The following is a 115,343-nucleotide window of genomic DNA, read 5'->3' as shown; positions in this document are numbered from 1 at the left end:
AAAATTTTACTATTATCCACAATATTTCCAAAATACTTATTAAACAAACTTAAATGTTCCTGATATCGCTTATCAAATTCTTCTGTATCCTCTGGCATTTGATACACTACGACAAAACCTATATTATCTGGCATTCCTACTCCCCCTTTACAATAACCCATAAATAATGTGCAAAGATGCTATGCATAGATAATATATATTTTAAGATACAATAAATTTTTGAATCTAAAATACTAAACATTATTACTGATATAGAATAAATACAAAGGTGTGTTAGGCAACTATATAATATTAGTCTAGAATTAATGTTTTAATAAAACTAGCATACACTTTTTTCATGTCGTATATATCTCTTTATCATTTAGAGAGGTTCAACCTGAACCTCTCCATCTAACACAAAAATTTCACTCACGTCTTTTTAACAACAACATCACTCCCACAACTCCCACAACAGCATACAATGTCTCAAATCCGGGTGATTCTGCTTCAGCTTCTTCAATGGGCATATCTTGGTCTTCACCTATTTCTGCTTCAATCATCTCCTCTTCCACAGGCATTTCTTCCATTACTTCATCTCCACCCTCGGAATCATCCACAACCATTTCCTCGTCTGCATACATATCGCCGGGAGGTGGACTGTTTACAGAATCAGTTTCCTCGATTTCAGGTATCTCTACAAAGAGCGAGGTGTATGGAGTCACAAATTCGAATTCCAGTGAGAGGTCGGTGACTGATGCAACAAGTTCGTCTGTTTCGCCTTCCACCTTGATCCTGTCAAGCAGATCGTTGATAGTTTCGTAAGCCCATAATCTTGGAATGAAGGAATTTTCCGATTTTGAAATTACTGTGAACTGGTTGTTGAATTTCTGGGTTCCTGAGCGGCTGGTCGCCTGTATCTCTGAGTTTATAGTATTGGTTCCTGTATTGTATTTACCCAGTACAATTGCGTCTGATCCTGCAAACAGGCTGCTTTCTACAGTGTTCACAATATCCGACACCTTTGCGTTGTAACTAAATTCTATATCTGTTATTAACGGGGTGGATATGGTTGCGTAGAAATCGCTGATACTTTCTTCTGCACTATTGGTGGAGGTGAAACGCTCTGCTTTGCCGTTGTTCTCCAAACTCAGCACCCTCAGGTACTCATAATACTCCTCACGTTCGATCCCAAAAGCAATGGTGAATGTGGAAACTTCTGCCTTGTTAGCTTCCATGACATTCTCACGGATAACATACGTGGAAGTAACACCGGAAGTTGGTTCGCCATCGGTGAGAAATACAATGATCGGGACATTCTCGCTTTTAGTACTGAACATTCCAAGTGCAGTCACCAGTGCATCATTGATATTTGTGCCACCATCGGCTCTTAAGCTGTCCACGAATTCGATGGAATCTTTTCTGGAACTTGCATTAGCCTCCATCAGTTGTTCCGAATAAGTGTGCACTTCACTGTCAAAGAAGATCACATTGTAGCGGTCGTTGGATGGCAGACCATAGATGATATCCGAAAACACACTCTTGACCTGGTTCATCTTTTCTCCTTCCATGGAGCCGGATTTGTCAATCACAAAGATGATGTCCTTGCTAAGTGCTGTTGTACCCAGGTCTTCTTCAGTTGGGGAGAATATGTGCATCATATAACCCTGACCGGCTGTCTCGTAAAATAGCATATCTCCGTTTAGTTCTGGGTCATTGGTAGTGAAAATGATATTAAGATCTGAATTAGGCATGGAGTCTGAATTATATGTTACTTGTCCGTTGGTGGATGAGATATATTCTACATTAGCTCCGTCAAATCCGGAAGTTTCCAGACTGAGTATTTTGTTCACAGAATTGATGTCCACATTTAAGGATAGGTTGTCCACATTGTGGTAACTTCGAAGCGGCTGAGTGTATTCATATTCCCCAAGGGTCTTTTTCAACGCCTGCTCGTAGGTCAGCCTGACGATAATACTCTGATGAGGTTCAAAGTTCAATGCGTAGCTGAACCTGTCCTTGCCTGCATCTGTCAGTAGTCCTGCTGATTTTCCTTCAGACACGGCTTCCTCGAATTCTTCTGCAGCCTGTCCTTTTGGAAGCACCTCGGAGTTGTATTCCTCACCATCGATCATCAGGGTAAAACCTGATATGAATGCCTCTTCTGATTTGAATATACTGAAATCGTCATAGGCTGATTCATCTTCGTTGCTTGTGATTTTTTGCTCTACGGTAGTTACTGCGTATCCGTTGTTGATATCAACATCAATGTTCATGTAATCGATCGATGCAGTGGCAATTGCTGGTGAGGCTGCTAACAAGATTGCTAAAAGAATGGCTAATGGCAGACAAATTTGTTTACTTACTCCTGTTTTCATTTAGACTCCCCCTGATAACAATTCTGGCAACTTGCTGAAAGTCCTGTTTTTGAATTGCTATTCGGTCTGTTATGCCTCACAATATAGAATTTTTACTACATAAACCTAGTGAATTTAAACAGTAGTACAGAATGAACACTTTTTTCACAGGTTTTGAATCCAGTTCTTCTTTATTTCAGGTACATACTTTCAAATTTCATGGACATAGTCCTTTTAAACCTGACATAACTACTGCTTAATTATGAGAGTGGATACTAAAAAGCGGGATGGAAAACAGATTCTCTTAGTTGCTGCAACGATCCTGATCGCTCTACTGCTTTCAAACCTGTCACTGGCAGGCGTTGTGGATGTCATAAAGGATGAATTGGATGAACATGATATCTTAAGCTCTCTGACAGACAAAAACACAGATGAGGGTAAATCAATATCTGCAACATCACCACAAACCCACAAGTCTGGTTCAAGCTCAAGTTCAAACTCGAATTATGATTCCGGTTCATCTGCTTCTCAAACACAGACCGCAAATACACAATCTATCGAAGGAGCTTATGCAAAACCTGTAAAACCCGATCTTTACAGCGAAATGCAGAGGTATGTCGGGTATTACAATAACGGCATTGATGAAGTCCCCGATGTGGTCAAAAAGGTTGCAGGAAATGATGTTATCCTTCTTGATATTGCACAGAATGATAACACCAACCTGAAGATAAAAGCCGTCACAAAAGATGGTGTCATCACAGAGTTCCAAAAAGTTTCTTCAAGCAGCGGAATCGACCCCACAGTATCCGTTTTAACCGATGAGACTACTATAAAGGCAATACTTCACAGTGATGACCCCACGAGTCAGTTGTCATCTTCACTTAATAGTGGCACTCTTGATATTGAATGCAAGGGATTTTTGAAGAAAGCTGCAGTTTCAGCGCTGAAAGCTTTTGCTTGATTTTTTGTAACTATTCAGCCTGATAAAAACACTATCAATAGCAATCTTGACAAAAAGTTGAGACCTACATTTTATTAGGATCATTAATTTTGATTGTTGCCATTGATTGCTTTTTTGATTCTTAGGTTGTTAGTGAGCAAACATCTCCGTTTTGATTAAATCAGTATCAATAGGCTAATTGTGGTAGGCTGAATAGTTACGATTTTTTTTGTTTTTTTGTGGGTCAGAATGGTATTCTCTAAGATACGTTCCATTATATGAAGACAAATATTAAGGATGATAAACCGTTTATTTTGAATAAACACATTCATTAGCGATTAAATCAATGAGATCAATTTGTTGAGAACGCTAAAGTTGATTTAAAAAATCAATGTTTTTTAATCAATTACATTGCGAGGATATGTAAGTTTAGCGGCATATGTTGCGCTTAAATCAAGTTCGAGAGTTAAAAATGGATGTTTATGTGAGTTTGTCCCCAAAACAGTTCCATTCTCTGGTTCGATAATCCAACCGTTGCCTCCCCATTTAAAAGAATCTCCATCTCCATAACTGAAGTTTGAAGATAAGCAATAGGCTCCTGACACCACCGCCGCAGTCCTGCCTCCTGCAATCCATTTGTCGACTGAACTAATATCTGTCGCTCGGGGACAAACAAGTAACTCGATATTTTGTTTGGCATATTCACGGGCATGAAAATTGAACCACAACTCTGTGCATATGAGAAATCCTATTCGTGCTCGTTCACTCTGAATTATGGTGAAATCCTTTTCTCCGCGCTCATACCAAGAAGCTTCCCAACACCATTCTTCATCTGGTAGATAGTATTTATGATGAACCGCCTTGTATCCTGCCACCTCATCCCAAACAAAAGCTTCATTCAAATGCTTCCTTTTGCTGATAACCGGTCGGGAACCCACAACTATTGCAGGTGCCAATTCTATTAAACGTGACATCCAAAGGTCATGAATTTCAACTGATTCTCGCCATACTTTTGCATCAATCTGGTTAGTTTGAGCAACCCAGCGATAAAATGGCATTTCAGGCAGTACCACCAACTCGCTCTCTTCAGATTTGACGTGGTCCACCAATTTTTGCCATTCGTCTTCAAATATGTCCATTTCATTTTTGAGTTCGCATACCGTTATTTTCATTCATTTATCCCTTCCTTAGAGAAGTTCTGTGGGAAATGATATTGTTTAGTACAAGACTAACAGGTATTATGAAACATTATAATCCCAGTATTGTCGAAAATCCAAGAATAGCCTCATATTTCTTATAAATCCTAAAACTTTAAAATAGTATCTGGAAATTATTTCAAATCAAAAATTAAAAAGTGTACACTTTTTACACGTCGTATATATCCTCAACTGAACGCTATGGGATTCTGATTTGCACTTATCAACTCTTTACATAATGTCTTTATTGAATACAAACACATCATAAACACAGGCATGACGGCAAAAATTCCAGTATCTTCCCAAACTCGCACAGAAGTCCTCCAAATCCAAACAGACACAGAAGCCATCCTCATAGAGCGACCAAACCGTTTCCTTGCAATCGTGGAAATAGATGACAGCGGTATCAAAAAACAGGAAAAAGCTCACGTACATGATCCCGGCAGGCTCATTGACATACTCTATCCGGGTAACAGGCTGCTTTTGAGGAAGGCTAGTAATCCTAACAGAAAGACCGGATGGGATGTAATTGCAGGCAGGATCGGGGATGAGTGGATACTTATCAACTCTGCATTTCACAGGCAGATTTCTCAGTGGGTGCTGGAGAATCAGGTTATTGATGAGTTGAAAGATATTGATAACATAATTCCTGAGCAGAAATTTGGTGACAGCAGGCTGGACTTTCTTCTTGAGACTAATGAAGTTGAGGGGGAGGAAAAGGGAAAGGAAAATGTAAAGCGTACGTGGGTTGAGGTTAAAGGCTGTACACTGGCGGAGAATAACATTGCTATGTTTCCGGATGCTCCAACGACCCGTGGCAAACGTCATCTTGAGGAACTCATACGTGCTGTGGACGAGGGAAATGATGCAGCGATCATCATTCTGGTTCTCAGGTCTGATGCAGGGTGTTTTACTCCTAACTGGAAGATCGATCCTGATTTCACAAAAACTATGATACAAGCGGTGGAAAAAGGTGTTATGATCTTCCCATTGCAGTTTATTTTTGAGAACAACAGTATTTACTATCTGTCGGAGATCCCGCTTTGCTTTGAAAAAACAGGGCTGGTTGAATGAGCTTTGTGGACTCCATATTGTCTACACTGAACTCAACTGAACTGCTCTCTTATCTCAAAGTAGTGGATGACTTCATTTGGGGTCCGCCTTTACTGCTATTGCTCGTTGGCACCGGTGTCTTTTTTACATTCAGTCTTGGTTTTATCCAGATAAAGCACCTGCCACTTGCTTTAAAATATGTATTTGGTCACCATAACGAAGAAAAAGGCTCAAAGGGGGATGTATCCAGTTTTGGTGCACTCACACTTGCACTTGCTGCGACCATAGGTACTGGAAACATAGTGGGTGTCGCCACAGCCATAAAAGTAGGCGGACCCGGAGCACTGTTCTGGATGTGGATGGCCGCATTCTTTGGAATGGCAACAAAGTATGCAGAATGTACTCTGGCTGTGAAGTACCGGACATTCGATGAGAACGGACAGGCAGCCGGCGGTCCCATGCACTACATCAAAAACGGTCTTGCGGACAAATCGTATAGTGGTATACTCTCAAAAGCCTTTGCCGTCTTTGGGATATTCGTGGGATGCATGGGTATTGGAACCTTCACACAGGTCAATGCCATTGTGGATTCAGTAAAGATAACCTTTGGATTTCCTGCCCTGCAAACTGCCATAGTGATCTCGCTACTGGTATTCCTCGTTACCATAGGAGGTGTGAAAAGCATCACCAGAGTTGCAGAATTCATAGTTCCATTCATGGCGATCGCCTACGTGCTCAGCTCCATTTTAATAATAGCACTGAACATCAGTTCCCTGCCTGCTGTTATCTCTCTTGTGATCCAGTCAGCTTTTAGCAGGACAGCAGCAACAGGTGGATTTCTGGGAGCTTCCATCATGATGGCGGTGCAATTTGGCATTGCCAGAGGTGTATTTTCCAATGAATCAGGACTTGGTAGTGCACCAATAGCAGCAGCAGCGGCAAAAGTGAAAAGTCCGGCAAAACAGGGTCTCATCTCCATGACCGGCACATTCTTTGACACAATAATCGTGTGCACAATGACTGGCATAGTCCTAATAATGACAGGTTCATGGAAAGGCGAACTTGCCGGTGCATACATGACCAATCAGGCTTATTCCAGCGTTCTGGGCATCGGTGGTTATGTAGTTGGTATCGGTTTGATGTTCTTTGCCTTCACAACCATCCTGGGATGGAACTATTATGCAGAAAGGTGTACGGAATTCCTTTTCGGAGTAAAAGCTATACTTCCCTTTAGGATGATCTATGTAGTTTTGGTCTTCATCGGTGCTTTCCTGACACTGGATGCGATATGGATACTGGCAGATATTTTCAACGGGCTCATGGCAATTCCAAATCTCATAGCACTGGCAGCACTTAGAAAAGTAGTGATATCAGAAACAAAAGATTATTTCAAATCTCTTGAATCTGAAAACTGAAATTTAACAGGCATTAAGCCTGCATGGTTCGAAGTCATTCACCGGAATTCACCAGCCAGCAATGACAATTGGACTGGAAGATATCCCCATGGGCAAAATTAGCTGCAATACAACTTCCCCTACACACGGGAAGCCAATCGCACTCCTGACAACTGCCTTTTACATCCGTGGCTTTCAGGCTCCTGAAATAATTCAGGAAACGGGAGTTATCCCATATCCACTGGAAATCGTGTTCTTTCACATTCTCAGTCTCTGCTCCTGAAAAGTAGTTGCATGGGAGGACTTCTCCGCTTGATGTGACAGTGCAGTATCCAATGGCACCATCGCATCCGATTCTTGTCTCAGCATCAATCCCCTGTTCTGGTGGAGGGCTGAAAGTGCACTCGAATTCCATTGGAGCTATATTGAGTTCGTTTGCCTCTTTCTTAGAATGAAGGAACTCCGTCAGTTCTCCCATTCTTGCAGGAGCGACTTCCAGTTCATCAGCATACTTGCCTCGTCCGAATGGAACAAAAGGCAGGATGCGGAATGTTTGAACTCCAAGATTTTTTCCAAGTTCGTAGAGCTCAGGGATGTTGTCGATGTTCATTGTAGTAACTGTGGCTGCAAGTGTGACGGGAACGCCTGCTTCCACAAGAAGCTCGATTCCCTCCCTTGTTTTCTGCCACGAGCCGGGATGCTGGCGAAACTCATCATGCACGGCAGACTCGGAGGAATCAAGGCTCACCTGTGCACAGGCACCTATACTGGCAAGTTTATGTGCAGCTGTCTCATCTATCAGCGTTCCGTTGGTAGCAACCTGTATCATGATGTTCTTTCCTGCTGCATATTCGGCAATCTCGAAAAAGTCCTTCCTGAACATCGGCTCACCACCACTAAGGATCAATTGTCCGACCCCAAAATCTGCAAATTGGTCTATCAGTGTGCAACACTCGTCAAAACTTAACTCTTCTGTGCCCTCTTCACCTGCACTAACAACGCAGTGCTTGCATCTCAGGTTGCATTTTGCTGTCAGGTCCCATAATACGCCGGCAGGAGCCGGGAATTTCCAGTAGTTAAGCCTATCTTTGCGCCACCAGAGAACTCCTTCATTTGTGAGTTTCTCAAGCAGGGGTATACTCATGTCAACAACGTCGTTCCTGTCAGTCTTATAGGACTTCGAGATCTCAGTGATGACCTCATCAAGTGTCCTGTATCCATCACACAGCTTCAACAGCCAGAAAGCAGGCTCATTCAGCTCATTTTCCTGCCCGGTAAAGGGGCTTTCTATCACCCATACATCCTCTTCCTGATTGATGCGGAAGGGGAAATATGGCACAAGCTCATCCCTATCTAAAATAGAAAAGGGTCCGGGAATAGTTCCCGGTTCGTTTTTCAGTAAGCTCACCTAATTTCCCCAAGCATTACAAGGGTCTTCTTTCTCCAGTCATTCATCTTAGCTTCCGATATTCCCAGGACCTCTGAAAGTTCACTTATCTTCTTTGAGTTCTCAGTAGCCTTCAGGAACTCTCCCAGATTCTGGATGGATCTGGCTTTGAAAAGAGTCGCAGTTTCAGGACCGATTCCTATAATTTCCAGTATATCTGTTTTCACCGTTATATCCGGTCTTATGCGGATCTCCGGATTATAAGGCATTGGATCAGGCCCTGGCAGACATGACAGTCCAGGTGACGGTGGACATGCCGTATATGGCGAAGGCGGACATACTATCATTGGTGATGGTGGGCATATCAGGTCCGGTGATGGTGGACATATTATATGTGGCGATGGCGGACATGTAAAACCTGGTGAAGGTGGGCATATATATGGTGCAGGAGGGCATGCGAAACCCGGTGCAGGTGGGCATAGTATATGTGGCGATGGCGGACAGATGGATGGAGCTATCCAGCATATTAGCGGACAGATAACCGCGGTGCCAATACCCACAGCAGCAAAAGCATTGATAATGCTTGCTCTCCAGCGTGAATAATGCGGGTTGGTTGAGTAGAGATCATCAAGTGAATCCAACACCGCATCTTTCATATCACTAAAATCGGAACTTGAAACCAGATAGGTTGTAAGTGCCTGGTAGTAAATAAGACCAAGTACGTCGCGTCCAAGTCCTTCACATATCCTGATGCCTCGATGAGTGCCACCAGTTGCTATCAGGTAAGCGGCTTTGTTCATAATACCGCTGTTTATGTGGACACCACCGAAGTCTGCGGTACCGGTATATTTGTCAGTCATGTGGTCAGGTTGATGACCTGCAATAACGCTGTCTATCGGATTTGCAGGGTCATACAGTCCGCCATTGGTTGGGTCTTCCATATTGCGTGAACCAGGTGCGGATGGAAGTAGCCATGCATCTTCTCCAAAGAGCCAGTCACCGGTTATCAGAGCGGCAAAGACATCCGACATGGATTCATTCAAAGCACCGGATTCATTACTATATACCAGTCCTGCAGTGTACTCAGTAACAGCATGTGTCCATTCATGGGAGATTATATCCTGTGCACAAAGTGGATTATATCTTATTCCATCTCCGTTTCCTATCTTGACATAACTTCCATTCCATGATGCATTATTCCAATCTGTTCCGCAGTTGGCATAAATATGCATGTCAGCTCCGGCATTATCGTAGCTGTCACGTCCGTGTACAGTAAAGAAATAGTCAAACACCATCCTCGTGTAAAGATGACAATCAACATCAGGCCCCTGAGCTGCTGCAGACCAGTTGTTATTGTTGTCTTCAGAGACAGGGGCAGGAGGATAGCCACCATTGGCATCGTGAGTAATTACCCTTCCAGAACTGGGTATCGATTGATCTTCAAGTAGATATTTGGCTGAGCCATGATCGTGTAATGTGCTAATAGTTGATGCACCTGCATATGTTCCTATTCCTGAACCGGTGGTACTTGTATGTGTCTGCTCATTATTGTATTTCCAGACAATTTTCCCGGTCAGTGCATCAACAAAGTATTCCCATTTTGCAGGCGTTTTATCGCCATTTAGCATTTTATCCATACCATTGACAGTCACATGCCATACAAGATGGGGTGTTTCGATGAACTGTGAAAGTATCATAAGAGTAGGCTCTGCATGCAGGCGTTCCTTAGAATTATTCCTATCATCGCCAAGTACTATTTTCAGAGCTTCTTCATCCTTGATTTTTGGTTTTTCCGGAAGTTTGATTCCAGGTGTTAGTTTCCCTGTTGTTCCTTTGATGCTATTATTTGCATCAATATGAACTATCACTTCACTGCCAAATACAGGTAAGTCCTTGTAGACCTGCTGCATACGAACATGTCTGGTGCCGATTCTGTCAGTATCTACTCTCTTAAGCAGCATTTCCTTTTGAACGGATTCCAGTAAAAAAAGTCCCTTGTTCCCATCAAGGAAATCCAATGCAGCATTTACCGGATCTTTCTGCTCATTCCGGGCCAGAACACCCTTCAATCGCAGTGGAGCGCCTGTTTTATCATCCCACTTTATCTCAACATTCGGATCGATGTTTTTAAGAATATTTAATGCATCTTTTTGTTTCTTTATGGGTTCATACATACCCTATCTCCCCTGAATATAGTTTGCACTATTAGTTTGTTTTAAATCCTGATCATTGAGAACACCGTTTAAACATTCAGACTTAGTTCTCCCCACTAAGTTCTAAATATGAACTCTCCCATTTATAAATCAGGGCTTATAAATTATAAAGTTTCCTCTCAAAGAGTATTGAAATTACTCTTTGGGGTAAAATAAAAAATCGGGTAACTATTCAGCCTGATAAAAACGCTATCAATAACAATCTTGACAAAAAGTTGAAACGTAAATTTCATTAGAATCATTTATTTTGATTGTTGCTATTGATTGCTTTTTTGATTGTTAGATTGTTAGTGAGCAGACATCTCTATTTCGATGAAATCAGTACCAATAGGCAAATCGTGCCAGGCTGAATAGTTACAAAATCGGTAACTATTCAGCCTGATAAAAACGCTATCAATAACAATCTTGACAAAAAGTTGAAACGTAAATTTCATTAGGATCATTTATTTTGATTGTTGCTATTGATTGATTTTTTGATTGTTAGATTGTTAGTGAGCAGACATCTCTATTTCGATGAAATCAGTACCAATAGGCAAATCGTGCCAGGCTGAATAGTTACAAAAATCGATATAAAGGCAATTATTTCTTTTCTTTTTCCTTCTCTTTCTGTTCTACTGTAGTGTTATCACACCAGGCATCAACTTCGAGGTCTCCTGCACTCTTTGTCTCGTCATTTTGTTCTGGAACCGTACACCAGGTATCTATTTGTTCATCCAGAGGTGGAATCTCTATGTCCTCTAGTTTTTTCCCTTTTATTTCTTTCTTTTTATCCATCAGATGCCTCCTTAAATTCTTATCGTTTCTGTTTGTTCAAAAATGTTTTGTAACTATTCAGCCTGATAAAAACGCTATCAATAACAATCTTGACAAAAAGTTGAAACGTAAATTTCATTAGAATCATTTATTTTGATTGTTGCTATTGATTGCTTTTTTGATTGTTAGATTGTTAGTGAGCAGACATCTCTATTTCGATGAAATCAGTACCAATAGGCAAATCGTGCCAGGCTGAATAGTTACAATGTTTTTACACTCCTGGAAGATGCAACCCAAACAATATTAATCATGAAGAATGAATATTGATTCGGGAAAAACATTGTCATAATCAAAAACTTTGGTAGTTTCATCTATAATATATCTGAAGGAAAAATGACTGCTAAAGTTGAAATAGAGTTAGTTGAAATTATTTTATGGAGATTGGTATGAAACGAATTGTTTTAGGATTCCAGCACGTTCTGGCTATGTTCGGTGCAACTGTTACTGTTCCGCTTGTAGTCGGTTCTGCTATAGGACTTCCTCTTTCGGATATTGCAGTGATGATGCAGGCTGTTCTTCTTGCAATGGGAATTGCAACCCTGTTACAGACATTTATAGGTTCTAAGTTCCCAATTGTTCAGGGTTCGAGTTTTGCCTTCATTCCAGGCCTTATTGCTATTGGTTCCGGTATCGGACTTGCTGCGGTGGAAGGTGCTTTGATCGTTGGTGGTGTAATTGAAGGACTGACCGGAGCTTTAGGACTCATCGGAAAACTGAAAAAGCTTTTCTCACCTCTTGTAACGGGTATAACAATTATGCTTGTGGGTTTCTCTCTTGCCAATGTGGCAGTCCAGTATTCTTTTAATTATTTTGCAGATGCTTCCGGTTCTAGCATTCTGCCTTCTTCAATAATAGCTCTTGTAACATTCATCACTACAATTCTTGTTGCGTTGAAAGCAAAAGGCACCTTCAAGACCATGCCGGTCATTGCAGGTGCTTTGGTAGGATACGTCCTGAGTATTGCATTTGGAATTGTTGATTTCGGGCTTGTGAAAAGTCTTCCGTTTTTCAGCTTGCCCAAATTGCTTCCATGGGGGACTCCGGTATTTGACATCAGTGCCATTATTATAATCCTTTTTGCATTCATGGTTAGCATAATTGAAAGTGTGGGTGACTATCATGCAATATCAACTATTGCTGACCTGCCGATTGACAACAAGAAAATAAATCGTGGTATTGGTTCGGAAGGTCTATCCTGTTCTATTGCCGGTGTATTTGGTGCATGTGGTACTACCAGTTATTCAGAGAACATCGGGCTTGTGGCTCTTACAAAAGTATCAAGTGTTCAGGTTGTTCAAATCGGTGCAGGTATTCTTATACTGTTCTCACTTATACCTAAGTTCTCCGGCCTCCTGGCCTCTATTCCTGCGCCTGTATTGGGTGGTCTGACAACGGCACTCTACGGAATGATCGGAGTCACGGGTCTTAAACTTATAAAAGACAAGGTAGAATTGAATGACAGAAACACGCTCATTCTGGCAAGTTCACTGGTATTGGGTCTTGGTGCTCCACAACTGCCGGCAGAATTCCTGGCAAATTTCCCGGACATAATTGCAAGTATCCTTGCATCAGGAATGGCGGTGGGTGCCATATCAGCAATAATAATGGACCAATTGCTCAAATAACAAAATCGTTTGTGACAAGTAAACTTAATCAGATTAACAAATTCAAATATAAATCTAAATTCAGGTGGAAATATGATAAAAGACGAAAGATGGGAGACTGTCTATTCATTTGAGGATTCTCCGTACCTTATGGAAATACTTACCGAGCTTCGGTCAAAGGAAACAGAGAATATCAGATTCAGGAAAGGTCTGGTGAAACTTGGAAGATACATGGGTTATGAGTTTACCAAGACAATGGATTTTAAAAAGGTAAAGATCGAGACTCCTCTTGAGAGTATGGATGGCGTTGCTTCCGGTGACAGGGATCATGTATATATCATCACAGTGCTCAGGGTTGCCATACCACTCATGGAAGGCCTCATTAAGACACTGGAACATTCAAGAGTAGGTATTGTATCCGCTTCCAGGGGCAAAGCGCCTGATTTTGAGATTGAGATGAGTTATATCAAAGTTCCTTACATGAGGGAGGAAGACACAGTAATTATCTGTGACCCAATGATTGCAACAGGTTCCACTCTTCTGAAAACTGTAACTGAGATCAAGAAATGTGGGAATCCCAAGAGAGTTGTTATCATAGGAATACTTGCAGCTCCGGAAGGCATAACAGCTCTTAAGGAGGAACTGCCTGATGTTGAGATTTACGTGACAAAGATCGACAGGGAACTCAACGACAAGGGTTACATCCTGCCCGGTCTTGGTGATGCAGGTGACAGGGCATTTGGTGAACCTATAAATATCTCCATGCTCCCATTGATGCACAATCTTGAATAAATAGAAAAGCGCAAAAAATATAATTTGATCTGTTACAGATACAACAGATCACCTGTTTTTCTTTATTTGGTTTATAGGACCTGATTTATGGTCCTTAATTCTATGATCTGTCCCCACATGTGGAAACTCATCATATCATCACGTGGATATGCTGTAAATCTAACTTCTGTGCCGTCAGTACTCAATTCTTCTGGTAAGTTTACAGGATCATACTTTACGTCAGAAGTTCCAATGATTCCATAGAAACCGCCTTCAATGTCGTTGTATGTTACTTTTCCTTTGTCGGTTATAAGTTTATTCTCAGCAAGCACCCTTATGATCAGATCATAGTTGTTCTCGGTCCCTGTCCTTTCTTCCCATGGACGGATGTATACTGCGGATATGCTTTGCTCTTCTGTGTCAGTGACTTTAAAGATCCATTTGTGAGAACCACCTGCACCTACAAGGTTTACATTCATGCTTTCTTGAAGGAACATATCCTCTCTAAGTTCAAGTCCACTGCTGTATGTCATATTCCATGAATAACCGGTTGTGGGATTCTCTTCAAGGTTGACAACAATTGTATCACCAACGATGGCATAGACTGTGTTCTGGCTGTCATTCTCTGAATACTCATGGTGAAGAGGTGGTATTGCTTTTGTTGTCACGTTAGCATCGTCGGTATTTTCTGTATGCTCATCGGCATCTGGCGTTGTAGTAGCATTATTGTCTTCAGTGTTGTCTGACACACAACCTGAAGTCATACATATAAGAATGACAACCGCTGAAACTGTAAGTAATCTGATGTTTAACCTCAATAATTCATCTCCTTTAATTATTATTTATTCTGTTGATTGTTATTAATTTGGTTGTTCTTCATATAGATTTCATTAATTTTGCTTGCGTCCATAGCTATGGTTTACGGCAATATCTGTCGATTTTAAAGTGGAATTAGAATATCAATTTTCGTAAGCTTAAAAATTTAGGCTCCGTAGAAATCATCGATATTCAGGCGAGAATGAAAATTAATAATTATTTAAAACGACTGCTCGATATTGAATGAATTTTATAATTTTGCCCGATTGACATTGATTTTAATAGGTTTTCTACAGAGCCAAAATTTATATTAGTTACATATAATACTCGATTTGTCCGAAAAATAGATTTACCCGAATATTCATGATTTTGTCGGAAAATTCATGTTGTTATCCGATAAATAATCTGTTTTGACCTTATTTTAATGCGCTTGAATGGGAGCAGAGGTCTATAGGAAATAATCACTTTTGACAGATTAAATCAATTTGTGGCTTTACATTGCTGATGGAAATCCCTTTCACGATTTTTATTATGTTCACTTCATGAAAATTTTTTAGTTCCATGTAACCTGTTAAAATGGGTTGAAATTACTATCAATTTGACCATAGCGTCTGTACATTTAATAATTCTTATACGTTTCAGTGTAAATTTAACAGGTACCACAAAAAGTTTATGCATACCTCTAAATTAAAGATTATGAGATTTTTAAAAATAATAACATTAGTTTCATTATGCGTGTTTTCATCACTTTTCCTTGGTTGCGTTGAAGATTCAACTGTAAATACAAAGACTATTATCAGTGCAGAATCCGTTGAGGAATATGATATTGCAACAGCAAACAATGCTTTTGCTTTTGACATGTATTCAATGATAAAAAATAATGGTGAAAATGTCTTCTTTTCGCCATACAGTATATTTTCTGCAGTGGCTATTTGTTATGATGGAGCTGAAGGTACTACAAAAGAACAGATATCAAATGTATTTTACTATCCTCTTAGTAAACCTGTTCTTGAAGAAAGTTCGAAAGAGATGATAGGCACAATTAATTCTGGTAACGATGAATACGAACTTAAATCCGCGAATGCACTATGGGTTCTTAAAGATTATACATTGAATGAACAGTATGTATCTAATGCAGAAAACTACTATAGCGGGAAGGTAACACCACTTGATTTTGCAGGACAAACAGAAGAATCCAGACTTGTAATCAATGATTGGGTTGAGGATAAAACAAATGACAAAATAAAGGATCTGCTGGCTAAAGGAACCATTGATGGAAGTACAAGGTTAATAATTACCAATGCAGTCTATTTCAATGGTACATGGCTACAGGAATTTGAAGAAGCAGGTACAAGAAAAGGAGCATTCTATCTTTCCGATGGGCGGGAGAAGAAAGTTGACACGATGTATGTCGTAGGTACATTCAATTATGGGGAAGATGAGAATGCCAAAATCTTAGAATTGCCGTATAAGGGTGATGATATTAGCATGTACATTATTCTTCCATCTGAAAATGACATTGAAGGCTTTGAAAACGATTTTACGCTTGCTTACTACAAAGAGCTAAAGGAAATTCTTAATTCGGACCAAGTAAAAATCTTGTTGCCAAAGTTCATGTTTGATACAAAAGCGGAATTAAATAAACCATTACAGAACATGGGAATCGTTGATGCCTTTGATTCAGACAAGGCTGATTTTACAGGAATCAGTGCCAATGGTGGATTATTCATATCTGAAGTAGTACATCAAGCACACATTGGGGTAAACGAGAAAGGAACTGAAGCTGCTGCTGCAACGGCTGCTATGATGCTAACATCAGGGATAGTATCAACCTGGCAGTTCGAAGCTGACCATCCATTCATGTTCTTCATCGAGGACAAAAGAACGGGTTGTATACTCTTTATGGGAAAAGTTGAGAAACCTGAATCAGAGTAAGTATCATAATGGTATTTCCTCTACTTTTTTACTTTCTTTGTATTCAGTTCAAAGTGCCATCCTTTCACTCTTAAATCGATAATTCATAACTTTGACTGAATAATACTGCTTTTGTCCGAATAATACCTTATTTTTCGGACAATAACCTTTAAGAATGACATTATTGCTTAAAAGTCGATAAGACATAAAGGAAGCAACTAAAATATCAAGTAACAGAAAACTATATGCGACCATTACAGTGAGCTAATCAGTTTCTCTGAAATGAATTACGATGACTGGGAATTGATAATTTCTGTTCTCATGATTTTTACGTTCAAAGCTTCGTTTTGCCAAAAACAAGCAGTATAGCACCGGCAGCAACTGCCATATATGCGACATATTGAACTTTTACAATATCAGTAAATGATGTTTTCTCATTTTGTCCGTTAATAATTGGTTTTGCATTGAATGATGGACTAATACGCTCTATTTGACTAATATTGTAATGAAGGTGCTCAGTTGCGTTCTGTGAAATATTTTCTGCTGGGATATCTGCTTGTGGGGGTTCAACCATACCGCCAATTGTGCTTTCTATCTCTCTAAGAGGTTGAACCGTCGAGCTGATAATAAATCCTCCGCTTTGCGATGCTGTCAAAGGCATGGAAGTACCGGAGATGCTGTAAGGTATTGTGTAAAATATTCGGGCAAAGAATACAGAGGATTTCGATATTCCCTCATTTTAGATCATTAAAGTATTCAAACTCAATTATATCCTCTCATTTTTTATCATTTTGTTTAATTTCTCTTCATTAATCCTTATTTTTAGTATAGCTCCCGCTATCCTAAATTACTCCTTTGGTTTTTAGTGTCCTCAATTGATGCAGATTAAAACAAAAAGCTGTCATCAACATTTTTGCATTCACTCTTTCTACAGTTGTAACAAGAACCTTTCTGGTTTTAAATATTTCTTTTGTCACTGCATACACTCTTTCGCAAGGGACTCTTTTCACACTTATTCTTTCATTTCTGAGGATATCCATTATTCCTAAAGGATGTCCTCTTACAGCTCGTTGCATTGTTGCTGCAAAACCTTTTGCTATTGCTCCAAAATATCCTTTATCTCTATACACCACTTCACCCTTTTCAGACAGATCAACCTGTGAATCGTGAAGTGATGCAGTTGTTGTCTCAAATCTTCTGATTAGTTCATAATCCTTATCAATAATTGTATGAAGTTTGTATCCAAAGTGAGATTTACCATTTTTCTTAGTCCAGGTTCCATCTTTGCTTCTTCTTGTTTTCGCATCTTTTCCTCTGAGTACATCTGCTTTTGCATGTCCTGGATCTGAGTGAATAAAAGTTGCATCCTGGATCATTCCTTTTTTAATCTTCAAACCAAGAGCATCAAGCTGATTCTGCATTTCATCCCACACCGCTTTTTCTTTACCATTGTCGATAATTCTCTTCCTGAATGACCAGACAGTTGTACTGTCTGGTACATATTCAGGAAATCCCAGGAATTTCCTAAAGGATATCCTGTCAATACACTGCTTTTCAAGCTCAGCATCAGAAAGACCATGCCATTGTTGCAGAACAAGCATCTTGAACATTACAATAACATCAGCTTCAGGCCGTCCGCCTGAAGCTGTTCTGTTTATGTACATTGACTCCAGAATAGGGCGAAAAGGCTTCCAATCTACTAAATATTCAATTTCAGCAAGCTTATCTCCGACAGATTGGAGACGCTTATATTCTTCATTTAAGGCAAAATCAGTAAAAGAATCCATAATAGTAAATTTGCTTTGCTATTATTTAAATTTTATTAAATTGTATGAGTATTGATGGTAGTTTCTCGAAATCCTCTACAGGTATTCCTTCATATTCGTGGAAGAACCAGTTACTCCATGATTCACCGGGGTGTAAAGTGGTATTAAGATCATATTCCTTTATCAATGTCGTATTATTAAGCATTGTATCAGAAACGTATACTTCTACCCGATATAGTGAATAGTCAAAATCACTGGAATCTTCAACTATAACTCCAACCCGCCAGTTGTCACCATAGATGTTTTCCTTTTCAACTGTGAATGTAGTATCAGTAATTGCGGAAACCGATAGATTGCTTTCAACTGCATATACCGGACTTATGAAAGATAGGTTAGAAGGGTTTATGTTGATATCAGAATTAGCCTGTGTGCTAAATGTGATGCTGAGCGTTTCTTCAGAACCCGGTGATAGCTCAAATTCACTCCAAAGACAGGTATTATTTAAAAATGATGAATTTCCTCTGGAGGATTCTATTGTTCTATATACAAGTTCACTGGAAAAATCCTTCTCAAAATCAATTATGGAAATATTCTCATTCCCGGAATTATTCATTGTTACTGTGAATACTACTTCCTGTTCTATTCCCTGTGTAATCTTCACTGGTGTAAAAGACTCCCTTACAGACAAGGGTATGGCGACGTCAGAGCTAAGTATGCTGTAAGGTATCGACGTGCTTGAATTAGGTTCAAGGTGCTTTATATGTTTTGATCCAAGTGATACCTGATCACTGAAGTTTATGCTTATATCCGAAACAGTATGGTTCAGTGATGGATTTGTCAGGTACAGTATGCCAGTAACATTGTCATAGACAGAGCTTCCATCAGGATAAAAGACCACACCGGTTAAATATTCTGAACTTCTAAGCTGGAGATTCAAGGGCACAGCATCTGCGTTAAATGTAAAAATGGATCCCGAAATAACTAATGCCAGCAGGACAATTGATGAATACTTCATGAGTGACCGGCTCCTGTATTGAAAAGATCGGTCACATGATACTCTCCGGTTCCGGTGAGCACATAGGTTATATTTTTGCTTTCTCCTGCTACAAGATCCAGGTTCCAGTAGTATTTGTTATTCTGGGATTCATTGTAACCGGGAGAAGAGCCTGCTATTGTAAAATTAACAGGAACAATGTCATAAACTCTTATACCTGTCATATTATAATCAACGAGACTTGTCTGGTTAAGAGTTATATTGAAGCTGTTAATCGATGTTCCGGATTCTATCATTTTTATGACACTGAAGTTTATGAATTCTGGTATTACATTGTTTACTGTTAAAGTAACAATTTCTGTATCATTCATACTTCCATCAGATACGTTGAATTCTACATAATATGTGCCATTGTCATCATAATCAGGTGTCCACGTAAAAATATTATCTACCAGTGTCCCGAATGTGGCATTTGTGTTGTACGTAACTGAATCCCCATCAATGTCGGTTGCATTGAATGTAATAGTTAGCAGTTCGGATTCGTTCACTTCTATGAAAAGCGATTCTGCTTCCAGCTTGATCATCCATGCTTCTGTATACCATAGACCGTCTGGTAGCATGTCACCCACAGCTATGAATTCATTATCATCAGTCATAGTAAGCGAGTACAGGTAGTCGTTAGAATCTCCTCCAAGTGTTTTGTTCCATAGCTCGTTTCCCTGCGAATCAGTTTTGATGATCCATCCGTCGTATTTGTAACCTCCGGCAGGTGATTCTGTGTTACCTGTAATTACATATCCACCGTCATCCGTGCTCCAGACATCATAGTATTTTCCGCTTTGTGGGCTTCCAAACGACTTGTTCCAGGTGGCATTTCCATTACTATCTGTTTTGATCAGCCAGATACTTCTGGATCCACCTAAATTCGTTTTTTCCCCTGCAACTATAAATCCCCCATCGCTTGTCTGTTTTGCAGAATGTGCTTCATCCGAATATGATCCGTCGTAACCATCAAAAGTCCTGTTCCATTCTTCATTACCGTTTGAATCGGTTTTTATCAGCCACGCATCATGGGAACTAGTTCCAAATGAATTTGTTTCGCCTGCAAGAACATATCCTCCATCATTTGTTGACGTGACAGAATAGGTGTAATCACTACCATTTCCACCAAATGTTTGATTCCATACGTGGTTCCCGTTGTCGTCTGTTTTCACCAGCCATCCATAATCTATGAAATTATATGATTCATCAAGTAGGGAAGTTCTGCCTGCAAATACATATCCGCTGTCGCTGACCTGCATCACAGAACGTGCATAGTCATCTACAATTCTTCCAAATGTTTGGTTCCACTCTTCTGTTCCATTTTGATCTGTTTTTATCAGCCATGCATCAGAAGACCCTGCTCCGTATGAATTTGTCTGTCCTGCAATAATGTATCCATCATCATCTGTCTGCTGAACAGAGTAAGCATAGTCGCTACTTGTAGTGCCAAAAGTATTGTTCCACTCTTCGGTTCCATCTGAAGTTGTTTTAATGTAACTATTCAGCCTGATAAAAACGCTATCAATAACAATCTTGACAAAAAGTTGAAACGTAAATTTCATTAGGATCATTTATTTTGATTGTTGCTATTGATTGCTTTTTTGATTGTTAGATTGTTAGTGAGCAGACATCTCTATTTCGATGAAATCAGTACCAATAGGCAAATCGTGCCAGGCTGAATAGTTACGTTTTAATTAACCATACATTGTGGTATCCTTCTCCAAAAGAACCGGAGTCCCCTGCTATAATGTATCCATCATCATTTGTTTTTTGCACAGAGTATGCGTAATCACTTGCATCTCCTCCAAATGTGCAATTCCATACTTCTGGTGGTGCAACATATTGCATGTTGTCACTTGTGAACGAAAGAACAGGTGCTCTGTTTGTGTTATTTACCGTGATGACTACAACTTCGCTGTCTATCAGGCTCCCATCTGAAACGTTGAAACTCACATGATATATTCCGTTGTCATCAAAATCGGTTGTCCAGGTGAACATATTGTCACTTAGGTTTCCAAAGGTCGCGTTTGTGGAGTATGTCAGTATATCGCCATCCGGATCAGTTGCATTGAGTATTATTGTCATTGATTCTGTCTCGTTCAGTGTCCTTGAACTCAATGTAGAGATTCCCTCTTCCACATTCATGGACAGTGATGGTTTTGAGCTTACATATTCTCTGACCTTGACCCAGTCATATTGCATTGTGTATAGCTGCGGAAGATAGTCCGAATAGGGGTCAATAACATAATTATTCCAGAGCAGCACACTCAGGTTTCCGGTGGGGATGCCTGATGTGAGGTTCTTGACCTCGACACCGTCCTGGTAGAAGGTTATTCTGGATTTGTCCTCACGATCGAACCTGTATTCATGAAACTGTGTTGGAGTATCAGCTGTAAACGAATTGCTGCCCAGCGTACTGGTGTCTGCCAGATGTGTTGAGGACTCGGTCTTGAATCCGATCCAATCCCCTGCATAATAGGCATCTTCACAGCTTGTCAGGTAATTGAAGTACTGTTCGCTGCCATCACCACCAAGCAGGACCTTTGCTTCCCATGTGGTATTAACTCCAAATGTGTCGTCAGTGCCTGAAAATATACTGCTGGCCGGATACATTATCAGTATTCCATTTGATATGCCCATACTGTACTGCATAATTTGCCATTTACTTGTATTCAGGGTTTCGAAATCATCATAGAAGAGATAGACATTATCTGCGTTCTCAGGTGGATTCATAGCTGAAGAGTTACCGTAATACATGAAGTAATCGTTACTAACCGAATCTGCTGTTATCTCTTTCTGTGTCTTTATCCATATCTTTGTGGATGCATTGTTCCAGCTTGAATTCTCATCCAGGATTCTGTCAAGTTCTGCCCATCTGCTGTCATTCCAGTAAAGAACTCTCAGATCATCCCCACTAGCCGTTGACCTGCCATCATCGACCATATTCGAATGGTTAAAGGTAATTGATGCGGAATATCCAGAGCTTATATTTGAAGAAGCAGCGTCAATCACTATATTCTGGCGATACTGATAGTCCTCATTCCACCATATTGGGTCAGTAGTGAGCATCATTGGTGCCTGGTTCGTCTCCATAACATAGGTTATCAATATAGGTATCCAGTCAAGTTCGACTGTGTTGTTTCCTATATCTTCAACCTTAACTTGTATATTGTCATTATTTATTTTGTCAGGTGTCCATTGTGTCCAGTCTTTAACATTTATAAGATAAGACGTCTGATTATCTGTCAGTACCTGTGAGCCGTTTTGTGTCAACCATGTACTTCCGCCATCACAACTTACCTGAAGCTTAATGCTGTCAGGACTTTCCTCAGATGGATATGTTGACATAGCATCAATTTTGACATTAACAGCGAGTATAGTTGCGTTAGCAGGCAGATTGAAATTATAGCCTGAATAAATATTCCATGTTTCATTAAAAATGGAATTACCCCCTTCATCAGCATAAGCATTGGTTGGATCTGTGCAAATTCCAGAGTTATCAGTAGGGGAAACATATCCTGAAATGTAAAGGAGTATTGGTTCAATATCTATTGGGTCTATTTCTATTGGGCTTATTTCATTCAATTCCATACTTGCAGTTACAGTTGGTGCGGTAGTGGTTCCCAAAAGTTGTGTTGTACTGGATTCTATTTCCTCAACATCAGGAGCATATACCTCGAATTCTGTGGTGGTTGCACCTGTTATGTTCTGGTTATCAATAGCTGAAATAGTCACAACTTTCTGACCCGTTGAACTGGCTGAATAATTAGCTGAAAAAACACCGTCTGATGCATAGGTGCTAACAGTCAGGTTATCTATCGTAATATTCACCGATGCATTTACCGGTGCTTGAGTAGCAGCATCTGTGATATTTCCAGACAGGAATATTTCGCCTAAAGGATATTGTTGTTCGAAACTTGTGTTTATGGATAGTGTCCGTATATCGAATGCGCATGTCTCACTGACCTGTTCTCCGCTTACAAGAATTATGTATGTACCCAGAACCACTCCCTGCTGTGGGGAGTATTCTGTAAGATAACCATGTTCCGATGGGGTTAGTGTTAGCTCTGTTAGTCTATTTAATGGGTCAATGACATGTGCTGTTACGTTGCTTGTCTCGTTTATGGATATGTATGTTGTTTCCCCGGGATTATAGGATTCTTTGTCTGTGATTATAACTGGCTGTTCTGCAAGTGCTGTTGCTGAAAACTGAAAAGCTACTGCTACAATGATCATCAGTGATAATTGTTTGAATAGCGTAGCCTTCATCCTTTTCATCACCTATATTATTTGTCGGATTTCCACTGGCGGTATGACCACAAGCATATTATTCCAAATATCATTATCAAGAAAATCAATGACCATTTGAACGGCAGTTTTGGAAGCGGCAGGGGTCCATATTCAAAATTGAGTTTCCATGTGTTATTATCTATATCATTATTTGTCCAGACTATTGTGTCATCGATACTTAGGGCAGGATAATTGGAGTATGATAAATGCTTTCCATCAATGTCTGCTTCCATCTTTGCATTTTCAATTGGTATGCTGGATGGTTGTATGCTATAGGTGACCTGGTCAAATATCAGCCCATTTTCAACAATGTCATCTGTTGTATATTCGATCGTTATTGTCCGGCTCTCTCCGGGTATTATGGGTATCCAGAATCCATACTTTATTGTGGTTTCATTCTCGGTGGCGGATACCTCTACATCATTTATTATTGTGCCATCATCAAGTTTTACAGAGACGTCTGATATATCCATGGCTTGAGCATTTCCAGTAAAAGGAACAGGCAGTCCTAAAAAACGTGATGTGCTTTCTGTACTGAGCGTTATGTATCCATATCCCGGAACAACGGTTTTATCGATAATATTCCTGATAGTGAGTTCTTCAGTTACGTGTGTACCGTCAGAATGCACATTTAGTGTTACATTATAGTGTTCCCATACTTCTACTAAAATCTCTCCATTTGCAGAAATGCTGGTTGCTAATAGAATAGATACCAGCAAGAATGCCATTGTAGCTACCTTTATTTCCCTTCCTCCTTTTTAATCAGATTTGCACAACAAACAGTTATTATACTTTTTGTAAATATACTAACATATGTATAGTATATGCGCATATGCACAATTAAATATTAATTAAGCAGTACATGGTATAATAATATATGTGTTATTATATTTATTAAAAATCATTGGAGAGATTTCTTTTGGGTAGGAATGGAACGCATAGTAATTTGATAGGAACAATAGTTTTCATATTCGTTTTTTACATCGTCGTATCAGCTGCAGGCGCAACAGAAATATTGGATGTTCAGGTAAGTGAATCCATTGACGTAAGTGATTTTTTTAATGGGTCGTTGACAAGCGGTGATGCATCCGGCTCAGGACAAATAACGATCAAAAATACATTATCCTCAACAGATCTATACGATGTGAACATCAGTTTCAATAATGGAACAACGTCATCTTCAACCTGGTCTTCGTCATCAAGCGGCGTATATCTTGATACCAGCAACAGTGCATTTGTGCAAGTGCACATTAACTATCTTGGCCATGGTGATTCCGTAGCAATAAACTATGATTGTTCTGGTTCAAGACCAGTTACTTTCAATGAAAGTTATTCAGCAAACAAGATACTGGTCAATGATTCGACCGATGTGAACCTTGAAATAGAACGAAACATTGACTCAACAATAAGCTCTATTACATTCACAAAAGTAGCTTCTGACAGTAACATTAATTCCGTGGCCGATTTTCGTTTCTCTGATGCCAGTGCAAATCTGGGTGCGGTAACAAATCCTTCAGAGGATACTGTCATGTGGACGGTATCAGAACTTAATTCATCTGTTACAAATGCCACTCTGACTTTCACAGCTACTGAAAATGATAGTGCAGCTCATATAGCTTCATCACCACAGTCAGCACAGGAAATGTTCCTGGGTAATGGCACATTGCAGTTTACGGTCAATAATGGAGTTCAATCGGGAAATAATGTTTCAGTTATAGGGGCTCCTATCGGCACAACCCTTAATTTCATGTTCGATTTGCAGAAGAATCAGTTAGATAGTTCAGAGGGTGGCTCAGGCGGAGATGATTGGGGATTTACGCCTACCATCACCAATACTGATACAGAGAGTATAGATTACACTGTTTCAGCTGTAACAATGTATGTAACGACCAGCAGTAGTCTTGATTACAGCTCAGCAGTTGAAACTTCAGTTAATAGCAGCGTAGGTACTCTTTCACAATCAGACGTATGGACGCAAGATGAATGGAAAATATATGATTTCCCTGAACCAGTGCCCGTTGGATGGCTGGATGTAAATCTAAGTGTAGATCTTACAGGCAGCCAGTTAACTGAAAGTTATCTTTCAATAAATGGTACGTATGAGATAATTGAAAAAATATACATCATAAATGGTTATCTTGTGGAAGCCAGGAAAACGATTACAAAGAACGATACAGACTCTGATTACTATGATATTTCCCTTTGGGTACACAATAAAGGTGATCTTGCTACACCTCCTACAGTAGTTGTATACGATATAATCCCACAGGGATTCACCAATGCTTCCTGGGTTACTGATCCTGATGGTAGTACGTCTGTGCTTTCTCCGGTTACCGGAACTGCATATTGGTGGGATGTAGGTGCTTTACAGGCAGATAGAACTGCTGGTAATCAGACATACGTGAACTATACAGTAGAAGGAAACTCGGATGTCTATCGACTCACTGACCTGTTCATACTGGGTATTGACCCTGCTTATTCCCTGAATATGCAGACAACACCGGTGCTCAGAACTGGTGCCAATGTAGCAACAAGAAATGATAGTGGTTCATTGATAGGTATGATGTCTATGATGTTGTTCATGGTTGGGATTGTGGGTAACAGGAGAAATAAGAGAAACTGAAAATTCTCTTATTCTTCCTTTCCTTAAGCTATTTTCATTTTTTATAATTCTACAATTCAAAAGTATGTAACATACGGAGTGCTTGTATTCACTGTTTTCATTAATTGAAGGCTTAACACTCAATTTTCTTAAATTGCTTCATATTCTGCATTTAGTGTTGTAATCTAAAACATTGTACTCGTAGCAAAGATCTTTATGCATTTATAGTGATAAAATATAAGTCCTATAACTACTAATAACAAAATATAATCTAAATAAGCTATATAAGTAAAATATAATCTTTAAAACTTATATTTGTTTTTACAACTGAGGTTCAAGGTTTTGATTAATGAAAAAGTCTTATATGCTGTCATAACAGGGGATCTTGTACAGTCATCCCAATTAGAACACGAGACCAGAGAAGAAATGATTGCTTATCTTCGCGATTCGCTTATGTTCATAGAGGATCACTTACAACTTCACGATACTATTTTTCTTCCTTTTGATATATTCAGAGGAGATAGTTTTCAGGTAGTTCTTAGCAAGCCAGATCGTGCATTACTTGCTTCTGTACTCTTATCCCAAAGGCTTAGTCTGTTCAATGAAGGGTCAAAGGATTTTGCGGCAAGGTTATCAATTGGCATTGGAACAATTGAGTATATCCCTGACTCCGGTAACATAGGAGAGGCGGATGGCGTGGCTTTTCGACTTTCCGGAAAAGCGCTTGATACGATGAAGCAAAAAGGTCAAAATCTGCTAGTTACAACTCCAAATCCGGCTCTGAACCTGATGTTTGAGACTCAGTGCTCTTTTTTTGATCTCATAGCTGGCAGGTGGACAAATATCCAGAAAGAGATAATTCTGGAGAAACTCTCTGGTTCAACCCAGGAAGAGATAGCCTCAAGACACGGTAAATCTCAGTCAACGATTTCCCAGAGTCTGAAAGCTTCGGGTTTTGATGGAGTTAAGAAGTTCCTTTTTAACTATGAACACTTATTTGAATATGAGGATGTATTTGTAGAGAGTGATAAGTGATGGACCCGGGTCTTTTGAATATATCTCTGCTTGCAAAACTTATTCTTTCACACCTGCTTGCTGATTTTGTATTCCAGACCAGATCAATGGTAAATGACCGTTTTGAGAACAAATGGCGTTCAAAATGGCTTTATATACATGGTCTGACTGCCGGTTTACTTGCATATATCCTTTCAGGTGCCTTCATTTATGTCTGGCTTTTCATTGCCTACACGTTTTCTCATGTATTGATCGATGGTTTCAAATCAACCAGAAAAGATGATCTTAAATGGTTCACCCTGGATCAGGCAGCCCATTTGTTTACCATTCTTATAGTCTGGATCCTTATAGCAGGACTAATACCAATTATGAAAATCTTGCCTACTGTTCCGTTTGCAGGAACGAATCTCTGGATTCTGCTTGTTGCATACGTAATAACAATATGGCCCAGTGGTATTGTAATTGGTAAATTTACTGAAGCCTGGCAAAATGACAAAGATGGAAATGAAGGCACAGGTCTATCAAATGCCGGTCTGTGGATAGGTCGTCTTGAACGTTTCCTTCTCCTGACCTTTGTGTTGCTAGATCAGTATCAAGCTATCGGTTTGTTGGTTGCTGCAAAATCCATATTCAGGTTCACAACCGATAGGAAGGTGAGTGAATATATATTGATAGGCACTTTATTGAGTTTTGCAATTGCGGTTTTTGTGGGGATTATTACTAAATGGTTGCTTGATGTGGGATTTTAGATATGGTTTTTTGGCATTGTTAATTAAACATAGCTAGTTCTTTATTCCTATATTTCATCAAGAGCAAAACGGAGATTTTTAGCATTTCAAGACTTTTAGTATAACACTTTGACTTTCTCCTTAGTCTTGCCAGGAAATGCCTAAATATGCTGTTGTATCCTTCAACAGTATATGTTTCTGCTTTTGATCGAGTATGGATGTTTCTGGGGACTAACTTGGCATATGCCCTCCAATAATCCGTCATTACTTCCCCAACCTCTTTTGTCTTTAACTTTTTCCAGAGTTTTTGTCCTGTTTTTGTTCCTCTGCTGCCAAAAGAGCAATCGATGAATTTCTTCCCATATCTATCAACAGCAATCCATATCCAGCAGTAGTTTTTTTATTCCCAATATAAGTATGCATCTCGTCCAATTCCACAACAGAAATCTCATTTTCACTTTTTAGATCCTCTAATTCACTACCAAATTTTCGAATCCATTTTTGAACAGAAACATGACTAACGCCCAAAAAACGTCCAATTGAACGAAATCCCAACCCCTCCAGATAGAGTTGTAAAGCCTGTCGCTTAACAGATACGGGGCTAGCGGTGGATTTTATATCTACTGAATAGTTGTATCCACAATCATGGCATTTGTAGCGTTGTCGACCATCAATCCTACCGTTCTTCTTATGACTGGAACTCTTACACTTTGGACAATTCATATATAAAAAGAGGCCATCATATTATATAACGATGTTTAATTACCAAAGCCGGTTTTTTTTATGTAGGTTATATTCTATCAAAAGGTCTTAACCAAAAATCCCCAATTTTTCAATCAAAAAAACTATTATTTGGCCACATTGATTTTCTTATTAAAAAATAAGTTTATAGTGGTAATCCCAACCAGCTATAAACTCCAATCATTTTCAATCCCATGTATGCCATCACTACAATAAAGAGATTTTTAAGGTTCTTATGAGATAATTTGTGTGCAATTTTAGAGCCAATATATGCCATCGGTACGCTGGTACCTGCCAGAAGTACAAACTGAAGCATATTCACATAGCCCAGAGAATAAGCAGGTAAACCTGCAATATTCCAACCGTTATATACGTATGAAAGAATTCCACCAATGGCAATAAGAGCCATTACTGCCGTGGAGGTGCCTACTGCCTGATGCATTCGGAATTTCAATCCCATTACCATAATAGGGATCATTATAACTCCTCCACCAATACCTATTATTCCAGATACGAGTCCAAGGATAATTCCTGCAACTGCATATAATACAGGGGATTCGGTAATCTTTTCGTCTTTGTGTGGAGGTTTGGCTGTCAACATTCTTGCAGCTCCCAGAAGTATAACAAGTCCAAATGCGATCTTTAACACATCTCCGGGAAGATTGCTGGCAACATAAGCTCCTCCAATAGCACCACAGAATCCAAATGCTCCAAGATAAACTGCCTGTTTCCAGAGTACGGCTCCTTTTTTATTGTGCCCGTAAGCTCCACTAATTGCTGTTGGAAGAACTACAGCAAGATTTGTTCCAAAAGCAATACGTATTGCAATAGTAGGATCAACTCCCATTTGGCTCAAAACCCAAAACTGAATGGGAACCATAATAAAACACCCTCCTACACCCAAAATTCCAGCTGCTAGTCCAACAGCTAATCCTGTAATGAGTAGACTAATTATTAAAATTATTTCCATATATTGTTCCTTCTTTTTCTCGATTTATGCTAACCTCATCAAATAGTATTTCAGTATTATTTGAAATGCTCCATAAACATATAAAACTTTCTATTTCAATCGAATTTGAAATGTTATTGTGCAAACTAAACGAAAGTTCGATTTTCGGTCAAAATGTGACTGTAAAGTAGGTATTTGACCACAAACTCGGTTATTTCACTCTAAAGTAAGGTACTTTATGAGCAAGCTCATGATAAAAACTTTAAGTATAATTAAGTAGTACAAAGGATGCCGATGTACTACATTGGTAAAAAGGTGAAAATATGGATATAGCAACAACACTGAGGTATAAGGTCATAAACCTGAACCATTTCAGACGATGTACGATAAGCAGAATGAACTATCAGCTTTCTTCATACTGGAAAAAAGAAACACATATCCCTGCTTTCAATGTAAAACCCGTAAAAGCTTCCAGTTTAACAATATGATTCAATCCTCATGAAAAACGAACTGCCATCTCTTTAAAAAAAGGCTTACAGGTTTCCAATATTTGTAGAGTCTCAAGTCTATGTGGGTGCATTGCACCCCAACTTCTCCACACCTCCTTTTTTTATTTTAATGTTTTACTTAATGGTTTTAAGTTTTAGGCTTAAAACGCAAGATTTAAGCATGTTGTACACATACAAATCTACTAAAATATATTAAAATGTTATCAAATGGATTGATTTTCAGGCAATTGGCCAATCTTTTTAAAATTTGTTTGATATATATTCGTCAATATTTGTAATACATTTGTCAGGAGGTCAGTAAAATTACAGTCATTATGTCATTGGAAAATATATGCAGGAACAGAACAACGATTCTGGCCCAGCATGAAGGTAAGAATACACGTATAAATGTTAATACTACCTGTGAAAAGATAAAAAAATGGGGTAATGAGTTCAACCTTCCGAAAATTGATCTCATGGATAAGGATGTAGCTTTTGATTTGCTTAACAAAAAAAGGGAAATGTGTTCTATTTGCAGTAATTGCTATGTGCCTCCAACGGTGATGAGTGCTTACTGGATAGAGAATGAGAAGATCCCTAAAGATGTCGCACGTGGATACAAAGGTGTTGACATAAAATTCGAAGAGATCAAATGAATAGCGTTGAATGAATTATTTCAATTCTTGAAATGGAGGGTAAGTATATGGTCGTTACAATGTCAGTCGATTCTCTTTGTGGTTACAAGACCTACATAACAGCGGTCACTGAAGGCAGGAAGAGTCACATACATATTGAAACAGGGTGTGAGAAGTTGAAAAAGTGGGGTTGTGATTTCGATCTCCCCAATGCAGATCTGGCAACTCAGAATATTCCTTACTATGAACTGTTAATGAAGAGCATGAAGAACAAAATATGTGACAATTGTTATGTGCCTGCGACCGTAATGAATGCATACTGGGTAGAAACTGAAAATATCTCAAAGACTCTCGCAAGGAAAATAGAAAAAGTAGAGCTTACCATTGACAAGATAGAATGAGCTTTTTTAGCTCTCTTTTCTTACCTTTGAAATCTATAGTGCAATGCTTTTGAAGAATGGTTTATTGTGTCTGAGGCGCAAAAACGTAACTATTCAGCCTGGCACGATTTGCCTATTGGTACTGATTTCATCGAAATAGAGATGTCTGCTCACTAACAATCTAACAATCAAAAAAGCAATCAATAGCAACAATCAAAATAAATGATCCTAATGAAATTTACGTTTCAACTTTTTGTCAAGATTGTTATTGATAGCGTTTTTATCAGGCTGAATAGTTACCAAAAACTAACAATAATATAAGACATATATTCCTTCAAAGGATAATAATGGCAATTGGGAGAATGCCATTATGTGAGGGTCAGCTTGCAGGGAGAATTCTGGAAATATTTCTGGCTTATTTAGTTATAAATACTGATTACTGGCACAGTACTTTTGAGCTGTGCGTGGATTATTTGATTCCTGAACTGAGAAAATGACCAGAATAACATCTCCTGATATAAGAGTATAGGGTGTGGAATATGGGTCATTGTGAAACAGTAGGCAAAACTGGTAGAAATAGCAATAGACAAAAAGAAACTGAAAAGACTGCTAAGGGATATGTCAAAGGATCTGAATATGAAAATGGGCGCAGAGTTTACACAAACTCCATTGGGATGGAATTCGTGCTCATCCCTGCAGGTAAGTTCATAATGGGTTCGAAACAGGACGAAACCTCAAGACCGGTTCATGAAGTTACAATTTCAAAACAATTTTATATTGGAAAATATCCGGTAACACAAGAAGAATGGGTGTCAATAATGGGCAGTAATCCATCTTACTTTAAAGATCATGATGACCATCCGGTAGAACAGGTTTCATGGAATGATGCACAGGAGTTTGTTAAGAATCTGAACGCAAAAGAAGGTACTGATAAGTATCGCCTGCCATCTGAGGCCGAATGGGAGTTTGCCTGCAGGGCAGGTACGACAAGTAAATATCCTTTTGGAGACGATGAATCTGAACTGGAAGAGTATGGCTGGTATTTAGGAAACACGACCCATCCGGTAGGACAGAAGAAACCCAATCCCTGGGGATTGTATGACATGCATGGTAATGTTTGGGAATGGTGTCAGGACAAATGGCATTCAAATTATGAGGGTGCTCCTGCTGAGAATAGTGCCTGGGAAGGTGATGCCAGTTTCCTTCGTGTTGATCGGGGAGGTTGCTGGAGCAGTCTTTCCAGGTTCTGTAGGTCTTCACGTCGAAGTGGCTATATTCCCGACGACTGTTACGGGTTTACGGGATTCCGTGTTCTCATGGAACTGTAATAACTAAAATTTATGTTTTTCAAAACAATAGCATAAAGTAAAAATCATAATCTATTTTTTTAAGTCGGCAAGGTTCAGAGAGAAAAACATATATTCACGTTGTTAACAATACTGAATATTCTAGAGTATTCTTGCATTTTGTCAGTCCGGTTTAAACTAGGGACACTTACTTTACTGTAAAAACTAAACTATGAATTAGAAAAAAGGAGATTTGATATGGGATCTGTCGTACACGTAAACTCAAGCATCTGTGGTTTCATACATATAGTAAAAGGACAACTTGATGGGACAAATATTATCATAGATATTGAAACGCCCTGCCCAAAGGTAAAAGAAATGTCTCATATGGATGTTCCAATGATGGAAACTCTGTACATCAAAGATAACTATGTGATGGACAGAGCACAAGAAGCTCTTTGCTGTCCCGGATGTATCGTACCAACAGGTGTTATGCATGTCTGCAGGCTGGAGTCAGGGATGATCGCAAAGAGTCTTGCAAAGCAAGTAGAGACAATGACTATTGAGTTCAAGGAAGGCTAATATCCCGGCCTATTAATAATCAAGCTTTTTATTCGGGCTATAGGTAAAAGTACCTGTGTGTTTCATTTTTCATCTTTTTTTGTAACTATTCAGCCTGGCACGATTTGCCTATTGGTACTGATTTCATCGAAATAGAGATGTCTGCTCACTAACAATCTAACAATCAAAAAAGCAATCAATAGCAACAATCAAAATAAATGATCCTAATGAAATTTACGTTTCAACTTTTTGTCAAGATTGTTATTGATAGCGTTTTTATCAGGCTGAATAGTTACCTTTTTTTTATAGTATCTGCACTGTTTTAGACGCACTGATATTTATCTTATTTATTTCTCTAAGAATCTTGTTCAGAATCCATAGTGAATAGTATTATTAACTAATCAAACTAATAATTAAACAAGAAGGGGTTTAACTTTAAGAGGGGTTATATGAACTCAGAAACACCAGATAAGGATTATAAGGAAGATTCTGAAAGCTCATTGAGCAAGTTTCTTGACAGAAAAGAGGAATTTGAAAAGATAAGGGATAACAGTCCTGTTATTTCTTTTCTCTGGAAGGCAGAAGACAGTCCCGACGAAAAATGGCCTGTGGAATATGTTTCAGGTAACGTGGACCTTTTAGGTTACACAGCAGATGATTTTATTTCAGGCCGCATTCTTTATGCTGACATAGTTCATCCGGATGATCTGAAGGACTTGCAGAAAACTCTCACTAAACAATGCAAAGAGGGAGTTGATTTCTTTGACCACAAATACAGGATTATCTTAAAATCCGGTGAAGTGCGCTGGGTTAATGAACGAACCTATATACTGCGGGATAATTCAGGCAATGTTGCACACTACCAGGGTACTGTTTTAGATATAACTGGACAGAAAGAACAGGAATTTACCCTGCAGGATGCATTGAAGAAACTGAGACTTATGGAAGAGATCATCAATAATAGTTCTATTATGATTTTTCTGTGGAGGAACGAGCAGTTCTGGCCTGCAGATTATGCTTCCGAGAATGTTTCAAAACTTGGTTATTCGGCTGAGGATTTTGTGAAAGGTCGCATTGTGTACAGTGATCTTGTTCATCCAGATGACTATGAGATGGTTAAAGAAACACTTGCTAAACAATGTGAAAGTGGCAATGACTACTATAATCAGGAATATCGTTTAATAACAAGAAATAATGAGCTGTTGTGGGTAAAAGAGAGCACTTTTATTCTGAGGGACAGGGGTGGGAATGCAACTCATTTCCAGGGAATTGTTCAGGATATCACAAAGCAGAAAGAAAGTGAAATCGCTCTTCAGCAGGCACTTGAAAAACAGGAACAATTGCTAGAAAACAAGCAAGCTCTTGAAACGATTATCAATCATAGTCCAGTGATCGCCTTTTTGTGGAAAGCAGGTCCTGATGATGAAAATGAACTTTGGCCAGCTGAATTCGTTTCAGATAATATAAGCGTGTTTGGATACTCGGTTGACGATTTCCTCTCAGGAGCTATCCTTTATGGTGAAATAATCAATCCGAAGGACCTCCCTAGTGTCCAGATGGAACTTTCGGATGTTGCCAAAGAAGGTGGAAAAGTCTTTGTCAAGGAATACAGGATACGAACCCGGTCAGGAGATGAGAGGTGGGTGGAAGAGCAAACATTCATTCAGCGTAACGGCGAGGGAATTGTGACCCACTATCAGGGTGTTATCCAGGATATTACGGAACGAATGGGGAGGGATGAAAGGTAAGTATCGTAGAAGTATCGTAGAAAAACGTCATAGTAAATAGATAGAGAATTGCATCATAACAGAAATATGTTTTATTGATGTTTATTTTCTGAAAAGTTAATGTGAAGAGCAAATAAAGGGTAAAAAAGAAGGGTGAAACGGTATTGTAATCAAACAAGGAGGCTTTAATTCAAGTTATTAGTGCATAAGTTTGGCAGATATGTCAAACTTATATTTTTCATTTGAATGAGAATTTCTACGAAGCCAATGTTGTCAAAAAATTATAATCGTCTGTAACATTTATGTTTGCAGTACCTGTTTTTTTTTGCCAGGTTTTTTGAAAGCATGCCAACTCCATTTTGAACGCATACATTACAACTGCTGGGACAATACACATAGTACACCATGTATCTTTTGCCTGGTCCATGGCATAATTTTCCTTTCTATGAATTAATAGTAAAAGTATGAAGAACAACATTTGCGATAATTGTTATGTTCCGGCAACTTTGATGAGCACATACTGGGTCAAGAATGAGCAGATATGAAAAACCCTTGCAAAACAAATAGGAAAGGTATCGATCAATATTGAAAAGATCGAATGAGGTCTGCAGTTCTCTCCGATATGATTTTCATGTAGGGTACTAATGTTCTATAATTGAGCTTTGGGTTTTTGATTTACACTCATAAATGCGGAAAGTTTCTTCTGGAAAAGCTCAGCTCTCCGAGAATTCAATACTAATTGGACCTGCCTTCTTTGCAAGGCTCTTTGCGATCATTCCGGTCTCCAGCCTGCACACATTCAGAACACCGGCCGGGACAATACATCCGGGTGTGCACTGTGCTTCTTTTGCCCTTTCCATCACAAAGTTATCTTTGATATCCATAGTTTCCATAAAGGGAACTTCCATATGTGATATTTCCTTTATTTTCGCACATGGAGTTTCAATATCCACGATAATGTTTTTGCCGTCAAACTCTCCTTTAATCTTGTGTGTGAAACCACAGATCGCTGAATTTACATTAACAGTTGTTGTCATATAATGACCTCCAAATTTACTGTTTTTAATAGTAGTAATGTTTACTGAAATATCCATTTATGATTTTACTTATCTTCATCGCCACAACAACTGCAGGATACATTGCCTTTCAGGATTTCTTTCCAGTCACCTAACACATCATGTGTCCAGCAGTCATCGGCTCCTGCTGCTTCTCTCATTGTCAATGCAAGAATGTATGAAAGCTCCTTTACAGTAGCACCCGCTTCAAGAGCCCCTTTGAAGTGCTTTAAAACACATGGTTTGGACCTGGCTTTGATGGAAAGTGCAAAACAGAGGAACTGATATGTCTTTTCGTCGATGGGTCTTTTCTCGGCATAAAGCTCGTCGATCTCATCGAGTTTTTCTGTAAATTCGGGGAAAAATTCTTCAAGCATTCTCATGATCATGTCTCCACTGTTTTCTCAAGTTAACACTGTTAATCTAGCATTTGTAAATATGGCTCAATATCAGATACTTCAAATTATGTTGAAATACCTATATAAATCTAATTATCATTTGTCTTACTGTTAAAAATTTCATGCCCAATTCTTGTTTCAAACCTGTATCTTGAAGTATTTTCCGAATATCTTTGAGCTCTTTTCCGTAACAGCCATTGCAGCTCCAAGTAGTATAAAAAAGCAGCCTATTAACGTGTTAGCATGGATAGGTGTATGTACTACAGTAAAATCAAAAAAGATGCCGCTGACTGGTTCGAAAAGTGCAAGAATGCTTCCGGTCTGGGCTTTAATCTGGGCAATACCGCTGACATAGAGAAGTGCAGCCATGGCGGTGTTAACAATTCCGAATATTATCAGCATATTCAGGTTGTCTGTAAGCACGGGTCCTGAGACTTTGCTGGCAAATGGTAGTAGCAAAATGACACCTATAAGAGTATACCAGAAAAGCTGGGCAACGCTTGAGTAATCATCCTTGATGTACCGTATGTTAATAATTTCAATACCAAATGAAAGACCTGAAAGTATACCGGCAGTTATTCCTATGATGTAACCGTTGCCTGCTGTGAATCCGGTAGTTACACCGGTCATGTCAACAATGAACAGCAGCCCGATAAATGACATTGCCAATGCAAGCATACCTTTACGTGTTATTGTTTCCTTAAGTATCGGTGCTGACAGCAGCGTCACATACATTGGAGCAGTGTAGAGCAGAAGTATCGCTACCGAGAAACTGGTGTATCTGATACAGATGAAGTAGGTTAATAATGTAGTTGTGTTGATAATTCCAAGAAGCAAGAGATATCGCTTCTTCTTCCGTGGTATTATCTGGGACAACTTTCCAGTGATCAGCATAAACAACAATAGTGAAAACACACCAAAGAGCTGCTTGTAGAATATCATTGGGCCTGTAGGCACATCTTGCAGGTAATCAACGAATACGCCTAGCAGTCCGAAAAGGATCGAACCGGTAACAAGTTCAATGTGTGGTTTTTTTGATCCCGGGTTCATTGGATGGGAAATGGTGATATGGATTATATAGGATTTGGTGAGGTTGCGTGATTGTCTTCGTACGATTATCTAAATAGGCAGACTTGCATATTTGGTGAGCCTTCATTTAAACAAAAAACTATTAATTATTTTAAATCCTAAATTTATTCGGGGTTAAGCAATGGCAACTTTTGTTCATATAGATATACCAACAGACGATCTTGAGACAGCAAAGAAATTCTATTCCGATCTTTTTGGCTGGGAATTTGAAAAACCATTTCCTGAAATGGATTATTATCTCTTTAAAACAACTGGTTTGAATGGGGAAGAAGGTATCAGGGGAGGAATGGGTCTTCGGGGAGAACCTGATCAAAGAATTGCCAGTTATATTGGAGTTCCGTCTGTTAAAGAGTATGCGAAAAAGATAGAAAAGGCCGGAGGTAAGGTACTGAATCAAATGCCTGTACCAGGGTGGGGCTACCTTGCTATCTGTCTTGATACTGAAGGGAATGTTTTTGGTATATGGGAAGAAAACGAGAATGCAGAATGATAATGGAATTGCGGAAACAAATTTATAAAAACAGTATTTGTTGCAGGTTTTATCGTGCCTGTGCTATTCTTTTTTTAGGATTTGTTGTCGTTTTGTTTTTATTTCATAATATACTAGTTTAACTTCTAATTTCTCTGCCTGATGATTTATTGTCTACATCAATTCTATAAAAAATTGTTTTTTCTGTTTTTTAGACGTTACCTTTACATACTATACTTACTCTTAGATAACCACTAATATAGTGTATATACAATAATTATTTATTACAAGTTTATTCACCTGTAAACTAACACGCACCGTATAGAAAAACGTAAATTCTAGTAAAGGAGGCTCAATGCTAGATATAGATCCGACAGATATCCTTGTTAGATATAATGTCAAACTTGAGAGTGAACTGTCCTCTGATGAGGTGGCAAGAGAACTTTTCCCATCGGATATGCTACTAAGCAATATAGTTGAGGCTGTTTTTGAGGGTGATGAAGATGAGGTCATTGTTACTCTTGAAGAAGCAGTAAAAGTTGGAAAAGACCCCATATCCCTTATAGACGATGCCCTCATAGTGGGAATGGATATCGTATCCCAGTTATATGATGACGGACTCCTATTCCTTCCTGATGTGATAATTGCATCTCATGCCATGACCGACGGAATTGAATATTGCAAACAGATATCCGGAAAGACCCATGAATGTAAGGGAACGGTTGTATCTTATGTTGTGGAAGGAGATATCCATGACATTGGTAAAAAAATATTAACAGTGTTTTTAAAATCAAATGGATATGATGTCATCGATCTTGGAAGCGATGTACCTATTGATGAAGTAATACGTGCTGTATTAAAACACAAGCCTGTTATGCTTACTGGTACATCCTTGATGACAACAACCATGTATTCCTTTATGGAAGTTAATGACCGTTTACTTGAAAATGATATCCGAATACCATTTGTATGTGGTGGCGGGGCCGTAACTCAGGACTTTGTACAAAACTATGAACTGGGTATATATTGTGAACACGCTGCAATTGGTCCAAAGATTGCAGATTCAATAATCCAGAATAAAAGCATTGAAGAATTAAGGGAACAATTTCATGTACATTGACGTAATTACTGCATAAAAATCAAGGTATAGCAGGTGGCTCACATCCAAAGCCATATCCCTCTTGTGTAGATTGGATTGAAGGAAGTATAAAATTCAGATGAGAGCCAAATATTAATCTGCATCCTCCATGTATTTAACATCTTCTTTTTTGTCAGGTATAAACAAAAGTATGAAAAATTAGTTTTGATTCTAACTAGTTATAGATAAGTGCTTTTGCCTAAAACATGTAAACGAATCTGAAATAAAAATAATGGCGTAAGGATACAATATCATTGAAATGGAGGTCATATTATCAGTTCTGAAAATCTCATGGAAACTAAACAATTGTCTTGCCTGAGGGACACAGAACTTATGGGTATTGGCCCTGTTTTTTCATTTCTCTGGAGCAATGAAGGTAATAGGTCGGTAATATCGGTTTCAGATAATATTTCTCTTTTAGGTTATTCAGCCGAAGATTTTAGTTCAGGGAAAATAAATTACTCAGATATCATCCATTTGCATGATGTTAATAAATTAAATGAGAGTTTTGATCAATTCAGAAATGATCAAAAACAATCATATTTTTCAACAGGATACAGGATGCTGGCCAGGGATGGTAGGACATGTGAAGTAATTGAAAAGACCTTTGAGATCTTGCAGGATGGAAGTAGTTTTCTTCATGGACTTGTATTTGTAACGGGAAGTCTGGGGCCTGATTACAGCACTGTAGATAATAATAAAAGTTATCGCCAAAAGATGGTTGATACCATACCAAATCCTCTTTTGATACTCGACAACACATTCCATGTTCTTACTGCTAACAAGTATTTTTATGATTTTTTCAAATTATATCCGGAAAAAACAGAAGGCAGATTCTTTTTCGATATTTGCGGGCGAAATTGGGACAGGCCTCTACTGAAATCGTTCCTTGAAAAATTGCTGGTGGATAATATTTTCTTCGATAATCTGGAACTGGATTGTAATGTAGAAGGCCTTGGTAGCAGGACAATGCACTTTAGTGCAAGACCACTTGAAATTGGAATCTATAATGATACACATATTCTTCTTTCAATAGAAGATATTACAGTTCAGAGAATGGCTGAAACGGAACTCAAGGTATCTGAAGAAAAGTATTCTACACTTGTGGAGAAAGGAAATGATGGCATAATAATCATTCAGGATGGGGTGCTAAGTTTTGCAAACTCCAAATTTTGCCAGATGTCAGATCGCACCGAAACAGAGCTTTCAGGTAGGGATTTCCTGTCTCATGTTCCTCTGGAATATCATCGCATGATCACGAAGCGATTTAAAAAAGTCATGAAGAATAAATGCGGTATTATGAGGAATGATGAGGTCGAATTCTTAAAAAGAGATGGCAGTGTCTTTCCTGCTGAGATAAGCCTTTCCTATATGCTGCATGAACGGCGACCATCTGTAATGATGGCTGTCAGGGATATTTCGGTAAGAAAGCGTGCTGAATCTGAGTTAAAAGCATCTGAAGAGAAGTATTCCACACTTGTAGAGAAGGGAAACGACGGTATAATTATTCTTCAGGATGATACGTTTAAATTCATAAATGCAAAATTTTCAGAATTAATAGGGTATTCCAGAGAAGAATTGTTTGAAAGAACTTTCATGGACAATTTACCAGTCGAGTATCAGCGGATGGTCTACAAACGTATCAAAAAAGTCCTGAAAGATATGCATAGCATTCGTCGAAATAATGAAGTAGAATTCCTTAAAAAGGATGGTACTACTTTTCCGGCTGAAATAAGCTTGTCTTTCATTATGCATGAAGGAAAACCTTCTGTAATGATGGACATCAGGGACATATCGGAAAGAAAACTTGCTGAAGCAGAAATTAAAGCTTCCGAGAAGAAATATTCCACACTTGTTGAAGAAGGCAATGATGGTATTATAGTTGTGCAGGATAATGTCCTCGTATTTGCCAATATGAAGTTTTGTGAGATTACCGGTTTTTCAAGGACTGAAATAGTTCACAGACAATTTGAAGATTTCTTAGTACTAGAGTACAAGCGTCTTGTTATGAACAAGTTTAAGAGAAGTCTTGAAAAAAATCGTAAGGCAACTCTGAAGTATGATATCGAGTTGATCTCAAAGACAGGTAAAAGCACTCCTGCAGAAATTAACTCATCTATAATAGACCATGAAGGCAAACCTGCTATAATGGCTATCATCAGGGATATTACTAATCAAAAAGAAAAAGAAAGGGAACTTCTTGAGTTAATTGAGGTTCAGAAAGTTCTGGAAACAGTTATCAAAAGCAGTCCGGCGGTCGTATTTTTCTGGCGACCCGATGAGGAATGGAAAGTGGAATTTGTTTCGGAAAATATTTCCCAGTTTGGCTATGAAGCTAATGCGCTTATGTCAGGAAAAGTACTTTACGGTGATATTGTCCATCCATCAGATATGGAGAGACTCACAATGGAGTACGATATTTTATCCGGTGAGGACAACCTGTCCTTTGAGTATCGCATACTTACAAAGTCAGGTGAGGTCAGGTGGGTGGATGAGAGATCGCTTATAAAGCGTGATGCTGAAGGAAATCTACAGTATATACAGGGTATTTTGGTAGATATAACTGAGCGCAAGAACGTGAATAATTTCATGCAGCTCGGTTCGGATGTGGGTATGCTTTTCAATCCATTGGGTGATGTAGGCGACATGTTCTCTCAGCTTGTAGAGTTCACTACTCAAATGGATAATCTGGATTGTGGTGCACTGTATCTGGTTGATGAAACCACTGGGGACATGAATATAGTAGCTCATAGCGGTCTGTCTTCAGAGTTTTTAAAAAGCACACGGCACTATAGTGGTAAGTCCATTCATGCCAAGCTTTTCAAAACTGAATATCCATTGTATACAAGATTCTATGAACTGACTTCCATGATTCCAGGGGACAAATTAAGCTATGAAGGTCTTGAAGCTACTGCCCTTATTCCTATCAGATACGGTATGGAGCTAGTAGCTATATTGATGCTTTCGTCACATGGTACATATGGGGTTCCGTTTGAGGTCCGTGATTCTCTTGAAACAATTGCTTCTCAGATAGGTCCTGTAATAGGTCGTATGCGTGAGCATTCGGATGACCAGAGGGATATCAGGAACCTGCAAGTTATTTTTGATTCAATGACCGATCTGGTTTTTATGCTGGATAACGATGGTTGTATACTTTACGCGAATCCTTATTCATGCGAACGACTCGAATATTCAATGAATGAACTCACAGGTATGAATTTGCTTAATCTTTACCCTCAGAAGAGATTTCTTGAAGCAGCGGCAGAATTGAAAGACATTCTCAGTGGTGAGGCACATGTATGTGAGATACCATTTGAATCTTCTTCGCAAGAGGTTATACCTGTTGAGATGCGCTGTTCAATGGGGCAACTTGATGCAAGTCCTATAACGATATGTGTCTCCAGAGAAAATCTTTGATTTTTTTCGTTTAAAAATATGTATATTTTTTTTATCTATATGTATCAATTATAGTTTATATAAAATAATGTGTAATGTATATGTAGTAATTATTCTAATTTTTTCATTTTTAGTTGTAAAATAACCAATTTAAACAACTACTGTCTTTGTTTATTTGTCTAATTTATAAATAAAAAAAGTAAATACTACTTAAATATTATGCTCATGTCCATGACGATTTATGTCTATAAATTTAAATATATTCGTTATATGAATCAGTAGAGCTCTTATTTTCTAAATGATATACTCTTTTGTAGGATATCTATAATCCATAAGACATTTCTTTTTATATTATTAATCTCGAAATTTCCGATTAATTATGGTATATAAAGGTTTACTAGCCACTTGTAGACTTTGTATTTCAAAAAAACGAATGATTGAGTTAATGGGCATCAGTAGTCCGTTTTTATTAGTATTATTTAATTTTTAAAATGATTCCAAATAGATATGCTTATATATTTGTTTTCGACATGAGAAACCTTTATATGTGATGGTAAAAGTGCATGATTGAGGTTCAAGAGAACCTTTTTGTGTAGATTGGATTGAGCTTGACCCAAGCTCAATTAACTAGACTAATAATTGAAGGAGGTATAGAATGCTTGTAGTAGACAAAGAAGGCATCCTGGTCAGGTATAACGTCAAAATGGAAAAATCAATGACACCTGAGGACGCAGCAGTGGAACTGTATCCGCAGGATGAGCTTATTCGTCCAATCGCAGCAGCAATTTTCGAAGGTGAAGAAGATGACGTTATAGAAGGACTGGAAGCAGCAATTTCAGCAGGAAGAGATCCAATTTCTCTTATTGACGATGCTCTTATGGTCGGTATGAAAGTTGTCACAAGCCTCTATGACAAGGGTATCATCTTTCTTCCAAATGTTATGATGTCAGCAGATGCTATGCTGGAAGGTATCGATTTCTGTAAAGAACAGGGTGGAGAAGTACCAAAACCAAAGGGAAAAGTTGTTGTTCATGTTGCTGAAGGTGACGTTCACGATATAGGAAAGTCCATTGTTGCAGCACTGTTCAGGGCAAACGGGTACGATGTAGTTGACCTTGGCCGTGATGTACCGGTTGATGAAGTTATAACAGCTGTAAAGGCAGAAAGTCCGGTGATGCTTACCGGAACAGCACTTATGACAACCACAATGTACGCATTCAAAGAAGTAAACGACAGGCTTATGGAAGCAGGACTTAGTCTCCCTTTCCAGTGTGGTGGCGGAGCAGTGAACCAGGACTTCGTATCGACTTATGCACTCGGTGTATATGGTGAAGAGGCTGCAGATGCACCAAAGATGGCAGATGCAATTCTTGAAGGAAAGAATCTCGAATCACTGAAAGCGGAGTTTCACAAGCACTAAGAGGTGACAAGAATGGCAGTGAACAGATTCACAACAATGGCTTATGCAGAAGCTGACGAAATGGTCTTCGGTAAAGCAAAGAAACCTGTAAAAGCAGGACTTGAGCTTGAGATCGGTGCGGGCTATACAACTGCAGAAGTTAATTATGCTCCAAGACCTGAAGCCGGGGAGACAAAGGAAAAGCTTGTAAATGAATACCAAAGGATTACAAAAGACATCATGGCAAGAATGGTCCAGGTCGGGTTCCCATCCGTAGTACTTGAAACAGAGCACGTACAACAGATGACCAACAACCCAACATGGGGAGGAGAAGTTGCACACGCACAGAAGACCATCATGGAAGAATACCATGAAGAGTACGGCATCAAATGTGCACTCAGACATACACCTGGTGACATCAGGGAAAACAAGGATTTCCTCGACCTAAGAGGTGACAAGCAGGCTGTTGTACTTGAGTCATTTGAAGCTGTTGCAGAAGGTGGCGCAGATCTCTTGTCTATCGAGTCAATGGGTGGAAAAGAAATTTTCGACTACGCAGTACTCAGGAATGACACTGCAGGTATGCTTTGCGCAATAGGTTGCCTTGGCACCATGGATATGGAATACCTATGGCAGGATATTGCAAAGGTTGCACAAACAAAGGGCGTAGTCGCAGCTGGTGACACTGACTGTGCACAGGCAAACACTGCAATGTTCATTGCTGGCGGTCTTCTTGACAAGAACCTTGCACACACCCTTGCAATCATCGCAAGGACCATAGCAGCGTCAAGGTCACTCGCAGCATACGAGTCCGGCGCAGTTGGTCCGGGCAAAGATTGTGGATACGAGAACATCATAATCAAAGCCATCTCCGGTATGCCAATGTCTTTCGAAGGTAAGACTTCAACCTGTGCTCACTCAGATGTTATGGGTAATCTCATCATGCAGTGCTGTGACCTGTGGTCAAATGAATCTGTAGAATATCACGGTGAATTTGGCGGTACAACCGTACAGTGCTGGTCTGAGTCGCTCAACTATGACTGTGCACTCATGAACACTGCACTAAAGTCAGGCAACGAGAAGATTCTCAGAGATCTCCTCATGGCTTCTGACAGGTTCAGAGATCCACAGTCCTATATCCTTGCATACGACAACGCATACAGGATAGGAGAGGCGATCGTAAAGGACGGAAGTGACATTTATCTCCGTGCAAAGAATGCTGCAGTAGAATGCTGCAAGCTTCTGAATAACTCAGAAGGTCTCGATATGACAAAGTTCGAACTCGGTGCTCTCGAAAAAGCAACCGTAGAACTGGATTCGCTCACCTCAGAATCCGAGACATTCATGAATGAATGCATGGAGAAATACAAAGCAGAAGTCTCTGTGTTCAAACCAGAGAACTATGCACTCTAAGTGTAGTACCAAGAAGTTTTCTTCGGAAAACTAACGGAAATAGGGAAGTTTGCTTAATACAAATTTTCCCTATTCCAAATTTATAATCACAATTATCAATTCACACTTAACTCCACAATAAAAATCATAGGCTTTACAGAAAAAACGGGTCACAACGCCATCAATTCTACCTCCAACCTCCACAACCTTCACTATTATGGCATGTGTATCAAAACTTCCCCTGTAAAGCCTTTGACACTTTCACTGTTCTATGTTTCTGATTTTTCTGTTCTGAACATTTTCACCATACTTGGCATTTCGGAATATAAGCTGAAGTCATAGCTTTTGTATGCATAAAGATGATAGTCCAATTAAAAGCGAGCAAGAGATATACAATAGAATTAACCAATATCGAAAGAGCCTGAGAACAGCGGCATTAACCTCAATGATGCATACTCCTTTATTGAAACCCAATCAAGTGAGTTGCATCTTGGTATAGTGTTTAAAAATATCATACTTGGAAATGCCTGCTCATGGGGAGCATATGACACAGCATGTCAGCTTTTTGAGAATAATATGCAATCTTTCCGACAATTTTAGGTATTCAATATGTGATAATGAAATGGTGACATGGTTGGTGACAACTTCGTTCAGATGATGCTGATTTTAATATTATTTCAACTCATTTAATATCGATAATTGGCGATAGGTGACACTATTCGAATGAATTAAGTTTATGCTGTCAACATCGTTCACACTATCACCTAGGATTTCTACAAAACCAGCATTTATAGTTTGATATGGGCTCAAAAACTAATATGTTACTTGTTTCTCTCCTTCAAGGATAATCATTTGACTGAAAGGTTCAGGCAGAAAATTCCCTTGAAGCTGCGTTTGGCAATTTAAGAGAAGTGAAAAAGCAATTACATCATTACATAAGCCGGCAGGCCAATCAAAAACTTTAGATAATCCTCTTATAATGGCGATTTTTGGGCATTACTTACAGCAAAAAAATCACATACGTTTCGCTCATTTTGCGGGCAACTCAAAGAATGATCTTTAAGCTAAGATTTCATTAATTTTGATTAAATATTGTGTTAACAATTTGTATAAATCTATCTTTGAGATAAATCAATCAAGGAATAAATTCCCTACTATATGTATAGTGAGAACGGAAGCGTTCAATCTGTGATTGTAGGCTGGAGTTGGAACGGTAAGCACCCTTATGGGTGTGAGGGCGAAGGTAGCGACCCCCTTCTTAGCCCTGAAACAGTTTGCTATAAGTGACTTTCATATTTTCCATCACGTGAAACACCATGTGCACTTATATTATTTCTACTGGATTTTTAGGGCTAACTGATCAGTTTGAGACAAGTTCCTGATGTTTGCCACTTTCTTATTGATTTATCCTGCAGCTATTTATTATTGAATCTACTTATCGTCCCTCGGTTTTACTAGTTTATGTAGATGCTTTTTCTACTGCACGTGATTTACATATGAGAATTATAGAAAACATGTATACGTGAAAGAGATTTCAAGAGTGATTCTTTGCTTAACTTGATAACATCTTTGCATTAAACTAAGTTTTTATAATGATATTTTTTTGGTTTGTGTTCTTTTCGAACTTATCCGGTGCTCGAACACAATTAATCTCGAGGATTTGCTCAGATGTCCACAGAGAGAAGATATTGTGGAATAGATGTGAGTCTACCATTTAGATGGAGTCGATTGAAATAGCCTCTTCATTGAATATTTTTATAATGTCCCTTAATCTAAAGAAATTGTTAGCTTATTTGCAGCAATACACGTTTATACTTAATTTTTAAGAGTTGCTACTATTAATGAGGAATGTAAGTGTTATTTAGAATTGCAAGGTATATTGCAACTACATTCACATGCTTTTAACGTATGTGTTTTTTGAATTAATACCTTTAAGCTATTTGATTTTGAAAAAGAAATGGACGATAAGGTTATTAATTGCCTATCAATCAAAAATCTGCATACTTTGAGTTCATAATAAAAGAAAATGTATTGTCTTGACGTATGGCACTTCTATTAATGTAGATACATTCTACGTACAAACTTTTTGCTTGTTTGCTACAAATGTGTTAAGATTTAGTTGCAAATTAGTGCTAGATTCACTTAAATAGTATTTAAAAAAATTATATTTATAAGAAATTTCATATTGTTACAGGAATATTATCTCATTTACTGTAAGAGCATAACCAACAATATCAATTAGCAATCTATAAAAATATAGAAGAAATTGGGCTATGTAGAAAAACTATTGAAATAAACATCATTCACTTAAATTGATTGTATTTCATCAGTCTCGTCAGAAACATTTGTAATAATTTTATCTCATGTTATGCCCACAAAAGTAGAGGATTTCTACAGAGCAATATTTTTAAACATAATTTCCTTTAAGGCTTACAAATTTTAAAGTAAATTCTCCATCCGATGTCAAAATATACTCTTTCTCCTTTTTGCTGCCTTCTACATGCCTTTCATCAATTAAATTCCAGTTGAGAAGATCCCTTGTCAGTGAATTGAATACACCATCTTTTAGTTCTCGGTTTGCCCTTTTCTTATCTCTTATCGGAATATATTCTTTTGAAAGCTTTTCAAACAGCTTTTTTCGGGATAATGTTTTCAAATTCTCATCACCTAAGGGTTTTTGTTTGTCCAAGATATTCAATACGGTTACTCTGTTTGGATTTGCCTGAAAATCTTCAATGTGGACCTTTGGAATTGATATCTTTTTAGCTCTTTCTTCTATATCTACATGGTAAGGTATTGCTTCAAACCACAATGCCATCATAAAAAGACCAATTGATAATGCTTTAGTTCCGCTGGATACATTAAAATAATATTGAGCATCGGGTTTATTCTTATATATTTCAAAGACAGCATCCTTGATATAGTCAAGAGTATCATCTTCTATAACTATCTCATGAACTCCTTTTTTTGCTATTTTTGTACCAAGCTCTTTTAGTTCTTCTATAGACTTTCTGATCGCTTCTCTTGCCTCCTGTCTATTTGGGATATCAGAATTTTCATAGATTCTTTTTTCTGCAATGACATAGACTTCGGATGCAGGTGCGATTTCATAAATAGCTGTTCTAAATGTGTTATGCACATTTGCACCAGCGCTCATTATGTGAATCTTTTCTTTACTTTTCATATTCTGGCTCTTTGTGTTTGATTAAAATTAGTTTATTATTTAATAAATCTATTTATTAAATAATAGGTAAATCTAAAAAATTATTATATTTTCTGAAACGGATTTTCATCCGATGACAAGCAAAGCAATCAGATCCGTAAACTGGCATGTGACCATGAACTGCAACTACAAGTGCAGGTTTTGTTTCTACAAGAGCATGAGTGGGGAATTCAAAGACATCGAAAAAGCCAGACAGAAACTTGAAACTTTAAAGGCAAAAGGAATTGAAAAAATCAACTTTGCTGGTGGAGAGCCTCTGTTATACAAAAACCTAAACCACCTTTTGAAGATGGCAAAGGATATGGGGTTCACAGTTAGTATTGTTACAAATGCAGCTCTACTCAGTGAAAATAAACTCAGGGAAATGAGTAAGTATGTGGACTGGGTGGGAATATCTGTCGACTCTGCCGATGAACATATCGAAAAACAACTTGGAAGGGGAAACGGAAGTCATGTGGAACATATCCGTAAGGTCTGCAAGCTTATCCGTGAGAACGGAATGAAGCTGAAGATCAACTCCACCATCACCAAAATGAACAACTTTGAGGATATGAAACCGTTCATATCATCTCTGGCTCCGGACAGATGGAAGATATTTCAGATACTATCCATGGAAGGTCAGAATGATGATGCTTTTGACCTTACCCTAACCAGTGAAGAGTTTGACATCTTCAGGAGTATAAATGGTGGGTTGATACTTAACAATGGTTCCAGTCCAACTTTTGAATCTGCAGAAGATATGCTTAATTCCTACTTCATAATAGGTCCGGATGGGGATATTCTCTTAAGTAAGGGCAATAAGCGCTCTACAATTCCATTTGAATCACTGGAAAATATGGAACTTACTGATCTTGTCGATGCAGACAAGTACCTGGAAAGAGGTGGTAACTATGACTGGAACTAAACCAGTCTTTTCTTTTTCAGACTCCTCTCAGGATGATCTGAATCCTCTTCGAAGGATCTGCTTTACCGGAGTAAGGGGTGTTGGGAAATCGACTGTAATGGAAGAGATCGATGTGATATTCACCCATATGGATTACGAGTTCTATACGGACATAATACTGCTTGATTCTTATCCTGAACGCATCCAGGATCACAGGCAAAGGGATACTAAGAAGAAATGAATCACTGGCCTGGAAGTTATCCGAAGGGAACTTGATTTTGAAAGGCAGAAAGCTGCAGATATCTCAGAAAAGTATGGAATAAGACTTCATGTAGTTGAGATGGGCGAAGATGCTGCTGAAAAGTTGAAAAACATTCTCCTAAGATGATTAAGTCATTAGTTTGTTTTTAAACAAATATAATTAAATAATTAGACAGTGTTTATTGTATGGATTTACAGGGAATGTTGGAAATGCAATTTGAGAAAAATGTAGTTGAGTATTTTTTATGGGAATCTTATAACATCGATTCAAGAAAGCATTTGTACACAATTATCAATAAAGCAGACGATGATAGTCGCAAAGAGATTGGTAAGCATCGTATTCTTCAAAACATGTTTCTTCTTAGAAGAGGAAGAGATCCAGGATTTTCTTTACATGTTTATGATATAATAAAAAAAGATGTAAATGCTATCCAAAATACTGCTCTTTACATCCAGAAATTATTGTTGGATGGTTCATATTACGATGTAAACAAAATATTCAATCCTTATTCATCGATTAATAATCAGGAAAAGAAAAAAATTGTAGATAAGGATTTGAAACACACATTTCGCCTTCCTATTGTCTTTGAAGAACGTGGGGATGGGCTTTTTAATATTAAACAAGAGGATTTTCTTGAAGAATATTCCCAAATGCACATGAGAAGCCTAAATGAAAGTATTGAATATTTCAATCAACGATATGAAATTGCTCTTGAAACCAAAGATGATCAAGCAGCAAATGCTATTCGTGATGTAATGCAGGAATATCAAACAAGTCATTTCGATCTTGATTACTTTTCAAGGAAGGGGGAGTTTTATTGGGATTCAGATACTGAAAAAAAAGAAAATTTTGAATTTCTAAAATATTTATCGGAAAATATTGCAAACTCTGAATATTACAGTTCAAATCCGGCAAATGCAGAATGGCAATTAGCAATCAATATTTTGACTTTGGGTTTTGAAGAAAAACTGATAAAAATATTGGCCGATTATGACATTGGAATAGTTGATGAATTATCTGAGCTAAAAATTTCATTAATGTACATCAAGTTTTTAGCGGATGCATTTTCAATCACCTCTGTAATATGGTTCAACTCTCTGTCTTTGAAAGAAAAGCAACAACTATTGAATGGTACATATACATTAGACAGCCAGAAATTAACTGATTATCTTGCTACTTTCACTCAGAAAAATAGAACGATTCTGTCTTTGGAGCTATTTGCAGATAGAATGTACTTGAATAAATTTTTTGATGTTGCTGAAACTACATATGCATTTTTAAATGAAAATACTGAAGATGACTACAAAAAAGCAGGATACCTTAGTAAATTAGGTGACATCAATAGAGATAAAATGGAATTTGAAAAGGCATATTCTGCATATGAGGAACTATTTGATTTTTCATCTAAAACGCTTAGAGTCAATAAAAGGAAAAGAAAGGGAGGTAGAAAAACTTTTGAACAATACGAAAATCCTCGTATTGTAACTACGTTATCACTGCTGAGAATGGCAGAAATGGATTTTCTGCTTGGTAATGGTGATGCTGAAGATCACATTAACAATGCTAGAGAAAGAATTGAAAGAGCTAACAAAGCTGAAAAGTTAAGCTTGATGTGGAATCTTGCTTGCACATATAGAAGAACTGAACAGTTTGATTGGGAATATGAATGTTTGCATGATATTGTTTCTTTAGGAGAAAATAAAAGAAATGATCTTGTAGATAAAGCGGAAGAACGAATAACTCAAATTGATAAGTACTTTTCATGGACTGCAGAAAAACTAGATGATAAAAAGTTGCGTGAAGAAGAACAAAACAAAAACCACTATAGGCTTGCAGCAATTGCAGAATCTCTAAGAAATTCATTCCAATTTGAACGTGAAGCCGAATATCTGAATATGGCACTAAAGATTAAAGAAAATGAGCAGATTAAATTAAATCTTGCTATTTCTAAATATAATCAAAGTAATTTTTCAGAAGCAAAAAAAGATTTTATCAAATTGATATTATCCTCTGAAAAAAAGATAGTTACTCAATCATACCTTTACTTAGCTTCCATTGATTTCCAGCAAGACAACAATCAGAAAGGTCTTGAAAATATTTTAAATGCAATTTTGCCTCTCATCAAGACTCTGAGTTCTATAGATAAGTGTAAGCAAGAAGTTGATGATATTGAACAGGAATTTACACTAGAAGAAGAAATTGAAGCAATTGAAATTCTCCCTCCAGCTATTAGGTTGTGCATTAATAACTTAATTCCCATAAAGAAATCGAATGTGCTTAAAGAAGTTTTAGATCATATTTTGGACTATAGCACTAAATTGTCCAAACCAAGCATTCATCATGACATCGTTTGTATTGCATGTGATGTCTTATTTACTAAAGGGTTGGTAGAGGAGGCACTTCTTCTTTCTGAAAAGTCAATTGAACAGCTAAGTGCGGATAAAGGGTATAAGCTTTCAGCAAATGAATATACTGCTCATATGTATTTTGACTTGGGCATGCATGATAAGTCAATAAAATATCTAAGAGATGCACTTAATATTGATTCTCAATTCCCAGAGATATGGAAGAAGTTGGGCTTAAATTATGAGCAGTTATTAGACTTCAAGAATGCTGAAAAGTCAATCGATAAAGCAATGGAAATAGAAACTGACTATCCCGGTCTTGAAAAGCTTAAAGAAAAATACAATCATTTAAAGAAAGACACAATTAATTTTAATAAAATTAAAGATGGCGATGTTAAAAAATTCTTTATGAGTGCAGAGCGTCTAGTGTTGGATATTCCTAAGTCAGTTAATGAGGATGAATTTGATTTTACAATAGCTTTGGTAAGTTATGGAAAAGGGGTGGAAAGCCTTCTTCACAAAAAAGTTTCTATAAATTTGAGGAAAAAAATTCACAAAAAACATGGATTCCCAATCCCTGGTGATCTTTTCAGGAATTTACCTGCTAGTTTGAAAAATATTCTTGGAAAAAAAGATATGACTATAACTTTAGGGTCTTGGCCATACGTCTTTGATGATTGCAAAAAGTACAGCTTTAACCCAATCGCAGAAGAGGCAAATAATTATTTTTTGGCTAGATTTAACAAGAAAAAAAATATAGTATTCGAATCATGCAAAACAGTTTCAAATTATAGGAATGGTTCAGCGCATTATACATCTAAAGCAATGGATGAAATAATGAAAGATCGAAAAATCATTGTTGAACAAGTAAATAATCTCATTGATGTATTCTATTGAATCATTGTTCATATCCAAAACAAGAAAGCAATAATAAAATTCTCCATCAATTATCATGACTAGTAAAATAAATGTTCCATTTCACACCAATATCCAATACAGGATTTACCTTGATATGGACAATGTAATCACCGACTTTGATAATGCCTGCAACAGTATTTCTTCTGGACTTATCAAATTGCACAGTTCAGACAGAGATGAGTTCTGGAAGATAATCGAATCCCAGGAAATCACTTTTTGGTCAGAGATGTCTTGGAAAGAAGATGGTAGAGAGCTTGTTGATTATCTACTGAATTACAATACAACAATCCTTTCAGCACATCCAAATCCTAAAAGAGGAAGCGTAGCAAAATTCAGCAGAAAAGGAAAATATGAATGGTTGGCCAGAGAGATTGGCAAGGACTTTGCAGATAAAGCTATTATCTGCAGGCGTTCAGATAAAAAGATGTATTCTTCCACTAGTTGTATTCTTATAGACGATAATACTCAAAATATTAAAAGTTGGGAAGAAGCAGGTGGAATCGGCATCTTGCATTTTGCTACTGAAAATACAATTGATAAATTAGAGCAGTTATTAGTAGATATGGATTAGCTTTCCTGAAAGATAAGAACAGGAAACGATTTGGTAGTAGGGGGCTGAAGATGGTATCTTTCACCATTTAGGAAGGCATATGGCTATGTAAAGAGATTAATGGAGTATTTTAGTTTATTTTTCACAGTAATAATAGGATATACCGCCTAAGTGATTGATTTCACTATTTTTAGCTAAGCAGACATGGTTGAAGGGTATATTTCATTATTTTTTCTAATTAGCCTTGATGCTTTTTTAGCTCTAATCAATATACAAAGAAATGACGTATATTTAAAAATCAAAGAGGGATTTTTGAGCATCAATTGCAGAGTTTTTTATTGCGGCTTGAATAGAGTTTTCCACACTGGATGGTACTGGCATCGACAGTTGCTTGAATATCTTTAAGGTTATCTTTTCACCGAGCAGCTTGGCTACTTGCTCAAAAGAACAAGCTTTTAATGTTTCAACAGACCTGACATGATTTGTATATAGTAACCTAGCTCTTTTTCTTCCTACATTCTTTATTTTAAGGAGCTCAACAAGTTCAGGACCTGCCCCATATTCCAAACGAGTATCAAGTCCATTAAAAGGGATATCATATTCTCGAAGAGCGGCAATTCGATTGATTGCAGAAGCAATTCTTGCTGCGCCACTGGATAGATTATGAAGGTCTCCTTCACCGGTAGAGTATTTTTCAACAATGACTTCAGTATCAACTTCATTTATCCAGTCTTTTAAGATTAAGGTATTCTTTAATGATTCAAGATAAGATTGATATTCATAAGAAAGATCAGCATGCTCATCTGGGGGAAAGATAATGTCTTCTTTGATCTTTAGGGCAATGCATGAATACTCTGCCAATTCATTGTTCTTTATGTAAACAGGTCTAATTTCATCGGTTATACATATTAATTGGAGTAAAGAGAGAGTTGTTAATTTCATGTTTGATTGCTTTGCATATTCCAATTTTTCAGTGATAATTGCTGCAGCCAGTGGATTAATATACATCCGGGAAATCAATAGTCCAAGCTTGGTAGGCATGTGAAGATTGTTTTCATTTGTTATCATTTCATGATTTTGAAGGAATTCGATACACGAACAGATACTTTCGATAAATTCATTATCATCGCCGGTATGTGCAGAGAATGTTCTTAGGAAGAATTCAATGATACCTTGTTGTGATATCGATGAACTACTGCTTATGATTCCGAGTACATGACTGCGTAGAATTGATTCATCACGTAGGTATGAATCGATATCTTCTGCTGTTGCGAAGATATATTTTTCTTTTAGTTCATCTATATCGCCAGCTTCTTTAGCAAGAAGTAGAGAAAAACCTTCTGGATCTAAATGTGGTCGGCCTGCTCTTCCTACCATTTGTTTATATTCAAGAACAGGAATAGGAACCATACCCCATTCTGGATTAAAACGGGAATAATTTCGAATTATAACCTTTCGTGCTGGAAGATTTATACCCGCTGCTAAGGTTGGTGTACAGGAAATTACCTGGATCAAGTTGTTCTTGAATCCTTCTTCTACAAGTTTTCTCTGAGTGGCATTAAGACCGGCATGATGATATGCGGAACCGTTACGAATACAGTCTGCAAGGATTTTTGCTTCACCGGTATTACTTGACAGTTCAACCTCATCGGCAATTACAGCGAGTTCTTTCTTGGTATCACTATCTAACAACGCATTTATTGCTCTTTGTTCCTGATTCTTAATATTTGAGAATCTCTTAGCAAAGCCTGCACAATTTCTTCGACTACTTTCAAAGACAAGACATTGAGCTCCTTGCTCTATTGTATCAAGGACAATATTTGCACTAATGTCCTTTGTATCATGCTTTATTTTTTCTTGGTGAAGATTTTCTCCGGTAAAGAAGTTCATTGCTTTGCCGATTGCAATTCCTTCATTCAGTATTGTTGGTCGCCATTCACTGACAACAAGTTCAGCATCTAACCATTCTGCAAGAACCTCAGCATTTCCAATTGTGGCAGAAAGAGAGACTATCTGTAGGTTTGGGATACTCCTTAGCTTTGTGATAACAATATCTACGGTAGGACCTCTTAGAGAATCTCCCAGGAGATGGACTTCATCCACAACAACAATGGATAAGTCTTGTAGCCACGTTGTACCATTGCGAAGCATTGAGTCTGTTTTCTCAGAAGTACAAACGATGATATCATTCTTGCCGAGTTGTTCGCTTTTTGACTCAAGTTCTCCGGTAGAGATTCCCGTCTTTATGCCTAGTGATTCGAATTCCTTGAATCTTTCATACTTCTCACTTGCAAGGGCTCTTAGAGGAACAATGTAGAGGGCTTTGCCGCCATTAAGAACATGTTTGAGCATAGCAAGCTCTGCAACCAGTGTTTTCCCACATGCTGTTGGAATGGCTGCAAGGATATTATTTCCTTCCAAAAGACCTTTGTTTACTATCTCACTTTGGGGAGGATACAATTCTTCAATACCGGCACTCGTGTAGATATCAATTGCTTCTCTGGGAAGAGAAAGAGAATCTATTCTAATTCTGTGTGTCTCTTGTAAAACCTTAGGAAGAGTAATTGTTGGAATTTCCTCAGTTATAAGAGTAAATGCCTGCTGAAATTCATTTACTTTAGTTCGAGACTCATGTATTTCTTTTCTCTTGAAGTGATCGAGTAGCATTTTCTTAGTAGTGAGCAAATGGGTAAAATCACAGTACTTTTGGCAGGTATTGTTTAAGATTACAGCATATATTACATTAGAAATGATACTTTCTTCATCAAATGAAGATTTTTCAAAATATAGGTAGTTTTCAATGATTGAGACATCAATAAAAATAACAGGAATCTTATGTTTATTATATAACTGTCTTTTTTCAAGACCTATATCAGGAGTTGAGATAATCTCAATTGCAGCTATTATCTTGTTATTATTCCAGATAGAAATATCTGGAACAATATTTGAGTATGGTTTCTCTAATTCAATAGCTGTTGCATTGTTCAACATGTCAAAAGTATAAGAGTCAGAAGTTCGGATCCCATCTTTTTGTTCAAGAGGATAAGGAATTCTGTTGTAGTATTGATCAATATCGTATCGAGGGCATCTAAAATTGAAGATAAAGGATTCACCTGAATCTAATTTTGAGCTTAAAATGTCATAGACCTTCATTGTGGCATTTAGATGGATTATGGATTCTAGTGAATGTTCTTTTTCTCCACTTGCTTTATGGGCGAAATGCCATCTTCTCTTTGGGAAATCTTGCTTGTTCTTTGCAATTACTTCTTTGTCACATAACAAACAGAAAAGCTCAGAAGCAGCTTCAGTTTCTTCTCTCTGGGTAATATACAGAACATCTCCGTTAGAATCACACGCATATTCCATTGGGATGTGCCGATTTGAAAACTTGAATGATTCGTTTATGTTTTGATGAATGAAGATCACCCCCATTTTATTAATAAAGAAGCTACATTGGTTATATGTTTTTTTAGATATGATGGTATTTTTTTAAAAGTAAGATGTAGAGATAATCAAATATACTAGTCACAAAAATTAGCTTAAATATGATTGACTATAATTCTATTCTAAAAGTAATGTGCTGTCAAAATGGAGAAACACATGTTTGGAGAAAATGACAATTCTGGAAAGATAATGTTAGACTTAGCTAAAGAATTGGATTTACTTGTTCCTATTATCAAGTTATGTGACGAGACAAGGTTCGCAGGGCTTAAAGGGAAGGTGCATTTAAAACAATGGAGATATAATGGGATGCTTCGGCATATGGGTCTAAAAATAGAAGGCAAGAGTAAAGGAAAGCTAAAAGCGGGTGAGCTAATGGTAAAGAATGCTAAGAATGCGGGCCTTTACGATGAAATTATCAAAATGCCTGAGAAAGCAAAGAAAATTGCTTCTGAAAAAGATTTAAAGATTAGTATTTGGGAATTAAATGGTCTGCTGAATTCTCTTGGGTTGGAGATTGAAAAAATAGTTGGCACGAAGTTCCCAGTACCAAAGGAAGACCAAAAATATCGTGAACTCGAAGCGAGCTTCAATACGAATTAATTTATTTTTAGTTAATGTTGGTTGCGATATCTATTGCAACATTTTATACATTACATAACAAAATAACAAAATTAAAATCCAATTAATTTAGATAAGTAAGTATGGGATTATTTGACATCTTCAAAAAGAAAACGGTTAGTGAAAAGCCCACAAAAGTAATAATAGAAAATAATATTCTAAACAGCAATGTTCCTGCAACGTATTTTGATAGTTTAACATCCAACGACAAAATTTTCAAATTGCTATGGTTTGCAGATGGTAAATTCAAAAACTATGATCCCGAACAAGATACCGATATCTTATTTGAAAATGAACTGTTCAGGATCACATTTTCATTTAGTATGGAACCGAGTCTTTTGTCATTTAAACTACGTGTGAAGCAATCTTCTTCAATAGATGTTAATGAAAGTGTTGGTTATTATCCATCATATGAAAATCTAAGCTCTGAACAAAGGTGGGTATACCTGAACTGGTTGGGAGATGTTCGAAAGCAAGTGGATATTGGTTATGTTTTTATTTTTTATTATGGACTTGAAAGACATCTTTTATACAGTAATTACAAAGATGCAGTCGATGTCATACTTTTGCTACGTAAATATCACAAAAACAGTTCATTCCAGGGATATTCATTAAGTGCGTTGTTATTAGCAGCGATTTTGCACAAGGATGAGGACACATTGGAGAGGTCACTTGTTTCATGTGATGGTGATTATCCTGGTAATTTGGTCTTGATTGCTAAATACTTGATGAAAAAAGATATTACTCCAGATGAAATTGTGGCCATGGCATCTTCTGTTGGATTTAAAAACAAGCGTTACATAAATCAATATCCAGATATGTTCAAAGAAGTTTTGTCTTTAAAACTAGAAAATGAATTTGGAACTGGAACGTACCCTATCTATGCTTTGGACGCTGATTTTGAATTTAAAGATGAGCTGGTTTTTGCAAATATGTCTCTTCCATCTAATACAAGATCACCTATTTTGCCATCCATCATTGATAATTTGCAATTCAAAGACTCGATTATGCAGCTGCTATCGTCAACACATAATGAATTGAAAGAAAAACTTGCTCAGATACGAAAGGAAGGGATAAAGCCTGTTCCCCAGGTATCAGAGAATAAAAATGTAGGTTATGAGATCAGCTATGACCTCATCTGTCCCTATTGTGATATGAAACTTGACAAACCACCTAAAAGGAAGAAGAAATGCTCGCACTGTGACAATTACATTTACGTGCGTTCATCTCGTATATTGTTTCCATCTACCTGTCTTACAGAAGATGAAGCACTTGCTACAAGTGAATTCTATTCTTTAAAGGAACATGGAATTGAAAAAGACGATTTTTTCCAGAAGCATGAACAAATGGGCAAAAAACAATATGTTTCGACATGTATTGGGATGTACAAAGATCTTTTACTAGAGAAAACGGATCTATTTGAACTCAAGAGTATAAATTTCAAACTTGCATTGCTACATTATAAACTAGGTAATGAGTTCATTTCATATCTACAGCACAGTGCAAAAATGGAGCTAATGGATTTGAAGCAAAAAGGATACAAGAAGGTAAAGATATCTTCAGTTGGTTCTTGTGATACATGTAAAAAATTAAATGGTCGAGTATTAACAATTGAAGAGACATTAAAAGAAAAACCAGTGCCTTGTATAGACTGCACTCATGAAATGGAGAAAGGGAAACCTGGCTGGTGTATGTGTAGCTATCAACCGGTGTTGCAAGAACATATTTAGATTTTTAATGTAAGCTTTTGAATATGACTGGTTAACACTGATCAACATAAGCCATACAAAAAAAAGTATGGTATCTAATTTGAGGCGGTGAATGTTATTTATTCAAACAAGGGGGTATAATTCATTAATTTTATAAAGATGAAAACGTGGAGATTTAGAAATGGATGATGGAAATCAAGACAAATTATTAACTATATCCCTTGGGAATCATAAATTATACAAAATGTCCCATGGTTCATTTAAAACAGAAAGTGATTCTGAAATTCTTGAAACCTTTAAACAGAATAAATGGATTGTTTTACACGAAGAAACAGGAAGAGGTCAAGGTGAGAGATTTAAAAATGAACTTGAGCAAGGGGATTATGTTTATATAACGATTGGAGCCAATGAACTTTTTGCGATAGCGAGAATCGAATCTAGTAGATGGAACTATGTTCCTAAAAATATCACTAATGATGGAAAACCTTGGATCTACAGAGAGGTTAAATACCTAAAAGATGCAATAAAACCGTATCCAGAAGAACTGAAGAGAAATAGGAAACATATCTACCCAAGCGGGAATAGTACGTTAACTGAAATTTTACCTCAAAGACTTGATGAAGCAAATGAAATTTTGTTTAAGCCATATTTTGGAGTCAGATTTGCATCCGATAAAATAACAACTGTAAAAAAAGATACAAACATACCAATATTTCCCTGCAATACCATATTTTATGGACCTCCTGGAACTGGAAAAACGTTTAACACCATTGACCGAGCAGTTGAAATAATTACTGGCAGTCGTAGAAGTCATGAAGAAAATAAAAAAGTGTTTGATAACTTAAGGGAAGAAGGACAAATAGAGTTCATTACATTTCACCAGAATTACAGTTATGAAGATTTTATGTTAGGTATCCGTCCTGATTTTGAAGACTCTTCTTTAAAATTCAGAAGAACAGAAGGGATATTCTACAAGATGTGTAAAAGGGCAGAAAAAAACTACTTAGAAGCAAACAAAACGAAAGAGAATTTCAGACCGTTTTTTAATGTATTTGCAGAATTTGTAGAGCCACTTAAAAGAGAAGAAAAAGAAGAAATAGAAATAAAGAGTTACCCGGGCACTTCGTCTTTTTGGATTACCGAACTTTATCCTAATTATTTAGGTTTCAGAAAACAATCAGGTAAAGAAAATGACAGGTTAAGTATAGATGCACTTCATAATCTTTATGAAGGAAAGATGGACCTAAAACAGGTCAATGAATTTTATTATGGACCGTTGTTGGATAAATTAGTCAAAAAAGGTCATATTGGAAATGAAAAAAGCAAATTTGTTCCACTCAAAAGATATGTCCTCATAATTGATGAGATCAACCGAGCCAATATATCAAAGGTCTTTGGTGAATTGATTACGCTTCTGGAAGAAGATAAGCGCATAGGAGCTAATAATGAGCTGATGGTCAATATTCCAAATGAAGATAAGGTCTTTGGAGTACCTCCGAATCTTTATCTTATAGGAACCATGAACACTGCTGATAAGTCAATTGCCCTTATCGATATTGCACTTAGAAGACGTTTCGAATTCATTGGATATTTCCCAGATTATACATTATTATCGGATGAGAAGCGCAGCATTCTCAGACATATAAATAAGGAGATACATGAACGCAAGAAATCAGCGGATTATCTGATAGGCCATGGCTATTTTATGAACAGTATTGGTATACCTGATGTTCTTAGCAATAAGGTGATACCACTTCTAATGGAATACTTCTCAGGTAAAACCGATATTGTTGAGGAAATCTTCAAAGGAAGCAGTTGGTCAGTGAAATATGATACTGAACAATACGACTGGCAAATACAGCAGTAGACCAATGAAAAAGATATTTGAATACGATGAGAAGGTCAAAGTTCCTGACCGAGTTTCTCTTGAATCCTATTTGTATTCTCTGTGGAGAGAATACAAAGAGGTTTGGCCACCTAAGAAAGAAGATGATTCTCTCAATAAGAGAAAAAAGTACCAGCCTTTTTTGATGTTTGATGGGGATCTAGCCAGAGCAAGGAACTACGCAGGCTTCATTCATTTTGAGGATTTCAAGGTAGAGATATTCCCCAAGATTTTCAAAAATACTGTTGATATTAGCAGAGACCACATGCATCGTCATTTGTTCTACTGGTTGAGTTATTGTAATAGAGTGAAATTCCCTTTCAATCAGGCATTCCTTGATAAATGTGAGATATACGAATTGCCAGAACTTATCATCTACTTATTTGCAAATCAAATACATGAAGTTGTAAGCACCCAGCCTTATTCTGTTTATGAAGAAGTATCTGAGGCTTTACAAACACCGCGTGGTCGAATAAATTTCACCCGTTATGTGGATCTGATTTCATATTGCAATTATCACCAGATAGATTGTGATTATGAACCTTTTGTGTTTGACAATTCACTGAATCGTACAATTAAATATTGTACTAGATTATTGCTTTCAGAAGCTAGGATTTCTGAAACCCAGAGATTGTTGAATGATATCATTTTTGTGTTGGATGAAGTGGATGATCAGGTATGTTCCCCATCGCAACTCTCGAGCTTCCAAATATCCCCCATATACGGGGATTATGAAGAGATTGTTCATATCTGCAGTATGATACTGGAAACTCAGGTATATTCACATGAGAACTATGATATGAAGAATTGGAGTCTGCTATTCCCTATGGAGCTTATTTTTGAAGAGTTCATAGCAGGCTTTATTCGAAAACATTTTAGTGACACGTTTAAAGTGGAAGCTCAAAAATCAGACCTTTATCTACATGATGATCCAAAAACATTCAACCTCCAACATGATATTTTGCTCACGAACAAGGAAACTGGTGAACAGATAATCATTGATACAAAATACAAACCACGCTGGGATTTGGAGAGTGGAGATTCAAAGAAGGGTATTTCTCAATCTGATATGTATCAGATGGTCAGTTATGCTTATAGAAGAGGGAATGATAAGGTTTTACTCATCTATCCTAATACATCTGAGGAATTGGCAGAGGACTATACTTTTGTTGTCAAACAAGGTGATACGGACGGATGCATTAGAATAAAGGCTGTAGACGTTCCATTTTGGTCAATTGATGGGTATTTGTGTGTTGAAGAGAGGCTTAAGTTTAAATTGGGACAGGTGTTGGATGTGTATTTCTGAAAGTTCTAGGTGAAGACTCATAAACAACTATTTTTCAGGCTCATACAAAGCCATATCAAATATCTCCATAATTGGGAAATCGCTTGTCATATGTCTTTTTGCTAGCTCTTGACGAATGTTCTCAGATTCATTAAAATAAACAAAATAATCGTGATGGAGTTGTGCAAATTCCCGTGCACCTTCTCGAAACTCTATACAGAGATCTTTGTCCATTTCTCCCTTTATTTTGAGATTTGTCCTTACAAAGGAATCAAGTATCGGATTTTCATCTGGATTATAGAAATGCAATATTTTCGTGCCAAAACTGAATGCATTTTTTTGAATCTCTTTTCCATTTTTGTACGTTATAGGGTCACAGGATTCAAAAGCCTGTAGGGAACTTACGTAATCATCGAAGTCTTCGACCTGCTGTAAACGGTTTTTGACCTCTTTCACTCCTTCCCAAGATAAATGTGTTCTATAAACCTCATTAATGAAATCAACAAAATTATTATTGGATAAAAGTTCCTTAAATTCCTGATTCGTGAATTTGTTGTTTCGTTCCTTATATCCAAGCTGTATGTACATAGCCTGATACACAAAAGCAAAATAGTTCTCTTGTAAATGTTTTATCACCATTTCTTCAAACTTTGAACAACTAGGCAGACGTGTTTCGAGACGTTTTAGTATTTGTACCCTGTCCATATTGAACCCTTCGTTTATTTTGATATTTAATCAAAGTTAAACAAGTATCACATTGTTTTTATACAGTATAATAGTAACTTTTATTGATAGACATGCCCTCTACAATCAAACCATTTGAAATCTATACTAAGCTCATTGAAGTCGCAAAACAACACAGTACGATATGTTACAGCGATATATTGAAATCATACAAAATACCTACGTTTCCTAATACTGTAAAAAATCAACTAACAGATCCTATTCTTAATCCTTTGATTCAATATAATGTTGAAAAAGACCAACCTATTCTCTCATCTCTGGTCGTCAACAAAAAACAAAGCCTTCCTGGAAAAGGGTTTTTTGATACAATGGAATCAATGTTTGATATTGATTTATCAAATGTCATTGACCGAAGAACAATACATACGGAAGAATTGAAGTTAATTTGGGACTTTGATTGGAAAAGTGATGAGTGGGATGAAGATAAGTGGGATGAAATAGTCTGCAGAAAATCAGAAAACGAACTCCAAAATTCACAACTCAATTTTGAAGAACTACAACATTATTTGGTTGATATTGCAAAAAAACAACAAACAGCAACATACAAGCAAGTCTTGAATTACTTAGGTCTACAATTGAATCCAGGTAGTGTAGGACTCCTTGTAAGAGAAGGACTTAATCCTATGATAATTCAAAATATGGAAAAAAATGAACCCTTATTGTCTTCCTTGGTAGTTAGAAAAGAAAGTAAAATTCCAGGACCTGGCTTTTTCCGACAGATTCAATTATTTGATAAATATGATGGTTCACTACAAGGTGATGATGCGAGTCTATTTCACAAAAAAGAACTAGAAAAGATATGGAATTACTATTAAATGCAAATCCCAATGTAAGGAGTAAGAAAATGGGAAAATATTCAAACCTTGGTGTTTACCTTCAGAACAGTGCAAACGATGTCATGAAACTAACTTTTGCGGAAGTAGAGAACATTTTGGGATTCAATCTCCCAAAATCAGCAAGAGAATACCCGGCTTGGTGGGCGAATAGTGGTGGTTCACATACGCATGCAATCGACGGTTGGTTAAGCATGGGGTGGAATACAAGCGTTGACTTAAATGCACAAGTTGTAATTTTTACTAAAAAAAGGCACGTGGAAGTTAAACAACAAAACGAAGAATATGCGCCAAAAGAAATATCCATCTCTGCAGCTGAATTCGAAGAATATGCCCGCATCTTTATGTCTAAATACTATTCATTACAGTTGCTTGCTGGAAAATATCCTGGTGTTCCTAAAATATTCGATATGTTATCTGATGACAATGAAATTGTAGGAGATGCTAAATTCTATACAATGGTTCGTGGAATTTCCTTGCCACCAGCAAAGTTTGCAACCATTGCAGAACATGTGTGGCTTTTGGAAAAAACGGGAGCTAAACACAAGTTTTTGATATTTGGAAATGATAAGCGTGTTCCTAAAGAGTGGTTAAAAAGGTATGGTGGTCTTGTTGATGGAGTTGATTTCTTTTTCTATGATGTCAATGACGATAAAATAGAGCGTTTGAATAAGGCTCAATCCTAGATATAATTCGTTAGTTATCGAAATAAAAAGACTATGTTTAAATAATTTTGGAGATAACTAACTGACAATTATGAAGCTCGAAGAGAGATTGGAACTATTAAAGGATGAACTTCAAAAAGAGGATTTTTTACACGCAAGGGGTCTTGGCAACGAAGTTCCTTTCTGGATATTCGATTATCCTCCTGAAAAAGAACTACTTGTCCGAGATACCATCGCAAAGATAATACCGGCTTTAGAAAGAAAATCAATTACCGTCCTTGAGATCGATCTTTATGCTTTATGTCTTGAGATTATAGAAAAGAAAATACCAGCAGAAAAGATCAGTTCTTTTGAAAAGAGCAAAGGCTCTGATGAGTTGCTCAAAAAACTAAAGTTGATGTTAAAGCCAGACATTTTGAAAAACGCCATTCAGCAAAAAATGAATGATAATGATGGTTTCCAGCTAATCTTTTTGACGGGAGTTGGTAAAGCCTGGCCAATGGTTCGCTCTCACAGTGTTCTAAATAATTTGCAGCCACTCCTTGGCAACATACCACTTGTTACATTCTATCCCGGAAAGTACAGTGGGTTTGATCTTAGTTTATTCGGGAAATTCAGGGACGCAAATTATTACCGTGCTTTTAGGCTTATAAACACGGATAATGTTTCTCAAAGTAAAGGTTGTTGAGTTAATGACGAATGAGATTGAAATACAAGACCTCTTCCTGAAAGACATCAAAAGAGAGATCAATGGTGTTATTAAAGTCGATCAGGAAGACGATGAGAATATCTATACTGAACTTGATGAATATGTGGTCACTAAAGAATCACTGAAGCATCTGGACCTTTTCTTTGAGAGATACTTCAATGCTACAGAAACGCCGACAGATAAAGTTGGTGTATGGGTATCTGGTTTCTTTGGCTCAGGTAAATCCCATTTCATCAAGATGTTGTCCTATCTTCTGGAGAACAGGGTCGTTAGGGGCAAATCTGCCTTGGAGTTCTTCAGGGAGAAAATAGATGATCAACAGTTATTTGCTACCATTGAAAAAGCTGTTAATAATGGTACAAAAGACGTTATTCTTTTCAACATTGACTCTAAAGCTAACACCCTTACTCGAAGCGATGAACTCATTGTTAATATACTGATGAGGGTTTTCAATGAGAAACGAGGTTTTTTCGGTGATGTTCTTTGGATCGCTGAAATGGAAGAAGATCTGACCAACAAAGGTCTCTATGAGAAGTTTAAGGATGAGTTCAAGCAAATAAATGGTGAACCCTGGGAAGAGAAACGGGATACCTATGCTTTTGAGACGGATGACATTATAGATGCTCTTGTCAAATGTGAGTATCAGAGCAGTGACTCTCTTGTTGGATTGTTCAATACTGATGGCAGTAACTATCATTTCAGCAATGAGAAATTTGCGGAGAAGGTGAAGAAGTACTGCGATTCAAAGGGTAAGGACCATCAGATAATCTTCCTTATTGATGAGGTTGGTCAGTATATTGGCGAAAATAGTGAGTTGATGCTGAACCTGCAGACCATTGTTGAAGAACTTGGAACGAAGCTTGCGGGAAAGGCGTGGGTTGTTGTTACATCTCAGGCTGACATTGATACGGTCACGAAAGACCAGGTCAAAGGATATGACTTCTCCAAGATCCAGGGGCGTTTTGATACACGTTTGAGCCTGTCCAGTGCTAATGTGGATGAGGTCATCAAGAAGAGGATCCTGGCAAAGAAACAGGTGTATGTGGAGTCTTTGACATCTTATTATACGGACAAGAAGACGATAATGAAAAACCTGTTGACCTTCTCTCCAGGTGGAGCTGAGATGAAGCTGTACAAGGGAGATGAGGACTTTGTTAATGTGTATCCCTTTGTACCATATCAGTTCCATGTGCTGCAGAAGGTATTTGATAAAATAAGGCAGACAGGTTTTACAGGAAAACACCTTGCAAAGGGTGAACGTTCCATGCTCAGTGCTTTTAAGGAGGGAACCGAAAAGTATGCTGAGAACGAGCTCGGTGTACTGGTGCCTTTTTCTACATTCTATAACACGATAGAAAGTTTCCTTGATCCTATCATTACACGTACCATTGAACAGGCAAAGGATAATGGTTGCCTTGAGGATGGAGATTGTAATATCCTGAAGATACTTTTTATGATAAGGCATGTGAATGTGCTGCAACCGAGTCTGGATAACCTTGTGGTGCTTTCGATATCTCATGTTGATGAAGATAAAAGGAAGTTGAAAGACAGGATATCTGCATCACTCCAGCGTCTGGAGGCACAGACCCTTATTCACAAGTCCGGTGACAGATATTATTTCCTTACCAATGAGGAACAGGAGATAAACCGGGAGATAAAGAACATCGATATTGAGAAGCACAGGATACTTGATGAGATGTTCTCTTACATTTTTGATGATATATGTCCTGCTAAGTACATGGACTATAAGTTCCACAAGTCTATTGATGATAAGACCAAACCTACTAGTAGTGCAGACCTGACCATCAAGTTCCTGACGCCTCTGTCTGATGATGTATTGAGAGGAAGTGGACAGAGGTCGTTAAGCGGAGATAACTTAAGCAATGTGGATTCCACTGATACTCTTCTTTTTGTATTCCCGCAGGATGCTGAATTTGTTAACCAGATACGGAATTACTTGCGGATAAACAAATACCTCACACAGAATACATCTAATACGAATATTGGAGAGGTAAGGGAAATCCTCAGTGCAAAGAGGGGTGATGAGGAAAAGCTTCGGGTAGCTTCGAAGAAGTCTATGGAGGATGGAGTTTCCGAGGCCAGGATATTCGTTGATGGGAAGGAAGTCACAAGCATCGAGAAGACGAATCCTAAAGAAAGGATCAAGGATGGTCTGGACCTGCTCTTTGAGAACGTTTACAAAAAGTCCGGTTATGTTACCAAGGATATTGTAAGTGACAGTGAGATCCTGAGGATACTCCAGGCAGATGACCTTGAGAAGTTCGGTGTTGGGACGTCTGAAACTAACCAGCTTGCTCTTCGGGAAATACTGGAACATTTGAATGTAAAGAATCAGAAGAATGATGTTGTTGTGCTGCAGGATATCAAGGATAGATTCAGGCGCAAACCATTTGGATGGAATGAAATTACTATCTCGGGTCTTGTGGCTACGCTGTTTGCAAAGGATGAGATAAAACTCAGGTACCAGAAAACATACCTGATCCTTAAAAAACCAACTGCTGAAGAGATCGTGAGATATCTGATACGAAAAGAATATGCAGACAAACTTGTGCTTGAGATAAGGGAAAAGGCAAACGTTGAAGTTATCAAGACTGTCAGGTCGGTTCTGAGGGATGTGTTCGAGAAAACTAATATTCCTGAGAAGGAGAATGATCTTTTTGATTTCACGCGTTCCCTGTTCAATGATGAGTACAATAAGATCGAAATAATTGAAGGAAGGTATGTGGAGGAGCCAAGATTCCCTGGTAAAGAGGGGATAAGAGGATATGCGTCCTTCCTTAAGAGTATCCTGAACGTAACTGACCCTTCATCATTCCTTCAAAATGTTGCTGATGAAAAGGATGAACTAGTACGATTGCGTGAAGAGGTGGACCCTGTTACCTCTTTCTTTGGAAGCACTAAGGTGGAGATTTTCAGAAGGGTTTTGAAGAAGGTCGAGAATTTTAGGAGGGACCTGCAATTCATGGACGAGGGAACAAAGTCCAAGGTGCAGGAAATTGCAGTCATTCTTGAATCAGAGGATACTTATTCTGATATCAAGTTACTCCCACCACTGGAGAATGAAATTGAAAGTTTCCTTTCAGAAACTCTTTCTGAGCTTAAGGAAGAGACTTTCAAAGATATAGGAACTATCACGGTCGAGCTGGAAAAGGAGATGGTGGCACATCCCGAGTTCACTCAGGTGTTCATGGATTCCGTGCTGCAACCATTCTCTGATATCAAGAAACGTATCTCACAAGCCGGAGACTGTGTGTTCGTACAGGCACAATCCACTACATTGGATTCTCTTGAAAGCCAGGCCTATGATAAGATCAGCAAGCAATTACAGATTATCAAGGAACCTGAAGCAGGTTCAGATGAGGTTGTTGTTCCTGTGCGGTCTACAAGAGTAATTAAGGATACTTCGGTTTTCAAGTCAAAGGATACGATCAAAACCGAAGAGGAGCTTGACAAATACCTCAAAGAACTGCGTGCATCCCTGCTAAAGATACTTAATGAAAACGATATCAGGTTGTTCTGATCATGGATAAGGCAAGCATCATCAAATTCTCGGACACTGTGCGGGATAAGCTCAACCAGGAAGTAAAGGACAGAGCTGCATTCTATGGAATCCTTCCGAAAGAGATCCTTCCTGTGGATTCCGAGCATTCAGATTCTATTGTTATCGGTGGCAAGGTCTTCAACAGGAAGATAAAGGAACAGAGAGAGCATCTGGTCAAGGATGTAAATCACAAGGGCTATGAACAGGTGATGGATGAGGTAACCTATACCTGGTTCAACCGTTTTGTTGCTCTGAAGTTCATGGAAGTCAACGATTACATTCCAGTGAAGGTGTTCACTTCGGATGGTGCTGAGAGGACCGAGCCGGGAATTATTACACATGCCCTTGAACTGGATTTTCTGGACCTGGACTCTGACCATGTGCTTGATATGAAGGCTGAGAATGAGGATGAAGAGTTGTACAAGTATCTGATACTGCGGTTGTGCAATTACCTGAACCGAACCATGCCTTTCATGTTCGAGAAGATTGAGGATTATACCGAGCTTCTGTTTCCTGAAAACTTACTGCATATTGATTCCATTGTGAAGGATATCAATGAGATAATTCCTGAGGACGATTGGAGGGAAGTTGAGATAATCGGCTGGGTATACCAGGATTATATCGCTCCCAGAAAGGATGAGGTTTTCAAGAAGCTGAAGAAGAATGTTAAGATCAGCAAGGAGAATATCCCAGCAGCGACACAGTTGTTCACACCTCACTGGATTGTCCGTTCTCTGGTGGAGAACTCATTGGGTCGTTTGTGGATGCTCAACCGTCCAAACTCCAGGCTGTTCGAGCAGATGGAATATTACATCAAACCGGAACAATCTGAAACAGATTTCCTGAGAATCAATTCTCCAGAGGACATCAAGGTATGCGACCCTGCCTGCGGTTCGGGACATATGCTAGTCTATGCCTTTGACCTGCTGTATGCTATCTACGAAGAGGAGGGTTATGATCATTCAGAGATTCCTGAGATGATTCTCACCCACAATCTCTATGGCATTGAGATAGACGAGCGTGCTGGAGAGCTGGCGGCTTTTGCGCTTACCATGAAGGCAAGGAGAAAGAACCGCAAGTTCTTCCAGAATCCTGTTCATCCCAATATATGCGTGCTGGAGAGTGTGGCATTTGAAGATGATGAGCTTCGTTCATATTTAGCAGCCATTGGAAGTAATTTACTAACAACCAACATGCAAGATACTCTGAACCAGTTCAGAGAAGCTGATAATTTTGGTTCTCTTATCCGTCCAATTACCACAAATATATCAGAGATCCGGCAAATGCTAAAAGAGAAGAACCTTTCAAGTAATCTAACTGTCTTCAGCACTCACCAAAAGGTTCTGCAGGCACTTCAACAAGCTGATTACCTTAGTCCAAAGTATCATATTGTGGTTGCAAATCCACCATATATGGGCGGTAAGGGAATGAACACAAGACTGAAGGATTTTGCAAAGGACAATTATCCCAACAGTAAATCTGATTTCTTTGCTATGTTCATTGACCGTAACCTAGACCTTGCGATGCAGAAAGGAATGGTTGCGATGATAACCATGCAGAGCTGGATGTTCCTTTCTTCCTATGAAAAACTCCGGGCGAGCATTCTGGACGACCGTACCATACTGTCCATGGCACATTTGGGACCACGGGCTTTTGATAGTATTGGTGGAGAGGTTGTTTCTACTACTGCTTTTGTTATTGAGAATGTGCAGCACCCTGAGTATAAAGGAGCTTATATCCGGCTTGTGGATGGAAATAGTGAAGCTGAGAAAGATGCAGGGTTACGTGAGGCAGTCATGCAAGCCCGAAATATTGGAACAATCTAAGAGGTAGCAAAACATGACCAATAACACTCCATCCACCACCACCGTCCCCAACTTCTACCGCGCCTCTGCGGCTGATTTTAAGAAAATTTCCGGAAGTCCGATTGCTTATTGGATTGGTGACTTCGTTCGAGAAGTTTTAAAAAAGAGTAGAAGTTTGGAAAAATATGCAAATCCAAAGAAGGGTCTAATTACTTTAAATGATGAATATTTTCTTCGTAGATGGACTGAAGTATCTTCTGAAAGAATAGGACTCAATCTGGTAAATAAGCAGGATGCTTCTGAAAACAGATTAAAATGGATTCCTATTACTAAAGGTGGACCATTTAGAAAATGGTATGGCAATAACGAATTTGTAATTAACTGGGAAGAAGATGGAAAAGAACTAAAAGAATATATTGTTACTAAATACAATGGCGGCTCTTATACCAAAGAAATTCGAAGTGAAGATTATTACTTTATGCCAGGTCTTACTTGGAGTGGTATTTCAAGTGGCTCCCCAGGTTTTAGAGTACTAGGAAATGGGTATATCATGTCATCTTCTGGGCCATGTTGTTTTCCAGAACAAGAAGATATCAACGATTTATGTTCTTATTTGAACTCAAAAGTAGCAGTCTACTTCCTTAATATTTACTCCCAAAAGTTAAGTACACTATCTGGTGATATCGCGAAGTTGCCCATAACTGATCAATATAATAAAAACGGCATTCATAAAGTATCAAAAATTTGTATTTCCTTATCTAAATCCGACTGGGACTCCTACGAAACATCCTGGGATTTTACAATTCTTCTTCTTCTACAATCCAAATATCACCAACCAACCCTCCGTGAAACCTACACCAAGCTCCGAGCCCACTGGAAAAAAATGACACTGGAGATGCAACGGTTGGAAGAAGAGAACAACCGTATTTTCATCGAAGCCTACGGCTTGCAGGGTGAGCTTACACCTGATGTGCCACTTTCGGAAATTACGCTTACATGCAATCCGCATTATCGTTATAACGGGAATAAGAGTGAAAGTGAGCTTGAAATGTTGTTACAAACAGATACAATAAAGGAGTTCATCTCCTATGCTGTTGGATGCATGTTCGGGCGTTATTCACTGGACAAGCCAGGTCTGGTTCTTGCAAATCAGGATGAGAAGATAGAAGATTATCTGGAACAAGTTCCGGAACCTAGCTTCATGCCGGATGCCGATAACATCATACCCATTCTCGAGGATGAGTACTTTGAGGATGACATTGTCAACCGCTTCAAGGAGTTCCTCAAGGTAACTTTTGGAGAGGACACGCTTTCCGAGAATTTGGATTTCATTGCTGAGGCTCTGGGTGGTAATGGTAAGAAGTCCTCGGAGGCTGTGATAAGGGACTATTTCCTGAAATCGTTCTACAAGGACCATTTGAAGATGTACAAGAAAAGGCCAATCTACTGGATGTTCAGTTCAGGGAAAGGAAAGGCTTTCAATGGGCTCATTTACATGCACAGGTACAACAAGGAAACACTGGCTATGATGAGGACGGATTACTTGCTGGAACTTGAAGGGAAGCTGGATGCAAAGAGAGAGATGATACAGTCGGATATTGGGAAGGATGCTCAGGAGAAGGCTAGGCTTGGGAAGATGATCAAAGAGCTTATGGATTATGATGAGCTGCTGAAGAACAAAGCTGATGCGTATATCGAGATTGATCTGGATGATGGTGTGAAGGTGAATTATGGGAATTTTGAGGGATTGGTGGAGAAAATATGATGGAATATGAATGACCCCTTGGGAGTTAAGAAATGACAAACAATAAATTACAGTCTCTGACTGAGATATTTAATGAAAGGATATTTCGAATCCCTGATTTTCAGAGAGGTTACTCCTGGCAAGAACCACAACTTGAGGATTTTTGGGATGATTTGGTCAATTTAAAAGAAGGTCGAATTCATTACACGGGGTTATTGACTGTCGAAGAGGTCAAAAAGGAAGACGTTCTGCATCTTGAAAAATGGCAAGAAGACCTTTGGTTAATTGAAAGTGGTTTAAGTGCTTATCACGTAATTGATGGTCAACAACGATTGACCACAGCAATAATTTTTATTAACCAGCTTTTGAAGCAATTCAATGACGATGAAGGAATCAACTTTAAAAAGAAAGATTATTGGATAACAAAATTTCTATTTCAGCAATACGATGAACTTTATAAATCGTATATATTCGGTTATGAAAAAGACAATCCCAGTGATGAATATTTTAAGACGAAGATATTGGAACAAGAATCATCAACTGCCGACAAAGTACCTGAACAAACATTGTACACTGCCAATCTCAAATTTGCCAATGATTTTTTCAAAACCAAATTTACTGGTCTTAGCAAAGAAAAAATGCAAGCTATATTTAAAAAGATTACAGGGAAATTAAAATTTAATTTATATACAATAGATGACGAACTGGATGTATATGTTACTTTTGAAACAATGAATAATAGGGGTAAACCTCTATCCAATCTCGAACTTCTTAAAAATAGGCTAATCTACCTCACTACACTCATTGATGGAGAAGAATCAAATTACAATCAGTTGCGCAAAGATATCAATGAAACATGGAAAACGATTTATGAATATCTTGGAAAAAACAAAGATAAACCAATGGATGACGATGAGTTCCTGCGTAATCATTGGACAATGTATTTCAATTACGAGAGAAAGCAATCTGCAGCTTATGCTAAATTCCTTTTAAATCAAAAATTCACTTCAAAGAATGCTCTAAATGGAACACTTAAAAAGTCCGATATTAAGGAATATATTGATAGTCTTTCAGAATCGATTAAATCTTGGTTTTACTTATACAATCCCGAGTTTTCAACCTATGGAGAAGAAACGAAGGAATGGCTCCAAAAACTCAATCGGCTTGGAATGAGTGCGTTTCCCCCTCTGATTATGGCTGGAATGACAAAGTGCTCCGAGGAGGATAAACTACTTTCTTTATTAAGATCAGTGGAATCTTTCATATTCCTTGTTTTTAGATTGTCTCAAAGACCTTCAAATACTAAAAATAGCCATTTTTACAGATTGGCAAATTCTTTTTATTTTGAAAAGGATGAAACAGACATTGATTCGGTTATAATGAACATTGAATGGATGATTAATAGAAATGAAGAAGGAGAAACTTCTGGTTGGTTCAACCTTGAGAAATTTAAACATTATATTTCAGATAAATATGATAAAGGTGAAGGTTTTTACTCTTGGAACGGACTTCGTTATTTCCTTTATGAATATGAATTATATTTACAAAATAAAGCAAATGGCAATCAAAAAGTATCTTGGAATGATTTTAATAGACGTCTAAAGGATGACACTATCGAGCACATTTATCCCCAAACTCCAAAAGATGAATGTTGGAGTATTGGATATTCTGGATATAATGAAAATGACAAAATGAAAATACTTCATAGTTTGGGCAATCTTGTACTATTATCTCAATCCAAAAATTCAGAATTACAAAATAAATGCTTTGATTTCAAAAAAAGACATCTTGATACAAATAACACTACATTCTCTGGATTTTACAACGGTTCATACAGCGAAATTCAGGTTTCGAACTACGAGAAATGGACTCCAGATGAAATTCTTAAGCGTGGATTTGACATGCTTGATTTTTTAGAAGAAAGATGGAAGATAGATTTCAATGATTGGGAAAATATAGCTAAAGAAGATATACTTCAGATCAAGTTTGTAAACAAACAATTATATTAATCATATTTTTGGAAATATTATTTCGAAAATAATATGACTTGTTAAATTAATTATGGAAATCAAACCATGTTAAACCCCGAAAAGACTGCCCAGAGCATACTTAAGAAATTCGAGACGCTTGGCGAGTTCGAGAAGAGGAAGATTGTCTTCTGGTATGATAAGGACCCAACTGCAGATGAAGAAGGTCTTGCATATATACGCGATGCTCTGGCTGAAAAGGGAATCAAGCTGCATGTCCTGGATAATAATTTCTTTGCCACCAAGAAAATGCTGGAGAAGGATGATATGGAGTCCAGTTATCTTATTTATTCAAATGAGGCTGAGAGGGACCCGGAACTAAACTGGCTGCTGGATATCCAGTTGTATTCGGCAAGGTTTGAGAACAGCAGGATATCGGATATCAAGAGCGAGTTTGGAATCGAAGGGTATGACCTGGACAGGTTCCTGGAAAAGCACCAGCAGTTCTTTGCAAGCAAGAAGAGGGTTGTGCCGCTTAAGAGGATGTACCAGACCGATTGGAGGAACGAGGAGTTCACACTTGGATTCATGGGAGTGCTTTCTGGTTCTGCTACTACAGACCTCAAAGAGATCATCAGGAAGATACTCATCAACTCACTGGATGAGAACTCCAATACCATATGGGAGGATATCGTCAGGTTCGAGCTGGTGGAAGAGTTCTGGGACATGGTGAACAGGTACTTTGGCTACCAGTCCAAAGAACCCACGTTGAAGAAACTCTTCCTGAGCTTTGTTATCACTCATATCTCAAGGAATACTGACATTGACCTCAAAAAGTACAAGGATTACAGCAATTCGCTCAGTAATGAATGTGAGATATTTATCAAAAGCTGGATGGATAACTCAAAGGATTCAGCGGTTTTTGATGAGTATTGTAGGCTACTTCTTGAAGATAACAATGGTCAGTTGAAAAAATACCTCAACACCGAGATTAAGAAATATGACGTGTCAGAGTACCTGGAAGCTGAATCTCTAGCCTTGTTCGATAAACATGTCATCCAAAAGATAGTCAATGAGCTTGATAACGACAAAGAGGACTTCGATACTTATCTCGACTGGATAGCAAACAGGAAGACAAAACATTGGTATCCAAACTTTGAGAACATCTACAGTGCCCTGGAATATGCTGTGAAGTTGCACCAGTTCGCAAAAGAGTTCAATGAAGAAAACCTCAGTGACCAGAACCTCAACCGTTTCTTCAGGAACTACACTGAACGTTACTACTTAATGGACTATTACTATCGCAAGTTCTATTTCCATCATGACAAAGACAGGGAAAAAGAAGACCTGAAAACAACAAGAAAAGGAATCGAAAAACTCTACAATAACAGGCTCCTTGATAAACTGCTCACAAGATGGAGTGAACTCATATCCAAAGAAATGGACGGACGATGGAACATAGAACTCATCGATCGCCAGGATGAATTCTACAAGCTCTACATAAAGAACATCATCAACCGTAACGACAAGGACAAGATAGCAGTCGTAATATCTGATGCTATGCGCTATGAGGTTGCTGCAGAGCTTCAGGACGTACTTAACAAGGATACCAGAGGTACGGTTGAACTCAAGTACATGACCAGTTCTCTACCATCTTATACTAAACTGGGAATGGCAAGCCTATTGCCACATGAGAAACTAGAGTACAGAAATAAGTTTGTGTTTGCAGATGGTATTAGCACCGAAGGTATAGAGAACCGTGGCAAGATACTAAAGAATGTGACTCCAAACTCCATTGCTATAAGCTATGAAGAACTGATGAACATAACAAGAGACAAGGCCCGTGAACAGTTTAAAGGTATCAGGTTATTCTATATATACCACGATAAAATTGATTCTAGAGGCGACCACTCACCCTCTGAACATACTGTATTCGATGCAGCAGAAGAGACTATTGCAGATGTGAAGAAGATCATTGAAAAACTTACCAACTTCCAGATTCTTAATAATCTCATAGTCACGGCAGATCATGGTTTCATTTATCAGAGAGATGCATTAGAAAGCTATGATAAAGTTGAGATGGACATTTTTGATAACGATGAAATTGAGTCCAAAAAGCGTTTCGTTCTTAGTACGAAGAATCTCAATCCAATGAACGTCCATAAATTCAACATGGATTATTTGATAAGCTCTGAAAATGAGATGTTCACATACGTTCCTATGGCAGACCTCAGGTTCAAACTGAAAGGCCCTAATAAGAATTTCGTGCATGGTGGAGCTGCTCCCCAGGAGATAGTAGTACCCGTGCTCAAGTATTCATACCAAAAGACATCAGACCTCGAAAGAAAAGGAATAAAGCACGGTAAAGTAGGCTTAGCCGTTATCAATCCAAGCCGGAAGATAACAAGCAGTCCATTCTCGATAAACATCCTTCAAACAGAAAGAGTCACAGACAAGTTGCTTCCAAGAAGGTTCAGGATAGCCCTATGGGACATGGATGGCGATGAATTTAAGGTGAGTGACGAAAAGCTTGTCATTGCCGAAGGCACATCCGACGAAGCCTCTGACAGGCAGTACAAAGTTACCCTCACATTGACCGGTGACATTGAAAATAAGATATACTATGTAAGACTGATAGATGAAGACCCAACTGAGATTGACAAGGAAATCATGGACCCCATGCCCTTTGAAGTAGACCTGTTAATTGTGGATGATTTTTAAAACTGAACATACATTGAGCGGATATCATGCTGACAAATGACACAGACATTGAAACTGATGATAAACTTAATTTATACTTCCAGGGAAGAGTCGTCAGGAAGGACCTGACCAAACTGGTAAAAGTAGGCCACAATGTCCCGGTCTATGTCCTGGAATACCTTCTGGGTGCCAACTGCGCCACCAATGATGAAGAACTGATACAGCAAGGTGTCAAAAAGGTCAAAAGTATCCTCTCAGACAACTACGTCCGCCCCGATGAAGCAGAGAAGATTAAATCCAAAATAAGGGAAACCGGCTATTACACCATCATTGACAAGGTCACTGTCAAGCTTAACGAAAAAAGGGACATATATGAAGCTCTCTTCTCTAACCTTGGTTTATCGAAGGTACAGGTAGACCCGGAATATGTCACAAGATACGATAAACTCCTTGGCGGTGGTATCTGGTGCATAATCAAGATGGAATACAACGCAGAAATGGTGCCATCTCCGTTTGTAATTTCAAGCCTGAAACCCATACAGATCCCAAACATCAACATCTCCGAGATTATAGAACAACGCAAGAACTTCACCAAAGATGAATGGATAGATGTCCTTCTCAGGTCCGTAGGAATGGAACCCACTCAACTGGAAACTCCTGCCAAATGGCATTTGTTAGAACGTCTAGTGCCTCTTGTGGAGAATAACTACAACCTTTGTGAACTTGGCCCGCGTAGCACAGGAAAATCTCACGTATACAAGGAAATATCACCCAACTCCATACTGATATCTGGAGGACAGACCACAGTTGCGAACCTTTTCTACAACATGAGCACACGACAAGTAGGTCTTGTGGGACTATGGGACGTTGTAGCCTTTGATGAAGTAGCAGGAATCCGGTTCAAGGATAAAGATGGTATCCAGATCCTAAAGGATTTCATGGCTTCAGGTTCCTTTGCAAGGGGCAAGGATCAAATCAACGCCAACGCATCCGTTGTATTTGTTGGTAACGTTAACCAGAGCATATCATCATTACTGAAGACATCACACCTATTCTCACCATTTCCAGAAGCAATGAATAACGACAGTGCATTCTTCGATAGGATACACTTCTATTTACCAGGGTGGGAAGTTCCAAAGTTCAGACCTGAACATTTCACTGACAGATATGGATTCATCGTAGACTACCTGGCAGAGTTCTTAAGGGAGTTGCGGAAACGCTCCTATAGCGATGTAATATTCAAGTACTTCACCCTCGGCAACAACCTCAACCAGAGGGATGTTATTGGGGTCAAAAAGACCTTTTCAGGACTTGCAAAACTCATCTATCCTGATGAGGACATATCAAAAGAAGACGCTCAGGAAATACTCGAATATGCCCTTGTAGGAAGGCGAAGAGTAAAAGAACAATTGAAAAAGATAGGTGGAATGGAGTTCTTCGATGTGAATTTCTCCTACATCGACAACGATGATATGGAAGAGTATTTCGTTGGTGTCCCGGAAAGTGGAGGAAACAAGATAATCCCACCTGGTATTACAAAACCCGGACAAGTCTATGCAGTATCTGCAACAGATTCTGGAAAGATTGGCATCTACAAGACCGAACTTCAGGTAGTATCAGGCTCTGGCAAATACGAAGCATCTGGACTCAGTTCTAACTCTAAAGCAAAAGAATCCGTAAAGACCGCGATCAATTATTTCAAGGCCAATGCAAAATCCATAAGTCAATCAATTTCCACTAAAGAAACTGACTATTTCATGAGCCTGCAGGATGTCTATGGAGTTGGTATCTCTGATGGCTTATCGCTAGCTGCATTCATCAGTCTGTGTTCAGGAGCACTTGAAAGACCGGTGCAGGAACAGACAGCAATCATTGGGACCATGACCATAGGAGGTTCTATATTGAGCATAGATAATCTCTCTGAACTCTTGCAAGTCTCTCTTGATGCGGGAGCCAAGAAGGTATTGATACCTGCATCTGCTACATCGAAATTAGGGACTGTGCCGGCTGATCTGTTGAGTAAGTTCCAGTTGGCATTTTACGCTGATCCGATTGATGCGGTGCATAAGGCATTGTTCTTTGGATGATGAAGCTCGGTATTAGTTAACAGTAATTATCATTCAATATCTTTCTGATTTGATTGTAAATAAAAATGGAAACGTTTATGAGCAATAAATCTTATTTTTTTATGTATGTCAGACAAACTCACAATAGATGACTGGATACAAAAAGGTATTAATGAGTCTGATTTTAAGAAATCTATTGATTTTTTTGAGGAGGCGTTATTTCTAAATCCTGAAAATCAAGATGCTCTATATCACAAAGGAATAACTTTTCTTCAGCGTAAACAATATCAAGATGCATATAGAACATTAAAAACACTTACTAAATTAAATAATAAACATTCTGAAGCATGGTATTCTATGGGTCTTGCTTGTGAAATGTGCACTGATAATATTCCGGCAAATAAATTCTATGGAAAAGCTGTAACTTTAGATCCTCATCATATCGATGCTCTTAATGGATTATTGCGTTTAAGCAATAAAAATTCACGGAAAATATACTGCTTTAAAAGACTTGCAGAAACAATACCATATGACACTAAATACTGGATTGAACTTGTTGAGTTGAATTTGATAGAGGATGAGATTAATTCCGCAAGTAAAAATTTATCACAGGCTCTCAGCCATCACCCGAACAATAAGAAATTAACTGAATTGTAAAAAGTCGTTGATAAAAAGATACTTGAAGGTAAAAAAGAGACGAAAACCAAAAAGAAGAAAATAGAAAAAGTAAAAACACCTCGATTAGAAATGGTTGTACAGTCTGAAAATGAATTTAAAAGTGAAACTATACCAGAATACTATTATAAAGATTGGATTCCGCCGGCTCCAGTAACTGTCTATTGTAAAATTTATGGGGTTTCCTATAATTTATACAAATATTATCGAACACGTTCATCATCTGAGATTCAGATTAGAACTATTGAAGACAAGCTAAATTCTCGTAAATATAATTGCTCTTGCTGTTCTTCTTACTTAGATGAACAGTGTAGTTACAAGAATCAATATGTTTACAACAACGCGATTTGTAAACATTTTGAACCAAATAAAGAGCCGAAAATCAGAGAAAAAACAAAAAAAGTAGAAAAAAAGATATTAACCAAAAGTAATGGGAAAATAAAATGCCCTTATTGCAATAGAAAATTAGAATCTGAAAAAGGGATTCACGAACATTTAAAAGCTAAGCATCCAAATAAAGTTAACAAGCATTTTTAGAAGAATATGTAAAAGCATACAAAAATATACATAAAATGTGCCACTCCTCACTAAAACACATAAGACCTAAAAAAATCCAATCAATCTTGCATGTATGTGTTATTTGAGATATATTGTGAATAATTATTTGATTTAAGCATTGGAATTGTTTTAGTTGCTTTATCTATCTGGCAATTTCCCAGTTTCCAGAATAAGTTCTAATTTTTTAGGGTCTCTTCCAGAAATAAGCAACAACCAATGATGACCAGGGATGTTGATAATTGATTCATTATCATGCGCCATTCTTAATAGTTCAAGCCATCTGCTATCTGAAATAGTATCTTTTTCATCTTTAAGTAGATGTATCAAAATCTGACGTGGGGCCAATTTACCTTTGCTTAATCTCTCATCCAATGACCTGATTATATTGCTGGCTTTGATAGTACCAAAATCAGAAGTGGTAATTTCAGAATGCTTTGAGTAGTAGTCATAGATAATTTTTTCCGAAATATATTCGAGTTCATTTATCTCTGCATTCGATTTGTCATACATCTCAGCTGAGATTCCCATTTTGGATGTGACATCCTGAACCCAGGCAAGGTCGCTCAGGTAACTAAATGAATCCTCTGAATTGATAAAACTCATTGACCTTGGTAAAGCAACAAAATGATGAAATACAGGTTTTTTATCGGGTCCTTTTCGTAACACACGACCCATACGTTGCACGAGCTGCAATTTGGTCTTGGCTGATGAGATATTAATACCAATTTCAGCATCTGGTATATTTATTCCTTCATCAAGCATTCTTGGAGCAATAAGGACACCGGTGCTACATTTCTTGAACATATCAAGCTCATCTTTAACTTCCCAATACTTTAGGTCTGAATGGATTCTGTAAGCATTCAAATCATTTTTCAGGGCTTCATATATTCTTTCACAAGTTTCTATATCCATGGAGAATATAACACATTTTTTGCTTTTACCTTCATTTAATGCCAGTTTGATTCCACTCTCTATTTTAGGGCTTGATTGGTGAATGATCTTTCTTCGTTGGAAGATCAAACCAGTCAGTTTATTCCATTCTTCAGGAATTTCTGTTCCCCTGTAACGTGCCTTTTCCATGGTTTGGACAAAATCAGAAATATTATCAAACTGGCTATATTTTCCATTGGAAATATTCCGTATTTTCCTTGAATAATTTGTATTGATATAATTCAGCATATTTTTTATTTTCTCTGAAATATTATCAAATTCTTTTTCTTCAGAGACATCTAAAAATGTTTTATGGATATAAAGTTTGAATTCTGGAATAATACCCCTTTCTCTAGCATCTTTTAGTGTGAATTCATACACTGTTTTGCCAAGATATTTATCAAGTATTCTCTCGCGTTCCCCCCCTTCTACTGTAGCTGATAAACCCAGCTTCCACTTTGAAGGAACGGTCAGAGCTTTTCTATATTCCTTACCTGCTCCATGATGAACTTCATCGACAATCAGCAAATCAGTAGGATACAAATCAGGATACTTATACACCGTCTGCAAGGTGTCAAACTGTATCTTAAATTTATTTTGGAACGATAAACTCCAATCATAATCTAAATCCTTTTCAGCAATAAGACCAAGCTTTTCAATTGCTTCTCCTCTCCATTGATTAAGTATTGCTTTTGAATGAGCAAGGACCAAGACATTCAGTTTTCCATGGGTATTAAATAAATGTTCTGCAATAGCAAGTCCAACTAAAGTTTTACCACTAGCTGTTGCCATTTCAAGAATTCCTTTCCCATTGTTTTCAAGCCATTTTTCTAGAGCTTCGGTTTGATGAGGCCATGGATTGATCATCAGTTTGGGTCTACTTGAAAAATACGCCAAGTGCTCATATGGGGCAAACAAATTATTAGAAAAACTATCTAATTGCTTACTATCCATCAATTTCATGAACAATTCTATTGCAAAAACCGAGCTTCCAATTGAAGCAACTTTATAGCAATCATCAATTATAGATGTTTTTTCAATACAATCCATGGATATTTTTTTCAATAAATTTAATTGATGTGCGAGAGAAAAGGGCCTCAATGATGAAATGACAGATTTTCGAAAGTCTGAAAAGTCATCGTTGAAATTATCTAATAGTTGAGTATTCATTTTTTCTCCGATAACATCAAGAGATGCTTCAGCCACAAATTCTTCTAATTTTTTGTAATTTGCAGGGTCAAAATGATCAAGTTGTAATACAAAACGATTGTTCTCAGGGTCGTATTTATGATCGTAATAACTTAGTAATTCTGCATCTGCGACTCCAAGTGCTGAAGCTATAGGTATACCTGTTAACTTATTTTCTTTGAAGTTATCAAAAGAAAAATCATCAGAATTTTTCATCCACTCTTTTTCATGAGGAAACATCATAATGGTTACACCCAAACCACATAATTAACTTCATTAATTATTACTATGGGTACTTTATAGTTTGTAATTACTATATATCTTTTTTGAATTAGTTCTCCAATTCATTTCTGATGCGATCCACATATCCCCACATAGTCACAGAACCGACAGTTCGGCTTCCCCACAACCTCAAAGTCCTCTTTCAATATCCTGTCCACAATCCCTTTAATCCTCTCAACTACAGCCTCAACACTCTCCTCACTCACATCCACCAGCCTTACTTCAGCAAGCTCAGGATGAGCATACATATGACCTGCCTGCACCGGCAATTTCCCATACTTCTCTTTCACTGCCAGGCAATACAGTACCATCTGAACATCCTCTTTCAGTTTATTTTTGCTCAGGTTACTCTTGCCGGTCTTGTAGTCGATAACTATGTAGTCCCCATCAGGTGTCCCGTCAAGACGGTCTATAAAGCCTCCAAAATGAGCACCATCAAGGTCGAGTTCGAACCATTCTTCTACTTCAATGGTTTCATTGGGATTATTTTCCTCAAAGTCGAACCAGAACTCAAGCATCTTCTGCATCTTGTTGTATTCCTGCGTTTCCTGGGTTTCAGAATCGAAGTTGGAAGATTCCCAAGAACTGTCTAACATGCCTTTTGCAAGATCAAGTTCAATTGTTTCACCCTTCATCCTAAGCTTTACCATCTCCTCTAAAACAGAGTGAACATCCGTACCCACCTGGAAAAATGACTTCTGAGGAGTTGGGATATGCAGCACCGACTGAAACTTGAACTTAAGTGGACAGTCCTCGTATGTCTTTATCTTGGATGCCGAGAAGCGCATTTTGGAATCGACAAGTGGAGGTACTTTGTTATCCACCAGGTCCTGCAGTTCACTAACATCCCTGGTATCAATGCTCAGAAGCTCATTAAGGTCTAGATTTTCAGGATTTCCACTCGTCTCAAGCTCCTTCAACTGGGCAAGTAGTACTAGGGATTCAAGTGCATGCTTCAATTGTCCCTGTTTCGTGTACATGTTAACGAGACTTTCCTGCTCTGCCATCTTTTTCATTAATGGCGAATCTGCATTAATGTCAAGCTGTTCTTCCACCTGCTCGACTTCAATTAACTCTACCAGCGGGTTACTAGTAAATCCAATGTCTTCAAGGAACTGGCTGGGTTTCACACCTCTTATATTGCCAGTATACCTCTCTGGAAAAACAAGATACAAATGCTCCTTTGCACGGGTCATGGCAACATATGCAAGTCTTCTCTCCTCTTCAAGATGCAATACTTTCTCATCCATATCCCGCTGCACGCCTTTTATAAGCTCAAAAGGCACGGTGAACTTCTTGCTCTTATATTGGAGGGGTAGATGCCTGGTAGCCATATCACAGACGAATACCACCTTTGCCTCCTTACCCTTGGACTGGTGGATGGTCATGACCTTTACAGTATTATCATCAGTTGATTCACCACCCTCTATCTCAAGGTCAAAGACAAGTTCCAGGTGCTCCATGACCAGTTCAAACTCAGCACCACCGTCTATCAATTCAAGGTCTTCCACTATCTTCACCAGGGAATTCAAAACTTCGATGTTCCTTCGGGAATTTTTGCTGTTCTCATGCACCTGTGAAAGGTAAAGGTCTGTCATGTTTATCAGCAGGTGCTTCAGGGTATCCGAAGGTAGATGATTCTTCTTGTATTCGATCATCTCCTGCAATCTTTCAAGTATGGACCTAACAAGATCTGCCTGTTCAAGGTCGAGTTCATCCAGATGGTGCAGCAGTACAGAGTAGATTCCATCCCCCTGCATATCATCCATTTTCCTGAGCTTGCCTGCCATTATATTGATCTTCTGCAGTGTGTGCTCTGTAACCCCTTCCCTAGAAAGGATCTTTGCAAAGGCAATGCCATTGTTGAAAGGGTCTGCAACAAAACGCATGTAAGCCAGAGCTTCCTGTATCAACGGAAAATCGCTAATCTTCAGGCTACCAACATATTCTACCGGGACCATATGACGTTTTAGAGAGTCACTGAATTTTTTCCCATCAGCTCTTTTACGGGTAAGTATGAAGATGTCCTTTGGTTCAATTGATTGTTCATCCATGAGCCTGCATATCTCATCAGCAACCCATTCTGCTTCACTCACATCATTTGGTGCCTTTACAATCTTAACCGGTATCTCTCCACCATTGTTCGATACAAGCTGCTTTTCCTGTCTATCAGGATTCTGCCCGATCAATTCCTGTGAGAGATTGACTATCGGCTCTGTTGACCTGTAGTTAACTCCAAGGGCTATTTTCTCAAGGGATGGATAGAACTCAGCCAATTGATTGATATTTGAAAGATAAGCACCCCTGAATCTGTAGATACACTGGTCATCATCAGCCACGCACGTCAGGTTGCCAGCACCTGCCAGGAGATTTACCAGATGCAACTGGGCATAGTTTGTGTCCTGGAACTCATCAACCAGAATGTAATCGTAAAGCTGTTGTATCCTTTTTCTGGCAATCTCATTACTTTCCAACAACCTGCATGCCAGGGTGATCATGTCATCATAATCAATGAAATTGTTATTCCATTTGTATTCCTGATAGTGATGGTAGAATTTTGCAAGGTCTGCAAGTTTTTGTAACTTATCTATCTCATCTACATCCATTTCTCCTTCGGATGACAATTGGCCTTGTACATATTCACCAAGCTCTTGGGGAGAGATCAGCTGGTCATGGAATTGTGAAGTACCTTCGAGCAGACTTTTTATGAGGTCCGAAGGCATTGTTGGAATCGGGATATATTCAAATTTGAAAGAATCGATATTCTTTATGCTCCACACATGTGAATGTTCTTTGGAAATCAGGCGAATCCCATGGTTGATACCCATATCCAGAGAGAAATCCCTGATTAGATCATTGCAAAACGAATGAAAAGTGGAAATTGTAATTCCGGTTCCAGTACCTATTTTTTTCTCTATTCTGTTTTGCATCTCATCTGCAGCTTTTTCCGAGAACGTGAGAGCAAGTATCTTTTCAGGAGGAAAACCACTTTCTATTAACTGTAGCACTTTTTCGGTTATCGTCAGGGTCTTTCCAGAACCAGGTCCTGCAAGGATCAGAAGAGGTCCGGAAGTGTAAGATACTGCATTTAATTGGTCGTTATTAAGTTCTGTAGTTTTCAATATTACCTCTCCCTACCACATAGTTTGCATTGTATCTTTTATTCCGTATAACAATAGACATATTATAAAATATATTAATGTATTGAATTTATTTTAGGTGGGAGAAGAGTCATCCTTTGAATAATGGAATTTATCCTGGCCCCAAGACCAAGGTAATCTATGAGACCAAAACTCTATGCAACCGTGAGCAAGAATACGACCACAGTGCTTCGCAGGGTGATGAAGGAACAGGATTGCAACAAGAGCCAAGCAGTGGAGTTTATTGCAGAATATTATTTAAAAATGCAGAACGATTTAAGGGAGAAGCAAGTGGAAGGGACTGCAGAGTTTGCGATTGAGAAGTTGAAGTTGAAAAAGTTGGTGTAGAGGTTCGAATTAGACGCTTCGAACTTTAATGGGGGGTAATAGTAATAACCAAAAAACGCAACGATATTATAAAGCGATTAATTAATTATGTTTTTTTAGCATGTTTTTGAAGAGGAGCTAATTTATATTTTCTATCTTTCTCAATAAACCCAGAATATATTAAGTGGTTTAGCTTTTCTTGTATATTCACTTCTGATTCATCCTTGAAATTGTCCACTATCTCTTTGAACGATCGTCCTTTTTCTTTACGTGAAATAAATTGTATGATATCAATTGACTTAATCACATCTTTATCTTTTACAAAATAAGGATATAAATTAAGCATAAAATATCCGTAAATAATTATTGAAATTACCCATGTAGCAAAGTATATTGAAAAGTCTAAATATTGATCTGGACTTTCAATACTCGAAAAAATAGATTTCATACTTGGTATAAATTGAAGTTTACTAACCAACCAAATAAACAATAAAGTAAAATAACTTGTTCTCAAGTAACTATAATTTTGAAGTAATCCGGCTAATTTAGCTGATTCTTCATCAAATATGGCTTTTGTTGCTTGTACAATTAATCTAAAAAACCCGCTTGTTACCCAAAGAATTCCTCCTAATAAGGCAAAAACAAAATAATTTTTCATTGAATTAAATACCATAAATCCCAAGGAAATTTCAAATGCGAATAATAGAATCAAATATGGTTTTGGTTTTATATACTTCTGGGCAAAATACATCAATAAAAGTCTATTTTTAATAACCGACTGAATACAAAATAATAGTATCACTAGTCCAATACTCGTAATGATATCTGAAAAACTAAAATCTGAAAAATATTTTATTTCCAATATCAACTCCGATAGTGGTTGTAATAAAAAAACAGCCACTGCATATAATATTATTTTAAGACTTGGTTTCTTGTTAATATAAAAAATATTACCAATAAGATGGACATTAAATATTTTTGATAACATAGAGGGAGACATTTTCACACAGTACAAGTCAATTTACATGCATAAATATATTTGTTTTTTGCGCCCAATGAGAAATTAATGTTTATTAACTAATTATCTTAACAACTCCCTTCCCACATTTCCAATCTCTCCCTGACATGAACATTAAGAGTAAATGGTTTATCAGCTTCAGCATTTTTCTTCATATAATGCAATGTACCCTTAGAAAAACCCATTTTATTCCATTCAGAATAACTGATACCCAAAATCTTTTTTCTGATCTCATCCGTATCCTGTCTCTTAATTTTGTAGGAAGGAGTTGTAAAATCTATCTTCCTCTTTTTACCATTCAGGAATTGAGCCAACTCTCTTGTTTTGAGTAAAAGAACATAACTCCACATCATTGATTTATCCTGATATGTAACTCTCTTATTCATCCAAGTCTGGAACTCCTCTGTAAGTTTCTTAGCTCCACTAGGTCTTAGCCTGAGAGAGTAATTATCAGTTCTGATGAAGTCCTTCTTCTCCATTTTGTCTGTCTCAATGAGGTTGATCACTGCCAGATCAACAAGGAATCTGAAAGGCTCTTGGAGATCATACGCTAAGCTGTTCTTACCTGTTGCCATCTCATGCAAAAAGCCTACATGAACATCCATACCAACCGCATTGATAGTTCTCATACACTCAGCTTCAAGGAGAGAATAACCGTAATTGAGCATACAATTAACCATATCCCCTGCACCGTAAGGACGTGATTTGTACCTTCCTGTACGATCATCAAATTCATATTTTTCAGGAATGAACTTTTCAAACTGTCCCCAGTAATAGACAGCAACAGCACCCTCTACTCCCATCACTTCTCTTATGTTATTTGCATTAGATAGCTTTGAAGAATATTTTGAAAAGTCGTTATCAATATCAGAATAACGTTGTTTAAGATAATCCAGAACTATCTGGGTTTTATCAAACTTGGCTTCAATAAAGCTCTTAGCAAGCTTTAACCTAGTTTCTTGATCCTCATAAGCGTGATACTGTGAGAACTTGGTTTTGACATTGGTACTTTCAGGAGGAAGCATGGTTGTTAGTAACTTCCCATCCCAATCAAGAATAGATACTTGTACATTATGCTTGATCAACCAACGAATAGATTCTAGGGTTAGATTTCCATTTCTACCATAGATCACTATATTGTCTATGTCTATTTTCTGAGGTGAGAAAACATAGACTTCTGGCTCTATGTCACTAGAATATCTACCATCTTTAACATGCAGTTTAGACCCATTTACACGCGTGTCTATACCGTGTCCATTGAGAAGTAGTAACTTCATGTTCAGAACTCCGTCAATCTTGGTTTTGGGTTAGAGGCTTCATCTTTTATTTCAGAGATAATTTCAGAAGCTCTTTCCTTTCCTTGTAATGTCAATTCCATTTGGAAATTGAAAAGATCAAGTGAATGCTCATCAATAAAAGGTGCAATTAATAGATCGCAATAATCACATTTAACAGAAGACAGATCATCAAGGGTTTCTGCATCCATTTTAAGTTGATCAATAACAAAACTGTCCTTGTAATATCCAAGCAACCATGTAATGTGCCTTCTGAGCATTGGATATTTATCTGGACTGACCTTATAATGCTTTAACGTTGATCGTAGTATTTCTAAGAACCTATCTGTGTTTGAAGGCTCTATACCCTTTTCGGTGATATATCTAAAAAGAATTTTCAGTAAACTATCTACCACTTCATCATCTTCTGCATCCAAATACTTAGCAAGGTTATCCAACTGACACGGATCTAAAACATATTTCTTTTCAGATCTAGCTATTTCTTTCAATATCAGTTTTTTAGTTTTAACGTCTGCTGAATCAAGGTAGCTAATTGTCTTATCGAGGTCTTCTTTCATTTTCAAAATTTTTATGGGGATTAGATATGAAGCCCTTCCATCTGGTTCTTTAATTCCATATTTCTGTAACTCATCACGTTTCAATGAAGTAATAATTCCTGTTTCTGTCATGAAGGCTAATTTTCGATTAATGGTTTTCTTACTATAACCAAGTTCATTTGGATGAGTATTCATGAGGTAATTTACGAGTTGCCCCCTTCTTACATACCCCCTCGCATTCAAATATTCGAGTACTTCTGTGTCAAAATCAATCTCACTTTTGATATTATTAATGTCATTACTTTCAATAGTTGATATCATATTCATACTCAATATTAATGTCATTGTGCATATAAATCTTCTCCTCATACTGTTTATTTGTGAATACCATGAGTAACAATGAAAGAATACTAACAACCGTGTCTCCATATTTGAAGGCAAAAATAGTACAGATGGCAGATAAATTTGGATGCTCTCAGGCAGAAGTTGTCAGAATCGCACTGTTAAAACTCTGGGAGGGCGAGAAATGAGCAGACCTCAGTTTTCCAGAGAATACAGGACTTATGGAGAATGGCTCAAAGCTATGCCTAGGAATTCCAGGTATGCAAAAGAGATTATCCGGAAACATCAACTCTTTCCAGATAAGAGTCTGAATCAATTAAGAAAACTCAGGATTGGTGATTATGATCTTGGTAAAGCAGGATGGGAAGCTATAACATCTCAGCAAAAGACGGAGAGAAACAAAACTCTCCAGATTTTGAGATCAATGAGAAAGGGTGCAAACCTTACCCAGATGGCAGAAAAGTACGGAATGAACAATAAAGACATAATCAGGCATCTAGGACGTAATCTTTACAAAGAGAATGGAAGATGGAAGGTTACCAAATCGGATAGTCTGCAAGTCGGAATGAGGTTTTATGATCGAAACGCGGGTCATATAACGATAGTAACGAGGGGTTCTAAAGACCGTTCTTTGATTGGTGAATACTTCAACGCCGTCAATAAAACGCTGAAAGACGGCGATACTACGCGATTAAAGAAGTTCAACGGCGTTAAGATCGCCGATAACGCCGGCAATGAACATGCGTTTGAAACGCGGTTAGATCGGCTTTACGAGATCGAAGAAGCTCAGGTTGAATCGGAATTTCAGGAAATATATGCAAATTGAGGAGTGGTAACTATGGATAAAAATACATGTAAAAGAAGTATTAAAAGACAGAAATTGGAAGGAAAAACATCACTTAGATGTATTGAGTGTGCAGAAGATGATCCAAGTGTAATAGAACTACATCATGTATATGGAAGAAACAATTCAGAAGAAACTGTTCCATTATGCAAGAACTGTCATTTTAAGATTACAAAACAGCAAAATAAACTACCTCGAAAGATCAGATCAAGCAGTGCATCACGTGAGGATAATCGAAGGTTTATCCTTGTTTCTATGGGTGCATTATTGGAAGGTATGGGTAAACAGCTTCGCCTTATAGGTATGGAGGCTGATCTAGTATGAGTAAGATTGCTGTTAGGGGATACACTGTTAAAGCTAAAGACCCCCAATCTAATCATACTTACAATAGCACCCTGCAATTAAAACATGATAGCGTGCTTGTTTTTGATACAGAAACTACAACAGATCAGTATCAGAATATGAAAGTTGGCTTTTTCCAGATATATCAGGAAGGCTACATTCAGCATGAAGGATTCTTTTATGATCCACTAATGCTCAATGAGAGAGAAACAAAAATTCTAAAAGATTATTCTATAAAGCATTGTATCGAGTTATACCTCTGTAAAGAGTTTGTTGATGGTGTATTTTATCCAGAAGTGTTTGAACTAAAAACTCTTTGTGTGGGCTTCAATCTTGCATTTGACATAAGCCGACTGGCAAAGTATGGCAACAATTCAAAGGCAAAGAATAGAGGAGGATTCACGTTTACACTTTCAGACAATAGATTCAAGCCTCCTATTGTAATCAAGAAACTTGGTGCAAGTAACAGCTTCAAGTTCACAACAACGAAGTACAATACAGGAAATGATTATTTTTCAGGCAATTTCCTTGATGCTCAGACCCTTGGAACAGTCTTGCTTCAGCAAAATCATATATCCCTTGCAAACGCTTGTGAATTGCTTGATACAAGACACAAGAAAATGAAGGATATTAAACACGGTACTATCACCAAGAAATATCTTGATTATCTGATAAGGGATGTTGAGAGCACTTTTGATGTGTATAAAGGATTGATTAAAGAGCTTGATCTTTACAATATTGCCATTCCTCCAACTAAAATATACAGCTCTGCCTCTATTGGAAAATATGCTTTGAAGCAACTAGGAATTAAACCATTGAGTGAACAGAATTTCGATTTCCCAGAATATATGAAGGGTCAAATTATGACCTCCTATTATGGTGGAAGATGTGAATGCCGGATTAGAAAAGCTCCAACTAAGGTTACTACTCTTGATTTTACAAGCATGTATCCAACCATTACAATGGAAATGGATTTATGGAAATTTATTATTGCTGAATCTCTTGAGATACAAAATGTTACTGATGAGATAAGTAGAATGCTTTCAAAAGTAGACCTTGCATATCTACAAAATAAAGAGAATTGGAACGACTTTGTTGTGATGGTTAAGATTCAGCCTGATAGCGATATAATGCCTGTCAGGATGGACTATAAAGGCTCTGGGACAGGCTATAACGTAGGTATTAACTATCTTAGTTCTGATTCGGAGCTATGGTATGCTTTACCTGATGTTATATCTTCAGTAATCCTTACTGGAAAAGTACCTGAGATTTTGGAAGCTGTCAAATTCGTTCCAAAAGGTATCCAGAAGAGTTTAAGAAAGTCTCAGATTCTTGGAATTGATATAGACCCTTCAAAAGATAATCTTGTTCAGGCTCTCGTTGAGGAAAGACAGAATATCAAGATTGAAATGAAAGGTATTGATCCAGAAAGTCATGAATATAAACAGCTCGATAGCAGAGCACAAGCAATTAAGATTCTTGTTAATGCAATGAGCTATGGAATATTCATAGAACTGAATCCAGAGGATAAAAAAAGTGCTATTCAGGTACATGGATTAGATAGTTTTGAAACTTCAGAAAATAGATTTGAGAAAGCAGGTAACTATTATCATCCTCTGCTAGCTGTTATGATTACTTCAGGTTCTAAACTGTTCTTGGCTATGGCGGAAGCTAAATGCAAAGAACTTGGTTCAGTTCATGCTTACATGGATACTGATTCTATCTTTGTCCCTCCTGAACATGCACAGGAGATTATAGATTATTTTCAACCTCTTAATCCTTATAACCTTGATATTGACCTACTGAAGCCTGAAAAGGTCGATATGTGGTCTTATGGCGTATCATCAAAACGTTATGCTCTTTACAAATTCAGGAAGAATAAGATTATATTTAAGGATTTCAAGCTTCATGGATTAGGGCATTTAACTAACCCATTCTCAAAGGACGGAGGAGACTGGCATGAGGAAATATGGGATGATCAGTTCCAGAGATATTGAAGAAAAGTATTCTAACCTGTATGCTATTTCCAAACTTACTGTTAGCACTCCAAATGTATGGAAGAGATTTGATAAACTCAATAAAGGGAAGCCTTGGGAGAAGCAGATCAAACCGTTTAATTTCTATCTTGTAGGGTTTCAGACAATAGAAGAAAATGGGAAAACAGTAAAGCCTTTAGCTCCTTTTTCAAGTGAACCACAGAGTATTGTTTATGAGCCTTTCATTGATTATGAAACGGGAGAGATAAAGCAAGGATCTCACTATTTCAAGTCGTTGAGTAAAATCATATTGCAGTATGCAGAGCATCCAGAACATAAGTTTGAAGGTGACATTGGGATTTTGGAAAGGAAACATGTTCATGCAAATGGTGTTCTTTACATTGGTAAAGAAGCAAACAACATTGATGAGGAGGAACTAGAGCTTCAGAGGGCTCAGACATTCATTGATGAAGAAGGTATTAAGCAGAAGATACTGGTTCTTACTCCAAAAGAAGCAAGGGTGTATGGAGTGATGCAAAGAAGTTCTTTGAAGCGGATGAAGGACAGGATTTTGAGTGAAGGGAAATTCAATTTCAGGACAAAGGAGGTGAGGAAATTGGTAAGTGGATTTTGATACTTACCTTTTTTGACATTATTACTTACATATAACTATATCACTTGTTAAATACTAATTAAAGTAAGGTGATTATTTGAGTTCACTAAAATTTGATTTAGATCAACTTTTAGCCCCTACTATTTTTTTAATAATAATGCTTCCTGTTATTTACTTCACTTTGGATACACTTGACTCTAGCTATGAGGTTGATGAAGATTCCCAATGGTACGAAGCTAAAAAAGACTCAAAAAAAGATATACAAGATTTAATTGCAATAATGGTATTTGTAGCAACTCCTTCTGCTATTACAATTTATCTTATTATTAAAAAATATCTTCAACTTTAGTAAGCTTGTAAGCATTTGATTGTAACCCTAAGCTAATTTTATTTTAATCTCATAACTAAAGGTACATGATCGCTTATTTCATACCAGTCTTTATGTTCACCAACAGAAAAAGATTCCATTGATTTCATTAAGTCGTTAGATGCAAAAATGTAATCTGTATGATGCCCCTTTTCTATTTTATGATGTTGGAAAAAGGTTTGAACAATTTCATCCCCAAATTTTAGATTATTAAAAACATGATATGCACTAAAGATATTATGTTTGTTCAAGAGGTTTGTCACATCATTGAAAGTCCCATAAAGAGAAGACCCTTGTTTTATATTAAAATCCCAGTTGAAATCTCCAGCAATTATAAGGGACTGATCTAACAAGTCTTTATAGTAATTTAAAGCGTTCCAAACCTCTCCAATATATCTCCTTTTTGGATCAACTTTATTATTTTGTGACCATATTGCAATGAGGTTTATGGTGTTTGGATTGTTGTGTACTTTAATTTTAACTGGGAGAACATACTTGTATTCTTTATTGTATGCTTCATGTACCTTAATTTCAATGTTGTTAAAACTGAATACTCCTAATCCTTTCTTATCATTATCTCCAATCCATAAAGCGTGATGATAAAACTTGTCTTTGAAATAGTCAAGATTTTCACATTCAGGAATTACTAGCAAATCTGGACATTCAGATAGTAATTTGTTATAATGATTTCGAAAAGCCATTTTACAATTCCAAGTTATAATATTCATGTAAAAAAACAAATTCTCTAATGTATAAAAGATTTTTGATAATGTTATTCAAAATATCTATGACAATGATAAACCGTTGCGTTTTTCAGCTATTACTATTACCCCGAACTTTAATGGGGGGTAATAGGTATCCTGAATTTAAGATACGCAGAATTTTAGAATGTTCTTGCTTAAGAAATCTAAGGAATGAATTGGGAATATTATCTGTATTATTTATTAGGCTTATTTACATATAGTAAAAGTAAAACAAATTCTAAACAAATTTATATATTTATTTAGACCCATATTTCATATGGAAAAGCCACTTAAAGAAAATCCTGCTCCATATCCAAAATCTAGTATTCCTGAAAATAAAGCAATTACTATTTTTGAGTAGAGAGCATGAATCCTTTAATTCTTAAATTCCTTTGTTATGCTAGTCAAAAGATTTAATATCTGAGGAGGTATAGGAATTCCTAGTGTTGCCATTGACATTAACTGAAAAAAGAGTTTGACTATTTCTTCAGCGGCAAAACTTACAATAATCTCATTTGTAACGTCTTTCCCAAATGATTTTATGGGATGCTTGATTTTGTCGAGTACTGAACTAATCTTCAAAATACAACTTTTTGACTCTTTCTTTTCTTCTTGAGATGTAGAAAATTTTTCGATTTCCTCAATTAGTGTGTCTTCATTTTTGAGTATTTCTTCAAGGAAATTTTTAAGAGCTTCTTTATCCTTATTTTCTGTCAATTCAATAATTTTCCTTGAAAAAGTCTGGATAAATTCCCCTTCTTTTCCTCCAACCTCCAGAGAAAGAATATCTAATTTTTCAAGACCTCTCCTCAACTCATTCTGAAGCAAATCCAATTTGGTTTCAATGCTAACAGTTTTCTCGTAGATTAGATCTAGCTTGAGAAGTTTACGATTTAATTCTTTTTCTGAAACAACTTTCATATTGGGTATAATAGAAATAATTAGAGGAAGATCTCTATATTTTTCGGCAGCAATATCTTTATTATCAATTGCTTGAATCTTATTAAGAAGAAACTCGTTTTCAGAAATAGGAGGAATTTTTATTCTCAGAATAGAAACAATATCCTCAAGGATTTCAATATATTGCCTCTGTTCATCACTTATAACGTTTTGAATTTTCGTGCTAATTTCACATACAATTTCTTCTGCATCAGTTCCTTTCGATTCTTTACATGCGCCCTTTGATCTCTTTTTAATTTCATCGATAAGCTCTTTTAGATACCTATCAAGGAGAGGCAACCCTTTTCTCATTGTAGCTGTAGCATATGGTGCTGTTTTCTCAGTATCTCTCATTAGCTCTACTGCACTCTCACAGTGTTTTCTGTAAAAATTAAGCTCGTCTTTCATTAACTCTAGATCCATACTCTCCAAATTGTGAACTTCTTTTAATGCATTTGAAAGGTTGTTAACTGCTTCAATAAGCAATTCCTTACTTTTTGAACCTTTAATTGAATTTCTTGCTTGTATAAGATGTCTTTCAACTTCGTTTTCCGCATTCTGTTTTTCAAAAATTATAGTATGAAATGAAAGATAAAAAGGAAGACAAAACTGAGAGGGATTGTTTGTCCAAGAAACTGTTTCCTGTGCTGACTTTTCAAAAAAAGAAATGGCTTTTTCCAATTCCAGTTTGTAATCTTCTTCTTTTTTCGCTTGGGAAGCTTTGTATATGGAAGCTTTTCCAAGAGAACAATTTGCGTAGATTCTCACACTCTTGTATTCACTATTAGTAAGTCCATGTAAATCACTCCAAGCTTGTTGATCATCAGATATATTACAGTACACAGAACCAAGGGCATCTGTAGCTTTAGACCTAACATTCCTGTCTTCATCAGTTGTGAGTTTAATTAGATCACTCCAAGCTTGCTGTTTATATGGTATATGGAAAAATGCAGATTTAATGGCAGAGATTGAATGCCACCTTACATAACTGTCATTATCATTAGTCGACCAATGCAAGTCACCCCAAGCCTCATGCTTATCCGGAACTTGAAAGAAAACCAAACCAAGTGTATGAGTTGCCCAAACTCTTACATGACTGTCACGATCAGAGAAACGACCGTCTAATTCTTCCCAAGCTTGTTGTTTGTCTGGAATTTGAGAAAATATTAAACCAAGAACTTTTGTAGCCTTTGCTCTTACGTTCCTGTTCTTATCATTGATTAGTCTGCGTAATTCTTCCCAAGCCTCTTGTTTGTCTGGAATTTGAGAAAATACTAAACCAAGGACTTCAGTGGCTTTATACCTTATGTTAGCGTCCTTATAATTAAAGAGCCTACGTAAATCATTCCAAGCTTGTTTTTTGTCTTGAATTTGAGAAAATAAAGAACCTAGAAAAGATGTTGCCAATCTATTCACATGGGAGTTTTTATCACTAGTCAGTGTTACTATGTTATCCCATGCTTTTTGCTTATCTGGTAAAAGTGAGAAATTATGTTTCAAGTTATTTAGTGCTTTGATACGTACTTTCGAATCTTTGCTAAGGCATTGATTGTGTATCTCCTCTTGGTTAATCACCGTTTAGCACCAAGCATTGGTATAGAAGTTGATACTTAAAAGTTTTTCTTTTTGTTTGTTACCTTAAAATTTAAACTTCAAGCAGATGATTCACAGCTACTTCAATTAGCCCATCACTATTCATGATGCCTTTGGACCTCTAATCCACGGTTGCTGACTGCAACCTCACTCATTATCATGCTCCCTGAGACCACGATTATACAAGATTATTCCAAAAAACATGATCTAACACTTTATCTATTAGATGAATTCGTAGATGAGGTATTCTATCCTGAAACATTCAACTTTGGTACGCTATGTGTTGGTTTCAATCTTGCATTCGATATTAGCAGGATTGCAAAAAGAACAGGTGAATCGAGAAAAGGGAATAAGGGAGGGTTCACTTTAACCTTATCAGATAATCCTTTTAATCCCCCTATAATCTCTCGAAAGCTAGGGCAATCCAATACACACAAGTTCTCTACAACCAAGCAGAATAAAGGTAGGGATTATTTCTCCGGCCATTTCCTTGATGTTCAAACCGTAGGTGAAGTGCTCCTGTAAAAAAAGCGTATCTCACTTGATAAGGCTTGTGAGCTACTTGATACCAAACATAAGAAAATAAAGGATATAGAGCATGGTACTGTAACTAAAAAATATATTGACTACATGATTACTGATGTTGTTGCTACTTGGGAAGTCTATGAGAAACTTATTACTGAGTTAGATCTATATCAGATTGATATCCCACTCACAAAAATATTCAGTGCAGCATCTCTTGGAAAACATGCTCTTGATCAATTGGGAGTTCAACCATTCCAAAAGCAAAATCCTCTTTTCTTACCTGATGTACTAGGCAATATCATGACAACTTATTTCGGTGGTGATGTGAGTGCATGTACCGGAAAAAACCAATAAAGACCACAGTACTTGATTTTACAAGCATGTATCCCACTGTAACAATGGAGATGGACCTATGGAAATACATCATAGCCAAAAAATTGAAAATGGCAGATGCAACAGATGAGATCAAATATCTACTCTCACGGGTGTCTCTTAAGTACTTGCAAAATATGGGAAACTGGAATGATTTTGTAGTAATGGTGAAGATCGTACCTAACAAGGACATCCTTCCCGTCAGAATGGATTACAAGGGTAAAAATACAACCTTGAATGTGGGAGTTAACTACTTTTCATCCAAGTCTCCTATGTGGTTTGCTCTTCCCGATGTAATCAGTTCTGTGCTGTTGACAGGTAGAGTTCCAGAGATTATTGAGGCAATTCGTTTTATCCTTTAGGCGTGCAGGATAGTCTTTTAAAATCCACAATCCTGGGTATTGAAGTTGATCCTAAGAAAGATAATCTCATTCAGACCTTTGTTGAAGAGAGGCAGAATATCAAGACAAAAATGAAAAACATGGACAGCGATACCCCTGAACATCGTCATTTTTCAAGTCAGGAAAAAGCAATCAAGATTCTTGTTAATGCCATGAGTTATGGAATATTCATTGAACTTAATCCTGAGGACAAGAAAAGTGATATTGAGGTCTATGGCCTTGACAGTTTTGATACATCTGAGAATAGGTGTGAAAAAGCAGGAAAATACTATCATCCACTGTTAGCTGTAATGATCACTTCAGGCTCACGCCTGTTTTTATCCATGGCTGAAGCCAAGGTAAAGGAGCTTGGTGCATTCCATTATTATATGGATACCGACTCTGTGTTTGTTCCACCTGAGCATGCTCAGGAAATTGTAGATTACTTTCAACCATTGAACCCGTATTCTCTCGATATATCATTGTTGAAACCGGAAAAAGAAGATATGTGGTTCTATGGAATTTGTTCCAAACGATATACCCTTTACAATAAAGATGGGGATAATTTCAGCTTTTATGAGTATGATCGATCCTACAAGCTACATGGTTTAGGCCATTTGACCAATCCCTTTCCTAATGATGATGACGACTGGCATGCTAATATCTGGCTGGATATTCTACATTTGCATTATGGGACGATAAAACCAATAGATATCGAAGAGAAGTATTCTAGTCTCTATGCAATATCAAGCCTTACAATCAGTACAGCCAATGTATTGAATAGATTTAAGAGAATAAATGAAGGTCAGTCTTGGTCTAAACAAATAAAACCATTCAATTTCTGTTTGGTAGGATTTCAGTGCATTAAGGAAGATGGGGAACTAATCAAACTTTTAGCTCCTTTTTCCAAAGACCCTCAAAAGATAGTCTATGAACTATTTTTAGACTACAATACAGGCGAGGGGAAGCAAGGCCCCCATTATTTTAAACCTTTGAATAGGACGATTTTACAGTACGCGGATCATCCTGGATACAAATATGAAGGTGACATCGGGCAGATGAAACGCAGGCATATCTATGCTGATAGTGTTGTTCTAATTGGTAAAGAGGCTAACAATGTTGATGAGCAGTCTTTAGAGATTGGGCAAGCTCAAGTCTTTCTAAATAAGCATGAAATCATGGATAAGATAATGCAACTGGATGTTGAGATGGGGAGAAAAGTAGGTATTGCTTACAGAGGCACCCTGAAGAGGATTCAGGATAAGATTAAGCAAACAGGAGACATAAACCTGAATGCTAGGTTTATGAGAGGAGTTGCGGATAAGCTCACGTGAGAGCTTATTCTTCTTTTTTCTTTATCCTTACTTTTAATTTTAATTTTAATTTTGACAAAAGATTTATGAGTTAAGAACTTTCTACTTTCAGTAGGTGATTTTATTATGGCTACCTATAAGCAAATTCAAAATTGGGTAAAGAACAACTATGGATATTGTGTAAAATCATGTTGGATAGCTCATGCAAAAGAGATATACAATATTCCTGTTAGGCAATCTCCAAACAGATACCATCCAGATGTAAGAACTAATCCATGTCCTGAGGATAAGCTAAACTCCATCAAAACAGCATTTGAGCATTTCGATATGCTTTAAAGGTGTTGATAATAGCCTTTAATAACTTTTTAAAGAATAAGGAGAATAAGAAATGTGCAATCCAAATTGTCCTTGCTGGGACAAGGATATTACTCATCCAAGAAGATGCCCGATTTGCGATTATACGTTTAAAGGGAATGGATGAGACGGAATAGATGCCCATTATAAAGCTAAACACGAAAAAGACACAGGTGAACCCTATAAAGAATGGTGGGCTCGAATGTGCGATGATCATAGAGCTAAGCGAAAATGAAGATTAATTTATTTTTCTTTATCTTTTTGTCTTACAACTTCATCGAGTGTTTTACCATCTTTATCTTTCCAAAGTGTCCATCCATTAGCAGCTCTGCCTAGTACAACTGATGCCGACATGGATGGTGAAGAAAAAGTAAAATCTTCTTGGTAAACATAGACACCATCTTCTTCCTTTACAATTCCCTTTTCTACTAAATTAGCTCTAAATGCCCGTATACTTGGTTGAAGAGACGTTGTTTCTTCTATATTTGATTTTGATCCCTTATTAACAACAAATCCTTCTTCAGTATATTCACCAACTGCGTCTGCATCTTTGCTCTTACAAAAGTATGTATTTTTTTTGCTACGTTTTGTTTGTTCAAAAATAGGATGACCAAGAGTAGCCATTATGATTTTTAATTCATCAAAGAAACGTAAAACAAAATCCCGATCTTGATCCGTTAGAGATGATTTAGTGGGGGTATTACTATTTTCAAGAGTACATTTATTGACTAACTTAGCCTGTTCACAAGCATGATTTTCAAGATACTTGATATGGGCTTTGTTTAAGTTGTTTTTCTCTGAAACAAAACATATAGCTTGATTCCAAAAATCCTTCTTTTTGTGGTGATCATTTAAACGAACTGTTAGTATTTCCGATTCACCAACATACACTTTTGGCTTACCAACTTCGTCTTTTTCACCTATTAGGAAGTATAATCCTGGCTGTTCAAGTTCTGGTCTTTTTAGGCCAGCGTCTAATTTTGCTCGAGGAATGGAAACAGCTTTGACAATGGAATCAAAGAACTCGCATATTTTCACTCCTTGAGGGTTGGCATCTGGCAGATAAATTGAGATTGTTCTTCCTATTGTCACAAATTTGGCCTCAGTATGAATACTGTTATTGGTAAACTTTAGAACATATTCTATTTATACATATAAATAAGTTAATAATGATTATTGCTTTAACTCTATTTTAAGGAGTAAACACATGCTAGAAATAACTGATATTTGTCCTCTTTCATGTTTCACTGATAAACAAACGTTCCATGCTGAATTTGAAAAAGTTAAAAATGGTTCTTCAACAGGAATAAGAATTACAGTGGAAGTAGATGACTATTTTATCAAATATGCACCAGTAGGAAATTATCCAGACAATCCATCTGTAATTATTTGTGGAAAAACTACCTCTGATGGAAGTCATAAACTATTTGTAAAAGCATTAAAAAATGGCAAATCGTTGCATGAAGCCTGCTTATCATCTATTTACGCAAATGATATGCGAGATAATCTCTTCAAATATTTGCATGTCATAGGGTTGTTTGATTACCTAAGCCAAATTATCCCATATTGGGAAACAAATGATCCAAAAACAAAATGGAATGCTATGTTCGACAATTTGGATGATAGTTTAGCTTCCGGAATTCAATTAACTCAAGCATTTAATTGTGCAATACTCCATCCAGTAAAAATAAGTGCTGAACCCCCCAAAAAAGTGTTCAAAAATGTACAAAACGAAATTGGATGCTTTTTCAAGCATTTTAGACTTAGTGATAACTTGAAGTTAATCATTTTTCTTGATACACCTACAAAAGATGGTCGATTTCATCAAATCGATTTTTGGAAAAATGATTCGACTTTATCAAATAAGAATATAAAAATGATTTCTATTACTCATCCATCTAATCAAAATCGAATCATTTTCAATAATCTTGATGATTTAACGCAAATGAAATCAAATAAAACGAACAATGCAATCAAACTATTTAATGAAGCAAAAAGCACAATTGATGATTTGTCAGATGAACTCAAATGAAGTTCATTCACATTTTTTAAATGTTCTATTTTTAGATATTACTTTCTAAATTTCTGAGTATCTTAAATTCAGGATACCTATTACCCCGAACTTTAATGGGGGGATATAGGTAACGTCAAAAAATACCACTCTATAAAGTTTCTATTTTTTGCATTTGACTATACTTTTTTACATGAGAAAACATAGTAATCTCTAAATGTCAATTTTTATTCATTGTAGATATTTATTTAACTTATTAGTTTACTTTATAAGTATAATATATATGATTTCATTATTCTATTCAGAGGTATTTCAATGTTAAGAGTTTTTAATGTGGGTCAAGGAGATTCTTTTGAACTAATACCTAGCGAACACTGCCTATTGAGCGAAACTTCACTACTTATTGATTGTGGACAAGGTTCTAAGAATGTATTTAAAGCTCTTCATAATAAAAAAATAAACCTTGTACTTTCTCATTCTCATACTGATCACATTGGAGGTCTTAGTGGTCTCTTTGACGACAGTAGTTCCGATGTTGAAATCAATGAACTTTGGTTACCTTGTTACAGCGATGAGATAGTTGCAATTGCAAATTTTTTATTATCATTAAAAGGAGTATCCAAAATAAGTTCTCGTTCAAGAGCTGTATTAGAACTGCAGAACACTGTACAAGCTTATCAGCTTTTACAAGGAATACTCAGCACAAAAGGATGCAAAAAAATTAGGCCACTTGGAAAAGGGGTGAAAATATGCAGTCATTTATCAATATTGAATCCACCTTTTGATCCGGATTTAGTACTTCACCTTGAAATCGGAACTTCTGAGAAATATAGGGAAATACAACAAACAAATGACTATGAAAAAATACGAAGTTGGGTTACATCAGAAGATTTTAATAATAAATGGATTTACCTTCTTGCAGAAGGGTGGAACCGTTCAGGACCTAATCTGATAAACAATAATTCTTTGAGTCTTCAACAGAGGATGGATTTTATATATGGATTTATCAGTAAAAATGAATCTTTAATTGATGATTTTGTGCTGTCTGGGGATTCAAGGTATTTTACAAAATTGGCAAATGAATTGAAACTTACATCAAATGATGCAAGTATTGTACTAAAATACAAATCATCTATTTCACATGATGATTTTTCTTGTCTATTGACTGGGGATATAGGCAAAAAAAGATTATCAGATTCACTTTCTGGTTTAAAAGATGAAAAAATCAAGATATTCAAGTTTCCTCATCATGGAAGTAAAAACAGCTTAGACAAAGATGTTTTGAAACGTCTTTCCCCTGAAATAGTTATAATCTCTCATAAAAATGGAATCTTTGGAAGGCAAAAAGATCCTCATCCAAATAAAAAAGTAGTTGAGACTCTTGACAAAATGAATATACTTACAGCTTATACCAATGATGTGATAAAAAACGGGAATATAATTAAGAATAAATCCAAAAGAAAACCACATGAACATGTAGAAATGGTGGATATTTGGTAGACTAATAAAGGACAAATTAATAGGATGTTTATTGATTGCTTACAAAACTTCTAACCAATGATTATGGCAAAAGATAAATTCTTCACAGATTCACGAGCAAACCTACTTGATGACCCCATAGGTTTCTTGCAATCATTCATCATGTTGGCAGTTCCATCAGCGGCTTTTATATGGATTTTAGTAGCTGGCACTTATGCTGAAAATACAGGTCATGGATTTGCAGGGTGGTTGTTATTATCCTTCTATAATCTTGTAGACAAAATCACTTCATTCATAGTTGAAACGTTTATAGAAGTAGTTATATATGCTGTTGTTATAGTGGTTCTTGTGACATCTGTTTTAGCAGCCTTTGGAATAAAAAAGTAATAAAGGATTGCTTGTTACACGTATAGCCTCTCAACCAATCTCTTCCTTGCTGGAGTGAATAAATTAATCTTTTCACCCATTATCAAAGCCTCTCCTATGGTTTTCTTTGTTGTCTGGAAAGTCTTCCTATCAATTCCCCATTCCTCAGCTATCTTTTGAGGTAAATTGATTATTTCCTGTGCAATCCGTTTTTCATCGATGAACAATGAAAACAGACTGAGATTCCATACAACTCGCATTCATTTTCTATCTACTCCTGTAAAGTCAATAGAGGGTAATTGGGTCAGCGGAGTATAGACCAGGTCTCTTAAACTTGTCAAGAATCCTGTTTAGGAGCTGGCAACATGGAGCATAGCGGCAGCCGAGGAAGAAAAGGAAGCGGTGCTTAGTATTCATCAATTCAAAATCATCTTATCAGGCGATCATGTGACAGGCAACAAAACCCATTTTTCTAACGGGAGGGATATTTCATAAGTTAGCAATTATGCTAAGGTATGGTAGCATCTAATTCAATGCTGCAGTAAAAAACACCTTTAGCGTATTTGCTTTTTAGTCTGGTTGTTTGCAGCATGCCGAAAATTATTGAGAACGAAAAACCCACATACGTTAAAACCTTAATAGTCTTTTTATTATGTCCTCGAGATATGCCGGTTTTAATTTAAATCCTATTTTATAGTCATAACGTATACCATTTTTTATAAATACATAGACCTTAAGGCCATTAAATCAAAACTTACATACGCTAAAGGATTTTTTAAGAAATCAAATTCTAAAAATCTGTTTTTTTGTAGATTGAAGCATTGAAACGCCTTATTTCGAAAATTACTTGTACTATCATGAACTAATTCAGTCTCTAGGATTGATGCAGGGTTTACAGCAAGAATTGTTCCGATGGAAAGCATATATTCTTATTAGGAGTGATTTCATATGTTCTTAGTTTTCGTTGCATTTTGATCGATTCAACTAAAACTAAGAACACTTTTATAAATTCAGACTGTCAAAGTTAGGTTAAAGAAAATACTCAATTATTCTCGTTTTGCAAATTGATGAAGTTGTAAGATAAAACTAAAAATAGGAATAAGGGTCTAGTGTCTCTTTTAAACATCATATTCAACAATTTCATCCGGGGTCAGACGAACCGGATTAATCATTGAAGGCTTCTTGAAGTGTGCGTTTTTGTATCTCCTTCACCTTATCCTTGTGTTCATCCGGTACCAATTCCATTATTTCTTCCAATGCCATACGATAGTGTTGAGATGATTGAGCTACGTTAGTGACCATACCATGAAGCTTTTCGTACTTCGCATCCCCATCTTTTCGCAATGTTTCAAGTTCATAGCGCTCGACCTTGTGTTGCGCATTCTGAGCTTTCAATTTTTGGACTTCTTCTTCAAGTTCCTGGTAGTCCTTAGAATCTGCAACAACAAGTTCCTTCTGGACAATCAAATGCGGTACAAATTTGGAATATTGGTTTTTCAACTCCTGAATTTGTATATCAGTGAGTAATTCTGGGGAAAAATAAGCATCTTTCGCACCACCTAAAGTGTGACCCATGAAAAACTCAACCATCTCAGAGTCAAAACCTGCACTTTTCATCGTTGTATTAAAATGGGTTCGCATATTGTGTGACCGGATTTGATTTATTTCACCTTTTTTGGTGTCTAATCCAGAGCTATTGGATATTTTTTCGTATCTTTTTACAAGTGTATCAGGTAATATGCGCCTAATTTCTTCATCGCCCGCTTTTATGCCTTTTTCCTTGTTACCAGTTTCATATGCATTAGAGATTTGTTTACCAATAAAAAGGTAGCTATCAGGAGTCGTACGTTGCTTATGCTTTGTATTTATGAGTGACTTAATTGTTGTAGGTAGTAGCGTATCGCGCCATCTTAGGTATTCGTCAACTGCTCTTGTTGCCTCTGGCGATAAAAAAGTAATGAAACTTTTATCAGTCTTTTCCCTCCGTGTATCTATAGTTGTTATCAAGGTTTCCGAGTCATATCCATCGTAGTAAGTCTGTAACTTCAATGACGTGATTTCACTTGCACCCATGCCTGAACTAAGACCACATAATATTATTGCCCTATCCTGAAGGTCACATACTGTAAGAGCTTGCTGTATTTCTTCTAATTCCGGTGCTTTTAATTTTGTTGTATTATTTTGTTGTTTTGATTTTTTAGTCCTAGATTTTTTTGGTAATTGAATATCATGGTATTCATAAAAGGAGCGAATGCATTTCAGGTATGTATTGATTGTTGATGGTTTTAGTTTACCATTGCGTCCATTTGCATTTTCAAGATATTCTTTGAATTTAGGAAGCATTACATTTATCTTCCGATTTCTCATTTTTAGCCCATCTTCTACCTCTTTTTCTGCTGATTCAAGTATTTCGTTAGGGGTCATTTTGGCATAATCTGTATAATGCTTCATTGCAACCAAACAGACCTTCCAATATTTGGGAGCTGGTTCAATGTTAACATTCCAAATATCCATTGTTGTATCGTTTTTCAATTCAGATAATTCCACTTTAATCACTATATAAGTAAACGCAAACTTCCATATTTATACTTTTTTACTTCGGAAAACTTCTTTCTTTATATTTTTACCATATCACAATTATCAATTCACACTTAACTCCACAATAAAAATCATAGGCTTTACAGAAAAAAACGGGGTCACTACGCCATCAATTCTACCTCCAACCTCCACAACCTTCATAATTATGGCATGTGTATCGAAACTTCCCCTGTAAAGCCTTTGACACTTTCAATCTCACTTTATTTTGCTATTTTTCTTGAATTTCTCGTGTACATAGGCTCGAATTCCTTGTGCATTACTTTAATTAGTGTACACAAAAGTACACGGTAAAACTCACTATAACTGTGATGGTGCAAATTCAAATATGATACTATCCAAGTTTGACAGTAAAAAGTAATAAATGTGCTCTTAATTTTGTTTATATCGACAAAAATGCAAACAAAACTAAGAACATATGGGGTTATCTCTAATGAGAATATATGCTTTTCTATCGGAACCATTCTGACTGTAAATGAACTTTATGATGTCCTTGATCTATCAACTGTTTTTTGTAAACACAAACAGAATGGAATTGACATTAACGGCCTGTTAAAATCTCTTGTGAGCTATAAGCTCACAGATAATTTTAGTATAAGAAAAGCTCATCAATGGATTAACCGTAATGAGGTTCTTGATATTTTCAACCTTCCTGAATTCAGTGAAAGGACACTTTACAGAGTTCTTGAAACTCTAGGGAATAATCGTGAAACGATTATTTCCGATATTCAGGATAGATTATTTGCTCGATATGAATTTGAGCACACGAATATAAACATAGACTGGACGAGCATCGTCCTTTGTGGAAATAAATCCCCACTTGGAAAAAATGGGTATAGTAGAGATCACAGACCCGACAAGAAACAGATTAATTTAGGTGTTTCTGAACTTGCATCCCCTATTAATGAGCCTATAGAAATCATTGTCCAAAAGGGAAATGTGCCTGACCAGGCATATTTTGAGGAAATTTGTTTTCAAGTGAACACAAGATTAAGGGAAGGTTCACTTGTTATTTTTGATAAAGGAGCTAACAGCACAGATAACATTGGCCTGATAATGACAGATAAAATGCAGTATCTGACTGCAAGGAAACTCAATACCAGCGATGACAAGATAATAGCAAAGTTCAGAAGTTATCCTGTTGAGATAGTTAATCCTAAAGATAGTATATATGGCCTGAAAATTGTTAAACCAAGCAGTATAAATCACCTATATTTTTCAGAAAGCTTCAGAAAGAGCAACTTGAATCAAGGGCGAGAAAAATTATGAGGCAGATAGAAGAGGCAAAACAGATACAAAATTTGATTGATAAAAATAAAAATTGCTTAAGATATTCAGGATCAATAATGACCTTGTTGATGTTGTTTATTTATTACAGACTAAGTTGGTGGATCTTGGTGAGCAGGAAGATATCAAACTTCTTAAAGAAAATTTTATTTCTGGTAGAGAGGTATTTTTCTGCCTGAAATCGAGTATAATTTGACACTTAAAGAAGCTCTACAAACATATAGGTAAAAGGATTCTATTGAGAAGATCATCAATTCTCCAAAGAATGAGATTGAGATTAAACCATTGGAGTATGGTCTGATGCTAGTCTTTATGGCACTATAATTATTGGGTTCATTGCACAATTATTCATATCGCTGATGTGATATGAGTTCAATGAACTCAAACATAAGTCCACAAAATTCATTAAAAAAAGCTTATTGAATTTGGTAGTTACCGTGGATTTCCTCAAAAGTCAGGCAAAAAACTATATTAACGCTAACTTTGACCCCATAAATTAACTGATTATAAGGAAAAAATGGGTAAAATCGTAGTAACTGGTATGAAATTGTATAAACTGTCAAATAGGTTTTCCTGACAAAAAAACGAAATATTTGGATTGAAAGCTAAGACATTCTCTTCAATTAAAAGTGATAACTGTCAAACTTGGGTAATAACAAAAAATATATCCAACTGTGAATATATTAGCACTTGCTTATATTACAACCTCAGGAGAATAATTATGGACGATTTTATGCAAGCTGCTATAGAAGAGGCAAAAAGCGGACTAAAAGAAGGAGGAATCCCCATTGGGTCTGTTCTTGTCAGAGATGGAGATATCATCGGCAAAGGACACAATAGAAGAGTCCAACATAATGACCCTCTGGCTCATGCTGAGATAGACTGCATCCGTAGTGCAGGAAGAATAGGGAAATACGACGATACAATTATTTATTCAACACTAATGCCATGTTACCTTTGTGCAGGAGCAATAGTACAATTTGGAATTAAGAAAGTCATTGCAGGTGAATCGGATACTTTTGAAGGAGCTTCCGACTTTATGAAAGAGCACGGTGTCGAAGTTATCGATCTTGACATAGCAGAATGTAAGGAAATTATGAAAGAATTCATTCGTGAAAAGCCGGACATCTGGTATGAGGATATTGGAAAATAAGACCTTATGCTTTCTTGACTGTTGCCCAGAATACACTGCCTTTCCCTTCAGGATTATCACTAATACCTATTTTACCACCGTGCAATTCGATAATCCTTTGAGCAATTGCAAGACCAAGACCTGAACCCTTGACAACTTTTTTCTTTTCACCAAGGCGTTTGAAACGATTGAAGACTAAATCCTTGTCCTTATCAGGTATTCCTTCTCCCAAATCAGAAACCAGCACCTTCCATTCATCAGCGAGGTCCTGCACTTCAACTGACACAACACTGTCAGAAGGACCATATTTTATTGCATTGGAAATAAAATTGATAAATACCCCTTCAATGAGAGAATTCACCATAGCTGGATGTGATTGGCCTAGCTTAAGATCAAGCGTTATGTTCTTTTCCATAAGTTGCGGTTCAAAGTCCTGAACCACATTACGGATGATACTTGCAAGATTCACATATTTGAATGCCAAATCGTTGATATCCTCAAGCATTGCAAGTTTTGCAGCTGATTCAATCATTTCTATAAGACGTGACACATTTTTCTCAATCAGTTGAAGCTTGTACCTCTTACTTTTATCGACCTCTTCCTGTAAAAGCATATCATTGAACCCTTTTATCACACCTGCTGGATTTAAGAGATCATGACGAAGCATATCTGTAAACAGATCTTTAAGCTCATTTGAACTCTTGAGTTGTAATGCATATTGATTCAACTGAGATTCAACTTCTTTGCGTTCGGATATATCCCTTACAACAGAGATTAGCCCTTTATCAAGAGCCGTAAGAGAGGCTTCATGAAAAAAACTACTTCCATCTTTCTTCTTTCCAAGCAATTCGCCTTTCCATTTACCCTTTAAGCTGAACTCGGACAGGATAATATTTGAGAAGATTTCTATTTCAGGATCATTGTAAAGAACATGCCATTTTTCCCCTATGAATTCATCAGGACTATCATATCCAAAGATATGCACAAGCGCATTATTTACATATGTAAAAGTACCTTTTTCGTCCATGATAGCCATCCCATCTATAGAGGCTTCCATAGCACGTGTCTGTATTCTAAGTTCCTCCGCAGCTTTTTTTTGCGTCGTAATATCCATGCCAGAGCAAAGAACTCCTATTATATGACCATTTTCATCCATAAGGGATTTAGAGTACCAGGATATTATACGTTGTTCATTCTGTTTTGTAATCACAGGACATTCATAGTAGCTAATATCAGACCCAGCTTTATGCAACGTACCTGAAATATGCTTTTCCATTTCCGGCTTCGATGCCTCTGGAATAAAATAATGAAGCAAGTTTTGCCCAATAACTTCTTCCTCATTAGCGTAACCCAGTATATCAAGACCCATCTTGTTTATGAGAGAGACATTCTGTTCTAGATTGAGAACCATCATCAGAACTGCCGCTACATCAAGGTAATTTTGGGCCTGATCACGTTCTCTTATCAGGTTATCATGAAGGGCTTTTATACGAAGTAAAGAATTCACCCTCATTTTAAGTTCAAGCCTGTCAACAGGCTTTATGAGAAAATCATCTGCATTGACCTCTATACCCCTTAAACGTTCATCCCTTGCAGACAAAGCAGTAACCAGAACAACAGGTATGAATTGAGTAATTTCCGAGCTCTTTATGCGCTCGCAAACACTATAACCGCTAATATCAGGCATCATTACATCAAGAAGTACAAGATCAGGCATTTCTCTGGAAACAATGTCCAACGCATCGTACCCATTATACGCGAACAAGACATCATAATCCGATTTGAGGTAAGCCTGAAGCAACTCAACGTTCAGTGGCTCATCGTCCACAACAAGAATACGGGGTTTATCAGATGGCATCATAATCTATTTTTAAAAAACATATAAGCGCTTTCTTTTAACCCGTCAGCAAAATACTACAAAGGTATTAATTGTTACGCTATTACTCGTTTTTGTATTAGATTTACCTGACTGAATCTTACAAATAAACAAGCAATTCTATGGTTCAAGAATAGTTTATAATACTTAAGGATTTCCAGGTACTTTTATACGATTTTTTAATGAAATGTATCAATGAACCTATTAGATGTCCTGTGATAATATCCTACCATACGCCGGTTATTCCAAATCCAAAAGGAACTCAAAGCAAATTAGCAAGCAACTGAGCAAATATCAAAGAGCTAAGAACCGTCGCTATCATGGAATTCATACCTTTTTCAGTGCATTGGCCGTATGATGTTGCAAGTTCAGCCATAATGTTAAAAAATTGAATTGTCAAAGTTGGGTTTGATTATAAAATCATCAAAAATAAATTGGAAATTTAATCATTACATTGCATTCAAACATTGAATCAAAGAAACTATATCCTTTCAAAGAGTATGAACATGCAGAATCATATCACTTTTCTGAACAGAGAATAAATCATGGCAAGCCAAAAAATGATAGTGAAGGATGTCATTAAGAAATCAGACGTCCTTCTGGAAGTAGTTGATGCCCGTTTTCCCGATGATACCAGGAATAGTGAGATAGAACACGATCTTGGACGTCTCAATAAACCGTTCATCATAGTACTCAATAAATGTGACCTTGTATCAAAGGATAAACTTGAAAAGGCAAAATCCCGCATGGCAAAAATAGCACCTACTATTTTTGTGTCCTCAAAAGAGAAATATGGGACCACAATGTTGAGATTTAAAATACTGGAAGTTGCAGATATACAGGACCGGAACATAAAAGTTGGTTGTATAGGATACCCTAACACCGGAAAATCCTCGGTTATCAACAGCGTTGTCGGAAGAGGTAAAGCTCCAACATCATCAATCTCCGGGCATACAAAAGGTGTACAAATAATCAACGCAGGCTCACGAATTGTATTTCTGGATACACCTGGCGTTTTTCCCCTGGATGAACGTGATGAATACATACAGGGACTACTGGGAATAAAAGACTCAACTCACCTGAAAGACCCTATAGGAGTAGCACTAAGGATTATCGAGAAACTAGTCGTTGAAGACAAAGAAACGCTTGAATCATTTTACAAAGTAAGCATCGGAGATGAGAATTCCTATGACATACTTGAAATGATAGGATTACAAAGTAATTTCCTGAAGAAAAAGGGCAAAATTGATGAAACCAGAGCTGCCGTCAAAATAATCAATGACTGGCAAAAAGGATTACTCCGTTTAGATGATATATAAGTTAGATTGAATTACCAATAAGAGGCATTGAAATGGTAGAGTGGAAAAAAGATATCGGACTGGAAGGAAGAATGATACTGACGATGTTCCTGCTAGCGGCAGTTTATCTTGGTTTCCTGGTTTTCCTTGTGTCCATGGGTACACCCCAAACATTCATGCTCCTGTTCATCGCATTGTTCATGGGAGCACAATACTATTACTCGGATAAGCTGGTCCTCTGGACAATGAAAGCTAGAGTTGTTTCAGAATCAGAAGAACCAAAGCTTCATGAAACAATTACCAGACTATGTGTTATCGCTGGCCTGCCAAAACCAAAGGTCGCAATTGTAGACACCTCAGTACCCAATGCCTTTGCAACGGGAAGAGGTCCTAAGAATGCTGTTGTTGCTGTAACCACTGGCCTGATGCGCAAGCTTGACCAGGGAGAACTGGAAGCAGTGCTTGCACATGAACTTAGCCATGTGAAAAATAGGGACATGGCAATATTGACAATCGCGAGTTTTATCTCAACTCTGGCATTCTATATTGTAAGATACAGTTTCTATTTTGGTGGTTTTGGAGGCGGTCGCAGGAATTCAAATGGTGGTCTGGTAGCCATTTGGATCGTTTCAATATTGGTATGGATCATTAGTTTTCTTCTTATTCGTGCTCTTTCAAGGTACAGGGAATTTGCAGCAGACAGAGGGTCAGCAGCCATAACAGGAAACCCTGTGAACCTTATCTCTGCACTAAGAAAAATAAGTGGAACAATGGCAAACGTGCCTACTGAAGACCTGCGTAAGGTCGAAGGTATGAATGCCTTTTTCATAATACCTGCAGTATCCGGTTCTATGATGAATCTGATATCAACTCATCCATCCATGGAAAAAAGGATTGAAGCACTTGAAAAGATACAGAGGGAGATTGAACTCTGATGGGTTTTCGTGATATGTTCAATTCTGTGCTTGGAAGAAGCAAAGTGCCTGAAGCAAAAACGGACAGGCTTTTTGCCATATCAACTGCAGTCATAACCCTCGAACTAAACCTGAATCTGAAACCTTCTGCAGTAGCAGGGATATGTTTCAAATCTATGGGCATGTCAAAATACGAAAATACAAGGGAAGAAATAGAACAGCTTCTTAAGTTCAGTACCAAAGAAACAGGAACAGATTACAACATTCAAAAGGATGAATACAATTTTCTGTGGGTGATATTGAAAGACAAGGACTTTGAAGACCTTGTAACTAACATACATATGATATCCCAGACCCTTATAGAACAGAATTTCGGGGAACAGATATTGTGTGCAGTTTATAGGTTTGAAAGTAATGGACCTGTTTACTGGATATATAACTTCAAACAAGGAAATTACTATCCTTTCGTTCCCACGGGAAAGAGCAAAAGAGATAATCCAATGGAACTAAGGCTCAAATCTTTGATGGAAAAGGAACTACCAATCGAAAAAGAAGTGGGAAAATGGTACCCTCTCTGGAGTATGCCTTTTTAGGTCATAAACCATGAGTTAGATCAATACCATTTAAACCATTGATTTCAATCTTCAAATACCCCGACACCTGTAAAGATTTCCTTTGCTTCCTCGAATGTCAGGTCGCCTGGTGGTACAATAATATTGGATTCCACAATATCAGAATCATCAAGCTGCTTTCCATTAGTTTTTATCATATCAATGAGCTTTGAGAGTTTTACCCCGTATTCTTCTTCGTTTCCTTTAGATACGAGTTCCACTATTTCATTATCAATCACATTCAGCTCATCGAAAAGACTGCTCGGTACTTCATACTGGCCTTCACTAACTATTCTAATGATCATTTACCTGCCTCCTTTTTAAGTTTCTCAATTTCAAGGTCGACACTTGAATTGGCATTTATCTTTGCAAGTTCCCTGTCAATATCATCGCCGCTGCTTGTAAGATCATCGAGTGTACCCACTTCTATGAGCTCATCAAGTGCAGATGCACGAGCTTTCATCTGGTCAGTTTTATTCTCAGCTCTTTCTATTGCCATACCCACGTCAGCCATTTCTTCACTTATACCTGACACGGATTCATTTATCTTGACTTGAGCTTCAGCTGAAGAATACTGGGCTTTGATGGTTTCCTTCTTTGTCCTGAAAACTTCTACTTTGGTCGAAAGGCGCTTCTCGGCTGCAACAAGTTTTTCTTGTTCTTTTTCAATGTCAGCTATCTGCTGGTCAAGACCCTGGACCTGTATTGCAAGAGCACTCTTCCTTTCAAGAGCCATACGTGCCAGATCTTCTCTGTCAGCCTGTATAGCTTCCTTTGCCTGCCCATCAAGTTTCTCAATGCTCTGTGACAATTTTGATCGCTGCAACTGAAGTCTCTTTTTTGATGTTGTTACTTCTGCAACACCTCTTTTTACACCCTGTAACATTTCCAGTTGCTTCTCATAAGAATAATCAAGTGTTTCCCGGGGATCTTCCACTCGATCCATTAATTTATTCATTTTTGATTTGACTACTGTTCCCATCCTGTTGAACAATCCCATGTTATTCCTCCTGAAAAGTAAAGATAATAAAGGTATAAAGTTCAAATGGCATAAATGCCTTCCCAATTTAAATGTTCACTGCAACAAATAAGAGCAACTATACTTTTAGATAGGATTACGATATATAGGATAACATACAGAATTTCTGATGGAGAAGCAAACTATGGTCAATACAGATTACGATGACGAAAATATATTCAGAAGCCAGAGACTTGCCGTATTTGCTGACGTACAGAACATGTTCTATTCTGCAAGAAATAATTATTCTGACAGTCGCTTGGATTACGAAAAATTGCTTGCCACGGTACTGAAAGGCAGACAACTTGTAAGAGCAATTGCTTATCTGGTCGAAACAGAAGACATTGATCAGTCAGGATTCAAATACCATTTAAGAAACTTTGGATGGGAACTAAGATCCAAACAACTCAAAATAAGACCAGATGGATCAACTAAAGGTGATTGGGATATGGGAATAGCCATTGATGCAATAGCCATATCTGAAAAGGTAGATACTGTTGTGATTGTCAGTGGTGATGGAGATTTCACAGCTCTTGTAAATCACCTTAAAGCCTGTGGAGTACGTGTTGAAGTTCATTCTTTTGAAAGGAATACAGCAGCGGAACTTATTAGCTCAGCCACAGAATACTATCCAATAGATGAAAGTATACTCCGAAGAAAATAAGAAAAATTTATTTTACTCTTTGGAACAAAACGTAAACCCATTTAAAGATTGAGTTTAATTTACTGCTATGTCAAGCAGGTATAAATTACCAGATCACCTTACACTTATCCATCCGCGTTCATTAAAACATTTGAATCATCATCTGCATGAACTTGTAAAAAGTAGACTCTGGTTAAAGATTCTCATAGGAATGATGCTGGGAATCGTTACAGGACTTATACTTGGGCCTTCCACTGGTATTTTGAGCAAGGAAATATCGTACACCATTGGTGAATGGCTGGCATTACCTGGATATATATTCCTTGCACTTCTCCAGATGATTGTTGTACCACTTGTTTTTGCATCCATTATAAGGGGAATTGCATCTGGCGAAGATATGCAACAACTCAAAAAAATAGGACTTCGTACAGTTGCCTTTTTTCTCGTTACCACTGCACTTGCAATACTTGTAGGGCTTACTCTTGCATTAACAATAAATCCTGGAACTTACATCAGCAGCGAGCTTGTCCAGGATACAATGATGTCAGATACAACACAGATGGAACAAAAT

Annotated in this window: 95 protein-coding genes and 1 pseudogene (2 of these 96 running past the window's edge); 62 read left to right on the top strand and 34 right to left on the bottom strand. The window is 37.4% G+C overall.

The window, feature by feature from the left end:
- Both V7O67_RS10425 and V7O67_RS10420 read right to left on the bottom strand, forming a co-directional pair.
- Nucleotides 1–134, bottom strand: the 5' portion of a protein-coding gene (locus tag V7O67_RS10425; RefSeq protein WP_342304890.1) for an EthD family reductase. Its footprint begins 175 nt before the window's first position; the window shows 134 of its 309 coding nt (coding positions 1–134); its start codon is at nucleotides 132–134; its stop codon lies beyond the left edge, outside the window.
- Nucleotides 135–404: 270 nt separating this feature from the next.
- Nucleotides 405–2,354, bottom strand: coding sequence for a VIT and VWA domain-containing protein (locus V7O67_RS10420; RefSeq protein ID WP_342304891.1), 1,950 nt, complete (start codon nucleotides 2,352–2,354; stop codon nucleotides 405–407).
- A gap of 241 nt (nucleotides 2,355–2,595) precedes the next feature.
- On the opposite strand from V7O67_RS10420, the gene V7O67_RS10415 reads away from it, so the two are divergent.
- Nucleotides 2,596–3,294: a hypothetical protein gene (locus V7O67_RS10415; RefSeq protein ID WP_342304892.1), complete on the top strand. Its 699-nt coding sequence runs from the start codon at nucleotides 2,596–2,598 to the stop codon at nucleotides 3,292–3,294.
- A 377-nt stretch (nucleotides 3,295–3,671) separates the two neighbouring features.
- On the opposite strand, the gene V7O67_RS10410 is transcribed toward V7O67_RS10415, so the two are convergent.
- The gene (locus V7O67_RS10410; RefSeq protein ID WP_342304893.1) at nucleotides 3,672–4,445 is read right to left on the bottom strand and encodes a carbon-nitrogen hydrolase family protein; all 774 of its coding nucleotides are present in this window, start codon (nucleotides 4,443–4,445) and stop codon (nucleotides 3,672–3,674) included.
- 300 nt (nucleotides 4,446–4,745) lie between these two features.
- Here V7O67_RS10410 and sfsA point away from each other — a divergent pair, with 300 nt between their 5' ends.
- Both sfsA and V7O67_RS10400 read left to right on the top strand, forming a co-directional pair.
- Nucleotides 4,746–5,543, top strand: a complete 798-nt coding sequence (gene sfsA / locus V7O67_RS10405; protein ID WP_342304894.1) for a DNA/RNA nuclease SfsA — start codon at nucleotides 4,746–4,748, stop codon at nucleotides 5,541–5,543.
- Nucleotides 5,540–6,937 (top strand): sodium:alanine symporter family protein, encoded by a 1,398-nt coding sequence (locus V7O67_RS10400; RefSeq protein ID WP_342304895.1) that lies wholly within the window; start codon nucleotides 5,540–5,542, stop codon nucleotides 6,935–6,937. The genes sfsA and V7O67_RS10400 overlap by 4 nt, the downstream gene beginning before the upstream one ends.
- Before the next feature lie 34 nt (nucleotides 6,938–6,971).
- On the opposite strand, the gene V7O67_RS10395 is transcribed toward V7O67_RS10400, so the two are convergent.
- From V7O67_RS10395 to V7O67_RS10385, 3 genes are all read right to left on the bottom strand, one after another.
- Complete coding sequence (locus V7O67_RS10395) at nucleotides 6,972–8,324, bottom strand: radical SAM protein (protein ID WP_342304896.1); 1,353 nt, start codon at nucleotides 8,322–8,324, stop codon at nucleotides 6,972–6,974.
- Nucleotides 8,321–10,477: a M4 family metallopeptidase gene (locus tag V7O67_RS10390; protein WP_342304897.1), complete on the bottom strand. Its 2,157-nt coding sequence runs from the start codon at nucleotides 10,475–10,477 to the stop codon at nucleotides 8,321–8,323. The genes V7O67_RS10395 and V7O67_RS10390 overlap by 4 nt, the downstream gene beginning before the upstream one ends.
- 618 nt (nucleotides 10,478–11,095) lie before the next feature.
- Complete coding sequence (locus tag V7O67_RS10385; RefSeq protein WP_342304898.1) at nucleotides 11,096–11,290, bottom strand: hypothetical protein; 195 nt, start codon at nucleotides 11,288–11,290, stop codon at nucleotides 11,096–11,098.
- Between the two features lie 425 nt (nucleotides 11,291–11,715).
- Here V7O67_RS10385 and V7O67_RS10380 point away from each other — a divergent pair, with 425 nt between their 5' ends.
- Both V7O67_RS10380 and upp read left to right on the top strand, forming a co-directional pair.
- Nucleotides 11,716–12,954: a uracil-xanthine permease family protein gene (locus tag V7O67_RS10380; protein ID WP_342304899.1), complete on the top strand. Its 1,239-nt coding sequence runs from the start codon at nucleotides 11,716–11,718 to the stop codon at nucleotides 12,952–12,954.
- A 72-nt stretch (nucleotides 12,955–13,026) separates the two neighbouring features.
- Entirely contained in the window at nucleotides 13,027–13,725 is a 699-nt protein-coding gene (upp, locus tag V7O67_RS10375; protein WP_342304900.1) for a uracil phosphoribosyltransferase, read from the top strand.
- A 71-nt stretch (nucleotides 13,726–13,796) separates the two neighbouring features.
- Here upp and V7O67_RS10370 read toward each other — a convergent pair whose 3' ends face one another.
- Nucleotides 13,797–14,522 (bottom strand): protease inhibitor I42 family protein, encoded by a 726-nt coding sequence (locus V7O67_RS10370; protein ID WP_406669984.1) that lies wholly within the window; start codon nucleotides 14,520–14,522, stop codon nucleotides 13,797–13,799.
- Between the two features lie 733 nt (nucleotides 14,523–15,255).
- On the opposite strand from V7O67_RS10370, the gene V7O67_RS10365 reads away from it, so the two are divergent.
- On the top strand, nucleotides 15,256–16,455 hold the full coding sequence (locus tag V7O67_RS10365; RefSeq protein ID WP_342304902.1) for a serpin family protein: 1,200 nt from the start codon (nucleotides 15,256–15,258) through the stop codon (nucleotides 16,453–16,455).
- A gap of 313 nt (nucleotides 16,456–16,768) precedes the next feature.
- On the opposite strand, the gene V7O67_RS10360 is transcribed toward V7O67_RS10365, so the two are convergent.
- The 6 genes from V7O67_RS10360 to V7O67_RS10335 all read right to left on the bottom strand — a co-directional run bounded on the left by V7O67_RS10360 (nucleotide 16,769) and on the right by V7O67_RS10335 (nucleotide 24,254).
- Nucleotides 16,769–17,089: a hypothetical protein gene (locus V7O67_RS10360; RefSeq protein WP_406669983.1), complete on the bottom strand. Its 321-nt coding sequence runs from the start codon at nucleotides 17,087–17,089 to the stop codon at nucleotides 16,769–16,771.
- A 187-nt stretch (nucleotides 17,090–17,276) separates the two neighbouring features.
- Entirely contained in the window at nucleotides 17,277–18,221 is a 945-nt protein-coding gene (locus V7O67_RS10355) for an IS5 family transposase (protein ID WP_342303665.1), read from the bottom strand.
- A 25-nt stretch (nucleotides 18,222–18,246) separates the two neighbouring features.
- Nucleotides 18,247–19,215, bottom strand: a complete 969-nt coding sequence (locus V7O67_RS10350; protein WP_342304904.1) for a hypothetical protein — start codon at nucleotides 19,213–19,215, stop codon at nucleotides 18,247–18,249.
- Entirely contained in the window at nucleotides 19,212–20,798 is a 1,587-nt protein-coding gene (locus V7O67_RS10345; RefSeq protein WP_342304905.1) for a cadherin-like domain-containing protein, read from the bottom strand. Before V7O67_RS10345 ends, V7O67_RS10350 begins: the two co-directional genes overlap by 4 nt.
- Nucleotides 20,799–20,919: 121 nt before the next feature.
- The gene (locus tag V7O67_RS10340) at nucleotides 20,920–23,505 is read right to left on the bottom strand and encodes a DUF2341 domain-containing protein (protein ID WP_342304906.1); all 2,586 of its coding nucleotides are present in this window, start codon (nucleotides 23,503–23,505) and stop codon (nucleotides 20,920–20,922) included.
- 17 nt (nucleotides 23,506–23,522) lie between these two features.
- Nucleotides 23,523–24,254: a DUF2207 domain-containing protein gene (locus V7O67_RS10335; protein WP_342304907.1), complete on the bottom strand. Its 732-nt coding sequence runs from the start codon at nucleotides 24,252–24,254 to the stop codon at nucleotides 23,523–23,525.
- A gap of 191 nt (nucleotides 24,255–24,445) precedes the next feature.
- On the opposite strand from V7O67_RS10335, the gene V7O67_RS10330 reads away from it, so the two are divergent.
- The 3 genes from V7O67_RS10330 to V7O67_RS10320 all read left to right on the top strand — a co-directional run bounded on the left by V7O67_RS10330 (nucleotide 24,446) and on the right by V7O67_RS10320 (nucleotide 27,891).
- Complete coding sequence (locus tag V7O67_RS10330; protein ID WP_406669982.1) at nucleotides 24,446–26,149, top strand: hypothetical protein; 1,704 nt, start codon at nucleotides 24,446–24,448, stop codon at nucleotides 26,147–26,149.
- 321 nt (nucleotides 26,150–26,470) lie between these two features.
- A complete protein-coding gene (locus V7O67_RS10325; RefSeq protein ID WP_342304909.1) occupies nucleotides 26,471–27,163 on the top strand; it encodes a SatD family protein in 693 nt (230 codons plus the stop codon).
- Complete coding sequence (locus tag V7O67_RS10320) at nucleotides 27,163–27,891, top strand: DUF3307 domain-containing protein (protein WP_342304911.1); 729 nt, start codon at nucleotides 27,163–27,165, stop codon at nucleotides 27,889–27,891. The genes V7O67_RS10325 and V7O67_RS10320 overlap by 1 nt, the downstream gene beginning before the upstream one ends.
- A gap of 19 nt (nucleotides 27,892–27,910) precedes the next feature.
- Here the strand turns inward: V7O67_RS10320 and V7O67_RS10315 are convergent.
- Together V7O67_RS10315 and V7O67_RS10310 are read right to left on the bottom strand one after the other, a co-directional pair.
- Nucleotides 27,911–28,593, bottom strand: a protein-coding gene (locus tag V7O67_RS10315; protein ID WP_342303728.1) for an IS1 family transposase whose coding sequence is annotated in 2 segments (ribosomal slippage) — nucleotides 27,911–28,264 and nucleotides 28,267–28,593 — 681 coding nt in all. Because the reading frame shifts where the segments join, the coding sequence is not laid out codon by codon here.
- A 163-nt stretch (nucleotides 28,594–28,756) separates the two neighbouring features.
- Nucleotides 28,757–29,581, bottom strand: a complete 825-nt coding sequence (locus tag V7O67_RS10310) for a sulfite exporter TauE/SafE family protein (RefSeq protein ID WP_342304912.1) — start codon at nucleotides 29,579–29,581, stop codon at nucleotides 28,757–28,759.
- Nucleotides 29,582–29,883: 302 nt separating this feature from the next.
- Here V7O67_RS10310 and V7O67_RS10305 point away from each other — a divergent pair, with 302 nt between their 5' ends.
- The 7 genes from V7O67_RS10305 (at nucleotide 29,884) to V7O67_RS10275 (ending at nucleotide 34,658) form a co-directional block, all read left to right on the top strand.
- A complete protein-coding gene (locus V7O67_RS10305; RefSeq protein ID WP_342304913.1) occupies nucleotides 29,884–30,048 on the top strand; it encodes a hypothetical protein in 165 nt (54 codons plus the stop codon).
- 335 nt (nucleotides 30,049–30,383) lie between these two features.
- Nucleotides 30,384–30,704 carry a DUF6951 family protein gene (locus V7O67_RS10300; RefSeq protein ID WP_342304914.1) on the top strand — a complete coding sequence of 107 codons (321 nt, stop codon included), beginning with the start codon at nucleotides 30,384–30,386 and terminating at the stop codon, nucleotides 30,702–30,704.
- A gap of 47 nt (nucleotides 30,705–30,751) precedes the next feature.
- Nucleotides 30,752–31,084, top strand: coding sequence for a DUF6951 family protein (locus V7O67_RS10295; protein WP_319507667.1), 333 nt, complete (start codon nucleotides 30,752–30,754; stop codon nucleotides 31,082–31,084).
- A 326-nt stretch (nucleotides 31,085–31,410) separates the two neighbouring features.
- Nucleotides 31,411–31,560 carry a hypothetical protein gene (locus V7O67_RS10290; protein WP_406669981.1) on the top strand — a complete coding sequence of 50 codons (150 nt, stop codon included), beginning with the start codon at nucleotides 31,411–31,413 and terminating at the stop codon, nucleotides 31,558–31,560.
- Between the two features lie 42 nt (nucleotides 31,561–31,602).
- Nucleotides 31,603–32,391, top strand: a complete 789-nt coding sequence (locus V7O67_RS10285; protein WP_342304915.1) for a formylglycine-generating enzyme family protein — start codon at nucleotides 31,603–31,605, stop codon at nucleotides 32,389–32,391.
- A gap of 216 nt (nucleotides 32,392–32,607) precedes the next feature.
- Complete coding sequence (locus V7O67_RS10280) at nucleotides 32,608–32,931, top strand: DUF6951 family protein (RefSeq protein ID WP_319507666.1); 324 nt, start codon at nucleotides 32,608–32,610, stop codon at nucleotides 32,929–32,931.
- A 428-nt stretch (nucleotides 32,932–33,359) separates the two neighbouring features.
- Nucleotides 33,360–34,658: a PAS domain-containing protein gene (locus V7O67_RS10275; RefSeq protein ID WP_342304916.1), complete on the top strand. Its 1,299-nt coding sequence runs from the start codon at nucleotides 33,360–33,362 to the stop codon at nucleotides 34,656–34,658.
- Between the two features lie 692 nt (nucleotides 34,659–35,350).
- Here the strand turns inward: V7O67_RS10275 and V7O67_RS10270 are convergent.
- From V7O67_RS10270 to V7O67_RS10260, 3 genes are all read right to left on the bottom strand, one after another.
- Entirely contained in the window at nucleotides 35,351–35,674 is a 324-nt protein-coding gene (locus tag V7O67_RS10270) for a DUF6951 family protein (protein WP_406669980.1), read from the bottom strand.
- A 65-nt stretch (nucleotides 35,675–35,739) separates the two neighbouring features.
- On the bottom strand, nucleotides 35,740–36,075 hold the full coding sequence (locus V7O67_RS10265; protein WP_406669979.1) for a carboxymuconolactone decarboxylase family protein: 336 nt from the start codon (nucleotides 36,073–36,075) through the stop codon (nucleotides 35,740–35,742).
- Between the two features lie 153 nt (nucleotides 36,076–36,228).
- Nucleotides 36,229–37,140 carry a DMT family transporter gene (locus V7O67_RS10260; protein WP_406669978.1) on the bottom strand — a complete coding sequence of 304 codons (912 nt, stop codon included), beginning with the start codon at nucleotides 37,138–37,140 and terminating at the stop codon, nucleotides 36,229–36,231.
- 160 nt (nucleotides 37,141–37,300) lie between these two features.
- On the opposite strand from V7O67_RS10260, the gene V7O67_RS10255 reads away from it, so the two are divergent.
- From V7O67_RS10255 to mtaB, 5 genes are all read left to right on the top strand, one after another.
- Nucleotides 37,301–37,669, top strand: a complete 369-nt coding sequence (locus V7O67_RS10255) for a VOC family protein (protein WP_342304921.1) — start codon at nucleotides 37,301–37,303, stop codon at nucleotides 37,667–37,669.
- Between the two features lie 334 nt (nucleotides 37,670–38,003).
- Nucleotides 38,004–38,768 carry a methanol--corrinoid protein MtaC gene (gene mtaC / locus V7O67_RS10250; RefSeq protein WP_342304922.1) on the top strand — a complete coding sequence of 255 codons (765 nt, stop codon included), beginning with the start codon at nucleotides 38,004–38,006 and terminating at the stop codon, nucleotides 38,766–38,768.
- Between the two features lie 324 nt (nucleotides 38,769–39,092).
- Nucleotides 39,093–42,203: a PAS domain S-box protein gene (locus V7O67_RS10245; RefSeq protein ID WP_406669977.1), complete on the top strand. Its 3,111-nt coding sequence runs from the start codon at nucleotides 39,093–39,095 to the stop codon at nucleotides 42,201–42,203.
- A gap of 634 nt (nucleotides 42,204–42,837) precedes the next feature.
- The gene (gene mtaC, locus V7O67_RS10240; RefSeq protein ID WP_406657428.1) at nucleotides 42,838–43,602 is read left to right on the top strand and encodes a methanol--corrinoid protein MtaC; all 765 of its coding nucleotides are present in this window, start codon (nucleotides 42,838–42,840) and stop codon (nucleotides 43,600–43,602) included.
- 12 nt (nucleotides 43,603–43,614) lie between these two features.
- Nucleotides 43,615–44,994: a methanol--corrinoid protein co-methyltransferase MtaB gene (mtaB, locus tag V7O67_RS10235; RefSeq protein ID WP_406657427.1), complete on the top strand. Its 1,380-nt coding sequence runs from the start codon at nucleotides 43,615–43,617 to the stop codon at nucleotides 44,992–44,994.
- 2,386 nt (nucleotides 44,995–47,380) lie between these two features.
- Here the strand turns inward: mtaB and V7O67_RS10230 are convergent.
- Nucleotides 47,381–48,157 carry a DUF6293 family protein gene (locus V7O67_RS10230; RefSeq protein WP_342304926.1) on the bottom strand — a complete coding sequence of 259 codons (777 nt, stop codon included), beginning with the start codon at nucleotides 48,155–48,157 and terminating at the stop codon, nucleotides 47,381–47,383.
- Between the two features lie 112 nt (nucleotides 48,158–48,269).
- Here V7O67_RS10230 and V7O67_RS10225 point away from each other — a divergent pair, with 112 nt between their 5' ends.
- The 4 genes from V7O67_RS10225 (at nucleotide 48,270) to V7O67_RS10210 (ending at nucleotide 53,175) form a co-directional block, all read left to right on the top strand.
- Entirely contained in the window at nucleotides 48,270–49,100 is an 831-nt protein-coding gene (locus V7O67_RS10225; protein WP_342304927.1) for a viperin family antiviral radical SAM protein, read from the top strand.
- Nucleotides 49,087–49,320 (top strand): hypothetical protein, encoded by a 234-nt coding sequence (locus tag V7O67_RS10220; protein ID WP_342304928.1) that lies wholly within the window; start codon nucleotides 49,087–49,089, stop codon nucleotides 49,318–49,320. Before V7O67_RS10225 ends, V7O67_RS10220 begins: the two co-directional genes overlap by 14 nt.
- 206 nt (nucleotides 49,321–49,526) lie before the next feature.
- Nucleotides 49,527–52,583, top strand: a complete 3,057-nt coding sequence (locus V7O67_RS10215; protein WP_342304929.1) for a hypothetical protein — start codon at nucleotides 49,527–49,529, stop codon at nucleotides 52,581–52,583.
- A gap of 55 nt (nucleotides 52,584–52,638) precedes the next feature.
- On the top strand, nucleotides 52,639–53,175 hold the full coding sequence (locus V7O67_RS10210; protein ID WP_406669976.1) for a hypothetical protein: 537 nt from the start codon (nucleotides 52,639–52,641) through the stop codon (nucleotides 53,173–53,175).
- 270 nt (nucleotides 53,176–53,445) lie between these two features.
- On the opposite strand, the gene V7O67_RS10205 is transcribed toward V7O67_RS10210, so the two are convergent.
- Entirely contained in the window at nucleotides 53,446–56,145 is a 2,700-nt protein-coding gene (locus V7O67_RS10205) for a DEAD/DEAH box helicase (protein WP_406669975.1), read from the bottom strand.
- Between the two features lie 609 nt (nucleotides 56,146–56,754).
- Between V7O67_RS10205 and V7O67_RS10200 the strand changes: the two genes are divergently transcribed.
- The 4 genes from V7O67_RS10200 to V7O67_RS10185 all read left to right on the top strand — a co-directional run bounded on the left by V7O67_RS10200 (nucleotide 56,755) and on the right by V7O67_RS10185 (nucleotide 62,116).
- Nucleotides 56,755–57,198 (top strand): hypothetical protein, encoded by a 444-nt coding sequence (locus V7O67_RS10200; RefSeq protein WP_342304932.1) that lies wholly within the window; start codon nucleotides 56,755–56,757, stop codon nucleotides 57,196–57,198.
- A gap of 101 nt (nucleotides 57,199–57,299) precedes the next feature.
- Entirely contained in the window at nucleotides 57,300–58,946 is a 1,647-nt protein-coding gene (locus V7O67_RS10195) for a TerB N-terminal domain-containing protein (protein ID WP_342304933.1), read from the top strand.
- A gap of 160 nt (nucleotides 58,947–59,106) precedes the next feature.
- Entirely contained in the window at nucleotides 59,107–60,792 is a 1,686-nt protein-coding gene (locus tag V7O67_RS10190; RefSeq protein ID WP_406669974.1) for an McrB family protein, read from the top strand.
- Nucleotides 60,755–62,116 carry an McrC family protein gene (locus tag V7O67_RS10185; RefSeq protein ID WP_406669973.1) on the top strand — a complete coding sequence of 454 codons (1,362 nt, stop codon included), beginning with the start codon at nucleotides 60,755–60,757 and terminating at the stop codon, nucleotides 62,114–62,116. The genes V7O67_RS10190 and V7O67_RS10185 overlap by 38 nt, the downstream gene beginning before the upstream one ends.
- A 27-nt stretch (nucleotides 62,117–62,143) precedes the next feature.
- On the opposite strand, the gene V7O67_RS10180 is transcribed toward V7O67_RS10185, so the two are convergent.
- On the bottom strand, nucleotides 62,144–62,800 hold the full coding sequence (locus tag V7O67_RS10180; RefSeq protein ID WP_342304936.1) for a hypothetical protein: 657 nt from the start codon (nucleotides 62,798–62,800) through the stop codon (nucleotides 62,144–62,146).
- 83 nt (nucleotides 62,801–62,883) lie between these two features.
- Here V7O67_RS10180 and V7O67_RS10175 point away from each other — a divergent pair, with 83 nt between their 5' ends.
- From V7O67_RS10175 to V7O67_RS10125, 11 genes are all read left to right on the top strand, one after another.
- On the top strand, nucleotides 62,884–63,654 hold the full coding sequence (locus V7O67_RS10175) for a hypothetical protein (protein ID WP_406669972.1): 771 nt from the start codon (nucleotides 62,884–62,886) through the stop codon (nucleotides 63,652–63,654).
- Nucleotides 63,655–63,683: 29 nt separating this feature from the next.
- Nucleotides 63,684–64,358 (top strand): hypothetical protein, encoded by a 675-nt coding sequence (locus tag V7O67_RS10170; RefSeq protein WP_342304938.1) that lies wholly within the window; start codon nucleotides 63,684–63,686, stop codon nucleotides 64,356–64,358.
- A gap of 70 nt (nucleotides 64,359–64,428) precedes the next feature.
- Nucleotides 64,429–65,025 (top strand): DUF1788 domain-containing protein, encoded by a 597-nt coding sequence (locus V7O67_RS10165; protein ID WP_342304939.1) that lies wholly within the window; start codon nucleotides 64,429–64,431, stop codon nucleotides 65,023–65,025.
- On the top strand, nucleotides 65,000–68,587 hold the full coding sequence (gene brxC / locus V7O67_RS10160; protein WP_406669971.1) for a BREX system P-loop protein BrxC: 3,588 nt from the start codon (nucleotides 65,000–65,002) through the stop codon (nucleotides 68,585–68,587). The genes V7O67_RS10165 and brxC overlap by 26 nt, the downstream gene beginning before the upstream one ends.
- 2 nt (nucleotides 68,588–68,589) lie before the next feature.
- Nucleotides 68,590–70,434, top strand: coding sequence for a BREX-1 system adenine-specific DNA-methyltransferase PglX (pglX, locus tag V7O67_RS10155; RefSeq protein ID WP_342304941.1), 1,845 nt, complete (start codon nucleotides 68,590–68,592; stop codon nucleotides 70,432–70,434).
- 13 nt (nucleotides 70,435–70,447) lie between these two features.
- Nucleotides 70,448–72,178, top strand: coding sequence for a BREX-1 system adenine-specific DNA-methyltransferase PglX (gene pglX / locus V7O67_RS10150; RefSeq protein WP_342304942.1), 1,731 nt, complete (start codon nucleotides 70,448–70,450; stop codon nucleotides 72,176–72,178).
- A gap of 32 nt (nucleotides 72,179–72,210) precedes the next feature.
- Nucleotides 72,211–74,166, top strand: coding sequence for a DUF262 domain-containing HNH endonuclease family protein (locus V7O67_RS10145; RefSeq protein WP_342304943.1), 1,956 nt, complete (start codon nucleotides 72,211–72,213; stop codon nucleotides 74,164–74,166).
- Nucleotides 74,167–74,232: 66 nt separating this feature from the next.
- Entirely contained in the window at nucleotides 74,233–76,845 is a 2,613-nt protein-coding gene (gene pglZ, locus V7O67_RS10140; protein WP_342304944.1) for a BREX-1 system phosphatase PglZ type A, read from the top strand.
- A gap of 26 nt (nucleotides 76,846–76,871) precedes the next feature.
- Complete coding sequence (brxL, locus tag V7O67_RS10135; protein WP_342304945.1) at nucleotides 76,872–78,911, top strand: protease Lon-related BREX system protein BrxL; 2,040 nt, start codon at nucleotides 76,872–76,874, stop codon at nucleotides 78,909–78,911.
- Nucleotides 78,912–79,016: 105 nt separating this feature from the next.
- Complete coding sequence (locus V7O67_RS10130; RefSeq protein WP_342304946.1) at nucleotides 79,017–79,547, top strand: tetratricopeptide repeat protein; 531 nt, start codon at nucleotides 79,017–79,019, stop codon at nucleotides 79,545–79,547.
- A 90-nt stretch (nucleotides 79,548–79,637) separates the two neighbouring features.
- Nucleotides 79,638–80,102, top strand: a complete 465-nt coding sequence (locus V7O67_RS10125; RefSeq protein ID WP_406669970.1) for a hypothetical protein — start codon at nucleotides 79,638–79,640, stop codon at nucleotides 80,100–80,102.
- 159 nt (nucleotides 80,103–80,261) lie between these two features.
- Here the strand turns inward: V7O67_RS10125 and V7O67_RS10120 are convergent, their stop codons facing one another.
- Entirely contained in the window at nucleotides 80,262–82,484 is a 2,223-nt protein-coding gene (locus V7O67_RS10120; RefSeq protein ID WP_342304947.1) for a DEAD/DEAH box helicase, read from the bottom strand.
- Nucleotides 82,485–82,585: 101 nt separating this feature from the next.
- Nucleotides 82,586–85,645, bottom strand: a complete 3,060-nt coding sequence (locus V7O67_RS10115) for an ATP-dependent DNA helicase (RefSeq protein WP_342304948.1) — start codon at nucleotides 85,643–85,645, stop codon at nucleotides 82,586–82,588.
- A gap of 159 nt (nucleotides 85,646–85,804) precedes the next feature.
- Here V7O67_RS10115 and V7O67_RS10110 point away from each other — a divergent pair, with 159 nt between their 5' ends.
- A complete protein-coding gene (locus V7O67_RS10110) occupies nucleotides 85,805–86,011 on the top strand; it encodes a hypothetical protein (RefSeq protein WP_342304949.1) in 207 nt (68 codons plus the stop codon).
- Between the two features lie 85 nt (nucleotides 86,012–86,096).
- On the opposite strand, the gene V7O67_RS10105 is transcribed toward V7O67_RS10110, so the two are convergent.
- The 3 genes from V7O67_RS10105 to V7O67_RS10095 form a co-directional block, all read right to left on the bottom strand.
- The gene (locus tag V7O67_RS10105) at nucleotides 86,097–86,996 is read right to left on the bottom strand and encodes a hypothetical protein (protein WP_406669969.1); all 900 of its coding nucleotides are present in this window, start codon (nucleotides 86,994–86,996) and stop codon (nucleotides 86,097–86,099) included.
- A gap of 80 nt (nucleotides 86,997–87,076) precedes the next feature.
- Complete coding sequence (gene cas1, locus V7O67_RS10100; RefSeq protein WP_342304953.1) at nucleotides 87,077–88,285, bottom strand: CRISPR-associated endonuclease Cas1; 1,209 nt, start codon at nucleotides 88,283–88,285, stop codon at nucleotides 87,077–87,079.
- 2 nt (nucleotides 88,286–88,287) lie between these two features.
- Nucleotides 88,288–89,166 (bottom strand): hypothetical protein, encoded by an 879-nt coding sequence (locus tag V7O67_RS10095; RefSeq protein ID WP_406669968.1) that lies wholly within the window; start codon nucleotides 89,164–89,166, stop codon nucleotides 88,288–88,290.
- A 62-nt stretch (nucleotides 89,167–89,228) separates the two neighbouring features.
- On the opposite strand from V7O67_RS10095, the gene V7O67_RS10090 reads away from it, so the two are divergent.
- The 6 genes from V7O67_RS10090 (at nucleotide 89,229) to V7O67_RS10065 (ending at nucleotide 93,305) form a co-directional block, all read left to right on the top strand.
- On the top strand, nucleotides 89,229–89,369 hold the full coding sequence (locus tag V7O67_RS10090) for a hypothetical protein (protein WP_406657362.1): 141 nt from the start codon (nucleotides 89,229–89,231) through the stop codon (nucleotides 89,367–89,369).
- Nucleotides 89,366–90,007, top strand: a complete 642-nt coding sequence (locus tag V7O67_RS10085) for a hypothetical protein (protein ID WP_406669967.1) — start codon at nucleotides 89,366–89,368, stop codon at nucleotides 90,005–90,007. The genes V7O67_RS10090 and V7O67_RS10085 overlap by 4 nt, the downstream gene beginning before the upstream one ends.
- Nucleotides 90,008–90,019: 12 nt before the next feature.
- Nucleotides 90,020–90,349: an HNH endonuclease gene (locus tag V7O67_RS10080; protein ID WP_342304957.1), complete on the top strand. Its 330-nt coding sequence runs from the start codon at nucleotides 90,020–90,022 to the stop codon at nucleotides 90,347–90,349.
- Nucleotides 90,346–92,364 carry a hypothetical protein gene (locus tag V7O67_RS10075; protein ID WP_406669966.1) on the top strand — a complete coding sequence of 673 codons (2,019 nt, stop codon included), beginning with the start codon at nucleotides 90,346–90,348 and terminating at the stop codon, nucleotides 92,362–92,364. The genes V7O67_RS10080 and V7O67_RS10075 overlap by 4 nt, the downstream gene beginning before the upstream one ends.
- Nucleotides 92,327–92,977, top strand: a complete 651-nt coding sequence (locus tag V7O67_RS10070) for a hypothetical protein (RefSeq protein ID WP_406669965.1) — start codon at nucleotides 92,327–92,329, stop codon at nucleotides 92,975–92,977. Before V7O67_RS10075 ends, V7O67_RS10070 begins: the two co-directional genes overlap by 38 nt.
- Before the next feature lie 76 nt (nucleotides 92,978–93,053).
- A complete protein-coding gene (locus V7O67_RS10065) occupies nucleotides 93,054–93,305 on the top strand; it encodes a hypothetical protein (protein WP_342304960.1) in 252 nt (83 codons plus the stop codon).
- Between the two features lie 38 nt (nucleotides 93,306–93,343).
- Here the strand turns inward: V7O67_RS10065 and V7O67_RS10060 are convergent, their stop codons facing one another.
- Entirely contained in the window at nucleotides 93,344–94,051 is a 708-nt protein-coding gene (locus V7O67_RS10060; protein WP_342304961.1) for an endonuclease/exonuclease/phosphatase family protein, read from the bottom strand.
- A gap of 390 nt (nucleotides 94,052–94,441) precedes the next feature.
- The gene (locus V7O67_RS10055; protein WP_342304962.1) at nucleotides 94,442–96,580 is read right to left on the bottom strand and encodes a HEAT repeat domain-containing protein; all 2,139 of its coding nucleotides are present in this window, start codon (nucleotides 96,578–96,580) and stop codon (nucleotides 94,442–94,444) included.
- A 150-nt stretch (nucleotides 96,581–96,730) separates the two neighbouring features.
- Between V7O67_RS10055 and V7O67_RS10050 the strand changes: the two genes are divergently transcribed.
- The 5 genes from V7O67_RS10050 (at nucleotide 96,731) to V7O67_RS10030 (ending at nucleotide 99,524) form a co-directional block, all read left to right on the top strand.
- On the top strand, nucleotides 96,731–97,123 hold the full coding sequence (locus V7O67_RS10050; RefSeq protein ID WP_406669964.1) for a hypothetical protein: 393 nt from the start codon (nucleotides 96,731–96,733) through the stop codon (nucleotides 97,121–97,123).
- Between the two features lie 105 nt (nucleotides 97,124–97,228).
- Nucleotides 97,229–97,477 (top strand): hypothetical protein, encoded by a 249-nt coding sequence (locus V7O67_RS10045; RefSeq protein WP_342304964.1) that lies wholly within the window; start codon nucleotides 97,229–97,231, stop codon nucleotides 97,475–97,477.
- The gene (locus tag V7O67_RS10040; RefSeq protein WP_342304965.1) at nucleotides 97,456–97,857 is read left to right on the top strand and encodes a hypothetical protein; all 402 of its coding nucleotides are present in this window, start codon (nucleotides 97,456–97,458) and stop codon (nucleotides 97,855–97,857) included. Before V7O67_RS10045 ends, V7O67_RS10040 begins: the two co-directional genes overlap by 22 nt.
- A gap of 2 nt (nucleotides 97,858–97,859) precedes the next feature.
- Nucleotides 97,860–99,209 (top strand): hypothetical protein, encoded by a 1,350-nt coding sequence (locus V7O67_RS10035; RefSeq protein ID WP_342304966.1) that lies wholly within the window; start codon nucleotides 97,860–97,862, stop codon nucleotides 99,207–99,209.
- A gap of 105 nt (nucleotides 99,210–99,314) precedes the next feature.
- Nucleotides 99,315–99,524, top strand: coding sequence for a hypothetical protein (locus V7O67_RS10030; protein ID WP_406669963.1), 210 nt, complete (start codon nucleotides 99,315–99,317; stop codon nucleotides 99,522–99,524).
- 261 nt (nucleotides 99,525–99,785) lie between these two features.
- On the opposite strand, the gene V7O67_RS10025 is transcribed toward V7O67_RS10030, so the two are convergent.
- On the bottom strand, nucleotides 99,786–100,634 hold the full coding sequence (locus V7O67_RS10025; protein WP_342304967.1) for a GIY-YIG nuclease family protein: 849 nt from the start codon (nucleotides 100,632–100,634) through the stop codon (nucleotides 99,786–99,788).
- A 115-nt stretch (nucleotides 100,635–100,749) separates the two neighbouring features.
- Here V7O67_RS10025 and V7O67_RS10020 point away from each other — a divergent pair, with 115 nt between their 5' ends.
- The 3 genes from V7O67_RS10020 to V7O67_RS10010 all read left to right on the top strand — a co-directional run bounded on the left by V7O67_RS10020 (nucleotide 100,750) and on the right by V7O67_RS10010 (nucleotide 103,419).
- Complete coding sequence (locus V7O67_RS10020; protein ID WP_342304968.1) at nucleotides 100,750–101,574, top strand: hypothetical protein; 825 nt, start codon at nucleotides 100,750–100,752, stop codon at nucleotides 101,572–101,574.
- A gap of 294 nt (nucleotides 101,575–101,868) precedes the next feature.
- A complete protein-coding gene (locus tag V7O67_RS10015; RefSeq protein WP_342304969.1) occupies nucleotides 101,869–103,053 on the top strand; it encodes a hypothetical protein in 1,185 nt (394 codons plus the stop codon).
- A 57-nt stretch (nucleotides 103,054–103,110) separates the two neighbouring features.
- Nucleotides 103,111–103,419, top strand: a complete 309-nt coding sequence (locus tag V7O67_RS10010; RefSeq protein ID WP_406669962.1) for a hypothetical protein — start codon at nucleotides 103,111–103,113, stop codon at nucleotides 103,417–103,419.
- 14 nt (nucleotides 103,420–103,433) lie between these two features.
- On the opposite strand, the gene V7O67_RS10005 is transcribed toward V7O67_RS10010, so the two are convergent.
- Nucleotides 103,434–103,658: a hypothetical protein gene (locus V7O67_RS10005; protein ID WP_342304971.1), complete on the bottom strand. Its 225-nt coding sequence runs from the start codon at nucleotides 103,656–103,658 to the stop codon at nucleotides 103,434–103,436.
- Between the two features lie 904 nt (nucleotides 103,659–104,562).
- On the bottom strand, nucleotides 104,563–105,954 hold the full coding sequence (gene xerC, locus V7O67_RS10000) for a tyrosine recombinase XerC (protein ID WP_406669961.1): 1,392 nt from the start codon (nucleotides 105,952–105,954) through the stop codon (nucleotides 104,563–104,565).
- Nucleotides 105,955–106,389: 435 nt separating this feature from the next.
- Here xerC and V7O67_RS09995 point away from each other — a divergent pair.
- Nucleotides 106,390–107,780: pseudogene (locus V7O67_RS09995) on the top strand (transposase).
- A 221-nt stretch (nucleotides 107,781–108,001) separates the two neighbouring features.
- Nucleotides 108,002–108,433, top strand: a complete 432-nt coding sequence (locus tag V7O67_RS09990; protein WP_342304973.1) for a nucleoside deaminase — start codon at nucleotides 108,002–108,004, stop codon at nucleotides 108,431–108,433.
- Between the two features lie 4 nt (nucleotides 108,434–108,437).
- Here the strand turns inward: V7O67_RS09990 and V7O67_RS09985 are convergent, their stop codons facing one another.
- On the bottom strand, nucleotides 108,438–110,270 hold the full coding sequence (locus V7O67_RS09985; protein ID WP_342304974.1) for a PAS domain S-box protein: 1,833 nt from the start codon (nucleotides 110,268–110,270) through the stop codon (nucleotides 108,438–108,440).
- 563 nt (nucleotides 110,271–110,833) lie between these two features.
- Between V7O67_RS09985 and V7O67_RS09980 the strand changes: the two genes are divergently transcribed.
- Genes V7O67_RS09980 through pspAB form a run of 3 tightly spaced genes read left to right on the top strand, consistent with a single transcriptional unit; the run spans nucleotide 110,834 to nucleotide 113,093 of the window.
- A complete protein-coding gene (locus tag V7O67_RS09980; RefSeq protein WP_342304975.1) occupies nucleotides 110,834–111,607 on the top strand; it encodes a GTPase in 774 nt (257 codons plus the stop codon).
- Nucleotides 111,608–111,639: 32 nt separating this feature from the next.
- The gene (htpX, locus tag V7O67_RS09975; protein ID WP_342304976.1) at nucleotides 111,640–112,521 is read left to right on the top strand and encodes a zinc metalloprotease HtpX; all 882 of its coding nucleotides are present in this window, start codon (nucleotides 111,640–111,642) and stop codon (nucleotides 112,519–112,521) included.
- Nucleotides 112,521–113,093 (top strand): PspA-associated protein PspAB, encoded by a 573-nt coding sequence (pspAB, locus tag V7O67_RS09970; RefSeq protein ID WP_342304977.1) that lies wholly within the window; start codon nucleotides 112,521–112,523, stop codon nucleotides 113,091–113,093. Before htpX ends, pspAB begins: the two co-directional genes overlap by 1 nt.
- 44 nt (nucleotides 113,094–113,137) lie before the next feature.
- Here the strand turns inward: pspAB and pspAA are convergent, their stop codons facing one another.
- Nucleotides 113,138–113,416, bottom strand: a complete 279-nt coding sequence (pspAA, locus tag V7O67_RS09965) for a PspA-associated protein PspAA (protein WP_342304978.1) — start codon at nucleotides 113,414–113,416, stop codon at nucleotides 113,138–113,140.
- Nucleotides 113,413–114,111: a PspA/IM30 family protein gene (locus V7O67_RS09960; RefSeq protein WP_342304979.1), complete on the bottom strand. Its 699-nt coding sequence runs from the start codon at nucleotides 114,109–114,111 to the stop codon at nucleotides 113,413–113,415. Before V7O67_RS09960 ends, pspAA begins: the two co-directional genes overlap by 4 nt.
- A 163-nt stretch (nucleotides 114,112–114,274) precedes the next feature.
- Here V7O67_RS09960 and V7O67_RS09955 point away from each other — a divergent pair, with 163 nt between their 5' ends.
- Entirely contained in the window at nucleotides 114,275–114,793 is a 519-nt protein-coding gene (locus tag V7O67_RS09955) for an NYN domain-containing protein (protein WP_342304980.1), read from the top strand.
- Nucleotides 114,794–114,860: 67 nt separating this feature from the next.
- Nucleotides 114,861–115,343, top strand: the 5' portion of a protein-coding gene (locus V7O67_RS09950) for a dicarboxylate/amino acid:cation symporter (protein WP_342304981.1). 1,017 nt of this gene lie beyond the right edge of the window; the window shows 483 of its 1,500 coding nt (coding positions 1–483); its start codon is at nucleotides 114,861–114,863; the stop codon falls past the right edge of the window.

Source organism: Methanolobus sp. ZRKC4 (assembly GCF_045291305.1).
Classification (GTDB): Archaea; Halobacteriota; Methanosarcinia; order Methanosarcinales; family Methanosarcinaceae; genus Methanolobus.
The sequence above is the reverse complement of the archived record's forward strand: the minus strand, read 5'-3'. Positions and strand labels throughout refer to the sequence as shown.

Bases quoted from the DNA above. Each gene is read 5' to 3' on its own strand.
- V7O67_RS10420 (WP_342304891.1), bottom strand. From the start codon at position 2,354: ATGAAAACAGGAGTAAGTAAACAAATTTGTCTGCCATTAGCCATTCTT.
- V7O67_RS10415 (WP_342304892.1), top strand. From the start codon at position 2,596: ATGAGAGTGGATACTAAAAAGCGGGATGGAAAACAGATTCTCTTAGTT.
- V7O67_RS10410 (WP_342304893.1), bottom strand. From the start codon at position 4,445: ATGAAAATAACGGTATGCGAACTCAAAAATGAAATGGACATATTTGAA.
- sfsA (WP_342304894.1), top strand. From the start codon at position 4,746: ATGACGGCAAAAATTCCAGTATCTTCCCAAACTCGCACAGAAGTCCTC.
- V7O67_RS10400 (WP_342304895.1), top strand. From the start codon at position 5,540: ATGAGCTTTGTGGACTCCATATTGTCTACACTGAACTCAACTGAACTG.
- V7O67_RS10390 (WP_342304897.1), bottom strand. From the start codon at position 10,477: ATGTATGAACCCATAAAGAAACAAAAAGATGCATTAAATATTCTTAAA.
- V7O67_RS10385 (WP_342304898.1), bottom strand. From the start codon at position 11,290: ATGGATAAAAAGAAAGAAATAAAAGGGAAAAAACTAGAGGACATAGAG.
- V7O67_RS10380 (WP_342304899.1), top strand. From the start codon at position 11,716: ATGAAACGAATTGTTTTAGGATTCCAGCACGTTCTGGCTATGTTCGGT.
- upp (WP_342304900.1), top strand. From the start codon at position 13,027: ATGATAAAAGACGAAAGATGGGAGACTGTCTATTCATTTGAGGATTCT.
- V7O67_RS10355 (WP_342303665.1), bottom strand. From the start codon at position 18,221: ATGGATTCTTTTACTGATTTTGCCTTAAATGAAGAATATAAGCGTCTC.
- V7O67_RS10350 (WP_342304904.1), bottom strand. From the start codon at position 19,215: ATGAAGTATTCATCAATTGTCCTGCTGGCATTAGTTATTTCGGGATCC.
- V7O67_RS10345 (WP_342304905.1), bottom strand. From the start codon at position 20,798: ATGAAATTTACGTTTCAACTTTTTGTCAAGATTGTTATTGATAGCGTT.
- V7O67_RS10340 (WP_342304906.1), bottom strand. From the start codon at position 23,505: ATGAAGGCTACGCTATTCAAACAATTATCACTGATGATCATTGTAGCA.
- V7O67_RS10335 (WP_342304907.1), bottom strand. From the start codon at position 24,254: ATGGCATTCTTGCTGGTATCTATTCTATTAGCAACCAGCATTTCTGCA.
- V7O67_RS10320 (WP_342304911.1), top strand. From the start codon at position 27,163: ATGGACCCGGGTCTTTTGAATATATCTCTGCTTGCAAAACTTATTCTT.
- V7O67_RS10310 (WP_342304912.1), bottom strand. From the start codon at position 29,581: ATGGAAATAATTTTAATAATTAGTCTACTCATTACAGGATTAGCTGTT.
- V7O67_RS10305 (WP_342304913.1), top strand. From the start codon at position 29,884: ATGGATATAGCAACAACACTGAGGTATAAGGTCATAAACCTGAACCAT.
- V7O67_RS10300 (WP_342304914.1), top strand. From the start codon at position 30,384: ATGTCATTGGAAAATATATGCAGGAACAGAACAACGATTCTGGCCCAG.
- V7O67_RS10295 (WP_319507667.1), top strand. From the start codon at position 30,752: ATGGTCGTTACAATGTCAGTCGATTCTCTTTGTGGTTACAAGACCTAC.
- V7O67_RS10290 (WP_406669981.1), top strand. From the start codon at position 31,411: ATGGCAATTGGGAGAATGCCATTATGTGAGGGTCAGCTTGCAGGGAGA.
- V7O67_RS10285 (WP_342304915.1), top strand. From the start codon at position 31,603: ATGGGTCATTGTGAAACAGTAGGCAAAACTGGTAGAAATAGCAATAGA.
- V7O67_RS10280 (WP_319507666.1), top strand. From the start codon at position 32,608: ATGGGATCTGTCGTACACGTAAACTCAAGCATCTGTGGTTTCATACAT.
- V7O67_RS10275 (WP_342304916.1), top strand. From the start codon at position 33,360: ATGAACTCAGAAACACCAGATAAGGATTATAAGGAAGATTCTGAAAGC.
- V7O67_RS10270 (WP_406669980.1), bottom strand. From the start codon at position 35,674: ATGACAACAACTGTTAATGTAAATTCAGCGATCTGTGGTTTCACACAC.
- V7O67_RS10265 (WP_406669979.1), bottom strand. From the start codon at position 36,075: ATGAGAATGCTTGAAGAATTTTTCCCCGAATTTACAGAAAAACTCGAT.
- V7O67_RS10260 (WP_406669978.1), bottom strand. From the start codon at position 37,140: ATGAACCCGGGATCAAAAAAACCACACATTGAACTTGTTACCGGTTCG.
- V7O67_RS10255 (WP_342304921.1), top strand. From the start codon at position 37,301: ATGGCAACTTTTGTTCATATAGATATACCAACAGACGATCTTGAGACA.
- mtaC (WP_342304922.1), top strand. From the start codon at position 38,004: ATGCTAGATATAGATCCGACAGATATCCTTGTTAGATATAATGTCAAA.
- mtaC (WP_406657428.1), top strand. From the start codon at position 42,838: ATGCTTGTAGTAGACAAAGAAGGCATCCTGGTCAGGTATAACGTCAAA.
- mtaB (WP_406657427.1), top strand. From the start codon at position 43,615: ATGGCAGTGAACAGATTCACAACAATGGCTTATGCAGAAGCTGACGAA.
- V7O67_RS10230 (WP_342304926.1), bottom strand. From the start codon at position 48,157: ATGAAAAGTAAAGAAAAGATTCACATAATGAGCGCTGGTGCAAATGTG.
- V7O67_RS10225 (WP_342304927.1), top strand. From the start codon at position 48,270: ATGACAAGCAAAGCAATCAGATCCGTAAACTGGCATGTGACCATGAAC.
- V7O67_RS10220 (WP_342304928.1), top strand. From the start codon at position 49,087: ATGACTGGAACTAAACCAGTCTTTTCTTTTTCAGACTCCTCTCAGGAT.
- V7O67_RS10215 (WP_342304929.1), top strand. From the start codon at position 49,527: ATGGATTTACAGGGAATGTTGGAAATGCAATTTGAGAAAAATGTAGTT.
- V7O67_RS10210 (WP_406669976.1), top strand. From the start codon at position 52,639: ATGACTAGTAAAATAAATGTTCCATTTCACACCAATATCCAATACAGG.
- V7O67_RS10205 (WP_406669975.1), bottom strand. From the start codon at position 56,145: ATGTTGAACAATGCAACAGCTATTGAATTAGAGAAACCATACTCAAAT.
- V7O67_RS10200 (WP_342304932.1), top strand. From the start codon at position 56,755: ATGTTTGGAGAAAATGACAATTCTGGAAAGATAATGTTAGACTTAGCT.
- V7O67_RS10195 (WP_342304933.1), top strand. From the start codon at position 57,300: ATGGGATTATTTGACATCTTCAAAAAGAAAACGGTTAGTGAAAAGCCC.
- V7O67_RS10190 (WP_406669974.1), top strand. From the start codon at position 59,107: ATGGATGATGGAAATCAAGACAAATTATTAACTATATCCCTTGGGAAT.
- V7O67_RS10185 (WP_406669973.1), top strand. From the start codon at position 60,755: ATGATACTGAACAATACGACTGGCAAATACAGCAGTAGACCAATGAAA.
- V7O67_RS10180 (WP_342304936.1), bottom strand. From the start codon at position 62,800: ATGGACAGGGTACAAATACTAAAACGTCTCGAAACACGTCTGCCTAGT.
- V7O67_RS10170 (WP_342304938.1), top strand. From the start codon at position 63,684: ATGGGAAAATATTCAAACCTTGGTGTTTACCTTCAGAACAGTGCAAAC.
- V7O67_RS10165 (WP_342304939.1), top strand. From the start codon at position 64,429: ATGAAGCTCGAAGAGAGATTGGAACTATTAAAGGATGAACTTCAAAAA.
- brxC (WP_406669971.1), top strand. From the start codon at position 65,000: ATGTTTCTCAAAGTAAAGGTTGTTGAGTTAATGACGAATGAGATTGAA.
- pglX (WP_342304941.1), top strand. From the start codon at position 68,590: ATGGATAAGGCAAGCATCATCAAATTCTCGGACACTGTGCGGGATAAG.
- pglX (WP_342304942.1), top strand. From the start codon at position 70,448: ATGACCAATAACACTCCATCCACCACCACCGTCCCCAACTTCTACCGC.
- V7O67_RS10145 (WP_342304943.1), top strand. From the start codon at position 72,211: ATGACAAACAATAAATTACAGTCTCTGACTGAGATATTTAATGAAAGG.
- pglZ (WP_342304944.1), top strand. From the start codon at position 74,233: ATGTTAAACCCCGAAAAGACTGCCCAGAGCATACTTAAGAAATTCGAG.
- brxL (WP_342304945.1), top strand. From the start codon at position 76,872: ATGCTGACAAATGACACAGACATTGAAACTGATGATAAACTTAATTTA.
- V7O67_RS10130 (WP_342304946.1), top strand. From the start codon at position 79,017: ATGTCAGACAAACTCACAATAGATGACTGGATACAAAAAGGTATTAAT.
- V7O67_RS10125 (WP_406669970.1), top strand. From the start codon at position 79,638: ATGGTTGTACAGTCTGAAAATGAATTTAAAAGTGAAACTATACCAGAA.
- V7O67_RS10120 (WP_342304947.1), bottom strand. From the start codon at position 82,484: ATGATGTTTCCTCATGAAAAAGAGTGGATGAAAAATTCTGATGATTTT.
- V7O67_RS10110 (WP_342304949.1), top strand. From the start codon at position 85,805: ATGAGACCAAAACTCTATGCAACCGTGAGCAAGAATACGACCACAGTG.
- cas1 (WP_342304953.1), bottom strand. From the start codon at position 88,285: ATGAAGTTACTACTTCTCAATGGACACGGTATAGACACGCGTGTAAAT.
- V7O67_RS10095 (WP_406669968.1), bottom strand. From the start codon at position 89,166: ATGAATATGATATCAACTATTGAAAGTAATGACATTAATAATATCAAA.
- V7O67_RS10090 (WP_406657362.1), top strand. From the start codon at position 89,229: ATGAGTAACAATGAAAGAATACTAACAACCGTGTCTCCATATTTGAAG.
- V7O67_RS10085 (WP_406669967.1), top strand. From the start codon at position 89,366: ATGAGCAGACCTCAGTTTTCCAGAGAATACAGGACTTATGGAGAATGG.
- V7O67_RS10080 (WP_342304957.1), top strand. From the start codon at position 90,020: ATGGATAAAAATACATGTAAAAGAAGTATTAAAAGACAGAAATTGGAA.
- V7O67_RS10075 (WP_406669966.1), top strand. From the start codon at position 90,346: ATGAGTAAGATTGCTGTTAGGGGATACACTGTTAAAGCTAAAGACCCC.
- V7O67_RS10070 (WP_406669965.1), top strand. From the start codon at position 92,327: ATGAGGAAATATGGGATGATCAGTTCCAGAGATATTGAAGAAAAGTAT.
- V7O67_RS10060 (WP_342304961.1), bottom strand. From the start codon at position 94,051: ATGAATATTATAACTTGGAATTGTAAAATGGCTTTTCGAAATCATTAT.
- V7O67_RS10045 (WP_342304964.1), top strand. From the start codon at position 97,229: ATGATTACTGATGTTGTTGCTACTTGGGAAGTCTATGAGAAACTTATT.
- V7O67_RS10040 (WP_342304965.1), top strand. From the start codon at position 97,456: ATGTACCGGAAAAAACCAATAAAGACCACAGTACTTGATTTTACAAGC.
- V7O67_RS10030 (WP_406669963.1), top strand. From the start codon at position 99,315: ATGGCTACCTATAAGCAAATTCAAAATTGGGTAAAGAACAACTATGGA.
- V7O67_RS10020 (WP_342304968.1), top strand. From the start codon at position 100,750: ATGCTAGAAATAACTGATATTTGTCCTCTTTCATGTTTCACTGATAAA.
- V7O67_RS10015 (WP_342304969.1), top strand. From the start codon at position 101,869: ATGTTAAGAGTTTTTAATGTGGGTCAAGGAGATTCTTTTGAACTAATA.
- V7O67_RS10010 (WP_406669962.1), top strand. From the start codon at position 103,111: ATGATTATGGCAAAAGATAAATTCTTCACAGATTCACGAGCAAACCTA.
- V7O67_RS10005 (WP_342304971.1), bottom strand. From the start codon at position 103,658: ATGCGAGTTGTATGGAATCTCAGTCTGTTTTCATTGTTCATCGATGAA.
- V7O67_RS09990 (WP_342304973.1), top strand. From the start codon at position 108,002: ATGGACGATTTTATGCAAGCTGCTATAGAAGAGGCAAAAAGCGGACTA.
- V7O67_RS09985 (WP_342304974.1), bottom strand. From the start codon at position 110,270: ATGCCATCTGATAAACCCCGTATTCTTGTTGTGGACGATGAGCCACTG.
- V7O67_RS09980 (WP_342304975.1), top strand. From the start codon at position 110,834: ATGGCAAGCCAAAAAATGATAGTGAAGGATGTCATTAAGAAATCAGAC.
- htpX (WP_342304976.1), top strand. From the start codon at position 111,640: ATGGTAGAGTGGAAAAAAGATATCGGACTGGAAGGAAGAATGATACTG.
- pspAB (WP_342304977.1), top strand. From the start codon at position 112,521: ATGGGTTTTCGTGATATGTTCAATTCTGTGCTTGGAAGAAGCAAAGTG.
- pspAA (WP_342304978.1), bottom strand. From the start codon at position 113,416: ATGATCATTAGAATAGTTAGTGAAGGCCAGTATGAAGTACCGAGCAGT.
- V7O67_RS09960 (WP_342304979.1), bottom strand. From the start codon at position 114,111: ATGGGATTGTTCAACAGGATGGGAACAGTAGTCAAATCAAAAATGAAT.
- V7O67_RS09955 (WP_342304980.1), top strand. From the start codon at position 114,275: ATGGTCAATACAGATTACGATGACGAAAATATATTCAGAAGCCAGAGA.